Source organism: Paenibacillus taihuensis (genome assembly GCF_003386535.1).
Classification (GTDB): domain Bacteria; phylum Bacillota; class Bacilli; order Paenibacillales; family Paenibacillaceae; genus Paenibacillus_Z; species Paenibacillus_Z taihuensis.
In genome coordinates this window covers 57,672-173,014 of record NZ_QTTN01000004.1, presented here as the reverse complement: position 1 = coordinate 173,014, position 115,343 = coordinate 57,672, and the positions used below count along the sequence as shown (strand labels likewise).

Annotated in this window: 114 protein-coding genes, 5 pseudogenes and 1 riboswitch (2 of these 120 cut by a window edge); of the genes and pseudogenes, 87 read left to right on the top strand and 32 right to left on the bottom strand. The window is 46.8% G+C overall.

Features of this window, described 5'->3' with window-relative positions; all coding sequences use genetic code 11:
* Nucleotides 1-488 carry the 3' end of an S-layer homology domain-containing protein gene (locus A8990_RS05415; protein WP_116187997.1) on the top strand. Its footprint begins 553 nt before the window's first position, so 488 of the gene's 1,041 nt are visible here — the last part of the coding sequence; its start codon lies beyond the left edge, outside the window; it ends in the stop codon at nucleotides 486-488.
* Between the two features lie 121 nt (nucleotides 489-609).
* Here A8990_RS05415 and A8990_RS05410 read toward each other — a convergent pair whose 3' ends face one another.
* Complete coding sequence (locus tag A8990_RS05410; RefSeq protein WP_116187996.1) at nucleotides 610-1,764, bottom strand: MFS transporter; 1,155 nt, start codon at nucleotides 1,762-1,764, stop codon at nucleotides 610-612.
* Between the two features lie 259 nt (nucleotides 1,765-2,023).
* Entirely contained in the window at nucleotides 2,024-2,482 is a 459-nt protein-coding gene (locus tag A8990_RS05405; RefSeq protein ID WP_116187995.1) for a cupin domain-containing protein, read from the bottom strand.
* A 195-nt stretch (nucleotides 2,483-2,677) separates the two neighbouring features.
* Here A8990_RS05405 and A8990_RS05400 point away from each other — a divergent pair, with 195 nt between their 5' ends.
* The 9 genes from A8990_RS05400 (at nucleotide 2,678) to A8990_RS05365 (ending at nucleotide 9,204) form a co-directional block, all read left to right on the top strand.
* Nucleotides 2,678-3,748 carry an FAD-dependent oxidoreductase gene (locus A8990_RS05400; protein ID WP_245995850.1) on the top strand — a complete coding sequence of 357 codons (1,071 nt, stop codon included), beginning with the start codon at nucleotides 2,678-2,680 and terminating at the stop codon, nucleotides 3,746-3,748.
* Complete coding sequence (locus A8990_RS31980) at nucleotides 3,736-4,053, top strand: hypothetical protein (protein WP_245995849.1); 318 nt, start codon at nucleotides 3,736-3,738, stop codon at nucleotides 4,051-4,053. Before A8990_RS05400 ends, A8990_RS31980 begins: the two co-directional genes overlap by 13 nt.
* An 81-nt stretch (nucleotides 4,054-4,134) precedes the next feature.
* Nucleotides 4,135-4,470, top strand: coding sequence for a thioredoxin family protein (locus A8990_RS05395; RefSeq protein ID WP_116187994.1), 336 nt, complete (start codon nucleotides 4,135-4,137; stop codon nucleotides 4,468-4,470).
* A gap of 109 nt (nucleotides 4,471-4,579) precedes the next feature.
* A complete protein-coding gene (locus A8990_RS05390; protein WP_116187993.1) occupies nucleotides 4,580-5,485 on the top strand; it encodes a pyridoxamine 5'-phosphate oxidase family protein in 906 nt (301 codons plus the stop codon).
* Between the two features lie 50 nt (nucleotides 5,486-5,535).
* On the top strand, nucleotides 5,536-6,261 hold the full coding sequence (locus A8990_RS05385; protein ID WP_116187992.1) for a pirin family protein: 726 nt from the start codon (nucleotides 5,536-5,538) through the stop codon (nucleotides 6,259-6,261).
* Nucleotides 6,262-6,273: 12 nt separating this feature from the next.
* A complete protein-coding gene (locus A8990_RS05380; protein ID WP_116187991.1) occupies nucleotides 6,274-6,609 on the top strand; it encodes a hypothetical protein in 336 nt (111 codons plus the stop codon).
* Nucleotides 6,610-6,786: 177 nt separating this feature from the next.
* Entirely contained in the window at nucleotides 6,787-7,650 is an 864-nt protein-coding gene (locus A8990_RS05375; protein WP_116187990.1) for an alpha/beta fold hydrolase, read from the top strand.
* A 209-nt stretch (nucleotides 7,651-7,859) separates the two neighbouring features.
* Nucleotides 7,860-8,498 (top strand): NAD(P)H-dependent oxidoreductase, encoded by a 639-nt coding sequence (locus tag A8990_RS05370; protein WP_116187989.1) that lies wholly within the window; start codon nucleotides 7,860-7,862, stop codon nucleotides 8,496-8,498.
* A gap of 22 nt (nucleotides 8,499-8,520) precedes the next feature.
* Complete coding sequence (locus A8990_RS05365; protein ID WP_116187988.1) at nucleotides 8,521-9,204, top strand: NAD(P)H-dependent oxidoreductase; 684 nt, start codon at nucleotides 8,521-8,523, stop codon at nucleotides 9,202-9,204.
* A 73-nt stretch (nucleotides 9,205-9,277) separates the two neighbouring features.
* On the opposite strand, the gene trxB is transcribed toward A8990_RS05365, so the two are convergent.
* On the bottom strand, nucleotides 9,278-10,231 hold the full coding sequence (trxB, locus tag A8990_RS05360; protein ID WP_116187987.1) for a thioredoxin-disulfide reductase: 954 nt from the start codon (nucleotides 10,229-10,231) through the stop codon (nucleotides 9,278-9,280).
* 165 nt (nucleotides 10,232-10,396) lie between these two features.
* Between trxB and A8990_RS05355 the strand changes: the two genes are divergently transcribed.
* Both A8990_RS05355 and A8990_RS05350 read left to right on the top strand, forming a co-directional pair.
* Entirely contained in the window at nucleotides 10,397-11,506 is a 1,110-nt protein-coding gene (locus tag A8990_RS05355; RefSeq protein ID WP_116187986.1) for a betaine/proline/choline family ABC transporter ATP-binding protein, read from the top strand.
* A gap of 13 nt (nucleotides 11,507-11,519) precedes the next feature.
* Nucleotides 11,520-13,079, top strand: a complete 1,560-nt coding sequence (locus A8990_RS05350; protein WP_116187985.1) for a glycine betaine ABC transporter substrate-binding protein — start codon at nucleotides 11,520-11,522, stop codon at nucleotides 13,077-13,079.
* Here A8990_RS05350 and A8990_RS05345 read toward each other — a convergent pair.
* A complete protein-coding gene (locus A8990_RS05345; RefSeq protein ID WP_116188064.1) occupies nucleotides 13,068-14,030 on the bottom strand; it encodes an SLAC1 anion channel family protein in 963 nt (320 codons plus the stop codon). The two genes, A8990_RS05350 and A8990_RS05345, sit on opposite strands and share 12 nt — an antisense overlap.
* Nucleotides 14,031-14,276: 246 nt before the next feature.
* On the opposite strand from A8990_RS05345, the gene A8990_RS05340 reads away from it, so the two are divergent.
* The 5 genes from A8990_RS05340 (at nucleotide 14,277) to A8990_RS05320 (ending at nucleotide 18,431) form a co-directional block, all read left to right on the top strand.
* Nucleotides 14,277-14,978, top strand: coding sequence for a Crp/Fnr family transcriptional regulator (locus tag A8990_RS05340; protein WP_116187984.1), 702 nt, complete (start codon nucleotides 14,277-14,279; stop codon nucleotides 14,976-14,978).
* Between the two features lie 151 nt (nucleotides 14,979-15,129).
* On the top strand, nucleotides 15,130-15,816 hold the full coding sequence (locus A8990_RS05335; protein ID WP_245995848.1) for a Crp/Fnr family transcriptional regulator: 687 nt from the start codon (nucleotides 15,130-15,132) through the stop codon (nucleotides 15,814-15,816).
* Between the two features lie 53 nt (nucleotides 15,817-15,869).
* A complete protein-coding gene (locus tag A8990_RS05330) occupies nucleotides 15,870-16,616 on the top strand; it encodes an SDR family NAD(P)-dependent oxidoreductase (protein WP_116187983.1) in 747 nt (248 codons plus the stop codon).
* A gap of 138 nt (nucleotides 16,617-16,754) precedes the next feature.
* Nucleotides 16,755-17,480, top strand: coding sequence for a pirin family protein (locus A8990_RS05325; RefSeq protein WP_116187982.1), 726 nt, complete (start codon nucleotides 16,755-16,757; stop codon nucleotides 17,478-17,480).
* 117 nt (nucleotides 17,481-17,597) lie between these two features.
* Complete coding sequence (locus tag A8990_RS05320; RefSeq protein WP_245995847.1) at nucleotides 17,598-18,431, top strand: sulfite exporter TauE/SafE family protein; 834 nt, start codon at nucleotides 17,598-17,600, stop codon at nucleotides 18,429-18,431.
* A gap of 96 nt (nucleotides 18,432-18,527) precedes the next feature.
* On the opposite strand, the gene A8990_RS05315 is transcribed toward A8990_RS05320, so the two are convergent.
* Nucleotides 18,528-18,875, bottom strand: coding sequence for a putative quinol monooxygenase (locus tag A8990_RS05315; protein ID WP_116187981.1), 348 nt, complete (start codon nucleotides 18,873-18,875; stop codon nucleotides 18,528-18,530).
* A 270-nt stretch (nucleotides 18,876-19,145) separates the two neighbouring features.
* Between A8990_RS05315 and A8990_RS05310 the strand changes: the two genes are divergently transcribed.
* From A8990_RS05310 to A8990_RS32455, 7 genes are all read left to right on the top strand, one after another.
* A complete protein-coding gene (locus tag A8990_RS05310) occupies nucleotides 19,146-19,478 on the top strand; it encodes a thioredoxin family protein (RefSeq protein ID WP_116187980.1) in 333 nt (110 codons plus the stop codon).
* Between the two features lie 135 nt (nucleotides 19,479-19,613).
* The gene (locus A8990_RS05305; RefSeq protein WP_116187979.1) at nucleotides 19,614-21,101 is read left to right on the top strand and encodes a spore germination protein; all 1,488 of its coding nucleotides are present in this window, start codon (nucleotides 19,614-19,616) and stop codon (nucleotides 21,099-21,101) included.
* Nucleotides 21,052-22,266: a Ger(x)C family spore germination protein gene (locus A8990_RS05300; RefSeq protein ID WP_116187978.1), complete on the top strand. Its 1,215-nt coding sequence runs from the start codon at nucleotides 21,052-21,054 to the stop codon at nucleotides 22,264-22,266. The genes A8990_RS05305 and A8990_RS05300 overlap by 50 nt, the downstream gene beginning before the upstream one ends.
* 259 nt (nucleotides 22,267-22,525) lie before the next feature.
* Nucleotides 22,526-23,617, top strand: a complete 1,092-nt coding sequence (locus tag A8990_RS05295) for a GerAB/ArcD/ProY family transporter (protein WP_181909412.1) — start codon at nucleotides 22,526-22,528, stop codon at nucleotides 23,615-23,617.
* 136 nt (nucleotides 23,618-23,753) lie between these two features.
* Nucleotides 23,754-24,110, top strand: coding sequence for a nuclear transport factor 2 family protein (locus tag A8990_RS05290; RefSeq protein ID WP_181909411.1), 357 nt, complete (start codon nucleotides 23,754-23,756; stop codon nucleotides 24,108-24,110).
* A gap of 191 nt (nucleotides 24,111-24,301) precedes the next feature.
* Complete coding sequence (locus A8990_RS05285; RefSeq protein WP_116187975.1) at nucleotides 24,302-24,775, top strand: nuclear transport factor 2 family protein; 474 nt, start codon at nucleotides 24,302-24,304, stop codon at nucleotides 24,773-24,775.
* Between the two features lie 199 nt (nucleotides 24,776-24,974).
* Nucleotides 24,975-25,106 (top strand): hypothetical protein, encoded by a 132-nt coding sequence (locus A8990_RS32455; protein WP_281272483.1) that lies wholly within the window; start codon nucleotides 24,975-24,977, stop codon nucleotides 25,104-25,106.
* A gap of 178 nt (nucleotides 25,107-25,284) precedes the next feature.
* Here the strand turns inward: A8990_RS32455 and pdxR are convergent.
* Nucleotides 25,285-26,730, bottom strand: a pseudogene (pdxR, locus tag A8990_RS05280) (MocR-like pyridoxine biosynthesis transcription factor PdxR).
* A 239-nt stretch (nucleotides 26,731-26,969) separates the two neighbouring features.
* On the opposite strand from pdxR, the gene A8990_RS05275 reads away from it, so the two are divergent.
* Nucleotides 26,970-27,884, top strand: a complete 915-nt coding sequence (locus A8990_RS05275) for an aldo/keto reductase (protein ID WP_116187974.1) — start codon at nucleotides 26,970-26,972, stop codon at nucleotides 27,882-27,884.
* A gap of 64 nt (nucleotides 27,885-27,948) precedes the next feature.
* Here A8990_RS05275 and A8990_RS05270 read toward each other — a convergent pair whose 3' ends face one another.
* From A8990_RS05270 to A8990_RS05250, 5 genes are all read right to left on the bottom strand, one after another.
* Entirely contained in the window at nucleotides 27,949-28,902 is a 954-nt protein-coding gene (locus A8990_RS05270; protein ID WP_116187973.1) for an ABC transporter permease, read from the bottom strand.
* Nucleotides 28,895-29,815 carry an ABC transporter ATP-binding protein gene (locus A8990_RS05265; RefSeq protein WP_116187972.1) on the bottom strand — a complete coding sequence of 307 codons (921 nt, stop codon included), beginning with the start codon at nucleotides 29,813-29,815 and terminating at the stop codon, nucleotides 28,895-28,897. Before A8990_RS05265 ends, A8990_RS05270 begins: the two co-directional genes overlap by 8 nt.
* 396 nt (nucleotides 29,816-30,211) lie before the next feature.
* Nucleotides 30,212-30,553 (bottom strand): hypothetical protein, encoded by a 342-nt coding sequence (locus tag A8990_RS05260; protein ID WP_116187971.1) that lies wholly within the window; start codon nucleotides 30,551-30,553, stop codon nucleotides 30,212-30,214.
* A gap of 6 nt (nucleotides 30,554-30,559) precedes the next feature.
* Nucleotides 30,560-30,991, bottom strand: coding sequence for an SHOCT-like domain-containing protein (locus tag A8990_RS05255; RefSeq protein WP_116187970.1), 432 nt, complete (start codon nucleotides 30,989-30,991; stop codon nucleotides 30,560-30,562).
* A 17-nt stretch (nucleotides 30,992-31,008) separates the two neighbouring features.
* A complete protein-coding gene (locus tag A8990_RS05250; RefSeq protein ID WP_116187969.1) occupies nucleotides 31,009-31,371 on the bottom strand; it encodes a DUF2089 domain-containing protein in 363 nt (120 codons plus the stop codon).
* A gap of 348 nt (nucleotides 31,372-31,719) precedes the next feature.
* Here A8990_RS05250 and A8990_RS05245 point away from each other — a divergent pair, with 348 nt between their 5' ends.
* From A8990_RS05245 to A8990_RS05225, 6 genes are all read left to right on the top strand, one after another.
* A complete protein-coding gene (locus tag A8990_RS05245) occupies nucleotides 31,720-31,971 on the top strand; it encodes a YolD-like family protein (RefSeq protein ID WP_116188061.1) in 252 nt (83 codons plus the stop codon).
* A 148-nt stretch (nucleotides 31,972-32,119) separates the two neighbouring features.
* A complete protein-coding gene (locus A8990_RS05240) occupies nucleotides 32,120-32,959 on the top strand; it encodes a DegV family protein (RefSeq protein ID WP_116187968.1) in 840 nt (279 codons plus the stop codon).
* A gap of 302 nt (nucleotides 32,960-33,261) precedes the next feature.
* Complete coding sequence (locus A8990_RS31405; RefSeq protein WP_181909410.1) at nucleotides 33,262-33,429, top strand: hypothetical protein; 168 nt, start codon at nucleotides 33,262-33,264, stop codon at nucleotides 33,427-33,429.
* Nucleotides 33,430-33,550: 121 nt separating this feature from the next.
* The gene (poxB, locus tag A8990_RS05235; protein WP_116187967.1) at nucleotides 33,551-35,272 is read left to right on the top strand and encodes a ubiquinone-dependent pyruvate dehydrogenase; all 1,722 of its coding nucleotides are present in this window, start codon (nucleotides 33,551-33,553) and stop codon (nucleotides 35,270-35,272) included.
* 230 nt (nucleotides 35,273-35,502) lie between these two features.
* On the top strand, nucleotides 35,503-36,480 hold the full coding sequence (locus A8990_RS05230; RefSeq protein ID WP_116187966.1) for a tRNA dihydrouridine synthase: 978 nt from the start codon (nucleotides 35,503-35,505) through the stop codon (nucleotides 36,478-36,480).
* Nucleotides 36,477-36,992 (top strand): GNAT family N-acetyltransferase, encoded by a 516-nt coding sequence (locus A8990_RS05225; RefSeq protein ID WP_116187965.1) that lies wholly within the window; start codon nucleotides 36,477-36,479, stop codon nucleotides 36,990-36,992. Before A8990_RS05230 ends, A8990_RS05225 begins: the two co-directional genes overlap by 4 nt.
* A 49-nt stretch (nucleotides 36,993-37,041) precedes the next feature.
* Here the strand turns inward: A8990_RS05225 and A8990_RS05220 are convergent, their stop codons facing one another.
* Nucleotides 37,042-38,181 (bottom strand): AI-2E family transporter, encoded by a 1,140-nt coding sequence (locus A8990_RS05220; RefSeq protein ID WP_116187964.1) that lies wholly within the window; start codon nucleotides 38,179-38,181, stop codon nucleotides 37,042-37,044.
* A gap of 222 nt (nucleotides 38,182-38,403) precedes the next feature.
* On the opposite strand from A8990_RS05220, the gene A8990_RS05215 reads away from it, so the two are divergent.
* From A8990_RS05215 to A8990_RS32690, 16 genes are all read left to right on the top strand, one after another.
* The gene (locus A8990_RS05215) at nucleotides 38,404-39,609 is read left to right on the top strand and encodes a COG4705 family protein (protein ID WP_116187963.1); all 1,206 of its coding nucleotides are present in this window, start codon (nucleotides 38,404-38,406) and stop codon (nucleotides 39,607-39,609) included.
* Nucleotides 39,610-39,726: 117 nt separating this feature from the next.
* On the top strand, nucleotides 39,727-41,415 hold the full coding sequence (locus A8990_RS05205) for a DUF6044 family protein (protein WP_116187962.1): 1,689 nt from the start codon (nucleotides 39,727-39,729) through the stop codon (nucleotides 41,413-41,415).
* Nucleotides 41,416-41,521: 106 nt separating this feature from the next.
* Complete coding sequence (locus A8990_RS05200) at nucleotides 41,522-42,487, top strand: glycosyltransferase family 2 protein (RefSeq protein WP_116187961.1); 966 nt, start codon at nucleotides 41,522-41,524, stop codon at nucleotides 42,485-42,487.
* Entirely contained in the window at nucleotides 42,468-42,923 is a 456-nt protein-coding gene (locus A8990_RS05195) for a GtrA family protein (RefSeq protein ID WP_116187960.1), read from the top strand. Before A8990_RS05200 ends, A8990_RS05195 begins: the two co-directional genes overlap by 20 nt.
* Nucleotides 42,907-44,367 carry a hypothetical protein gene (locus A8990_RS05190; protein ID WP_116187959.1) on the top strand — a complete coding sequence of 487 codons (1,461 nt, stop codon included), beginning with the start codon at nucleotides 42,907-42,909 and terminating at the stop codon, nucleotides 44,365-44,367. Before A8990_RS05195 ends, A8990_RS05190 begins: the two co-directional genes overlap by 17 nt.
* A 93-nt stretch (nucleotides 44,368-44,460) precedes the next feature.
* On the top strand, nucleotides 44,461-45,933 hold the full coding sequence (locus tag A8990_RS05185; protein WP_116187958.1) for a sensor histidine kinase: 1,473 nt from the start codon (nucleotides 44,461-44,463) through the stop codon (nucleotides 45,931-45,933).
* Nucleotides 45,930-46,061, top strand: a complete 132-nt coding sequence (locus A8990_RS32450; RefSeq protein ID WP_281272482.1) for a hypothetical protein — start codon at nucleotides 45,930-45,932, stop codon at nucleotides 46,059-46,061. Before A8990_RS05185 ends, A8990_RS32450 begins: the two co-directional genes overlap by 4 nt.
* Nucleotides 46,062-46,217: 156 nt before the next feature.
* Nucleotides 46,218-47,048: an undecaprenyl-diphosphate phosphatase gene (gene bacA / locus A8990_RS05180; RefSeq protein WP_116187957.1), complete on the top strand. Its 831-nt coding sequence runs from the start codon at nucleotides 46,218-46,220 to the stop codon at nucleotides 47,046-47,048.
* A gap of 19 nt (nucleotides 47,049-47,067) precedes the next feature.
* Nucleotides 47,068-47,862 (top strand): COG4705 family protein, encoded by a 795-nt coding sequence (locus A8990_RS05175; RefSeq protein ID WP_116187956.1) that lies wholly within the window; start codon nucleotides 47,068-47,070, stop codon nucleotides 47,860-47,862.
* Nucleotides 47,863-48,053: 191 nt separating this feature from the next.
* Nucleotides 48,054-48,782 (top strand): YheC/YheD family protein, encoded by a 729-nt coding sequence (locus A8990_RS05170; RefSeq protein WP_245995846.1) that lies wholly within the window; start codon nucleotides 48,054-48,056, stop codon nucleotides 48,780-48,782.
* Between the two features lie 139 nt (nucleotides 48,783-48,921).
* On the top strand, nucleotides 48,922-49,533 hold the full coding sequence (locus tag A8990_RS05165; protein WP_116187954.1) for a DedA family protein: 612 nt from the start codon (nucleotides 48,922-48,924) through the stop codon (nucleotides 49,531-49,533).
* Nucleotides 49,533-50,039: a hypothetical protein gene (locus A8990_RS05160; RefSeq protein ID WP_116187953.1), complete on the top strand. Its 507-nt coding sequence runs from the start codon at nucleotides 49,533-49,535 to the stop codon at nucleotides 50,037-50,039. The genes A8990_RS05165 and A8990_RS05160 overlap by 1 nt, the downstream gene beginning before the upstream one ends.
* A 28-nt stretch (nucleotides 50,040-50,067) precedes the next feature.
* Nucleotides 50,068-50,499 carry a divergent PAP2 family protein gene (locus A8990_RS05155; protein ID WP_116187952.1) on the top strand — a complete coding sequence of 144 codons (432 nt, stop codon included), beginning with the start codon at nucleotides 50,068-50,070 and terminating at the stop codon, nucleotides 50,497-50,499.
* A 25-nt stretch (nucleotides 50,500-50,524) separates the two neighbouring features.
* On the top strand, nucleotides 50,525-51,433 hold the full coding sequence (locus A8990_RS05150; protein WP_116187951.1) for an alkaline phosphatase family protein: 909 nt from the start codon (nucleotides 50,525-50,527) through the stop codon (nucleotides 51,431-51,433).
* A 108-nt stretch (nucleotides 51,434-51,541) separates the two neighbouring features.
* A complete protein-coding gene (locus tag A8990_RS05145) occupies nucleotides 51,542-51,778 on the top strand; it encodes an ATP-binding cassette domain-containing protein (protein ID WP_181909409.1) in 237 nt (78 codons plus the stop codon).
* Nucleotides 51,779-51,869: 91 nt separating this feature from the next.
* Entirely contained in the window at nucleotides 51,870-52,190 is a 321-nt protein-coding gene (locus tag A8990_RS32690) for an ATP-binding protein DrrA1-3 family domain-containing protein (RefSeq protein WP_425463883.1), read from the top strand.
* Here A8990_RS32690 and A8990_RS32565 read toward each other — a convergent pair.
* The 4 genes and pseudogenes from A8990_RS32565 to A8990_RS32685 form a co-directional block, all read right to left on the bottom strand.
* The gene (locus A8990_RS32565; RefSeq protein WP_342772796.1) at nucleotides 52,105-52,296 is read right to left on the bottom strand and encodes a histidine kinase dimerization/phospho-acceptor domain-containing protein; all 192 of its coding nucleotides are present in this window, start codon (nucleotides 52,294-52,296) and stop codon (nucleotides 52,105-52,107) included. The genes A8990_RS32690 and A8990_RS32565 overlap by 86 nt on opposite strands.
* Nucleotides 52,294-52,764 (bottom strand): annotated as a pseudogene (locus tag A8990_RS32560) (HAMP domain-containing protein); the annotation flags it as partial. The gene A8990_RS32565 and the pseudogene A8990_RS32560, both read right to left, overlap by 3 nt.
* Before the next feature lie 22 nt (nucleotides 52,765-52,786).
* A pseudogene (locus A8990_RS31975) lies at nucleotides 52,787-53,014 on the bottom strand (winged helix-turn-helix domain-containing protein); the annotation flags it as partial.
* A complete protein-coding gene (locus A8990_RS32685; RefSeq protein ID WP_425463881.1) occupies nucleotides 52,950-53,126 on the bottom strand; it encodes a hypothetical protein in 177 nt (58 codons plus the stop codon). The pseudogene A8990_RS31975 and the gene A8990_RS32685, both read right to left, overlap by 65 nt.
* Before the next feature lie 280 nt (nucleotides 53,127-53,406).
* On the opposite strand from A8990_RS32685, the gene A8990_RS05125 reads away from it, so the two are divergent.
* The 16 genes from A8990_RS05125 (at nucleotide 53,407) to A8990_RS32675 (ending at nucleotide 67,467) form a co-directional block, all read left to right on the top strand.
* A complete protein-coding gene (locus A8990_RS05125; protein WP_245995844.1) occupies nucleotides 53,407-54,153 on the top strand; it encodes an ABC transporter ATP-binding protein in 747 nt (248 codons plus the stop codon).
* Entirely contained in the window at nucleotides 54,150-54,908 is a 759-nt protein-coding gene (locus A8990_RS05120) for an ABC transporter permease (protein WP_116187946.1), read from the top strand. Before A8990_RS05125 ends, A8990_RS05120 begins: the two co-directional genes overlap by 4 nt.
* Nucleotides 54,909-55,208: 300 nt before the next feature.
* Nucleotides 55,209-56,363, top strand: coding sequence for a Gfo/Idh/MocA family protein (locus A8990_RS05115; protein ID WP_116187945.1), 1,155 nt, complete (start codon nucleotides 55,209-55,211; stop codon nucleotides 56,361-56,363).
* Between the two features lie 76 nt (nucleotides 56,364-56,439).
* A complete protein-coding gene (locus tag A8990_RS05110; RefSeq protein WP_116187944.1) occupies nucleotides 56,440-57,849 on the top strand; it encodes an MFS transporter in 1,410 nt (469 codons plus the stop codon).
* A 32-nt stretch (nucleotides 57,850-57,881) separates the two neighbouring features.
* Entirely contained in the window at nucleotides 57,882-58,541 is a 660-nt protein-coding gene (locus tag A8990_RS05105; protein WP_116187943.1) for an NAD(P)H-dependent oxidoreductase, read from the top strand.
* A gap of 219 nt (nucleotides 58,542-58,760) precedes the next feature.
* Entirely contained in the window at nucleotides 58,761-58,982 is a 222-nt protein-coding gene (locus tag A8990_RS05100; protein WP_116187942.1) for a hypothetical protein, read from the top strand.
* Nucleotides 58,964-59,959 carry a zinc-dependent alcohol dehydrogenase family protein gene (locus A8990_RS05095; protein WP_116187941.1) on the top strand — a complete coding sequence of 332 codons (996 nt, stop codon included), beginning with the start codon at nucleotides 58,964-58,966 and terminating at the stop codon, nucleotides 59,957-59,959. Before A8990_RS05100 ends, A8990_RS05095 begins: the two co-directional genes overlap by 19 nt.
* A gap of 122 nt (nucleotides 59,960-60,081) precedes the next feature.
* Nucleotides 60,082-61,548, top strand: coding sequence for a spore germination protein (locus tag A8990_RS05090; protein WP_181909408.1), 1,467 nt, complete (start codon nucleotides 60,082-60,084; stop codon nucleotides 61,546-61,548).
* Nucleotides 61,538-62,692: a Ger(x)C family spore germination protein gene (locus tag A8990_RS05085; RefSeq protein WP_116187939.1), complete on the top strand. Its 1,155-nt coding sequence runs from the start codon at nucleotides 61,538-61,540 to the stop codon at nucleotides 62,690-62,692. The genes A8990_RS05090 and A8990_RS05085 overlap by 11 nt, the downstream gene beginning before the upstream one ends.
* Nucleotides 62,689-63,801 carry a GerAB/ArcD/ProY family transporter gene (locus tag A8990_RS05080; RefSeq protein ID WP_116187938.1) on the top strand — a complete coding sequence of 371 codons (1,113 nt, stop codon included), beginning with the start codon at nucleotides 62,689-62,691 and terminating at the stop codon, nucleotides 63,799-63,801. Before A8990_RS05085 ends, A8990_RS05080 begins: the two co-directional genes overlap by 4 nt.
* A gap of 32 nt (nucleotides 63,802-63,833) precedes the next feature.
* Nucleotides 63,834-64,565, top strand: coding sequence for an FAD-dependent oxidoreductase (locus tag A8990_RS05075; protein WP_116187937.1), 732 nt, complete (start codon nucleotides 63,834-63,836; stop codon nucleotides 64,563-64,565).
* A gap of 267 nt (nucleotides 64,566-64,832) precedes the next feature.
* Nucleotides 64,833-65,576: an SDR family oxidoreductase gene (locus A8990_RS05070; protein ID WP_116187936.1), complete on the top strand. Its 744-nt coding sequence runs from the start codon at nucleotides 64,833-64,835 to the stop codon at nucleotides 65,574-65,576.
* A gap of 64 nt (nucleotides 65,577-65,640) precedes the next feature.
* On the top strand, nucleotides 65,641-66,597 hold the full coding sequence (locus A8990_RS05065; RefSeq protein WP_116187935.1) for a helix-turn-helix transcriptional regulator: 957 nt from the start codon (nucleotides 65,641-65,643) through the stop codon (nucleotides 66,595-66,597).
* On the top strand, nucleotides 66,597-66,938 hold the full coding sequence (locus A8990_RS05060; RefSeq protein ID WP_116187934.1) for a nuclear transport factor 2 family protein: 342 nt from the start codon (nucleotides 66,597-66,599) through the stop codon (nucleotides 66,936-66,938). The genes A8990_RS05065 and A8990_RS05060 overlap by 1 nt, the downstream gene beginning before the upstream one ends.
* Complete coding sequence (locus tag A8990_RS32680; RefSeq protein ID WP_220376782.1) at nucleotides 66,920-67,285, top strand: alcohol dehydrogenase catalytic domain-containing protein; 366 nt, start codon at nucleotides 66,920-66,922, stop codon at nucleotides 67,283-67,285. Before A8990_RS05060 ends, A8990_RS32680 begins: the two co-directional genes overlap by 19 nt.
* Nucleotides 67,273-67,467, top strand: a complete 195-nt coding sequence (locus A8990_RS32675) for a zinc-binding dehydrogenase (RefSeq protein ID WP_220376781.1) — start codon at nucleotides 67,273-67,275, stop codon at nucleotides 67,465-67,467. The genes A8990_RS32680 and A8990_RS32675 overlap by 13 nt, the downstream gene beginning before the upstream one ends.
* 424 nt (nucleotides 67,468-67,891) lie before the next feature.
* On the opposite strand, the gene A8990_RS05050 is transcribed toward A8990_RS32675, so the two are convergent.
* The 3 genes from A8990_RS05050 to A8990_RS05040 form a co-directional block, all read right to left on the bottom strand.
* Nucleotides 67,892-68,902: a metallophosphoesterase family protein gene (locus A8990_RS05050; protein ID WP_116187933.1), complete on the bottom strand. Its 1,011-nt coding sequence runs from the start codon at nucleotides 68,900-68,902 to the stop codon at nucleotides 67,892-67,894.
* Between the two features lie 377 nt (nucleotides 68,903-69,279).
* Complete coding sequence (locus A8990_RS05045) at nucleotides 69,280-69,651, bottom strand: hypothetical protein (RefSeq protein WP_116187932.1); 372 nt, start codon at nucleotides 69,649-69,651, stop codon at nucleotides 69,280-69,282.
* A gap of 608 nt (nucleotides 69,652-70,259) precedes the next feature.
* Nucleotides 70,260-72,071: an RICIN domain-containing protein gene (locus A8990_RS05040; protein ID WP_116187931.1), complete on the bottom strand. Its 1,812-nt coding sequence runs from the start codon at nucleotides 72,069-72,071 to the stop codon at nucleotides 70,260-70,262.
* A 338-nt stretch (nucleotides 72,072-72,409) separates the two neighbouring features.
* On the opposite strand from A8990_RS05040, the gene A8990_RS05035 reads away from it, so the two are divergent.
* From A8990_RS05035 to A8990_RS32865, 11 genes are all read left to right on the top strand, one after another.
* Nucleotides 72,410-73,492: a glycoside hydrolase family 172 protein gene (locus tag A8990_RS05035; RefSeq protein ID WP_116187930.1), complete on the top strand. Its 1,083-nt coding sequence runs from the start codon at nucleotides 72,410-72,412 to the stop codon at nucleotides 73,490-73,492.
* A 3-nt stretch (nucleotides 73,493-73,495) separates the two neighbouring features.
* Nucleotides 73,496-75,643, top strand: coding sequence for a hypothetical protein (locus A8990_RS05030; RefSeq protein ID WP_116187929.1), 2,148 nt, complete (start codon nucleotides 73,496-73,498; stop codon nucleotides 75,641-75,643).
* Between the two features lie 262 nt (nucleotides 75,644-75,905).
* Nucleotides 75,906-77,366 (top strand): ABC transporter substrate-binding protein, encoded by a 1,461-nt coding sequence (locus A8990_RS05025; protein ID WP_181909407.1) that lies wholly within the window; start codon nucleotides 75,906-75,908, stop codon nucleotides 77,364-77,366.
* Between the two features lie 61 nt (nucleotides 77,367-77,427).
* Complete coding sequence (locus tag A8990_RS05020) at nucleotides 77,428-78,330, top strand: carbohydrate ABC transporter permease (protein ID WP_116187927.1); 903 nt, start codon at nucleotides 77,428-77,430, stop codon at nucleotides 78,328-78,330.
* 2 nt (nucleotides 78,331-78,332) lie between these two features.
* Nucleotides 78,333-79,166, top strand: a complete 834-nt coding sequence (locus tag A8990_RS05015) for a carbohydrate ABC transporter permease (RefSeq protein WP_116187926.1) — start codon at nucleotides 78,333-78,335, stop codon at nucleotides 79,164-79,166.
* Nucleotides 79,167-79,303: 137 nt separating this feature from the next.
* On the top strand, nucleotides 79,304-85,258 hold the full coding sequence (locus A8990_RS05010) for an S-layer homology domain-containing protein (protein ID WP_116187925.1): 5,955 nt from the start codon (nucleotides 79,304-79,306) through the stop codon (nucleotides 85,256-85,258).
* A 162-nt stretch (nucleotides 85,259-85,420) separates the two neighbouring features.
* Nucleotides 85,421-87,259: a cache domain-containing sensor histidine kinase gene (locus A8990_RS05005; RefSeq protein WP_181909406.1), complete on the top strand. Its 1,839-nt coding sequence runs from the start codon at nucleotides 85,421-85,423 to the stop codon at nucleotides 87,257-87,259.
* Nucleotides 87,256-88,227, top strand: coding sequence for a response regulator (locus A8990_RS05000; protein WP_116187923.1), 972 nt, complete (start codon nucleotides 87,256-87,258; stop codon nucleotides 88,225-88,227). Before A8990_RS05005 ends, A8990_RS05000 begins: the two co-directional genes overlap by 4 nt.
* A complete protein-coding gene (locus tag A8990_RS04995; RefSeq protein ID WP_147306775.1) occupies nucleotides 88,145-88,885 on the top strand; it encodes a helix-turn-helix transcriptional regulator in 741 nt (246 codons plus the stop codon). The genes A8990_RS05000 and A8990_RS04995 overlap by 83 nt, the downstream gene beginning before the upstream one ends.
* Before the next feature lie 58 nt (nucleotides 88,886-88,943).
* The gene (locus A8990_RS04990; RefSeq protein ID WP_116187921.1) at nucleotides 88,944-90,335 is read left to right on the top strand and encodes an extracellular solute-binding protein; all 1,392 of its coding nucleotides are present in this window, start codon (nucleotides 88,944-88,946) and stop codon (nucleotides 90,333-90,335) included.
* Between the two features lie 601 nt (nucleotides 90,336-90,936).
* Nucleotides 90,937-91,164, top strand: coding sequence for a YczF family membrane protein (locus A8990_RS32865; RefSeq protein ID WP_484216269.1), 228 nt, complete (start codon nucleotides 90,937-90,939; stop codon nucleotides 91,162-91,164).
* A gap of 11 nt (nucleotides 91,165-91,175) precedes the next feature.
* Here the strand turns inward: A8990_RS32865 and A8990_RS04980 are convergent, their stop codons facing one another.
* The 3 genes from A8990_RS04980 to A8990_RS04970 are packed head-to-tail and all read right to left on the bottom strand — an operon-like array spanning nucleotide 91,176 to nucleotide 94,999.
* Nucleotides 91,176-92,270: a GerAB/ArcD/ProY family transporter gene (locus A8990_RS04980; RefSeq protein WP_116187919.1), complete on the bottom strand. Its 1,095-nt coding sequence runs from the start codon at nucleotides 92,268-92,270 to the stop codon at nucleotides 91,176-91,178.
* A gap of 21 nt (nucleotides 92,271-92,291) precedes the next feature.
* Nucleotides 92,292-93,476: a Ger(x)C family spore germination protein gene (locus A8990_RS04975; protein WP_147306774.1), complete on the bottom strand. Its 1,185-nt coding sequence runs from the start codon at nucleotides 93,474-93,476 to the stop codon at nucleotides 92,292-92,294.
* On the bottom strand, nucleotides 93,473-94,999 hold the full coding sequence (locus tag A8990_RS04970) for a spore germination protein (RefSeq protein WP_245995843.1): 1,527 nt from the start codon (nucleotides 94,997-94,999) through the stop codon (nucleotides 93,473-93,475). Before A8990_RS04970 ends, A8990_RS04975 begins: the two co-directional genes overlap by 4 nt.
* A gap of 301 nt (nucleotides 95,000-95,300) precedes the next feature.
* On the opposite strand from A8990_RS04970, the gene A8990_RS31235 reads away from it, so the two are divergent.
* Nucleotides 95,301-95,759, top strand: a complete 459-nt coding sequence (locus A8990_RS31235) for a hypothetical protein (RefSeq protein WP_147306773.1) — start codon at nucleotides 95,301-95,303, stop codon at nucleotides 95,757-95,759.
* A gap of 304 nt (nucleotides 95,760-96,063) precedes the next feature.
* Here the strand turns inward: A8990_RS31235 and A8990_RS04965 are convergent, their stop codons facing one another.
* Both A8990_RS04965 and A8990_RS04960 read right to left on the bottom strand, forming a co-directional pair.
* The gene (locus A8990_RS04965; RefSeq protein WP_116187917.1) at nucleotides 96,064-96,711 is read right to left on the bottom strand and encodes a histidine phosphatase family protein; all 648 of its coding nucleotides are present in this window, start codon (nucleotides 96,709-96,711) and stop codon (nucleotides 96,064-96,066) included.
* 758 nt (nucleotides 96,712-97,469) lie between these two features.
* A pseudogene (locus A8990_RS04960) lies at nucleotides 97,470-97,631 on the bottom strand (Lrp/AsnC family transcriptional regulator); the annotation flags it as partial.
* Between the two features lie 219 nt (nucleotides 97,632-97,850).
* Between A8990_RS04960 and A8990_RS31970 the strand changes: the two are divergent.
* Entirely contained in the window at nucleotides 97,851-98,051 is a 201-nt protein-coding gene (locus A8990_RS31970) for a hypothetical protein (protein WP_342772794.1), read from the top strand.
* Entirely contained in the window at nucleotides 98,017-98,838 is an 822-nt protein-coding gene (locus A8990_RS04955; protein WP_245995858.1) for an oxidoreductase, read from the top strand. Before A8990_RS31970 ends, A8990_RS04955 begins: the two co-directional genes overlap by 35 nt.
* A gap of 310 nt (nucleotides 98,839-99,148) precedes the next feature.
* Here the strand turns inward: A8990_RS04955 and A8990_RS04950 are convergent.
* Nucleotides 99,149-99,598 (bottom strand): annotated as a pseudogene (locus A8990_RS04950) (GbsR/MarR family transcriptional regulator); the annotation flags it as partial.
* 22 nt (nucleotides 99,599-99,620) lie between these two features.
* Here A8990_RS04950 and A8990_RS31395 point away from each other — a divergent pair.
* The 5 genes from A8990_RS31395 (at nucleotide 99,621) to A8990_RS04930 (ending at nucleotide 103,620) form a co-directional block, all read left to right on the top strand.
* Nucleotides 99,621-99,791: a hypothetical protein gene (locus A8990_RS31395; RefSeq protein WP_181909405.1), complete on the top strand. Its 171-nt coding sequence runs from the start codon at nucleotides 99,621-99,623 to the stop codon at nucleotides 99,789-99,791.
* 230 nt (nucleotides 99,792-100,021) lie between these two features.
* The gene (locus A8990_RS04945) at nucleotides 100,022-101,302 is read left to right on the top strand and encodes an ArsB/NhaD family transporter (protein WP_116187915.1); all 1,281 of its coding nucleotides are present in this window, start codon (nucleotides 100,022-100,024) and stop codon (nucleotides 101,300-101,302) included.
* Between the two features lie 18 nt (nucleotides 101,303-101,320).
* Nucleotides 101,321-101,599: a hypothetical protein gene (locus A8990_RS04940; protein ID WP_116187914.1), complete on the top strand. Its 279-nt coding sequence runs from the start codon at nucleotides 101,321-101,323 to the stop codon at nucleotides 101,597-101,599.
* Between the two features lie 46 nt (nucleotides 101,600-101,645).
* A riboswitch (cyclic di-AMP (ydaO/yuaA leader) is annotated at nucleotides 101,646-101,789 on the top strand.
* A 192-nt stretch (nucleotides 101,790-101,981) separates the two neighbouring features.
* The gene (locus A8990_RS04935) at nucleotides 101,982-103,172 is read left to right on the top strand and encodes a KamA family radical SAM protein (protein ID WP_116187913.1); all 1,191 of its coding nucleotides are present in this window, start codon (nucleotides 101,982-101,984) and stop codon (nucleotides 103,170-103,172) included.
* Between the two features lie 34 nt (nucleotides 103,173-103,206).
* Nucleotides 103,207-103,620: a TIR domain-containing protein gene (locus A8990_RS04930; RefSeq protein ID WP_181909404.1), complete on the top strand. Its 414-nt coding sequence runs from the start codon at nucleotides 103,207-103,209 to the stop codon at nucleotides 103,618-103,620.
* A gap of 2 nt (nucleotides 103,621-103,622) precedes the next feature.
* Here the strand turns inward: A8990_RS04930 and A8990_RS04925 are convergent, their stop codons facing one another.
* Nucleotides 103,623-104,435 carry a Ger(x)C family spore germination C-terminal domain-containing protein gene (locus tag A8990_RS04925; RefSeq protein ID WP_116187911.1) on the bottom strand — a complete coding sequence of 271 codons (813 nt, stop codon included), beginning with the start codon at nucleotides 104,433-104,435 and terminating at the stop codon, nucleotides 103,623-103,625.
* Between A8990_RS04925 and A8990_RS04920 the strand changes: the two genes are divergently transcribed.
* The 3 genes from A8990_RS04920 to A8990_RS04910 all read left to right on the top strand — a co-directional run bounded on the left by A8990_RS04920 (nucleotide 104,409) and on the right by A8990_RS04910 (nucleotide 107,280).
* On the top strand, nucleotides 104,409-105,050 hold the full coding sequence (locus A8990_RS04920; RefSeq protein WP_116187910.1) for an HAD family hydrolase: 642 nt from the start codon (nucleotides 104,409-104,411) through the stop codon (nucleotides 105,048-105,050). The two genes, A8990_RS04925 and A8990_RS04920, sit on opposite strands and share 27 nt — an antisense overlap.
* 280 nt (nucleotides 105,051-105,330) lie before the next feature.
* Nucleotides 105,331-105,741: a GNAT family N-acetyltransferase gene (locus A8990_RS04915; RefSeq protein WP_245995841.1), complete on the top strand. Its 411-nt coding sequence runs from the start codon at nucleotides 105,331-105,333 to the stop codon at nucleotides 105,739-105,741.
* A gap of 435 nt (nucleotides 105,742-106,176) precedes the next feature.
* Nucleotides 106,177-107,280, top strand: coding sequence for an ATP-binding protein (locus A8990_RS04910; RefSeq protein ID WP_116187909.1), 1,104 nt, complete (start codon nucleotides 106,177-106,179; stop codon nucleotides 107,278-107,280).
* A gap of 72 nt (nucleotides 107,281-107,352) precedes the next feature.
* Here A8990_RS04910 and A8990_RS04905 read toward each other — a convergent pair whose 3' ends face one another.
* The 3 genes from A8990_RS04905 to A8990_RS04895 all read right to left on the bottom strand — a co-directional run bounded on the left by A8990_RS04905 (nucleotide 107,353) and on the right by A8990_RS04895 (nucleotide 110,991).
* On the bottom strand, nucleotides 107,353-108,354 hold the full coding sequence (locus A8990_RS04905) for a Ger(x)C family spore germination protein (RefSeq protein ID WP_181909403.1): 1,002 nt from the start codon (nucleotides 108,352-108,354) through the stop codon (nucleotides 107,353-107,355).
* An 86-nt stretch (nucleotides 108,355-108,440) separates the two neighbouring features.
* A complete protein-coding gene (locus A8990_RS04900) occupies nucleotides 108,441-109,562 on the bottom strand; it encodes a GerAB/ArcD/ProY family transporter (protein WP_116187907.1) in 1,122 nt (373 codons plus the stop codon).
* A gap of 4 nt (nucleotides 109,563-109,566) precedes the next feature.
* A complete protein-coding gene (locus A8990_RS04895; protein WP_116187906.1) occupies nucleotides 109,567-110,991 on the bottom strand; it encodes a spore germination protein in 1,425 nt (474 codons plus the stop codon).
* A 429-nt stretch (nucleotides 110,992-111,420) separates the two neighbouring features.
* Between A8990_RS04895 and A8990_RS04890 the strand changes: the two genes are divergently transcribed.
* The gene (locus A8990_RS04890) at nucleotides 111,421-112,092 is read left to right on the top strand and encodes a CBO0543 family protein (protein ID WP_147306772.1); all 672 of its coding nucleotides are present in this window, start codon (nucleotides 111,421-111,423) and stop codon (nucleotides 112,090-112,092) included.
* A gap of 179 nt (nucleotides 112,093-112,271) precedes the next feature.
* Here the strand turns inward: A8990_RS04890 and A8990_RS32670 are convergent, their stop codons facing one another.
* From A8990_RS32670 to A8990_RS04875, 3 genes are all read right to left on the bottom strand, one after another.
* Nucleotides 112,272-112,409, bottom strand: coding sequence for a GerAB/ArcD/ProY family transporter (locus A8990_RS32670; RefSeq protein WP_425463880.1), 138 nt, complete (start codon nucleotides 112,407-112,409; stop codon nucleotides 112,272-112,274).
* Nucleotides 112,410-113,118: 709 nt separating this feature from the next.
* Entirely contained in the window at nucleotides 113,119-113,373 is a 255-nt protein-coding gene (locus tag A8990_RS04880) for a translation initiation factor 2 (RefSeq protein ID WP_116187903.1), read from the bottom strand.
* 323 nt (nucleotides 113,374-113,696) lie between these two features.
* Nucleotides 113,697-114,086 (bottom strand): ferritin family protein, encoded by a 390-nt coding sequence (locus A8990_RS04875; protein ID WP_116187902.1) that lies wholly within the window; start codon nucleotides 114,084-114,086, stop codon nucleotides 113,697-113,699.
* Nucleotides 114,087-114,446: 360 nt separating this feature from the next.
* Here A8990_RS04875 and A8990_RS04870 point away from each other — a divergent pair, with 360 nt between their 5' ends.
* Nucleotides 114,447-115,343 carry the 5' end (the start) of a catalase gene (locus A8990_RS04870; RefSeq protein ID WP_116187901.1) on the top strand. Its footprint extends 1,179 nt past the window's final position, so the window shows 897 of its 2,076 coding nt (coding positions 1-897); its start codon is at nucleotides 114,447-114,449; its stop codon lies off the right edge, out of view.

The following is a 115,343-nucleotide window of genomic DNA, read 5'->3' as shown; positions in this document are numbered from 1 at the left end:
TGGGGGAGGATGGCAAAGTGAATCCAAAAATGATCATCTCCCGTTCGGAAGCAGCTGAAGAAATCTATAATGCGCTCGAGTATTTGAAGGCACATGCCGCACCGACTGACGAGAATGGCAAATTCTCTTTCTCACAGGGCATTCAATTGATCACAGATGCCACAGGCGTGACGCCGTCCCTGGATCAGGAAGCAGACCCTAACGCGACATTGACTCGTGAGACGTTTACGACGTTGCTCGTTCAAGCCGTAGAGAAGGCAGGCAAGCTGCCGATGATCAACGTCATCCCGGCTGACATTAAAGACGCGGACCAAATCGATATTCTTAACTCAGGCGCCATTCAACGCGCACTTAAATACGGCATCGTGAAATTAAACGCTGATGGCAGCTTCGAGCCAAAAGCCGAAATTACACAAGCGCAAGCAAAGGAAGCCGTGGATAACGCCGTCGCTTACCTGAAGGCACATCCTGCGCCAGTATCCGAGTAATCTACAATAGATCAATCCTATTGAGGTAATGACCTCAGCGAAACTTCGCGAAACGACAAATAGCCCTGGGTGAGGTAACCCCGGGCTATTTGTGATCTATTGGCCATGCACAAAATTCGAATTAGTGTGGCAAACTCTTCTTCGAATCATAGAGTCGAACTCTCCATACGATCATAACTACACCAAGGGACAGCAGGATAATCCCGCTCCAGGCAATCTGTTCAAGACCAATATAGGAGATGAATAAACCGCCAACAAACGTGCCAAGCGTAATGCCCAAATTGCTGAAGGAGACAAATAAACCATTGGAAAACTCAGGTGCGTCGGTCGCAATCGATGTAATCCATAATTGAGAAAAGTTCAGGCCGATCGTTGTGATAATACCCCAAAGCAAGACAAGTACGGCCATGGGAATCGAATATCGGCCGAAAAATTCAACCAACATGTAAATGAATCCGAAAATAAAGGGAAAGATCAGGGCAGCTCTAATCATGTTTTTACTAAACACATATCCGGCTACTAAATTGCCGATCATGCCGCCAACACCATAAACAATCAACATCAAACTGATTTGTTTCCCTGACATATGGGTGATTTGACCCAAGTATTCGGCAAAGTAGCTGTATACGGAGAATATACCGGACATGACTAAAGTAGAAGCGATTAGACTTAACCAAACCTGAGGTCTTCTGAGTATGCCAAGTTGTGCTGAATAGGACATTCTCCCTTGTACAGGCATCGAAGGAAGAAAGGCTACAATTCCTATCATTGCGATTGCATTAATGGCTCCCGAGAACAACAATGCGGACCGAAGGGAAACTACATCCGCGATAAAAGAGGTGACTGGAATGCCAAGCACAAGCCCAGCTGTAACACCCATGAATACTTTACCAACTGCCTTCATGCTCTGATCTTTAATCACCGAATTTGCTGCTGCTATAAAGGCAACCGAGAAATAAACGGGATGAAGAAAGGCTGGTATTATCCTTGCAATGACTAAGATTGGATAGTTAGGAGCAAATGCGCCAACAACACTGCATATAACGAAAACGGAAAGTACAGCAATCATCATTTTCTTATGATTGATCCCCGAGAACAACAGCGTCATAACCGGGCCAAATAACGCGATGACCAGTGCGAATAGACTGACCAGCAAACCAGCTTGAGAAGCGCTGATCCCATAAACATTCGAAACTTGAGGCAAGATTCCGACGATGCCAAGCTCTGTATTGATAATTCCAAATATGCCGAAGGTGATCATAAATAATCGGAACATTCTAGGTTTCCCCTTTTCTTGAATCTAATTAATCGAACTTTACGTTCTTGCCGCGAAGCAACAAACCTAGTTTAATACGAACGCCCGATAGGCAGCAGTAAGATAGATTACAATGAAAATTTATCATTCCTGAACAAATCGAACAGCGATCCGGCGATTACGGACTCAAAAAAAATAGCGACTGAACAGGAAACTACTGTTCAATCGCTATTTTCATTCTAAAGTTGTGGTATCCGAGCGTGAATGGCTGCTCGTGTACTTAGCCCATTTTGATTCCAATCGTTGCATTGTCATCCGGTGTTCCAAGCCAGTAGCCGTAAGCGATAGCGACTTGAACAAAATGCTGCAAAACTTCTAGCGAAGGAGGGCCTGGCTGAACCGTATCAATTGGACGGCCGATTTCAACGAAGAAATCTCCCATTTTCGCAGTCGAAGCGACTACCAATTTGACAGTTTTATCCGTGGAATTTCTCCAAGCGTGCTTCACGTGGCCAGGAATATCAACCGTTTGTCCAGCTTGAACGGTTTGCCAGCTGTCATTTGTAAAGGCTTCGAGTTGACCCTCGAGAACGACAAAGGTTTCGCGGTCATCGTGGCTATGAACTGGAACGACAACGCCTGGCGGAACTTCGGCTTCCATAAGGCTGTAATCCCGATTATTCGCTAAGTCAGTCAAAAGTTTGATACGTGGTCCCATAACATCTAAAAACGTCGACATAATCGTATTCCTCCATATTGTGTAATGTATTGTGTGTTCCTTTCATGCTTCTTATCATACCCGCTGCGTTCTTTCGTTTCAGTAATCTATTTCACAAGAACCAATTATGATGTGATCTTAGGTGCTTTTATGATGAATGCAGCAATTGAATGGAGGTGATATTACTCAATAGCGAATTGAACGAGGAGGACTTATGTGGAGCATTTCGAGGCGATTATTATTGGTTTCGGAAAAGGCGGGAAAACATTGGCCGCAGCTTTGGCTGACCGAGGTAAGAAAGTTGCAGTGATCGAACAGTCCAAGATGATGTACGGAGGCACCTGTATCAATATCGGCTGCATTCCGACAAAGGCGCTGGTGCATCATTCAAAGCTTTCCCAATTGAAGAGACTATCGAGTTTCGAGGATCAAGCCACAGAATACCGTTCAGCCATTGACAAGAAAACGAAGTTGATCGCTGCCTTGCGGCAAAAAAACTTCGAAAACCTCGATAAGAAAGAAACGGTAACTCTCTATACGGGCAAAGCTTCTTTTGCATCCCAGCATGAAATATCCGTTCGGACGGAGATCGGCAATGTGATGCTGCATGGCGAGCAAATCTACATTAATACTGGAGCCACTATTATCATGCCCGATATTGACGGGATCCAGGAAAGTAAACATGTCTACACGAGTACTTCATTAATGCAAGAGACAGCCCTTCCTAAGCGCCTCGTTATTATCGGTGCCGGTTATATCGGATTAGAATTTGCTTCCATGTATGCCGGTTTTGGTTCCGAGGTTATCGTTCTGGACACGCATCGCGACTTGCTCGAAAGGGAAGATCGCGATATTGCGCAAGCTGTACGAAGCTCATTAGAGAACAAAGGAATAACATTTCATAACAACGCAACGATTGAATCCGTGAGAGATGCGGAACACGGCGCAATCGTTACATATGAAGAAGCCGATCAAAAACGGAAAGAAACAGCGGATGTTATCTTGGTTGCAGCTGGGAGGAAACCGAATATAGATGACTTGAAGCTCTCGAACGCAGGAATTGCGATTACCGACCGAGGCGCAATCCAAGTGAACGAGCATTTGCAAACAACTGTCCCACACATCTTTGCGATGGGTGATGTTGTGGGCGGGCTGCAGTTCACCTATATTTCGTTGGATGACCAGCGGATAATCATGGACCATTTGTATGGAAACAAACGTCGGACAACCCAAGATCGTCACCCCTTCCTTATTCCGTCTTCATCGACCCGCCGTTGTCTCGTGTAGGATTAACGGAACAAGAAGCTATCGCAGCTGGACATGAAGTGAAAATTGCGCTCTTGCCAGCCGCAGCCATACCTCGAGCCAGATTGAGCGAAGAGACGGAAGGATTCTTAAAAGCGGTCGTCGATGCACAAACGGATCGAATCCTAGGCTGTACGTTGTTCTGTGCTGACTCTCACGAGATGATAAATGTCGTTCAAGTCGCAATGGTAACTGGACAGCCTTTTACCTTCTTAAGGGATCATGTTTTTACGCATCCTTCAATGAGCGAATCCTTGAATGATCTATTTCAATTGATTTCACGCTGATATCGAACGTTGTGTAAGCTAGATTACAGAAATATGTCGCATGCTGCGCTAAGATGGGTACATAACAAGGAGGAATGCACAATGAACAGAATTGAAAATGAAGCGCAATTCCAAGAGCAAATCGGTCAAGATAGCTATACGATCATGAAGTTCGACGCAACATGGTGTCCGGATTGCAAAAATCTGGATCGTTTTATCGGAGATATCATCAGTGAGAATAGCGACAAATCCTTCTTCGCCGTCGACTCGGAACAATTCGAGACGCTCGCAGAAAAGTATGACGTTAGAGGAATTCCAAGCTTGCTTGTATTCAAGAATGGGGAGAAATTGGACCATTTGCATAGCAAATTCGCAAAAACACCAGCCCAAATCAGGGAATATCTGAGTAAGCTAGATACGCCTTCAGGAGATCAATAAGCAAAAAACGCGTAACCATACAGATAAGCTTTCGTTTTCGGTTCAGGCAGAGGAGACTATTTATAACTCCCTGCCTGATTTTCATATCCCGGCGTACGGAGGGTACAACATGCAGGACGTGTTTCATGAGGGCGAACGTATCGTTCAGCGTTTAACAGGAGAAGGTTGGATTGCCGAGCAGAATTCAAAAATGATCAGCAGCCAGTTTTCGAATGGGATCATAAACTTTCTCAAAACGCAGCAGTTCGCGGTCATTTCCTACAAAGACCAGAAAGGCAGTGTTTGGGTGACTTTCCTTTCCGGTGAAGCTGGCTTCATAAACGTGCTTGATGAGCAGAGAGCGGAGATTCAAGCTGGATTGATTGTCGGCGAATCCATCGCGATGCATGAGCCACATCAGATCGGGTTGCTTATTATCGATACAGAACGAAGAATCAGAGTACGCATTAACGGGATCGCCACTCGAGAACAAGATCGTTTTGTTGTAGTTGCGCATCAGATCTACGGGAATTGTCCGAAGTATATTCAGAAGCGGGAACTACTTACCGATCAGAACACCAATGGGGCATTCATATCCGAACATCGGAATAACCGCTTGGACCGAGCGCAGGAAAACTGGATTTCAACAGCAGACACATTCTATATAGGCACCACGAATGATAAAGGAGAGATGGATGCCTCCCATCGCGGCGGGAATCCGGGGTTTATTCATGTCCTCAACGCGGAGACGCTGTTGATACCTGATTATCAGGGCAACTCGTTGTACAACACGTTGGGAAATATCCAGTCCAACCCCTCAACTGGACTTTTATTTATCGATTATGACCATGGTCATTTGCTTCAATTGACTGGGGTAGCGCGTTTAATTTGGGAGGAAGCAGAGGCCGATTCCTTTTCAGGTGCAGGATTATTAGTTAGATTTGAAATCAGACAAGTACTTCAATTGAATAACGCCACCGAACTACGGTGGGGGGAGATGGAATTGTCTCCTTATAACCCTATTGCAAAGAATTGATCCGTTTCAAATTCGATTCAGTAAAATTGTAAACATAAGGAGAGAAAGTCATGATTAACTTGTACCCGGCGGAGTCGAGACACTCCTTCGACCTAGGTTGGCTGAAAGGCAGCCATAGCTTTTCATTTGGTAACTACTTTGATGAGGAGAATACATCGTTTGGCCCGATGCGCGTCATGAACGATGATACGATTTCACCTAAACGTGGTTTTGGCGCTCATCCGCATAGCGACATGGAGATTCTTTCCATTGTTCTAGATGGAGCTCTCCGTCATGAGGACAGCTTAGGAAACGTAATGGTGACGAAATTCGGAGGGGTACAGCGAATGTCTGCTGGTACTGGAGTGGTGCATACCGAACATAATCCTTCGGATACCGAAGACGTCACGCTGCTTCAGCTCTGGTTCGAGCCGGAAAGAAGAGGGTTAGCGCCGTCTTATGAGACGACGAATTATGATCCGAATTCGCTTACCGGCCGATTGCTGCCGATCGCTTCCAGCGATCGGGTCGAACATTCGGTCGCAAAATTGCATCAGGATATGACTGTTTATCTAAGTAAACTGGAAGCTAGCTCAACGCTGTCATTTAAGCAGCAACCGGGAAGAAAGGTGTTCTTATTCGTCATTGAAGGGCGGCTCGAGGTAGCAGGCACGAACGATGCGAAGACGCTGCTGTCCAGACGGGATTCCGCGCGCATCGTGAATGAAACGGTTTTGAAGCTTGAAGGAGCACAAGGAGCAGATGAAACGTTCTTTATGTTGATTGACTTGCCTTAAGGAGGAGCCATAATGGCCAGATTTTTGATCAAGCATGCTGTAGGCGGGCGGACGTTCGTAGATACAGACGCTAATCCGCAGATTCAATTTAAAGTGACGGCCCAAGATAACGATAGAAAACAGATCACCGTTTTTCTTCCAGAGGGAATGGAAATGGAAATTGCTGAATTGCTCAAGTGGAGACAAGAACTGAATGTATTTATTTTTGACGAGCTTGACAATGGGCTTCAGCAGAAAACGTGGTTTTATTCAGGAGATGGCGAATTTCATTATAATGAGACCGATAGAGTATTAAGTATCGGCAGCAGTCGCGATATTCGTTATTTGCCTTCCAATTTCCTAGAGTAGAACCAGAGTAACAATAGACTTAAACGGAAGAGATGGTTGCTCAAGTCGGGACAACCATCTTTTTTGTTTATCAAGGTTGCGCGACGATCTACAGCTATTCTAGGTCTCAGATGAATGCTCTGTTCATATTCATACTAAGACGGTTGAACTTGCAAGGAGGGAGAGCTACGGATATCCATGGAAGTGCAGTATAAGAAAATGAACGTCGAAGGGACCGAAGTCTTTTTTCGCGAAGCAGGGAATCCGCGGAACCCGGCGATTATTCTTCTACATGGATTTCCGAGTTCTTCTCATATGTTTCGGGATTTAATACCGCTATTGGCCGATTGCTATTATGTCATTGCACCAGACTATCCCGGATACGGAAACAGCAGCATGCCCTCATTGGATGAGTTCTCATATACGTTTGAACATCTTTCATTGGTAATCGAACAATTAATTAATGGACTTTGCATACCGCAGTATATTTTATATTGTCATGATTACGGGGGCCCTGTCGGTTTCAGGCTCGCTATCCGACATCCAGAACGGGTATTGGGTTTTGTGATCCAGAACGCAGTTGCGCATGCTGAAGGGCTTGGGCAACCATTTGACTTGTTTAAGGCGCTTTGGGCGGATCCAAGTCCAGAGAACAAGGCCGCGTTTGCCGCGCTTGTCGATGTTCATTTCACCAAGAAACAATATACCTATGGCGCATGCGATCTTTTTCGAATTAGTCCGGACGGTTATATCATGGACCAGTGTTTCCTCGATCGACCGGGCAATGCCGCGATTCAGTTGGCATTAGGCTATGATTACCGAAATAACGTGGAGCAGTACCCGAGATGGCAGCAGTATTTAAGGACCTATCAGCCACCGACCTTGATCGCCTGGGGAAAGAACGATTTTATATTCACCTTAGAGGGGGCATATTCGCTCGCACGGGAACTAACATGTGTCGAACTCGTGCTGTTATGTGGCGGGCACTTTGTCCTCGAGGAAGAGAGCTTCACGGTTGCTAGATTAATCAAATCATTTTTTTGTCGGGTTTACGGATTTTAGCATACCCTTTTAAACACAAATGAAACGGATGGCGTTCAGCCGATCCGTTTTTTTGCGTTGCGCAATTAGGGATAAATTGTATTTGACGTTAACTAACATTCTATAGTAACATACAAAAAGTAAGAAGCTTAATAAATAATAAGTGCGTTTATCGATATAAACGTAAACGGAGTAAATTCCGAATAAAAATTGAAAGAAGGATTACGATTATGTCCACAGTTTTGTATATCACCGCACATCCGAATGAAACCGAAGCTTCGTATAGCTTGGCGGTTGGCAAACAATTTCTTGAAGCCTACCAAGCAGCCAATCCAAACGACGATATCGTTCATCTAGATCTGTTCAAAATGGATATCCCGCGTCTCGATGCTGACGTATTTAGCGCTTGGGAGAAGTTGGGATCCGGGACGGCATTCAATGAACTATCGAACGCGGAACAAACGAAGGTCGCTCGACTCGGCGAGTTGGTTGATCAATTCGTAGAAGCAGATAAATACGTATTCGTTAACCCGACATGGAACTTCTCGTATCCTCCAGTACTGAAAGCCTACATTGACTCGATTTGCGTTGCTGGAAAAACATTTAAATATACGGATAAAGGTCCTGTGGGTCTTCTAGACAACAAAAAGGCCATCCACATTCAAGCTAGTGGCAGCGCATTGTCTCCAGGCTCCGATTATGCTGATTTTGAAATTGGCCATCGTCATCTGGACGTTATTATGAAATTCATTGGCGTTCCAAGCTTTGAGGCTATATTCGTAGAAGGCATGGCGGCAGCGGCAGATCAAGCTCGTCAAATTAAAGAGAATGCCATTCAACAAGCTTGGAACCTTGCAAGAACATTCTAACTATTGAGGGAGTCATGTTAACATGATCCAGCTTCTTAAAAAAATCTTCAGCTCTAATAAAGACGATGGCCGCAAGCATAAAGTGTTGTATATAACGGCTCATCCCAAGAATCCAGAGCATTCATATAGCATGTCCGTTGGCGCTGCGTTTATAGAGACGTATAGAAAAGCAAATCCTAACGACGAAGTCATTCACCTTGATCTTTATAAATCGAACATACCGGAGATCGATGCCGTTGTATTGAACGGTTGGAAGAAAGCGGGGGAAGGCAAGTCATTATCCGCTGCAGAACAGATCAAAATCAATCGTTTAAACGAACTCGTGGATCAATTTGTGGAAGTGGATAAATATATTTTTGTGAACCCCATTTGGAACTTCTCATTTCCGCCCGTGTTGAAGGCCTATATCGATTCGATCTGCGTAGCGGGGAAGACATTCCAGTATGTCGCAGGCAAAGGTCCGGTTGGATTATTAGAAGACAAAAAAGCGGTTCATATTCAAGCCAGCGGAAGCGTATTGTCGCCTGGATCTGACTTTGCCGCTTTCGAGATGGGGCATCGCCACCTGAACGTGATCATGAAATTTCTTGGTGTTCCAAGCTTGGAAGGGATCTTTGTAGAAGGCACCGCATCAGCTTCGGATCAAGCAAAGACGATTATAGACAAAACAATCCGAAGAGCGCGTGAGATTGCGAAGACGTTCTAATGCATGAAATGAATTCAAGCCGGGTCGACAAAATCGATCCGGCTTGTTTTAGGCTTTATGTGTTTATGTTCAGTCATACCGATAATGTCTGACTCCAATCTTGAACGGCATGCCCATCGAGGAACTTCTCGCAGTCCATGGCTGCCATACATCCGCTTCCTGCAGCAGTAATTGCTTGACGATATTTACTATCTTGGACATCGCCGCATGCAAATACACCAGTGATATTCGTCTCGGAAGTCCCCGGTTTTACATTAATATAGCCAATCTCATTAATGTCGATTTGCCCATTTAAGAATCCCGTGTTTGGTGTATGACCGATGGTAACAAATACACCATCTGTCTCTATCACTTCTTCATTCCCCGTAGCATTGTTCAATACTTTAAGACCTTTTACGCCACTCTCGCTTGCAATAACCTCTAAAGGTACTTTATTAAGTCCCCATGTGATCTTACTGTTATTCCGTGCACGATCTTGCATAATTTTCGATGCTCGGAGCTCCTCACGGCGATGTACAAGGTGAACCTCCGTTGCGAACTTTGTTAGAAAGTGGGCTTCCTCCATTGCAGAGTCTCCACCTCCGACCACGATTATTTTTTTGCCACGGAAGAAGAATCCATCGCAGGTAGCGCACGTGCTGACACCACGTCCGATATTTTCTTGCTCCCCCGGAATCCCCAGATACTTCGCAGAAGCACCGGTAGAAATAATAATCGACTCGGCTAGCAGCTCCTCGCCTCCTTCAATCACTACTTTAAAGGGGCGATTACTCATTTCCACTTGATTCACCCAACCCGTCCGAAAAGCAGCCCCAAAGCGTTCAGCTTGTTTACGCATGTTAGCGATGAGATCCGGTCCCATAATCCCTTCCGGGAAACCTGGGAAATTCTCGACTTCGGTGGTGGTGGTCAATTGTCCCCCTGGTTCCGGACCTTCGATAATAATCGGATCTAAATTGGCACGAGCTAAATAAATAGCGGCAGTAAGCCCCGCTGGACCGGTACCAATGATAATGACTTTATTCATCGTTGTACGCCTCCGTTCATGCATGAATGCAAATTTAAACCATCCGAAATAGGATGAATCATTCATTTGTGTTTTATACTTATTCATTTACTGATAATGCTCGGTCCTGGACTACATAATATAAATGTTTACTTGTTCGTGAGAAACAGGATACGAGGTGCTTAAATGATACAGTTCAGAGACGTAGTCAAGAAATACAAAGATAACAATCTTGTGCTGAAAGGAATAAATTTGGAAATAAAAAGAGGCGAGTTAGTCACGTTGATCGGTCCAAGCGGCTGCGGAAAAACAACAACCATGAAGATGATTAATCGACTGGTCGAGCCCACTTCGGGCAAAATACTTGTTGATGGACAGGATATCTCGAAAATCAATCCAATTGAACTCCGTAGGAATATCGGATACGTCATCCAGCATATCGGCCTCTTTCCTCATATGAAAATCAAGGATAACGTGGAAATCGTCCCAAGATTAAAAAAAATGGATAAGAGTGCCTATGAACGCAGGACTGACGAGTTGATGGACCTGGTCGGTCTTAATCCGAGTTTGTATAAAAACCGTTATCCGTCGGAGTTAAGCGGGGGGCAGCAGCAAAGAATAGGCGTCATCCGCGCGATGGCGGCGGAACCATCCATTATTTTGATGGATGAGCCGTTCAGCGCACTCGATCCCATAAGCAGAGAGCAGCTTCAAGATGAACTTATCCGCTTGAATGAAGAAGTAAAGAAGACGATCGTCTTTGTTTCACACGATATGGACGAAGCGTTGAAAATAGCCGATCGCATCGTTCTTATGAAAGACGGGGAAATCGTCCAAGCGGACACGCCGGAGTACATCATAAGGCGCCCCGAGAATGATTTCGTTCGCACTTTTATCGGTGAAGAGCGTTTAAGCAAGTCGGCAAAGTTATCGGTAGAAGACGTAATGCTGCTTAGTCCGGTAACTGTTTATTTGACAAGAGGTCTGGCATACGGAGCAAAGCTGATGAGAAAGCACCATGTGAATGGATTGCTTGTCATCGACAACAACCGAGTGCTTAAGGGTTTAGTCACGAAAGAAATGCTTGAAGATCAATTTCGGCAAGAGGAGCTTGTCTTGCAGGATATTATGAATGCCAATATTGTAACTGTTCCTGTCGGTACAGGCGTAATCGAAGCCGTGGATCTCATGAAGCTGCACGGAATTCACAACCTGCCAGTAACAGATCACAGCGGACAACTGGCTGGGTTGATTACAAATTCTTGTTTGATTAATGCATTGTTGAAACAGCTCTAATACGGAGGCGGCCATGAATATTTGGGAAGTGTTTATCAACCGTAGAGAAGATATCCTTCACGCGACTTTGGAACATATACAGATTTCTTTAATCGCGCTAATCATAGCGATTATGATCTCGATTCCTTCAGGACTGTTGTTGACTCGGGCCCCTAAATTGGCTCCTCTAGTTATCGGAATAGCATCTCTTTTTCAGACCATTCCTAGTTTAGCTTTACTGGGTTTCATGATTCCCATATTCGGGATTGGCTTTACTCCAGCCATCGTGGCTCTGACTGTTTATGCCGTTCTGCCGATAATCAGGAATACATATACAGGGGTCATGAATGTGGAAGCGCCCATTAAGGAAGCTGGCATTGGCATGGGGATGACCAATTTACAGGTCATGTTCAAAGTAGAGCTTCCATTAGCGCTGAATGTCATCATGGCGGGAATCCGCACTGCTGCAGTCATGATTATTGGTGTAGCTACTCTCGCTTCACTCATTGGAGCTGGGGGACTCGGAGATTTGATTTTTCGTGGCATATCCACCGTCAATACGGAATTGATCTTGGCGGGCACGATTCCGGCAGCCTTAATCGCACTTTTATTCGATTATTTGTTAGGACGAATGGAGAAGACCATTATACCTCGTGGGCTTAGGAATAGAAAACGGAAATCGAGGATGGCCAGGAGTGTTGATATCGCTCTATATTCGTTGTTGCTTTTAGCTTTTGCAGTAGGCATTATGATGCGTTTCGGACAGTCTGGTGGATCCGATACCATAGTCGTAGGCGGAAAAGCTTTCACAGAGCAGGATATTCTGGTCCAATTGATGTCTTCGTTGATTGAAGCAAAAACGGACCTAAAGGTCGTTCGTAAACCTTATTTGGGAGGCTCGGCGGTTACTCACAACGCGCTTATCGGAGGGAACATTGATCTATATCCTGAATATACCGGAACAGGTTGGACGGAGATCCTAATGAAGCAGCCGGTCGGTGGAAATCCAGAACTCACTTATCAGAAAGTGAAACAAGCCTATGAAGAGCAATTCAAAGTGACTTGGTTGAAGCCATTAGGGTTCAACAACACTTATTCTCTGGCCATGAGAAACGAAGAAGCACAAGAACTCGGCGTCTCCACGATTTCAGAATTATCGCGTCATGCTCCAAATCTTGTATTTGGAGCGACGCAAGAATTTCTGGAGAGACCTGATGGATACAAAGGCTTGCAGACTGCATACGGAATAAAATTCAAAGGGACAAAGGGATTAGATCCCGGATTAACTTATGCTGCTGTAAGAGATGGAAAGGTCGACGTTAATGACGCCTACTCCACAGATGGACGTATACCGGCATTTCACTTAAAGGTTATGGTGGACGATAAACAGTATTTCCCGCCCTATTATGCTGTCCCCATCATTCGTGACGATACGTTGAAAGCTCATCCGGAGCTCGAGCAGACACTTAATCAACTTGCAGGTAAACTCGACGACAAGGTTATGGCCGAATTAAATGCAAAAGTAGATCTAGAAGGCCAGAAAGCACGTGAGGTGGCTGAAAACTGGCTAAAATCCGCGGGGTTAACCCCGTAGCAGCGTGCCACTAATCAAGTGCTTAATCGTTCGTATAAAGATAACAGCAATAAAAAATGTAACCAGGATGAGAATGAAAGCCGAAAGCACCTTCAACGGCCCGCTGGTTGCAAGTAGAGCATATTTTAAAGATGCACTGCTAAGAGCAGCCATCGGAAAGCTTAATGCCCACCAGGCTGTGCCAAACGGAATGGATTTATGGGAAGCCTTAGGGAATAGCACTATGAATAGGAAAAGCCCGAAATAAAACAAAATGGAGGCAACCAAATCAATAGACTTTGTCGTATCTACATAGGCCAGAAAGCCGACTTCAAATGGAGCAATCAAAATCAACAATGATGGTGCCATGGCCGCAGCCATAGGTTCGTAGTGTATTAAACGGGCAATGATAATCGTCATGAAAATAAGGGCCGAAATGCCTCCTATTGCAAAACATAACATGTTCAATTCATGAACCCATGCAAACGACATTGTTACGGACGTAACTGGCACATTTAATGTAGCCACAACCGGAATTAACATGGCGGGGACAGCATGAAGCAGATCTTGTTTAGCTTTGAATAAACGAGACACCATGAAATAGCTTAATAATAAGGTTAAACAGGTACCTACAATCCATAATGCTTGGCCAAGAAGTTGGCTGTAGGATGAAATGAATGAAGAAAGAAGCAGGATTCCTACAGTGAATGCCCCAAAGAAATTACCGGCTACAGGGTTAGAAAATTCAGAATAAACAACCTGGGGATATTTGACCCACTTTATCGTGTACAGTATACACAGAAGTACAAATATAAGGATGCCTAAGAAACCAATTAGTTCTGAAATCAACGGTGAGGTTCCAAACAATTTATGGGATAACCTCCAAGCAAACGAAAGTCCGAGTATTCCCATAACGGAACCAAAAGAGTTGATAGATAAATATTGCAGAGAATTTTGATTTGTTTTTTCCATTTCTATTGATCCCAATTGCGATACCCCTTTCCTTTATAAACTGATATTTAAGTAATTTGCCCAAGATATTCAGCAAAATCACCGCTGATGTGAGAATAAACCTAGTTTAATGTGAATTGTATGTTGGTTTCAGTAAGCTACATTACAAAGCATCAATCGTTTACTGTTGAATGGATTAGCGATTATTATTTAGGAAAAACTAACGTGGCAATCCTTAAGAATGCAGGAGGAGGCGGGCACCTCAGAATGTTAGATAAACGATATTACTTATCAAAAATGAGCATTTTTGATGTACTGACTCCCGATGACTTAGATGAACTCGATCATATATCCCCAATGACACATTTCGATACTGTTCCTAAAGGGACTATCATACAGAAGCCCGAGACCGCTCAAGACGGACTGTATTTTATTAAAGAAGGAAAAGTGCGTTTATATAAAATAACTCCGGAAGGAAAGCAATTTACGGTGGTGATTCTGGGTAAAGGGAACGTCTTCGGGGAAATAGACACTTTTTCATTTGGAACGAATGGTTATTACATCGAGACGATGGATGAAACATTGATCTGTTCGGTGCCTAAACTAAAATTTGAAGAATTCCTCGCTGGACGGCCTTTGCTTGCTATGAAAATGTTATCGGAATTGAGTATGGTGCTTAAGGATAAGGATGAGATGCTCGAAAAGTTAGCCCTTGGTGATGTCCGAGAGCGCATCCTTCATCTATTATTCAAGCTATCCGAACGATTCGGAGTCGAGGATGAGGGGAATATAAGAATCGACGTGCCGATCACACACCAGGATATAGCGAATATGATAGGCGCTACTCGCGAGGCGGTTTCTGTTATTTTGAAGACGCTTGAGAAGAACCATATTATTCAAACGGGGAGAAAATCGATTTCCATCTCGCCCTTGAAAGTAGCGGAAATACTCGAGCTAACTTACTCATAAAGTAAAAAAGCCAATAAGTCGCTCTCATTTAATGCTAAAAGCAGCTTCCAAAGCGGGAGCTGCTTTTAGTTATTGTACCGTTTGTAATCTAAATTACAGATGAAATTCGGCATTTTGAGCTATGATGACCACAGGAGGGATACAACGGAGCATGGAAACGAGGTTCAGCATATCTCAAATTAAATTATTCGAATCGCTTTCGGCGGAGATCATTTATGAGATGAATCAGGTCTTGAATGATTCAAATCTTATAATGAAGCCGAAAAACTACATCATACAAACACCCGTCCATGAGAAGAATGGTTTATTTTTCATCATTTCCGGTAAAGTTCGATTCTATAAAACCAACCCAGCCGGTAAGGAATATACGGTTTGCATTCTTGACGATGGGGGCGTGTTTGGCGAAGTTGAATCGTTTTCATTAGGCAATAAAGGAACATATGTGGAAACAATGGAAGGAACAATGTTCTATAGAATGCCGAATGAACACTTCGAGCTTCTTATAACTAAATATCCAGAGCTTTCTTTACCCTTCTTAACTGAAATAAGCAGGCGATTGCGACTTCAGGATGAATTGGTTGAAAAACTGGTGTTTAGAGATCTTCGAGGTAAAGTACTTTACTTTCTCAATAGACTTTCCAATAAATTTGGTGTTGAAGAAGATGGATACCAAAAAATCGATATACCGCTCACACATCAAGAACTGGCTAATATGATTGGTGCTACGAGAGAAGCAGTGTCGCTTATCTTACAGGAACTATCTAACGAAGGAATACTCAAAACTAGCAGAAAAATGATCATGATTCATATTGAAAAAGCAATGAAAGAATTGACTTGATTGCTGCAATTCACATTTGACAATACATTTGATTTCAAGGGAGCGAATATAGAATGGGTAAATTTGAGGGCAAGGTAGCAGTCGTCACTGGAGGAACAAGCGGTATCGGTCTTGCGACGGCACAGCGCTTCGTTGAGGAAGGGGCGCATGTATTCATTACTGGACGTCGACAAAGCGAATTGGATGCGGCCGTGAAATGGATTGGGAAGAGAGTGACCGGCATTCAAGGTGATATCTCTAATCTGGGTGATTTGGACAAGCTCTTTGATGCCGTGAAGCAGGAGAAAGGACACCTGGATTTTCTTTTCGCAAACGCCGGGCTTGGCAGTATCCTGCCTTTGGGTCATATTACGGAAGAGCAGTACCGCCTGACCTTCGCTGTTAATGTTAAAGGAACCTTGTTTACCGTACAAAAAGCACTGCCACTATTTCCAAACGGTACTGGCTCGATCATCTTGACGGGCTCTACAGCGGGCACGATCGGCGATGCAGGATTTAGCGTCTACGGAGGATCCAAGGCAGCTCTTCGCCAGATGGCGCGGAACTGGATCATGGACTTGAAAGGCACCGGAATACGGTTAAATGTTCTGAGCCCTGGCATGGTCCACACGCCTGCTTATGACGATTTGTTTGGCGAAGCGCTGGATCAAGTCCTTGCTTCCGCCAAGGATAACGTTCCGATGGGCCGTGTGGGAAAGACGGACGAGATCGCGAGCGCCGTCATGTTTCTGGCCTCGGAGGAGAGCAGCTATGTAAATGGCATCGAACTTTTCGTAGATGGCGGCATGGCACAAATCTAAATTTAATCATTTAAGTCGTTATCCGAACATTATGATTAATATCAGATCAGGCAGAGGAATTTATTTCTCTGCCTGATTTTCATTGGGATGCTGAAACTCTCCCTAAATTTCAAATGAGGAATAAGGAGTTGTTGACAAATGATAAGCGTGTATCAGGAAGAGTCTAGAAACTCATCAAACCTTGGTTGGCTAAGGGGAAGTCATCGTTTTTCGTTCGAGAATGACTTCGATGAAGAAAATTCATCTTTTGGACCGATGCATGTCTTGAATGATGACACCATTACACCTAAGCGTGGGTTTGGTCCAAATCCCCGTACCGACATGGAGATATTATACATAGTCCTTAATGGGAAACTTCGGCACGCGGACAGTCTAGGGAATGTAATGAATACGAGTTTCGGCAGTGTACAACGCATGTCTGCTGGCACTGGGGTCGTACATATGGAACATAATCCATCTGAAACCGATGATGTAACATTCCTTCAACTATGGTTTGAACCTGAACAAAGAGGTCTTGCACCTTCCTATGAGGCGACGAGTTTTGAAGTTGACGCGCTCTCAGGTCGTTTGTTGCCGATTGCATCCAGCAATGCAATGAAAAACACTGTCGCTAAATTACACCAGAATATGACGGTTTATTTAAGCAAGCTGAAACAAGGCTCGACAATAACGTTCAAACAAGAAGAAGGAAGAAGAGTATTTTTGTTCGTTATCGAGGGACGATTATCCTTATCTAACGAGATAAAAGAGGGAGCGATATTATACAAACGGGATTCCGCGCGCATTGTGAATGAAACGAAGTTGAAAATTGAAGGTGAACACGAAGCGGCTGAAACGTTTTTTATGTTGATTGACTTGCCCTGATGCGCTAAGCGGGTATAAAGCTACACTGCGTTCACTATAATGGATTCTGTACGACTTGAGGGGAAACCAAAAACGGACAATCGTTAAAAAATTTAGCGTTATACGAGGTGCAAGTAAGTGTATCCATTGATAATGTCGTGGGATGTCCCTGCGCTGCTAGTGATGTTCATGCTTGGTTTAATCGCTTCGACATTTGGTGCCATTGTGGGTTTAGGCGGGGGGGTTGTAATCGTGCCCGCGTTGCTCCTGCTCGGCCCATCCATGCTCGGTAAGAACATAGACACGTCACTGGCAGTTGGCGTATCGCTCGGTGCGCTCGTGTTTACATCGTTTACATCAACGCTAACTTTTGTGAAGGAGGGCAAAGTCGACCTTCGCAGTGCGCTATTCTTCTCGTTCTCGAGCGGTCCATTATCCGTATTAGGTGCTAGCCTGACCTCACTGTTCGATCCAGTAATATTCCGGCGAGCCTTCGGATATTTCATGCTTTTCATGGTCATTTTAATTCTGTTTCGAAAACGAATCAAACCATATAAAGGTAACTGGCGCAATGTGCGGAAATACACAGATGCCGCTGGTGTGGAGCAAGAATATGGTTATAACGTGTTACCGGCACTGATCATTGGCGGGGCAGTCGGCTTGATTGCCGGATTGCTCGGCATCGGTGGCGGTATTTTACTCATTCCCACCATGCTACTTTTGTTCCGCTTCCCGCCGCATATGGCTACCGCAACTTCGATGGCGGTTATCTTCGTCTCGGCTTTGTTCGGCAGCGGCATGCATCTGATCCGCGGTGAATGGGATTGGCTGCTCGTATTGTCTCTGGCCCCAGGAGCGCTGCTTGGTGGCTGGATCGGGGCACGCATCTCTCGACGAATCAGCAGCGTGCTGCTGATTCGCATCATGTGCGGCACTTTGTTGCTGTTCGCAGTGAGGATGATTCTTACATAAAAAACAATCCCCTCCAGTTCATGGTGAGTTCTTTGTAAACTCAACATGTGCTGAAGGGGATTGTGTTAATTATTCAACGAACTTCATTTCTCTGTTTCAAGAAAAATGCTTGCCTACAGTAATGGAAGTTCCCCACTCAGCTGTCGGTGTGTAGAAGCTAAGCTCTCTTCCCAATAAAAACTCTGCTGCCTTCGTATAAGGACCTTGACGATAAGCCTTCGATTCCTCTTCTGCCAGCCAAGTCTCTTTCGAACAGTTCCAAATTTCATAAAAGACAATTTCATCCGGGTTATCGACATTCTCATGAACAATTCCATTTACAAACGTCGGTTCTTTCGACATGGTGTCAAACAGTGGCTTTAGATTATCAAAAAAGGCTTGTTTGTCAGAGTTCGGCTTTAATTGAAAGCGTGCAATAATGACGCTTTGTTCTTTTGCGTTCATAAATAATTACTCCTTTAGAGTTCATTTTGGTTTGTTTCCCGGGAATACTTCAGATTATATCGGGAACTTTACGAATGGTCTGTATGCTAAATTACAAATCAGCTTTGGCAAAGTTCCACAACATCCGTTTTAGAATTTCCTCCAGCCCATTTGAATTATTCAGAACCTTCCAACAGGGACCGTATATATCCGGAAGGAATTGAGAATTGTATAAATTGCATTGCAAGCTGATTCATGAGGGTCACTAGCATCATTACAGGAGGAGATCTGATGAAGGTATTTCCGTTAATCAAAGAAAATTTCCAAGCTCAAATCGATCATGGAATTACACTGGTGGGCTTTTTTAAATCCGAATGTGAAACTTGCCAACAACAGCTTCCTATCTTAGAAGAGCTAGCCGATGAAGTAAAACATCAGGCAACACTTGTTCAAGTTGATATTGAACAAGAAGGAGAACTTGCCTCGACATATGGCGTAATGAACACTCCGGCTTTCATGCTATTAAAGGACGGATACCAAGTTGAAACACTACACGGCTTTCAAAATAAAGAAAATCTGAAGCAGACCATCCTCCGCCATTCAGGAATTGGAGATACGTGCTGATCTCATCCTTCAATGGTTTTGATGAAGAACCTGTTCGTTTAACTGAACAGGTTTTTGTGTTTTCTCACTGTCTCAGCGGCGAATCATATTCCATATTAAGGACATACTGGGGGGAAGAGAAGGGGAGAATGGTAAATGGAATCTTTGCATGCGTCAGCCAGCGCAAATTTGCAAGAGCTAAAGCGCCTCTATACCGGGAACGAATTGTTCACGTTCCAAAATATAGGTAAATCAAATGCCAACGATAAAGCCGTGATCATCTATTTGAATTCTCTTGTGGATGAAAAAAGATTAAACCAATTCATCATTCGAAAAATGAATATGGATTTACGGGAAAACAGTGGACCCGCTGGACAAGTCTTATTGGATTCGCTGCATACACTTGGCGACGTCACGATTCTCTCAGAGATCAAAGAAATCATAAACCATCTTGCTGATGCCAATTTCGTATTGATCATCGATGGGCATGTCGAGGCTTATGCCATGAAATTGCCGGGCTTCGAGACGAGGTCCATAGACGAACCGCAGGTTGAACTTAACATTCGTGGCCCGCGCGAAGCCTTCACCGAGGACTTGCAAAAAAACTTGGGCATGGTGCTGCGTCGGATAAAGTCGCCGCAATTGAAAGCGAAATCGTTTGTCATCGGGAAAGACAGCCAAACGAAAGTGATGCTTCTCTATCTTGACGACAGAACCGATCCCAAAGTGTTGAACGAGCTCAATCGACGAATGGATGCCATTCAATTAGACGTGCTGGATGACAGCATGCAGATCGAAGAATGGATACAAGACAGCACTTTTTCGCCATTCCCGCAAGTACTGAATACGGAAAGACCTGATCGCGTCGTCACGGCGATGAATAGAGGCAAAATTGTCATCATGACGGATGGCACTCCGTGTGCCCTTATTACCCCGAGCACGTTTTTTGAAATGCTGCATCCCAGCGAGGACCAATTTGAACGGTTTTACTTTGCTAATTTTTTGCGCATTATCCGACTAATTACATTGATTGTTTCATTAATCGGTCCTTCATTCTACATCGCATTGACTACGTTCCATCTTGAGATGATTCCGACGCCGTTGTTAATGACGTTTCTATCCGCTAAGTCGGGGATTCCTTTCCCGACGTTCATTGAAGCTTTGATTATGGAGGTCGCTTTCGAGGTGCTGCGGGAAGCGAGTATGCGTCTGCCTCGCATTATGGGACAATCCGTCAGTATCGTAGGAGCGCTAATCATCGGAGAAGCAGCCGTTCAATCCGGGATCGTTTCTCGTCCAATGGTAATTGTCGTTGCGATGACTGGAATTGCTTCATTTACAATCCCTTACTACAGTACGGCTATCGCACTTCGCTTGTTGCGTTTCCCGTTAATGTTCCTGACGTCGCTTACTGGGATGTTCGGATTATCCATAGGAATGTTTATTGTCATTTTCCACGTTTGCTCCCTACGGTTTTGTGGCGTTCTGTATCTTGATCCGATCGGTTCAGAAGGTTATAAGGATTCAATAAAAAAAATCTTCTTGCCCCCAGTCAGATACAGAGCAAGATTGAAACGCGAAAGGAGCGAACTCGATGTACCCAATAGACAATCTCATTATTTTCACGGGAAGGAATGGGATTAGTCAAAAAAGAGCGGTAAGCTTTTTTTTAGCTGCACTATGCTTGCTTTCGATAACAGGTTGCTCGCCAGACGTAAACGAAATCAGCGATATTGCTTTGGTTACAGCAGCCGCAATCGATTACGATGTAGTAACGAATAAATATTCGTTTAGCGCCTTTTGCGTCATGCCCTCAAATACAAGCCAGGAAAAGACTTCGGCACTCACCCAATGGGTTTCAAGCGCTACAGGTAAAACGCCATTAGATGCTGCAAGAAAAATGCGGTCACGAGTCGGGAAGAATTTAATCTTCCAGCATAATAAATTTTTTATTATCAGCGAGAGCGCGGCAAAACATTCGCTTTTTGAGGTGATGGACTACCTGTCGAGGAAAAGAGAATTTCGGCTTACGGCATATCCAATCATCGTGCAAGGGCAAGCTTCCGATAAACTTAAGCTCGGTACGGAGTCCGGTGATATGTTATCCAACGACTTGCTGGGTCAAGTCCGTAATAATAAACTGTCCGGTCAAGATGTAGCGTTAACGATTAAAGATTTTGTGGATTTATTCGAGAATCCTACTCGGGGGTTCGTGGCAGGAAGAATAAAGACAAAATCATCAGAGACAAATAAAAAAGAGTTTCTCACTGTAACCGGGGGGGCAGTTATATACAAACAGAAATTTGCAGGATGGGTGGATGGTAACGACGTATTGATTCTTAATTCGTTATCGAAAAAGAAAGTATGGAAAGATATTGAATTCAATGATGTCATTCATTCGAAGAACGGTTCGGTATTTTCAGCATTATTCCATGAAAAGGATTTAGAAATCCATGGCGATATTCAGAATGGAAGACCCAAAATGAGTGTGTATCTGAAATACATTGCTTCTGTGGAGGATGTAAACAAAGATTCCGATGTCGGTGATTCGAGGGTTATTTTACAAATGGAGCAAGCGGCCTCCATTCATTTGGAGAAGAAAATAAAGAAGAGTTTGGCGTTTTTTCAAAAAAAATTGAAAATAGATGTTCTTGGATTCTCCGATTATTACAGTCAGTATCACTCGAAAGCATGGAAAACAATGCAAAAGGATTGGGAGACTCTTTACCCCATGATTCCGATCCAAGTTCACGTCACCGTTCTGTTCGAAAAATCCGGCATGACTACATTCATAAAGGAGGAGTCGTAAATATTTAATATATCTATTTTTGTTGGCTCCCTTTGTTATGGCGTTGTATATTTTGTCCTTCTGCGTAAACGAGGAAAGATTTCCGATGCTGTAATTATGCTACTTCTTTGCTGTTTCATTGCGGGCTATAACGCTCCATACATCGGGAAAAGGTGGCCAACGGTCGAAAAGCTGTACAACGGCTTATATACTCCGCTATCCCGGTACATCTTTAATGATCTGTTGAGTTTTAATAAGTGAAAAGGTGGGTCAATTGATTGTGAAAGAGAAAATAACTCATTTTCAATTAGGGTTCTTACTATTCGGATTTATCGCCGGTTTCGAGAGCATGTTTTTAACCGAATCCAAGCTGATGAAACAGGATGTATGGATCGCGAACCTTTTCAATACTGCAGCCGGGATAGGGTTGCTCTGGATTATTTCGTTTGTTCAACGTCAGTTTCCGAACCTTAATTTGACCGAGATTTGCGATAAGTTGCTGGGAAGATGGTTCAGCAAAGTGCTGCTCTGTGTATATCTGCTCAATAACTTGGAAACCGAATCAGGTGGTTTCAGGGCGGTATCCATGTTTTATACGACGGTAATTTTGCCAAATACGAGTTCGGATTATCTAATATTTTTGTACACGGCTTGTTCGACCTATGCTGTGTACATCGGCCTTGGCACTTTAGCGCGTACAAACCTGGCTATCTTACCGTTCTTTTTACTCGGTTTTCTTGTCACGTGCTTGTTTATCATTCCGGAAATCCAAACCAATCCTTTTTTACCTCAACTCAAGAGTTCGTTGCCGAATAGGGTGGTCGGAAGCATACATTTATTTACCTTTACCTTCTCGCAAGTGATTACGTTTGGATTTCTTATGTCGAGAGTTGAAAATATGAAGAAAATTTTCCCTTCCTGCGCAATCGCAATATTGATGACTAGTATTTATTTAATTATGATTTCCTATTTGACTTTAAGCTCTGTGGGATTTAACTATGTGCAGACTTCGACGTATCCGTTCTTTTCGATGATTCAAATGGTAAAGTTTGGAGAGTATCTAGAGCGGATTGAAGTACTATTGGTCGGTCTATGGACGGTCCTTACCTTGGTCTATATAGTGATCATGCAATATGTGTTTACGCTTGTCGCAGGCCATGTTTTCGGCATTTCAAAGATGAAACCGTTTGTGGTAGCAATAGGGCTCCTATGCTTCGTGCATACTTCAAAAAGTTATATTCGCACTGCAGATCACTTTACGTACGGCATAAAGATTTATCCGCTTTCCTCATTACTGCCCTGTGTTGCCTTTCCGGTCATATTACTGGTATTGACATTGATTAAGAGGAGAAGAGAAGTGAAGTCCTTATGAAGGGGACAATGTAATATACCTTACAGCTAACTATGCGGTTTTTGTAATAAACTGAGTTGAAGCTGAGATTTAAAAAGTTTAATGGAGCAATTGGCTTAAATTGCTTCTTAAATAATACGTAAGAAAGGGAATGAACATGAATCAAGCCATAATTGAAAAACATATGTATTCGGTCTGGAGCGAAACCGACCGGGAAAAGAGAAGAGCAACTATTGATGAAGTTTATGCGGAGAATTGCTTAATTTACGATCCGCTTTTTCAAGAGCCTTTCCAAGGGCACAGCAGGCTAATGGACTTAATCGATAACGTACAAAATCAATTTCCTGAATCCGTATTTCGCATAGAATCTTACGATTTCCATCATCATGCGGTCCGACTCCACTGGTCGTACGGTAAGTCTGAAGAATCTCCATTGGTAACAGGTGAAGACTTTATGCTCTTTGAAGGGGATAAGATTCAAACGATGTATATTTACATCGACCAACTGTCTTGATAATGGATTGGTATTGGGGAAAACCTAGATGTTAAATTGAACTGACTTGATAGAAACCTAGGAATCAATTTCCTTCGGCTGCTCATCCCGTTTAGTAATCTAGATTACGGTCGAAAAATTCATCAAGCGTTATGATTTGTTCATCCGGTACCGGATCATCACAATAAAATAAAATTTCAAGAGGAGCTACTATGATGAACCAAATTGAATTGCAGGAAAAACGTATTGAATCGGCAGTGAATTACTTCCGCTATGTTGAAGTAGGGGATCCGCGCTTAATGGCACTTTTTAAAGATGATGCTATAATTTTTTTCCCGAAGGTAGGTATAGTACAAGGCAAAGATGAAATTGTCATTCTTGCTCAAGGATTCGGGGCTCTAGATGTCGCTCATATGGAACACGACATCAAGAACTTTAATATTATGCCAAGCGGTGATTATGTAGTCGTTGAGGGACAAGTAAAAGGCACCACAAATTCCGGTGAGGCTTTTCCAAGTAACGCGTATTCGCATGGTCGCTTCTGTAACGTTTTCGAATTTGACGGCGATCTCATTAAACGGGTAAATGTGTACCAAGACCCTGATTTCAAGGGTGAGGATGCTCCGCGAGTAGAGTGGGCGAAAAAGGTTCAAGAATCCATTGCACAGCACAGAAACTCTCACTGAATGCTATAAATATCAAGCACTCGGCATTCTAATTGCCACTTTGATCTATGCCCTCTGAAATCTTCAGAGGGTCTTTTTTATGCTTTTAATCTTGTCCAAAATGGATGGTCTCTCAGCCAACCAATTGGACGGTTACAAACGCTTTTAACAAGTATACGATACCATCATAAAACGTTTATTATCTGGAGGGGATCAAATTATGGAGGTACCAGTTGGTGTATGGATTGCCGCCGCTCTAATTGCAATCGTATTGACTTGGATTACAATCTGGGTTACGAACAAAGCTTACTCGAGAAGATGGGAAGATAGCAGCAGTGATAAGTTTTTATAATTTTGACAAGAATGGAGGATTCAGCATTGTTTGATATTATTAGTATTGCAATTCTTACGTTCGCCGCATTAGGTGGCGTTGGATTGTTAATCGGAAGTATAGAATACATGGATAGAACTGGTCGTTACTAAATACGCGAAATTGAAAGGTTGGCTGTTAATAGGCCAACCTTTTCGTATTAATCTGAACCAACCCACGAATCCAGAACCGCTTCGGCGAATAACTTGATGCCTTCGGTAATTTCAGCTACTGGGGCTCTGGCAAAGGTAAACCTAACGAAACCGGAAGCCGAGCCATAGACGCTACCGGGAACAAAGATAACTCCTCGTCTGATCGCTTCCTCTAGCAGCTTCCCGTCGTGAATTTTCGGCACGAGCTTACACCATAAATGCAATCCCCCGTTGGGGATGGAGAAATCAAGCAAGCCAGGGAGTTCTCTATTTAGAGCATCTACTACCAAGTCTCGTTTGAATCTAAGCTCCATGCGCAAACGTTCTAAATGGGGTTCAAAATAAGAAGATTTTAAAAATTGCGCAGCGATTTGTTGAGGAATCACGCTTAATCCGAAATCCATCTGTTGTCTAGCATCGGCTAGCCTCGTGATGATACGATTGGGGGCAACCATCCAACCGACTCGCAGGCCTGAAGCAGCTATTTTGGAAAAGGAACCAATATATAGGATGGAACCGATCGTATCGATGGATTTAAGAGCTGACGGAGGCGTTCCCTCATACGCCGTTAAACTGAACGGATCATCTTCTACAATAGGCAAACCTAATTCGCTAGCGACTTCGAGTAACTCTTTACGGCGTTCTTTCTTAAGAACTGTCCCCGTTGGGTTTTGGAAGTTAGGATTCAGAAAGACCATCTTAATGCGGTGTTTTTTATATAAAGAACGGAGTTCTCCAGGATTGACTCCGTAAGCATCAACAGGAAGTCGGAATAACCGCAACCCCGCCGATTGGAACATCGGCAGTGAATAGCAATAGGATGGATCCTCTATGGCTACCGCATCGCCTGGTGATAATAAACATTGTGTAATTAAATATAGGGACTGCTGCTAACCGGATGTAATAAGAATAGATGATTCAGTGGTACGGATTCCCCTATATTTTTCAAGATAGGACACGAGATGTTCTCGAAGAGGCAGATATCCCTGCGGATTATCGTAACCCAAGTATGAGGTATATGGATGCTCGCTCATTAGCTTCGCAATCTCTTGCGTCGGAGCCAGATCCCGGGATAGCTCTGCGCTTGCAAAATCGATCAGCGACGGGTTTTGCGATAGCGCATCTCTTATTTTTCGCAGAAACGGCAAATTGGGGAGAAAGTTCCCCCCTTCGGCATACCTGCTCCAATTCGGGGTATGTTTAGGCGTAGCCCCCCACATGGAGGTACTCACACGAGTCCCGCTGCCGGTTCTGCTTTCGATGATCCCCAATGATCGAAGAACATCAAAGGCTAATATAACGGTACTCCGATTGACCCCCAATTGCTCAGCTAATTTTCTTTCCGATGGAAGTAAGCTGCCTGGTGGAAATTCACCGTATCCGATCCGTTGTTCCAAGTGATCGGCAATCTGTTCGTATATAGACACTTTGCTTTTACGATCGGGCATCCACATGGTTACTCACCTCTTAAAAAGTACAAGCATTTCAGATTTTATCATACCACCATTTTACGAAATTAAAGATTTCGCTCACGAAAACGTGACAATCGTTTGGCTATTTCGAGAATTTTGAACATATCGATTGAAATTCCCTCTGCTATAATGATAATTAACAAGTCTCTTCTTACAGATGGCGGAGTTACAAATAAATCGGTCTGTATGTAACCATTATTTGATGTGGAGGTATAGAAACTATGAAGCGGAATCGATTAGGCAATTCTGAGCTTATGGTTGGCGAGGTTGGTTTAGGATGCATGTCGATAGGAACAGATCAAAGAAAGGCAAGCGAGATCATTCATGCAGCACTCGAATACGGCGTGAATTTTTTAGATACGTCAGATTTGTACGATGAGGGATTGAACGAAGAAATCGTAGGTGCAGCTATTCAGGGTCGGCGCCGAGAAGACGTTATTCTAGCCACGAAGGTGGGGAACCGTCGATTTCCAGGTCGAGATGGCTGGGTATGGGATGCTTCCAAAGCATATATACTAGAGGCAGTGAAAGGGAGCTTGAAGCGGCTTCGTACCGACTATATTGATCTATATCAATTGCACGGCGGTACGATGAATGACCCCTTCGACGAGACAATTGAAGCCTTTGAACAATTGAAGCGGGAAGGGGTTATTCGCTTTTATGGCATCTCTTCCATTCGGCCGAATGTGATTCGCGAATATACATGCCGCTCATCGATTGTCAGTGTTATGAGTCAATATAGCATGTTAGACCGGCGGCCTGAAGAATCCATTCTACCTTGGCTTGCGGAACATACAGTAAGCATGATAGCTCGCGGTCCAGTAGCGAAAGGAATTCTGTCGGCCGAAGGACAAGGTCGACTTCTGAATGGATATTTGAATTACACAGCTGAATCACTCCGCTCTCTTCATCCTACATTGCAAGAGATTGCCAATTTAAGCAATCGGAATATAAGTCAGCTTGCTATTCGATATTCCTTATCACATCCTTCGGTTGCCGTGGCTATCCCTGGGGCTAGCTCGCTACAACAATTATTAGACAACATAGGTGCATCTGAAGCCCTCCCCCTTACAGAAGACGAAATTACCCAGTTGCGGGTGATAACCCGATTTAATCAATATGAACAACATCGATAACTATAAAAAAACGGGACTGCCCTTCGTCATTAGGATGACGCAGGGGACAGTCCCGTTTTTTGCATTAAGCGGCCACGTCGCGCTTCGTGAACAGAAGCCATGCCAGCAACTGGAAGACCACATAATAAGCGAGCAGCATCAGAATGGAGAAGGACATGGTCATCTCCGGCCGCAACGGTGCAGATCCTTCCAGGTACTGAGTGAGATCGATGTTCGAGAAGAGCAAGTATTTGACCCAATCGTAGCCCCGCAGAATCCCGGAAAGCGAATTGCCGACCAGCATGAACAGAAGCGAGAAGGCGATCGCCATCGAAGAGCTTCGGAACGCGGATGAGATCATGAAAGCCATTGTGACGTACATGAATAGCGATACGATGGAGTAAGCGTATTTCTGCAGCGCGTTCACGATCATCGAGCCTTCGTGAATGACGCCGTCCGTGATCGTCACATGCGGCTGGGTCAACCCATTGAAACCTTCAAGTATGCCTCCCGCAGCAAAGGCAGTCGCGAAGCAAATCAGCAGCAGCAGCAATGCGAAGCTAAACGTGGCGATATATTTGCTAAGCATAATTTTGGTTCGCGATGCAGGGCCGACGAGCAGCAGCTTGATTGTCCCCCAAGAGAATTCGGCGGCAATCATGTCAGCGGCAATGATGACCGTCAGAATCGTAACCAGAATAATGAGGCTTGCGGAGATGTTCACGTAGCTCCAGAGCGAGAGCTCGCTTGGATCAAGATCGTGGTCCAGATAATACTCGTTAAGCTTAATCGTGTCGTTAATCCGCGTTTTATCATCGGCGTCCAGATCTTTGTTCTCCTGCAGCTGTTTCTGCATGTGAACGTTCTGCTGCGTCAGGTTTTGTTTCCAATCGGTCTGATCGTGCCCTTTCTCATCCCATTTCAGCAGAAAGCTCATCAGCCCGACGGCGAGGAGGAGGAAACCGATCATCAGCCAAGTGCGAGGCCGGCGGTAAATTTTCATGTTTTCATTTTTAGTGAGTTTTGACAGACTAGACAACCATCTCACCTCCTGTTATTTCGAGAAATTGTTCTTCCAGCGATTTCTGAACGGCATGAATGCCGAGGACGTCGATATCCGCGCTGACGAGCAGCTTCGTGATATGCGGAATGACGGACTTCTCCGCTGCCAGTTCAAGCTGGCCGTTAGACATGGACAAGAGAGCAGAATCGAATGCCGAAGCAAGCAGACGCTGGGCGGCATGCATGTCGCCGGTCTCAATGACGATTTTCGATTGCGCGGTATCCCGGGTTTCCTGCAAGGAACGGATATCCACGAGCTTGCCGGACTGAATAATGGCGACCCGGTCGCACATGAGCTCCATCTCGGACAGTAGGTGGGAGGAGACGATGACGGAGATGCCTTCTTCCTTGGTCAGTTTACGCAAGTAATCCCGCAGCTCACGAATACCTGCAGGATCCAGGCCATTCGTCGGTTCGTCGAGAATGAGCAGGGACGGGCGATGCAGAATCGCTTGGGCGACGCCCAGCCGCTGGCGCATGCCGAGGGAATAGCGTTTCACTTTCTCGTGGATCCGGTTCTGCAGACCGAGCAATGCAACGACCTCATCGATCCGCGCTTTCGTGACGCCATTGTGGCGGCGCGCGAAATGAACAAGGTTCTGGTAGCCGGTCAAAAATTTATACATTTCCGGATTTTCGACGATAGCGCCGACATGGGTCATCGCAAGTTCAAAATGGCTGCGGACGGAGACGCCTTTGATGATCGCTTCTCCTTTCGTCATAGAGATCAATCCGACGATCATCCGGATGGTCGTTGTTTTGCCTGCGCCGTTCGGGCCCAGAAATCCGAATACTTCACCTGCGGGGATATCGAAGGTGAGATTGTCGACAATATTGCGTCTGCCGATCGTTTTGGTCAAATTGCGAAGCGAAAGCACGGCTTCAGACATGTGGTGAATCCTCCTCAGCGTTTTTGCGTTACTTCCTGATTGGTCTTCCTGTAAGCGAAAACTCGCATCGGAAGCATAATCTGGTGTTTTTCTACTACTAGAACTATATCGAAACTCCATACCAGGAAACACCGTCCGCAGATGAGGTTTTCCCCCGGCTCAGGTCGGGGATATGAAGATTTATGAAATAAGCTACGATGATCCGTGAAACGGGTTCGACAGGCACCTTTCTTGAAATCGAATAAGCCGCCTATGCTCAGGCGGCTTTCTTCAATGCTGGATTAAGAACTTAGGTCGACAGAAAATGAATGAGAAGAGGAAGATTAACCTTCAAAATGCAATGGGTATTTGAATGGGAGGGAGTTTGGTGCTAGGTGCAGAAAATGAAAGCTTCGCCTATAATTTAATCAACACTTCCGTGCCATCTTGAGCCCGGACATCGAGCAGAACAGTTCCCCTACAACGTCGCAGCTCTTTAATGAGCCTCCTGATTGCTTGCTTCGTGCTTCTATTCACGAGAAGCGACAGCATCAATTCAATTGCCGACCGACTGCTGTCCGAATTGTAATGCCCGCGGCTCGAGTGCTCGCCGGAATATTCGCCATGTCTGTTCAGCCAATGCACCAATTTGCGGTGGAACAACTCGGATGTCAGAATCCCGCTGGCCATGCGCAATACGGCATAAGGGACCGGGATCGTAAAAGCATGCTCGTTACTCTTAATCTTCACGATCATCATGACGCATTACTCAATCACTACGGTGATGGTATCATCTTCACCGGAGCGGATGTCCACGATTTGCCCGTCAAGCTCGTTCTCGATAGCATCGATCAACAGTTCGATATTGATATCTTTCACATACTTCGCAGCCTGCGGAATATTGGACGCAATGCTGTATCCCGCTCCAAGAACAGCCTTCACCAGTTTAATCGGCAAATTGATGTTGATATTATCGTTTTCTTTGGATTTGATCCGAATCTTCAACGTTTTGTCTAGATAACCGCCGGATGCCGAAGAGTATCTCTTCGAATAGTCGAGCTTCCCTAGCACCTGCAAGGCTTGCGAAGAATAAGCCGGTTGCTTTTCCTTCAGCGCGCCAATTAACTCCGAAGCCTGATCCGAATCAATCTTGCCTTCCTGCAGCATGGACAGTACTTTGCTGATCTCTTCTTTCATCGTCTTTTCCTCCTTAGTCAACCTTTAAGCATTTTTACCGCTGCATCCGCGGTGATTTCGCCATTCTCCAGCATGGAAATGACCTTCTTCTTATCGACTTCCGACTTCTTCCTCAAGTCGTATCCAAGGGCTGTAATGATGTCATTGAGCTTGCCGCGCACCGTCGGGTACGATATGCCAAGCTCTTTCTCCACTTCCTTAATGTTGCCTCTGTTCACTAGAAAGGTGATCGCAAAATGGAGCTGTTCAGGCGAGAGCAGTGCCAGTTTGGATAATTCAAAATCGTTCTCGATCGTCGTGCGGCAATGTCCGCATTCCAACTTCGCGGCGTGCAGCGGATGCTCGCATACTGGACACTGCGTGATGAGGGGATATTTCATACTCTCCTCCTTCCTTAATTCAAATTATAAATCAGAAAATTCAATTTGTGAAGATTTTTAATTAAATAATTTAATCTCAAAATTGATTTTTTTGATTTTTTATAGATTTATCCTCGGAAATATGAAATGGATGTTATGCATGTTTGTTCAGCGCTTCTCGAAGCTATTTCTATCGATTCAGTTCTCTCACTCAGACTCATGAATTCGCAGGATTTCATCCCGTGATTAGTATGAAGAAGTGGATGGAGGAGGAGTCGGTTGCTATCAATCTAAGATAATTACCTTTCCCCAATCAAGCCGTTCATATTATGATAGAGCTTCAAGATATTAAGCGAAGGCGTGATGAATGTGGCTAAAGCGAAAGTACCGAAGAGACCTACCAGAGACGAATTTGTTCTGGAGGAGATAGGAAATCAGTTATCGGAAGCCTTTCAGGAAGAATCCGTGATTCTACTGACCGTTTGGGGAAGAGAAGAGAGCGTGCGGGGACAAATCACAGCGATGGATTCCAGGACGGGTAAGGTCCATGTAAATACGGCAGAAGGATTGGACAAGATTCCTTTCATGGATATAATGAGCATGAATTATCCGAGGGATTGAGTTGGTCTGTCCAACTTCACCGCGAATAGGACCTGATACCGGTGTGATGCTACTGCAGCAATTCCTTGAAACGCTTTCATTCTATCTCCGTAAAGTATAGTTGATTTATGATGTGATTCGGAATTTTTTCTTCAGGGAGAGACAACCAATGGCCTTAATAAGAATTGTAACGGATTCGACAACTGATTTGCCGAAGGAGTTGCTTCAGCAGCATCAAGTAGATGTGATCCCGTTGACTGTAATGGTGGATGAGAAATCTTACTTTGACAACGTGGACATTACACCGATTGAGTTTATTCATAAAATGAAAGGATCCAAAGAACTTCCCAAGACGTCCCAGCCGTCGATCGGCAAGTTTGTGGAGATGTATGACCGTCTGGGAGCGAACGGCGAAACCATCATCTCCATACACATGACGAGTGGAATGAGCGGTACGTATACAACAGCCTGCACCGCAGCGGAAATGTCTTCGAGCAATGTAATTGTTGTGGACTCTCAGATGATTTCTCTTGCATTAGGATTTCAGGTACTCGAGGCAGCGGTCATGGCCCAACAAGGTGAGCAGGCGGAATCCATTGTAAAGAGACTGAAGCATGTTCTGGACAATACCTCACTGTATGTGGTGGTAGAATCGCTGGAGAATTTGGTGAAAGGCGGCCGGGTAGGCAAAGCGGTTGGATGGTTAAGCAGCATTCTGAGCATCAAGCCCATCGCGATGCTCGAGAAAGGCGTATATACCCCGATGAAAAAGGTGAGAACGACTTCCCAGACCATTCGCACTTTGGTTGAGCGTTTCGAAGAGGAAATCAAGGGTAGGATTGTACGGGGAATCGGGATCTCTCATGCCGATAATCTCCCTCTCGCGGAGCGGCTTCAGCAGGAGATTGCGAAGTTAACGAACGTTCCAGTATTCATTCGGCCGGCAACTCCCGTCATTACCACGCATACCGGCGCCGGAGCGATCGGATTTATGTATTTCATGGATTGACATTTGAATACGCAATAAACAAGTGCGACTAAGCAATGCAAGAGTTTACTTGCTTTAACGTGATACTAGCACAAACTTCATCACAAGGCTGCCGCTATAATGCGGCAGCCTTGTTTGCGCTATTCTAGCTAATAGCTTGGGATAGATAATGGTACGCGATTTCACTTTCGACAGATAAAGATCAGTTCCTTGTGGTCTGCGGTAGCTAGCTGGAAGGCCGATAGCACAATTTCAATTGGTGTATAAATTATCCATTATTAACACATATTACGATAGCAATTACAGTGTAAGGAGGCTATCTTATGACCCACAAAAGTAGAATTGCGGAAACGGACGGAGATCCGGATACAGTATATGAGGATTTAGAGGCGCATGAAGAAACGAGCTTCTTTGTGAATGAGCAGCAGTCGGACGTATCCAACATATTGACGGAAGAGCCTGCCGACACACGGCGACCGAAGAAGGAATAGCCTGTATGGCCGATAGAAGCCGCGAATATCGCGGCTTTTTGCATTTATGGGATAAAGTTCTAGTCAAAGAATATTCTAGTCGCGCTAGCGCAAAATAATTTTAAAAAAGGAGACGATTCACATGAAACGAACGATTGCGGATTCCATAGTAGAATCCCTTATAAACGCCGGTGTGAAGCGAATTTACGGCATTATTGGCGATTCATTGAATGCCTTGCTTGATGCGATCCGTCGTTCAGAAAAAATAGAATGGATTCACGTGCGCCACGAAGAAGTGGCAGCTTTCGCGGCGGGTGCGGATTCTGCCCTGAGTGGAGAAATTGCCGTATGTGCAGGTAGCAGTGGACCTGGCAATCTGCATCTCATAAACGGATTGTACGATTGTCATCGGAACCGGGTGCCAGTACTTGCAATTGCCGCCCATATACCGAGCAGCGAAATCGGCAGCGGCTTCTTTCAAGAGACCCGTCCGGATATGTTGTTTCAGGAATGCAGCTTTTTTTGTGAAGTCGTGACCGGACCGGGACAAGTGCCTAGAGCGGTTACAATGGCCATGCAGACCGCGATGGCAAAGTCGGGAGTTTCTGTCTTAGTACTTCCAGGTGATGTAGCTGCTTTCGAATATGATGAAAGCCCCGTACCGGAACGCATTATTCATTCCGTGCGACCTATTGTCTGCCCTTCTGCCGACGAACTGAAGACGCTTGCCGACTACTTAAACGAAGGCAAGCGGATTACCTTGCTGTGCGGTGCCGGGAGCGCGGGAGCTCAAGCATCTCTCATGAAACTATGCGAGAAACTGCAGTCGCCAATGGTTATAACGCTGCGAGGAAAGGAATATCTGGAATACGACAACCCGTATTCCGTGGGATTAACCGGTCTCATCGGAACTTCTTCCGGATACCACGCCATGATGGAATGCGACGTCTTGCTTATGCTTGGCACCGATTTTCCATACCGGCAATTTTATCCGCAAGAAGCGACCATCCTTCAGGTAGATTTGGATCCATCCCGAATTGGAAGGCGAGCGGCAGTAACTTATGGCGTGTGCGGGGACGTGAAGACGACAGTGGAAATGTTACTCCCCTTGTTAAACGACTCGCGCTCCCCTGATCATCTTCAGCACTTTGCTGCACATTATGCCAAGGTACGCGAGGAATTAGACCATCTAGCAGCCCCCGGGCGAGCGCCTATTCACCCGCAATTTCTCATGAAGGTAATCAGTGATCTTGCTGATGAGGATGCCGTTTTGACTTGCGATGTTGGAACACCGACTGTTTGGGCTGCCCGATATTTGAAAATGAATGGAAAAAGGAGGCTGCTCGGCTCGTTTAACCACGGGACTATGGCGAACGCCATGCCCCAGGCAATTGGCGCACAGGTTGCGCAGCCGGGACGCCAGGTCATATCTCTGTCGGGGGACGGGGGACTCAGTATGCTGCTTGGAGATCTATTGACACTTCGCCAGCATAAGCTCCCGATCAAGATCGTTGTCTTCAATAATGGCGCGCTTGCATTCGTGGAATTGGAAATGAAGGCAGCCGGGTTTTTGGAATTTGGAACGGAACTCGATAATCCCAATTTTGCGGCCCTGGCTCAAGCGATGGGGATCGAAGGGATTCGGGTTGAAGCGCCGGGTGACTTGGAAAGCGCCGTTCGACGAGCTTTCGAACATAACGGTCCGGTAGTTCTGGATATTATTGTCAATCGCCAAGAGCTGGCTATGCCGCCGAAGATCACCTTCGAGCAGGCAAGAGGATTTACGATGTGGATGTTGAAGGCCGTATTAAATGGCCAAGGCAACGAAATCATTGAGCTGGCGAAAACCAATCTCCTTAGGTGAAGCAGTCCCCATCTGTGTCGTCAGGTGGGGCTATTTTAATTAAGAAACATTGATGACGTTACGAAGGGGACATACCCATCATGACGTTATTCAGTTTATAATAAAGACGTTTACTTTATGGAATGTCTGTTGTAACCTGAGATGATGTTTCAACAATGTTCCACTGACAGCAAGTATTTTACTATTCCAAGGACAACGATTATTCTGGTAGATATAAAGGGGAATTTATGATGAAAGAAAACTTTTGGCGCGATTTACCACGACCTTTTTTTGTACTAGCACCAATGGAAGATGTGACAGATGTTGTTTTTCGCCATGTGGTAAGTGAGGCTGGCAGACCGGATGTGTATTTTACGGAGTTTGCGAATACGGAGAGTTATTGTCACCCAGAGGGGAACAAAAGTGTACGCGGGCGCTTGACTTTTACTCCAGATGAACAGCCCATTGTAGCCCATATCTGGGGAGATAAGCCGGAATTTTTCAGTGAAATGAGCATCGGCATGGCGAAAGAAGGATTCAAAGGCATCGATATTAATATGGGGTGTCCCGTGGCGAATGTAGCAGAGAATGGGAAGGGCAGCGGCCTGATCTGCCGTCCTGAAATCGCAGCGGATATCATCCAAGCCGCCAAAGCCGGAGGACTGCCTGTCAGTGTAAAAACAAGGCTCGGTTTTAGTGACCTAGACGAATGGCGTGACTGGTTAACCCATATTTTGAAACAAGACATCGTTAATCTGTCCATTCATCTTCGGACAAGAGAGGAAATGAGCAAAGTAAAAGCGCATTGGGAACTGATTCCGGAGATTAAGACGCTTCGTGATGAGGTGGCGCCAGATACTCTTCTGACCATTAACGGGGATATCCCTGACCGTCAGACCGGCCAGCAGCTTGCAGAGCAATACGGTGTCGACGGTATTATGATTGGACGCGGTATTTTTCAAAATCCATATGCATTTGAGACAGAACCGAAGGAGCACAGCAGTGCGGAATTGCTTGATTTGCTGCGGCTCCATCTGGATCTGCATGATCAATACTCAGCGGAGGAACCACGTTCGTTTAGCGCGCTTGCCCGTTTCTTCAAAATCTATGTCCGCGGGTTTCGAGGGGCAAGTGAGCTCAGAACCAGCTTGATGAACGCCAAATCAAAAAGTGAAGTGCGTGTATTGCTGAATAAATTCGGAAGCAAGGAGCAGGTGGGTGATCTTTGATAGAAACAAACCGTCTTCTAATTAGAGAAATGGTGCACTCCGATTATGATGCATTGTGCGGGATATTGTGTGATGAGGAAGTAATGCGTGCTTCTTATGAACGTGCATTCAACTTAGAAGAAGCACAAAATTGGCTTAACAGGCATCTTAAAAGATATGAAGAGTATGGTTTTGGACTTTGGGCGGTTGTATTAAAAGAAACAAACGAAATGATTGGGCAATGTGGTTTGACCATGCAAGGCTGGAGAGAACAAGAAATTTTGGAAATCGGATTTTTGTTCCAAAAAGCGTATTGGCACAAAGGTTATGCAACAGAAGCGGCAATTGCTTGCAAGGAATACGCTTTCTCAGTTCTTCATGCAAATAGGGTTTATTCTATTATTAGGGACACAAATATAGCCTCTCAAAAAGTTGCTGTGCGAAACGGTATGAATATTATTGATAAAGATACTAAGAATTTTAGGAATATTGATATGGAATTTTTCCTGTACTCTGTAGAGCGAACAAAATGAACCTAATACAAGGAAACAAAGTAAAAAGCATCTCATGCGAGATGCCTTTTTACTTTGTTTCCTCATACAATCCCGATTTGGCTTTGAACCAACGAAATAAATGAGTGGTAATAACCTTTAGAATTGCATACCCAGGTACGGCAAGGATGATACCGAGTATTCCAAACATTTTGCCGGCAGTAAGAATCACGAAAATAATCGTGATCGGATGGATGTGCATCGTTTTCCCCATAATCTGCGGAGTGAACACTTTTCCTTCAACGACCTGAACAACTGTCCAGACGATAACCATTTTGAGCAGCATCATAGGTGAAGTAACCATTGCGACAATTAACGCGGGAAATATTGCAATCGCTGGTCCTAAATAAGGAACGACACTTGTACATGATGCAATGACGGCGAGGACAAGTGAATAATCCAACCCGATGATTAAGTACCCAATGTACAAGAGTAAACCGACGCAACAGCTGTCAATGATTTGCCCTCGAATATACGAACTGATTTGATGATTCATTTCAAGCATGACGGCATAGGATCGATCACGAAGTCTAGTCGGCAGAAAACTTAGTATATATGGGGTCAATTCCCGCCGGTCTTTCAGTAAATAGAATAAAATCAATGGCACTACGATAATGGTAAGGACGGTTTCGGTAACTTTGCTTACGAGTCCTCCAATACTTGTCCAAGCGTTATTCATGAATCCAGAAGCATAGTCAGAGATAGCCGACGTTAGACTTGAGGAATCGAACCCTAGCGTTTGCTGGATTTGATTGAAATATTTACTGCCAATAAGTTGTTCAAACTGAAGCTGAGCTTCACTGCTGAAATAAGGGAAGCTGTCAATCAAGCTAATAATTTGTTCTTTAAGTAGTGGAATTACCGTGATGATGATGAGCGTAAGGATCCCAGCAACAAGTAAATACAGAATTAAAATGGAATATGCTCTCTTTATTCGATATTTCTCTAAAGCCTCGACTATCGGGTTTAACAAGTAAAAAGCAACACCTGTAAGAATCAGCGGCAAGAAGATGGTTTCAAGTAACACCTTAAAGGGATGAAATACAAATGAGATTTTGCCCAGTATCATTATATTTAACCCAATGAGAAGCAATACGATTAGGAAAGACAGTAATCTCTGGTTCATTAACATGAATTTCAGTCTTTCCGTCCATAGACGAGATCCGGACATAAGGGCGATCTTCCTTTCAAACTCAGTTGAATCATATCAACTATTATATGCTTTCACACCAAATTAAGTCATTTTTAATCATAATCAAGGAAATAAGAAGGCCAGAGCTCTCAAATGAGGGCTTTGGCCTTAGTTATGAAGAATTTAATCATCACTTAAGATTTTTTTTATAGTTATCGTATAATCTACGATTGCCTACAACGTTGAAGAAGGGGGAATAAGATGTCAGCAAATCAGAACCAACTCAAATCATTGCTAAGCAAGGTGCCGGAAGTTACGGTTTTCTTCTGGATCATCAAAGTATTATGTACGACCGTGGGAGAGACCTTCTCGGATTTCCTAAATGTAAACCTAGGGTGGGGGTTAACGCTTACTACCATCGTTATGGGCGTTGCGTTTGCGATCGTATTGTTTCTGCAATTCAAAGCGACGAAGTACGTACCGTTCATTTACTGGCTTACCGTCGTGTTAATAAGCGTTTTTGGTACGCTGGTTACCGATAATTTGACGGATTCTATGGGCGTTCCGCTTGAGCTTAGTACGATCGTCTTTAGCGTACTACTCGGTCTAACGTTCCTAATCTGGTACTTAAGTGAAAAGACGCTCTCCATCCATTCCATTTACACGAGAAGAAGAGAGGCCTTCTATTGGCTAACGATTCTGTTCACTTTCGCACTCGGTACAGCAGTGGGCGATCTCTTCTCCGAGCAACTTGGTCTGGGATACTTAAAAACGGGAACCACAGTGGTTGTCATCATCGCTGCCGTATTCGTTGCATGGAAGCTGAAGCTTAATGAAATCTTAGCTTTCTGGGTTGCCTATATACTAACTCGACCTTTAGGGGCTTCTTTAGGCGATTATTTATCACAATCTAAGAAGAACGGTGGACTTGAGTTAGGTACAACCATAACAAGTGTCATCTTCCTTATCGCAATCGTCGCAATTATCAACTACCTTGCCATCACTAAAACAGATATTATCGCCAAGAGCGAATCCACTCCGATAATTCAATCATCAAGAGACAGCCACAAAAACGTGCTAACTCAGACTGTTGCTGTATTATGTGTATTTTTGGTTGCAGGCATTGGCGGTTATTACTGGTGCAATACTAACATCGTGCCGGAAGTCGATTCCTCGCAAACGACATTGAGCGGGCAGTTAAATGATTTCATTGCGATTGAGGACGATATGGTTCTTGCGGTCAATTCGAATGATTTTGCGAAAGCGAAGTCAAGAGCGGATGACCTGGAGCATGATTGGGATGTTGCTCAGGCGAAGCTCCGCAAGATTGATCGGAAAACGTGGACGCAAATCGATGGAACGATTGATGACGTACTAGCTGCCAACCGTTCTAAGAGCCCGAATACCGACAAATGCAAGACCACGCTTGGGGAGTCACTTCAAGTCTTGAATGAAGCAAATAAATAACTGGCTTTGAATGAAACACAGAAGAAAAGGCCGCATGAGCTGCGGCTTTTTCTTCTGTTCATGTCGATCGAGGAAGGTCGAACGAGAGCAGTTGGCATCCAGTGGAGGAAGACTTCTATGCAGCTATTATCAGCAAAGTTATCGAGAGAGAAACGATCCATCCTTGCTGCTTTATTCATTATCATTCTTTACTTGTCACCACTTTATCTCTTAGGTGACAACGCTACGATTCGTGTTCATGATAATTTGGATTCGAATTTGGCATGGTATAAGGTTCTCATTCAAAGTAACGAACTGTTTGTTCCCCTCCAAGCGGTCGTTCCACAGGTCATCAATGGATTGCCTCGAGGCGCTTATGGAACCGAATTCAGCGGAATCGTGTGGCTGCATGCGCTGTTTCCAACAATGGTCGCGTATGCGCTTAGCCAGGCCGTAACGAGGGTTGTCGCGTTCTTCGGAATGCATTTGTTATTAATGAAGCATTTCGTACAGAGCAAGAGAGCAACGTACATCCGTGTTGGAGTGGCTCTTGCATTCGCCTTAACTCCTTTTTGGCCTTCGGGGATGTTAAGTACTTTGGGTCAACCCTTGGCGCTTTGGGCATTCATGAACATACGCAAACGCGAAGCTTCCTGGAGAGAGTGGGCGGTACTTACATTACTTCCTCTATACTCGAGCTTCGTATTAGGCTTTTTCTTCTTTTTAACAGCAATGGGATGCCTCTGGTTATATGACCTCATCAAGAAGCGAGATTGGAATCTCAAATTTCTTGGCAGCATCGCATTCATGACGCTCATTTATCTGGCGATTGAGTATAGGCTGGTCTTCGGACTGGTCATTTCCAGCATACCGAATAGTCGGTTGGAGTTTGTGAACGCTACGGAAAGCATCTGGCGATGCATCGAACTTGCATGTGTGAACTTCATCTTTGGACACGGCCACGTATTAACGATGCATACCCTGGTTATTTTGCCGATTCTGTTCATCGTCTTCAACATTGTAATCAAACGCAAAGGACGGCAAGAGAATAAACGGTTTTTAATCTTACTCGCGCTTAACCTTCTATTATCGGTTTGGTATGCCTTTTGGTACTACAAAGGGTGGGAGCCTTTAAAAGAACGATTCAGCTTACTGGATACCTTTAATTTCGCACGGTTTCATTTTCTGCGTCCGCTGATCATCTATCTAGGGTTCGCAATTGGACTTCATATCTTATGGAAAATGGGGCCGAAATGGCAGAAGTGGGTGCGCATCAGCCTTGTTCTGCAGCTCATCGTTCTATTCGCGAGCAATGACGAGATCGTCTATCGGGTCTATGGCGAACCTACGGTCAAACAGTTCTATGCGGTCGACCAGTTCAAAGCCATTAAAGATTACATTGGCCTGCCGCAGAACTCGTACCGAGTAGCCAGTATCGGGCTGCATCCTGCAATCGCTCAATATAACGGTTTCTATACACTGGATACCTACAACAACTACTATCCTCTCGCTTATAAACACGAGTTTCGGCAAATTATCGCGAAGGAATTGGATAAAAACCCGTCATTAAAAACGTACTTTGATGATTGGGGCGGCCGGTGCTATCTGTTCGTGAGCGAACTGGGAAAGAATTATGAATTCAAGAAAAACTCGACGGTGCAAATCCACCATCTGGAGCTGAATATGGACGTATTTAAGCATATGGGTGGTAGATATATAATCTCGGCTGTGCCCGTATTGAATGCCAGCGAAGATGGACTGCAATTATTGAAAACCTTTGATAATGCGGATTCAGCATGGAGAATTTATCTATATGAAGCAAAGTAAACAATCTTGAGCTGACTTAAGAATTTATTAATTATTTTGAGATAGCATTAGTTGACAATTTGATCAAATCAACGAAAGTATGCCTCCGCAGGAAGGAAGTGTGCAGATGAATAAGCCCGCTCTAGCCATCGTAGTCCCATGTTATAACGAGAGAGACGTGCTGCACGAAACAGCAAAACAGCTCAAAGAAGTGCTGAATGCACTTATTAGTGAAGGTCTCATTTCACCAAATAGTAAGATTGTTTTCGTCGATGATGGAAGTCGAGACGAGACCTGGCGATTGATCGAAGAAGAGAAGAGTGGAAGCGAGCACATCTCAGGAGTCAAGCTTTCCCGTAACTTCGGTCATCAAGGGGCGCTCCTAGCAGGGATCCATTCGGCGAAGCTCTGGTATGATTGCATTATTACTATCGATGCAGACTTACAAGATGATATCCATGTGATTCGTGATTTCATCATTCAATATCAGAATGGTGCAGAGATTGTATATGGGGTACGCAAGAGCAGGTCAACAGATTCCTTTTTCAAGCGAGCAACGGCTCAGGCTTACTACAAATTCATGCGCAAGCTTGGGATTGATCTCATTTACAACCATGCCGATTTCAGGTTGATGAGCAAGCGTGCCGTTCGCGTACTTGAGGATTTTGAAGAACGCAATATGTTTCTTCGCGGGATTGTGCCCATGTTAGGTTTTAAGAGCGAGGTTGTTTATTACGATCGTAAGGAGCGCTTCGCAGGAGAGACCAAATATCCGCTTAAGAAAATGATGGCCTTCGCCTTCAATGGTCTCACATCCTTCAGTATTGTGCCTATTCGAATCGTGTCGCTCATTGGGGTGTTGTCATTCTGTCTAAGCTTCCTTACAGGCGTGTATGCAGTGGTTCAGAAGCTGCTTGGGCATACCGAGTCAGGCTGGACATCCATTATCATCTCCGTTTGGATCATAGGCGGACTCATGCTAATGAGTGTGGGGCTTATCGGTGAGTATATTGGCAAGATCTATTGGGAGACGAAACGTCGGCCGGCATATATCATCGAGACGGATCTTACAGATGATGATCAAGAATCCTAGAGGGCTGCTTGAGAAGCCGTTTATCCGATATTTAATCATTGGGGTATTCAATACACTGATCGGACTTAGTGTCACATATGGAACTCTTCATCTGCTCGCTTTTTCCTATTGGGGATCTACATTTACAGGAAACTCGGTAGGAGCAATTGTTAGCTACACGCTGAACAGGAAGTTTACCTTTAATAATCGGGGTAGAATCTTCCGAACCTTCTTGCTATTTGTACTTGCGATTCTGTTCTGCTACGTTTCTTCTTATTATATTGGTCTCAAGCTTGTGCAGCTGGCAGGGATGATGCAATTCATGCACCTAAGCAGCAACGCTGCCAAGGATATCGCTGTGATAATCAGCACAGGGTTATATACCGTAATGAATTATTTCGGACAGAAACTTATTGTGTTCAGGGAAACGGAGAATCGATATGAAGCTTCGAATTAAGCAGGGGTTACCGATTCTGTACTTATTATTATCCGTAATCGCGATTGTGTTGATGTTCCCCAGAGAAACGTACAATGATCCAGATACATTCTGGCATATTGAACTTGGCAACTATATGCTCAAACACCATACGGTACTCCATCACGCCATTCACACGTTTTATAATGACAAGCTTCCTTATGTACCTCATGAGTTCGGATTCCAATTAATTGTTGCTGTGCTGTATGATACCTTCGGCTGGCAAGGCACTTACTTGTTAACTGGCGTTTGTTTGTTCCTGCTTATTCTTGGTTTGTACAGGCTAACCCGGATTTCCCGTAAGGAATTAGGACTCGAAGAGCATCACATCTTGCTATTCGTCCTTGTCTTGATCGTGTCGATCTGTGTATTTTATTTCTATTTCAAAACTCGGCCGCAGATCATTTCTTCATGTATGATCGTGTGGTTCTTCGTGTATTTGAGGGAGTTCAATCTCTCTTTGTCCAAGCGATACGCGTATGCGATGGTTGCCATATCCATAGGTATCGCTAATATTCACGCTGGTGTTTGGCTGGTCATTGCGGTATTCACCGCAATGGCTTTGGCGGAGTCCACATTTGAACGAAGCTTAAGTAAATTCAAGCTATGGACATACCTGGCCATCATAGCGGTTGGATTCATTAATGTGGGCGGAACCGATAATATCCTGTACATATTCACCGTTACGAAGCACCACTTTAATCTAATGATAAACGAGTGGCAGCCTGTCAATTTTGCAAGCCCAACAGAGCCTAGAACGATACTTCTGCTCGTATTTGCCATGTTATTGCCATTCGGCATCCACCGTAAAGCATTTCGCTTCATGCTAATGCTCGGCATTCTGTTTCTCGGGGTGTCTTCGTACAAGCAGAATTTATTCATGTGGCTATTCGTTCCTTATTTTGCGGGTACGGTTGTAGATCTCATTCCATATCATCAGAATTTTAAAGTTCCGTTCAAGAAGGCTTGGTTAATCTGGGGGTTACTCCTCGGACTGTCGGCGAATCTGGTTGTTAATTATCTCTGGCCGCCAACCATAGACAATAAAAAATATCCTGTCGACGAAATGAGCTATGTGATGTCGCAGACTGCAGTGGGTGTACGACCTAAAGTGCTTGCGCCATATGGCAGTTCGGGCTATGTCATGTCACATGGGGCAGATGTACTCTGCGATGGCAGACAGGATCCCTTTGTCACCGACGCTTCTAAGGGAGTATTCGGTTACACGGCATTCGAGCGTTCCATGAAAGGATTTTCCGAGCTGTTGCCGGATATCGTTCAGTACGATAAACCCGACTATGTGATCGTTCGGAAGAATGTCTCTAATCGCATGTATCAGAGCTGGTGCACAGCTTTCGGTAATCCTGTTTTCCAAGGCAAGTATGGGGATGTGTTTCGAATTAAAAAGGTGCAGCAAAGCAGTTAATACATTTTTAAGAAATGGTTCATTAATAATTTAGAACCCTTGAGTATGCTTATTTCAGCACGATGGATCTTACTTATTGAGGTGAGCATCAACATGTCGATCCGATTCAAATTATTGTTATCTTATGCGGCAATGCTTATCATTCCGCTTATCTTAATCCTACTCATCACATCGTTGTTACTCGTCTCTTTACGAGGGAATATGACTTCGGTGAGGGGGGCATATGAGTCAACGGAAAATAGGTTTGACCATGATGTGGTCGAGCATGTAGCAAAGGGGATATGGCGTTCCATTCAACGTGATCCAGAGCTGTGGATAGATCGACCGTATTTGGATGAAATGACGACGGAACTTCATAAGAATGATGCCGGCTTAGTTATACGGGAGAATAATACGCTCATTTATCATTCTGACATCTTCAATCAATTGACTGACCTTGCTTCCATTTTGCCGCCTTACAAAGGACCTGGTGTCGTTACACATGATATTCTTCGTAAATCCGGAAATGTGGATTATGAGATCATGCAGTTTGACTCGCGAAATGAAAAGCAGAGAAACACCTTATTCATCGTTCTGAAGATCAATCCCATTGTCTATTTCATTCATCGATATTTCACAGTTATGTTCTTTGCCTTGCTCATCATCTTAATTGGGACACATGTGCTTCTTACCACTTACATGTCAAAGAATATTATTAAACCGCTTCAGGCTCTTCGGGATGCAGCTCGCGAGATCAAAGAAGGTCGATTGGACTTCAAACTCGGTGTAGCACGCAAAGATGAAATCGGGCAGTTGAGTACCGCATTCGAAGAGATGCGTTCAAGGCTGCAGGACTCACTTGAAGTTCAGAAGCAATATGAGACAAACCGTAAAGAGTTAATCGCAAGCATTTCTCATGATTTGCGAACGCCACTTACTGCTATTCGTGGTTATGTCGATGGAATCATCGAAGGGGTAGCAGATACGCCTGAGAAGAATCGCAAATATATGCAGACAATTGCCATTAAGGCAGATGAACTGGACCACCTCATCAATGAATTGTTCTTATATTCCAAACTAGATCTGAATAGGCTGCCATTCCAATTTGAAACGGTCCACTTACGGCCTTTTCTCCAGGATTGGACGGAGGAGCTTATGTTCGAGCTGGGGAAGAAGGGAATTGCTCTCCGTACGGAGATTCATATCTCGCCGGATATTCTCGTTACAATGGACAGAGACCATTTCAGGCGTGTACTAAACAATATTATTCAGAATAGCGAACGCTATATGGACAAACCCGCTCCGACTATTCAGATTGCTGCAAATCAAGTCGATGAGTCAGTCGTTATAGAACTAACAGATAACGGATCAGGCATTGAACCGAATGCACTTCAGCATATATTCGAACGCTTCTATCGCGTGGATGAATCACGCAATACGAATACAGGCGGCAGCGGACTTGGACTCGCTATCGCGAAACAAATCATGGAGGGCCATGGAGGCAGAATTGACGCGAGAAGTCAGTTATTCGAAGGAACGACAATTATATTAACAATTCCCATTAAGCAAGGGAGTACAGGTGAATGAAAGCCATTTTAATAATTGAAGATGATCAAACCATCTTTGAGCGAGACGTGAAGGCATTGATAGATAAACGGAGTGTACTCGTAGATGAAATGGAGACGATATTAACCACCAAAGAGTTTGATTACTAAAGAAGTCTGATCTAGATCAGATTTCTTTTTTATTATCGGGGACAAGCTGGTTAAGAAAAAGTTAAGAAACGGTTTATGCTCCGTTTAGGATTTGGTACTACACTATCTAAGTTGTGTTCATGATATTCATTATTCGAAGGGAGCGTATTAAAGGTTATGTTGCACTATGTAGATGCGGTTATACAAGGTATCGTAGAGGGTCTGACCGAATTTTTGCCTGTCTCATCAACAGGTCATTTAATTCTTACCGGCAAATTACTCGGGTTCACGGGGGAGAAAGCAGATACGTTCGAGATCATCATTCAACTTGGTGCAATTCTCGCGGTAGCGGTTATTTACTGGCGCCGAATTCTTAATCTGCTCGGAGTTATGCGCATGAACCCGGATACAGGGAGTCCGAACGCTCCGCAATCGGAGCATAAATTGAATCTGCTGCATGTCATTATCGCTTGCTTCCCAGCGATGTTGCTTGGATTGATCTTGCACTCCTTCATTAAAGACTATCTGTTCTCACCGTATACCGTTCTGATTGGTCTCTTGCTTGGCGGTGTGTTCATGCTGATCGGTCAGCGTAATCAGACGGCTGTCCAAGCCGAAGGTGTGGACCAAATCACGTATAAGCAGGCGTTCCAGATCGGTTTGTTTCAATGTTTGGCTTTGTGGCCTGGTTTTTCTCGTTCAGGCGCAACGATAGCAGGTGGTCTGTTGACGGGAATCAGCTATAGAGCTGCGACGAATTTCTCGTTCTTAATTGCGATTCCAATGATGTTCGCTGCAAGTGGTTACGAGCTGCTGAAGAGTTACGATACGCTGACTGCATCAGATGCAGGCTACTTTATTACTGGCTTTATCGTTGCATTTGTAGTTGCGCTGCTTGCCGTCATTACATTCTTAAAGTTGCTCGAGAAACTGAAGCTTGCACCATTTGCCTATTACCGGTTCGTGCTTGCTGCAATCTTCCTCGTGTACTTAGTTATTAACGGTTAATCGGAAAGAGGTGGATTCGATGTCAAAACAACAAACAAGATTGAAAGACGTGTCCAAAACTATATTTGCTAAGGTACCGGAAATCACTCTGTTCTTCTGGATTACGAAGCTATTAACAACGGGAATGGGCGAAGTTGCATCCGATTATCTATTCGAGAAGCTGAATCCGATATTCTCGGTTCCTGTCAGTCTCATCATCTTTATTGTTGCGATGATAATGCAGTTCAAGGTTCGCAAGTATGTGGCTGGGATATACTGGCTCGTTGTCATCATGGTCAGTATCTTCGGGACTACCGCAGCTGATGCCATCCGAGTAGGTCTAGGCATCCCATATATCGCATCGACCTTATTCTTTGTTGCCGCGCTCGCTGCTATTCTCATCACTTGGTATGTGAAGGAAAAGACTCTCTCCGTTCATAGTATCCATACAAGAAGAAGAGAAGTATTCTATTGGTTAACCGTTGTAACCACTTTCGCGCTCGGTACTGCGGCTGGTGATATGACAGCTAACAGTATGAATCTCGGTTATCTATCATCGGGTATTATGTTCTCTGTCATTTTACTACTCCCTGCTATTGGGTACTGGTTCTTCGGTTTGAAAGAAATCGCAGCATTCTGGTTCGCTTATATTATGACGCGGCCTGTCGGTGCTTCATTCGCAGACTGGCTGTCGGCAGCTCATAGCAGCGGAGGACTTGGATATAGCAAAGGCGTTGTTACCTTCGTATTAACGGTATTCATCGTTATCCTTGTTATCATGAAAGGCGGAAAGCCTGCAGAGAGTTCAGAGATCGAATCGAGATTGGCAAGCTAATAATAGCTGATAATAGCTGTTAGGCGGATTATAATTCGCTTAACAGCTATTTTTCTTGAAAGGGGCTCTGCTGCTTTCATTCCTTAAATTTTTAATGTAGTTATAGAAACCTAACAACGTGAAGACTGGTAACGAATATTGTAGTAACGAATCACCTTGCACAAGAATGGAGGATGAGCATGTCCCGTCGTGTGAGCAGCAAATGGAAGAAAACTGCTGCGCTCTTGAAGGATAGCAACTTATCGGATTATGTTCCCGAAACGGTTCGTATGAGCAACGTATCGCTGAGAACCTTATTGAAGAAGTATGAGATGGTTTATATTAAGCCAGTCGCAGGTTCGTTTGGTATTGGTGTCATGCGCGTAAAACGAACAGAAGAGGGGTATCAGTTCCAAGTCAAAGAGCGAGTGCGTTCCTTCAAAGATTTCGATAACATGTACCGTTCCATTCTAAAGAACACAAACAAGAAAAATTACCTCGTACAGAAAGGCATTCATTTGCTTAAGCACAATGGAAGACGCTTCGATCTTAGAGTGATGGCACAATACGCTCCTAACCGTCGTTGGGAGACGACTGGTATCATTGGCAGAGTTGCCGCTAAGAACAAAATCGTAACCAATTTCCACAGTGGGGGTACAATCGTCACTGCTAATCGTTTGCTTTCAGGTCATACCGATGCTGTTGAAGAGAAATTAACTTCACTCTCGAAACTGGGAGTGACGGCAGGGAAAGCGATGCAGAGAGCATTCCCGGGTGTCTATGTAATTGGGCTTGATGTTGCCCTCGATAAATCACTCCGGCCATGGATATTAGAAGTGAACACGAGTCCGGATCCGTATATCTTCCGCAAACATCCGAAGAAATCGATGTTTAGAAAAATAATGCGATATGCAAAATCATATCCGAAATCGAGAGCCTGATTGATCAGGCTCTTTACTTTTGTCGTCACTTAAGAAAATGTTAAGAATCTCTTCAGAACAGGTTTAGGAATTCAGTCTACATTAGGATTAGTCATTCTCTAGGTATGTATACAGGAGTAAAAGGAGTGTTCGAGTTTTTATGCATCAGTTCATCGAATGGATATCCAATTTGGCGATCCAGCTTATCCATGCACTGGGTATCACGGGAATCTTCATCGGAATGATTCTTGAGAGCGCCTGTATCCCGATACCGAGTGAAGTTATCATGCTTAGTGGTGGAGCAGCAGTATCTACAGGTTCAATGACATATGCCGAAGTCGTACTCGCAGGAGTTGCAGGCAATGTTGTCGGTTCCGTCATTGCTTACTATATCGGGGCGTTTGGAGGAAGAACGCTGCTCGAACGCTATGGCAAATATGTATTATTTAATGCCGCACATTTCGAACAGTCTCAACGATGGTTTGAGCGTTATGGTCAGAGTACCGTATTCTTCGCAAGAAATTTACCATTTATTCGAACTTTTATCTCATTGCCCGCCGGTATCGCAAGGATGCCTTTCATGAAGTTTTTATTGTTCTCCTTGTTAGGTTGTATCCCCTGGAATATGGCACTTGCATATGCAGGGCTAAAACTCGGCGCGAATGCAGATTCAATCGAAACGTACCTTCATCCGATTAGCTACGCTCTTGCAGGAGCAGCAGTTTTGTTGCTCGTATACTGGTTATTGCGGAAGAGGAGGAGAGAGGCTTAATGATTCCTGCGGTGCCGAACGTCTCCATCGCTGATCTTATCGTCCAGCAGGCAGAGTATCGTTATACGCCACCAAGTTCACCAGTGTTGGAAATTCTGATCAAGAACCCGGATAACCCGATAGTGCGAACCGATTGTTCCGTTCAGATCAATAAAGCCATTGATACTTCGCAGAATGCACTTGTTTATCAGAAACAAGGTGACAAGATGCAGCATGCTAATATGACATTGCCTCCCGGCAAGGTGATGAAACTAACGTTCCACCAGGTTCCTACCTTACGCCAAGGGGAGTATATCGTGGATATACAGTTATCCAGTCCATTTGCGAATGAGCAACACCGAGTATCGTTAAACTTCGCTTCAAATGCGGCTCCTTCGCACGCGAAGGCAAAGCAGTCAAGCCTAGATATCGATAAATGGGTCATGCCGGTTCTAATATTTCTTGTCATGCTCTTCATGGTAGGGAAAAAGAAGATGCATACTAATAATCAACGACGCCGTTCGTAAATACGCTACCCATCACGAGGAGTGACCTATCATTTTTAATATTCCGCTGCTTACTGCGTTAATAGCTATTGTCGCTGCTCAAACGTTGAAGATACCGATCAATCTACTGACTAAGCGGACGTTGGATCTGAAAATTGCCGTTAGCACGGGTGGCATGCCTAGCTCGCATTCTGCTGCCGTTTGTTCCCTTGCAGCTTCAATCGGATTGGCGGATGGATTTCATTCCAGCATGTTTGCGCTTGCTGTACTATTCAGTGTGATCACGATGTATGATGCGATGGGCATCCGCAGACATGCGGGTACGCATGCGACCATATTGAACCGAATTATTCGTTTATTCCCGGCTCATTCCAAAGAGCTGCAAGAAGAAGGAACGCTGAAAGAAATGCTCGGGCATCGTCCCATTGAAGTATGTGCAGGTGCCGTTCTTGGCGTTGTGATTGGTCTATTGATGAACTAATTATTAGAACGATTTGAGGAGTCTTATGAACCATTTAAAAAGTTTCATCGTTGCAATATCGCTCTCCGCATTACTGGCAGGGTGCTCTGAAGCACCTGCAAGCGTAAGTACAGTACAATCGACACCGGCGAATTCGGCCGAGACGGATGTAGAATTAGCTGCAGTTAAGACGGCGAGGTTTCCGAATATTCCGGTTAAGCACATCGTGGTCGTCATTGAAGAGAATCACGCATACAAACAGATCGTAAACAGCTCGAATGCTCCATTTATGAACAAGTTGATAAAGCAAGGCGCATTATTTACGAATGCCTACGCAATTACGCATCCATCTCAACCTAACTACATGGCTTTGTTCTCTGGCTCCTCGCAAGGAGTAAAGGACGATTCTTGCAAGAAGCCGTTTCAATCAGACAATTTGGGACATCAGTTGTTGAAGTCGAATCTGACGTTCGCCGGATACTCAGAAGATTTACCTCGAGTTGGATTTACGGGCTGCACCTACAAAGGATATGGCCGCAAGCATAATCCATGGGTCCAATTCACGAATATTCCTGCGAAGCTAAACCAACCTTTTACCGCATTCCCGCAACAGTTTGATAAACTGCCAACGGTATCCTTCGTCATTCCCAATCATCAAGATGATATGCATGATGGAACAGTCAAGCAGGCAGACGATTGGTTGAAGGGGAATTTGAGCGCTTACGCAGACTGGGCCATGAAGCATCAGAGCTTGCTCATCCTCACTTGGGATGAAGATGACTTTTCGAAGAAGAATCAGATCCCCGTTATTATGGTTGGTTCCATGATCAAGCCAGGCAAATACAACGAGCGTATCAATCACTACAATGTGTTGCGAACGATTGAAGACCTCTACGGACTGTCTCGTTCAGGAGCGAGTCGCAATTCAGCGCCGATTACAAGTGTTTGGAAGTAATTGCAGGTATTCGAACTGGAGGGCGATAATATGGCTGAAGTATTGAAAGTAAGCGGGTTAACGAAACGAATGGATCAATGAACCATCGTGGAGGATATCTCATTCTCGGTGCAAAAAGGAGAGATCTTCGGCCTGCTAGGACCGAATGGTGCAGGGAAGACAACGACCATTCGGATGCTTGTCGGGCTTGCTAAGCCTACTACCGGATCTATACATATCTGCGGACACGATATGCAGACAGCAAGGCGATTAGCTATGCAAGAAATCGGAACGATTGTCGAGAACCCCGAATTATACCCTTACTTATCGGGATTAGAGAATTTGAACGAATGGTCTAGATCCTAGCGGTATTCGTGAATTTCGCGATTTGTTATTGAAATTGACCAAACAAGGCAAGAGCATCCTCATCTCGAGTCATCTGCTTACAGAGCTAGAGATGATATGTGATCGGGTAGGTGTCATTGATCGTGGAAAATGGGTCACGACAGCAACGCTTGCGGATTTGCGCAGCGGATCGATGAATGACCGTTTAACACTAGAAGTAAACGCACCTGAGGAAGCAATTCGCATCTTAAAATCAGCCCATCCGGATCTTCAGCTTTTCAGAGGGGAAGGGAATGAAATCGACATCCTTGAATTCGATGAAATTCTGAATCATGTCCTCTCCACGCTCATTCAGAACAACGTTGAAATCCATAATATCGAGCGCAAGAAACAGACATTGGAAGATGTTTTCTTGCAAATCCCCAACGATTAAGCAATTTCAGATGCCCTTCAATAATCGCGATAGGGGTGCGGAATTCATGGGAAGCATCCTCGACAAACTGGCTTTGCCGCTTGAAGGATCGCTCGAGTTCATCCATCATCTCATTAAAGATGGCTGACAATCGCGCGAGCTCGTCGCCATTGTTTCGGTATTCTACGCGTTCACTTAATCCATTCTTTTGAATAGCTGTCATTGCGGTAGCTAATCGGTCCAATGGTCGGAGTAAGCGCCAAGCGACGAAAAATCCGCCAATCGCACTGACGGCAATGCCTACAATGCCGAGCGTGAGCATGAGTTGTTTCAATCGGTATTTCATTGCATCAATGTTTTCTAGATTACTGGCGAATTCCAAGTATCCGTTATAAGCTTCCGCATGAATGGGAGCTCGAATAACAAGAAAATGATCTTGACCGTGCGTATAACTGGTCAGTGTTTCAAGCTCTGAAGATCGGATGGGGACCCAATCAGCGGGAAGGTTGTTGGTCAGCGCCATAACGACGTGTCCGCTGTGATCGAGAAGTCTGAACATCTGATTGGTTTGAACAAAGCGTTCCATGAATCTTTTACTTTCCTCAAGTCGTTCCGTATCACCTCTTCATTATGTAGCCGACTCCGCGAATCGTTTGAATGTATTTATCGCCATCACCAAGCTTTTGTCTGACATAACGAATGTAGACGTCAACAATATTCGTTTCAACGCCTGTCTCGAAGCCCCAGACAAGGTCCAGCAGCTGATCGCGGCTTAATACGTTATTCGCGTTTCGAATAAGCACGAAAAGCAAGTCGAACTCCCGCTTGGTAAGCGGAATCTCCTGGCGTCATTGTCTGCATTCTGATTGCCGGCGTTATCTTCTTGTTCTTGATCGTCCGCTTGTTCGCCATCGCCATCCGATTGCTCTTGATCATCAGCATACTCACCGTCACCATCTGATTGTTCCTGAGCCGGAGTTGTCGCTGTATTCGGCGCTGCTGTTTTATCCGCGGAAGCATATGCGTGCAACCAGGTCCCGGAACCAGCTGCGATAACAGTCAACAGAGCTGCAGCCAAAATCCATTTTCTTTTCACTTTGTATTCCTCCTCAAACGAAGTGTCTTGTCTTAGACACCCTTACTATAGCATTCGTACATGAGAAGGTAGTGTGAGTAAAATTAGAATTTGATGAGAAAATCAAAGCGGAGCATGAAGCAGTCGAAAGGAGAAATGCGTATGTTCGAAATCAAACAGCTCGCTAAACGGCCATTTCACATGAACAAAACGGATGATAAGTACCTTTTATCCAATATTAGCGCTGAGGTTGTAAGAGGAGAGTGGATTTCGTTACTCGGTGCGTCAGGGCAAGGAAAGAGTACGTTGCTGCGTATGTTCTCCTTACTCCATTCACCAGATGAAGGGGACATGTTGTTGGAAGGCATTTCATTTCGCAACCAACATCCTCGATTCTGGCGAAAACAGATCTGCTATGTAGCGCAGCAAGCTGTCATGCTGACAGGAACCGTAGAGGATAATCTTAAGGTGCCGAGTCAGCTTCATCAACTTACATATGATTCTCAGTTAGCAAAACGGCTGCTAGCTGCAGCGAAGCTCTCTGATGTTGATTTGAAGAAAGATGCTCGCGAGCTATCCGGTGGCCAAATGCAGAGAATAGCACTGATTCGATCGCTGATGCTGCGTCCAACCGTGCTTTTGCTTGATGAAGTCACCTCATCATTGGATGTCACGAATACGTTAGCCATAGAGGAGCTCTTGAAAGACTGGCATCGAAATGAAGGTACGATCATGATTGGAATAACGCATGATCTCAAACAAGCGGAGCGGGTCAGCACGCGAACTTGGTTCTTGGCAGAAGGGACGATTCTAGAAGACGCACCGGCTAAACAGTTCTTCATATCCCCATCCACAGAAGCAGCAAGTCAGTTCATCATTAGCGGGCAAGCTGAGGTGCTTGCGACATGACCCTATTCACATTGAGTTTTACATTGCTGTTCGTATTCGCTACGATGATGATTTCCTATTGGCAGAAGCTCGGGCTGGAGAAGGAGATCGCAATCGGTACAATCCGATCTGCGGTACAGCTACTGTTGATCGGCTATGTGCTTCAATATGTTTTTCAAACGGAGAATTACGTTATTCTCGTGGTCATTATTTGCGTTATGATCGGAGTCGCTTCATGGAATGCAGCTAAGCGTGGAGGCGGCATGCACGGCGTTGTGTGGCGAATAGCCATTTCTATTTCCGTAATGGAAGTCCTAATGATGGGCATGCTTCTTGGTCTACATCTCATAAAAGCAACACCGCAATATATTATCCCCCTTAGCGGAATGACGATCGGTAATGCTATGGTTGTCGCCGGATTGTTTATGAATCAACTTAAGCGAGAGGCTGTTTCTTCAAGAGGGGAAATTGAAGCGCTGTTATCACTAGGGGCAAGCGCTCAACAAGCCTTGCATCAAGTACGGAAGCGGATTGTTAAGTTCAGCATGATCCCTACCATAGACGGCATGAAAACCGTTGGCCTTGTACAGCTTCCAGGCATGATGACGGGGATGATTGTTGCAGGAGCCTCACCGGTGGAGGCAGTGAGGTACCAAATCTTAATCGTATTCTCGTTTACGGGATCTGCAGCAATAACGAGCATTCTGCTTAGTGTGCTGTGTTACAAATTGGTGTTTACGAAGGACTTGCAAGTCGTGGTTTTTCAAGATTCCTAAATTAGAAGAAGTGGTGAGGAATCATGCTCCAGCATCTCGGAGAGTTAATATTTGGCAGACATAGAACGGCCGCCTACTTTGCGTAGTTGGCTGTTTTTTTTGTATTTTTAATGCATTCCCACGTTCATCGCTTGTGGAAGAGCGGCTAAATTATATTTCCCCCGTGTTTTAATATTATCCAATTGACAACCGGACCACGGTCCAGTTATATTGTTATCAAGCGGACCGTGGTCCACTAATGAACTCGAATAACAGAGTCCGAGTTCCACGATTGCCAATTAGATTAGAGGAGGAACTAAAATGTCCAATCATCAACAGCAAGCCAATCATAAAAAAATCGGTGTAGGTATTATCGGAGCAAGTCCGTCCAACCCAGGGTGGGCTGTCGCAGCGCACATCCCGGCGGTTCAAGCCTTGCCGGGCTTCCGACTGGTTGCGGTGAGCACGAGCAACCGCGAATCCGCGGATGCCGCTGCCGAAGCGTTCGGCGTTCCCGGATTCGATAATTACCAGGAACTGATTCAGCATCCTGAAGTAGACCTTGTCGTGATCGCTATTAATATGCAATACCATTACGATATCGCTCTAGCTGCTATCGAAGCAGGTAAAATGGTATACAGCGAATGGCCGCTTGGCATGTCCACGGAGCAGGCGCAGGACTTGGCAAACCGTGCCAAGGAGGCAGGCGTTCGGACGTTTATCGGCTTGCAGGCGCGCTACTCTCCGGCAATCCAACACGCCCGAGATTTGATCGCACAAGGCTATATCGGCAACGTACTCGCAACTACTTTATCTGGGACTGGCTTGATCTGGGAGCCCGTCACAATCCGAAAATTCGCTTATACGTACGACGTGAACGCCGGCGCGACCATGTTAGCGTCTGCGGGACTTCATGCCATCGACGGGCTGAATTACGTGCTCGGCGATTACGATAACGTGTCCGCGAAGCTTGAAGTTCGTCACCCTGAGGTCCAAATAGCGGATGATGGGACGACGCTCAAAGTGACGGCTCCGGATCATATGGCCATAATCGGCACGCTTGAAAGTGGCGTGTTGGCGACGACCTTATATCGCAGCGGAACTTCGCGTGACTTCGACTTGCGTTGGGAGATCATCGGCACGGACGGAGAACTTGTCATCACCGCCGATTTCAACGGAAATATGCAAAATACCGAATTGAAATTGAAGGGCGGCAAAGGCGAAGACAAGACGCTCACTGAGATCGTCATTCCCAGCCAATATACCGAAGATATCAAAGCGATTCCAGAAGGACCGGCGAGATCAAGCAACATCGGGAAATTTTACGCGAGCTTGGCTAAAGATGTTCGCGAAGGCACGAATGAAACGCCGGACTTCGCGCATGCAGTCAAACGCCACCTGTTATATGACACGATCATGACGGCTTCCCGTACCGGGGTCGAGCAAAAAGTGAATCAATACCACATTAATTCGTAAAGGCCAAGCCTGCTTAAACGGTTCGTGCGCCGTGGAGCACCAAGAAATAAAAAACTAAACGAGGAGAGTTAATGACGTGGGCGACCGGATTTCGAAAGCGAATATGTTGTTATTGATTTTAGTTTGTCTTGCGCAATTTTTGGAAGTCATGAATTCATCCACGGTAACCGTGGCGTTACCGGCTATTCAATCGGCGCTGCATATGAATGCAAATAATTTACAGTGGATCGTCACGGCTTATGTCCTCACCTTCGCTTGTTTTCTGCTTATCGGCGGACGTGCGAGCGACTTGATCGGGAGGAAACGCGTGTTAACGCTCGGTTTAGCGATTTTCGCGATTGCTGCGCTCGCCGGCGGATTCGCGATGAATCCGGTTTGGCTCATTGCGAGCAGGGCGATTCAAGGGATCGGCGCTGCGTTGTCCATTCCCGCGGCCATGTCGCTCATTAGCACGTCGATTCCCGAAGGCGCGCAACGGAATAAAGCTTTTGCCATCTTCGGCGCGCTGGGTTCGGGCGGTTTCGCGGCGGGGTCAATCGTTGGCGGGCTGCTGACGGACTCGCTCGGCTGGCGCTCCTTGTTTTTCTTGAACGTCCCGCTCGGGGTTGCGATCATACTCGGGTTAGTGTTTGTCAAAGAACGGCCGATGGAGCAAAAGAACAAGCAATCCATTGATTTGCCCGGCGCAATTGCCGTGCTGTCAGGCATATTCGTTCTCGTATACGGGTTGTCCATGCCTGATGTCGACGGCAGTTGGTCGACCGCGAAAATCACGACCTTAATCGCCGGAGCCCTTATTCTGGTCGGATTCGTCTTCATCGAGAAATACGCCAAAAACCCGCTCATGCCGCTCCGGTTGTTCCGTATCGGTTCGCTAGTATCGTCGAATATTATCGGATTCTTAATGTATTCCTTCATGACCGCATTTATTTATTTCTCGACGCTGTATTTCCATGCGCTTGGCTATTCTTCATTAATAACGGGCTTGGCTTTCCTGCCGCTCGGATTATCGTCCGTTCTAGCCACCCAAATCACGCCTTACTTCATGCGTATATTCGGAGCGAAAATGTTGTTGATTGTTTCGCAGCTCGTTAATGCACTCGGCATGTTCTGGTTAAGCACCATGTCCATGGACAGCGCCTATGCCGCATTTATTTTACCGGTCTTCGTTCTATTAGGTCTCTCGACGGCAGCCGGATTTACGGCAATCATCGTAGGTTCCGTGCGGGATGTGCGAATCGAGGAGCACGGCGTCGCAGGCGGTATCGTAAATACGTTCCTGCAGCTAGGAGGCAGCCTTGGATTGTCCATTCTGGCTACGATCGCGAGCTCGGTGACCGCTTCGGCAACCGATCCGTCGTCCAACGAAGCGATGCTGTCGGGATTTCATACGGCATTAGTCGTAGGCGGCTGCTTCGCATTATTCGCGTTGTTCTTGGCCTTGCCAGGCATGAGAAAGAAAAAGGCAGCGTTGCAGCAAGCTTAACAAATTATGCAGCACACCGAGGAGGAACCGACATGAATTCGAGCGCGACAAAAGAAAGAGTGCTGGAAGCATTTCATTTTAGACATGCAACGAAAGCATTTGACCCAACCCGAAAAATATCCGAAAATGATTTCCGGTTTATCCTGGAAACAGGGAGATTATCGCCTAGTTCCAACGGTCTTGAGGCGTGGAAATTTCTAGTCGTCCAAAATTCGGAACTTCGGGAAGAGCTTCGGCCGTTCGCTTACGGCGCGTACAATCAACTGCCTACAGCGAGTCACATGGTCGTTATTCTTGCTCGTAAAGGACTTATCCCGGAATCCCCTTATATTTATGAACAGCTGACGAAGGTTAAAAAATATCCGGCTGAGATGGTGCGAAACAACGTGGGAGCATGGCACGAATTCTTCGATTCGTTCCATCTCGATAACGAACGAGCGAGAACAGCCTGGGCTTCCAAGCAAACCTACATCGCGCTAGGGAACATGATGACTTCCGCGGCGATGATCGGAATCGATTCTTGTCCGATCGAAGGCTTCGTGCCAGATAGAGTTAACGAAATTTTGGAAAAACGAGGATTGCTCGGAGACGATGAGTATGAAGTAAGCGTGATGGTCGCTTTCGGTTATCGGGCAAAAGAACCGCGTGATAAAACAAGAAGAACGATGGAGCAAGTATCCGAATGGATATAGAAGACGTTTTGCCGAGCTTTTACACTTGATGCCAAAATTAAAATCGATGGCAATGTATTTACCGGTGGGGAAGCATTCGCAGAATGCAATTTGGAGGGAGCTTAGGTTCCGCCACAAAAGATGGGCTTATTAAACGTGGAGAGGGGATATCGCATTGACTAAGAATGATTATCAAGGATAACATAGGGGTGGGATTCTTTAGAACGGAGTAACAGATGGATGGATAAACTATGGTATTTGTCGCGAATCGGACTATTTGAAGCATTGCCTGAGGAAGATTTGGAAGAACTGGATCGGATGACGCCTATGACTCATTCTGATTTCTTGCCCAAACTTACGATCGTTCAATCTCCTGGAGAAGAAATAGATGGCTTGTCCTTCGTTAAGAAAGGCAAACAAGTATATGAAAAGGAGAATCACGCATGTCGGAAGCAACAATGAAAGCTGCCATTTTGGAGCAATTCAAAGCGCCATTCACCATCAGGGAAACACCGCGGCCTACTCCGCAAAAAGGGGAGGTGCTTGTGAGAATCAAAGCAAGCGGCGTGAATCCGCTCGATCTGAAAACTAAGGAAGGCGTAGCTGCGCACACCAAGACAACAACGCCCGCAATTCTGGGGATTGATATGGCGGGGGTCGTCGAAGAAGTTGGAGCTGATGTTACCGATTTCAAGCCTGGAGATGCCGTTTACGGCATGACCGGCGGCGTTGGCGGTGTACAAGGCTCATTAGCGGAATATGCAGCAGTGGATGCTGCGCTGCTTGCTAAAATGCCGGAAAGCATGTCGATGCGAGACGCGGCTGCATTGCCGTTGATCGCCATTACCGCATGGGAAGCCCTTATTGATCAAGCCAAGATCCAGTCCGGGCAAACAGTGCTCATACACGGCGGAGCTGGCGGGGTCGGTCATATTGCGATCCAGCTTGCAAAGCAGCGAGGCGCTAACGTTTTCGCGACGGGATCTGGGGCAAGTCAGACCGTCATTAAGAATCTAGGCGCGACGCCAATCGATTATACGGACACATCGGTTGATGACTATGTACAGAAGCATACTGGAGGGGAAGGCTTCGATGTTGTATTGGATACCGTTGGTGGTGCGACATTGGATGATTCATTCCGTGCCGTAAAGAAATATACGGGTCACGCGGTCAGTATATTAGGCTGGGGCACTCATAGTCTCGCGCCGCTTTCTTTCCGTGCGGGAACGTATTCGGGGGTATTTACCCTCATGCCATTGCTAACCGGAGAAGGGCGTGCGCATCACGGCGAGATTCTCCGTGAAATCGCGGCATTATATAGCCAAGGCTTGTTAAAACCGATTCTGAATCAACGGATATTTACGTTAGACGAAATCGAGGACGCCCATCGAAGTATGGGTGAGAAACAAGTCGGTAAGGTCGTAGTGAATATCGAGTAATGTGCTAATTTCTGAAGTGCTGCCCGTTCATATGTAAGGGCAGCACTTTGTTTATTATTGGGTATAGTTTTGATTTTGGGGTGAGAAGCTATTGTCGTTCGATGATGTGAGGTGTAGACATATTGGATGATGTTCTAGCTAAGGATCGAAAAATTAGCCAGCGGTTGGCGGAGAACGAACGGATTCTGAGGAGCTTGTTCAATAATTGTTTCGATATCACATTCCGGCCGTTCTTTCCGTCCGACGCTCCAGCGGCATTGCTTGTTTATATCGCTGGTCTGGCTGACACGGACAAGATAAATAATGAACTGTTTCGTCCCGACACTCCCAGTCAGTGGAACAGCTTATTTACGGATATTCATTTATCAACGGTTGCCTCAAGCGATACAACGGAGTCCATACAGGAAGCGGTTGAGGGGTTGCTTCAAGGACAATCCGTCTTATTTATGGAAGGACGTCCAGACTGCTATTTCCTAGACTTGAAGGCCAAGAATGGACGAACGATTCAGGAACCGGCATTCGAACAGACGATTCGCGGTCCCAGGGACAGCTTTACGGAACAGATCGAAGTCAATGTCATTCTAATTCGCAAAAGGATACAATCGACGAAACTCAAGCTAGAACCAATCACAGTCGGCTCAATATCGAGAACAAAGCTAATTATCGTTTATCTAGAGGGTATCGTTGATGAATTAGTCTTGAGTCAAGTCAAGGAACGGATTGCCCGCATTCGAACAACTGCTATTTTGGAATCTGGATACATAGAAGAAATGATCGAAGACGTCTCATTTTCTCCATTTCCGCAAATGCAAGTTACGGAGCGGCCTGATATCGTAAGCGCAAATTTGTTCGAAGGCAAGGTTGCCGTACTAACGGACGGGACTCCTAATGCGCTTATCGTTCCGATGACCTTCTGGACGACCTTTCAATCGGCAGAGGATTATTATGAGCGATTTATTTTCGCTTCCCTTATGAGATGGACAAGGTTGATTCTGTTCGCGATCTCCCTGTATCTGCCCTCGCTATTTGTGGCTATCACGACTTTTCATTCCCAGTTGATGCCGACTAACTTTCTATTCAGTCTCACCGCTGCACGGGAAGGAGTACCTTTTCCTAGCGTCATTGAAGCACTGTTGATTGAATTTATGTTTGAAGGGCTTCGAGAAGCGGGTATTCGCTTGCCTAAGGCAACAGGTTCCGCGGTTAGCATCGTTGGCGCTCTGGTTATCGGTCAAGCCGCAGTTCAAGCCGGAATCGTATCCGCTCCGATGGTTATTGTCGTTTCCATGACAGGAATTGCTTCTTTTGCTATTCCTCGGTACAACATGAGCATAGCATTCCGAATATTGAAGTTTCCAATGCTTATTCTTTCGGGCATGTTTGGATTGTACGGAGTTACCATGGGTACAATCGCGCTGCTTGTTCATCTGGCCCGACTGGAAACGTTCGGTGTGCCATATCTGTCGCCAGTCTCACCTTTGCGTCCTGAAGGAATAAAAGAGGTGTTTATTAGACCGCCAAAGCTCGAATCCAAACGGTTTCGAAACCTATTTGCAAGGCTCAGGGGGAAGATAGGTGATGAAGCGTAAAGCAAAAAAAACGTTCATTATCATGCTCATATTCGTCTCCTTGCTGTGCGGATGCTGGGATCGCAAAGAATTGAATGATCAACTATTTGATTTGGCCGGCGGCATTGATTTGGACCGTGAAAAGCGTGAATGCTATCTCATCAGCGCTCAGATGTTAATCCCTGCGAAGGCGGCCGAAGGACAGGAGTCGTCGAAATCGGATTATTTCCTGGAAACGAGCCGAGGCAAAAATGTTTATGATGCAATCCAAGAGATGCAGAAGTATTTGTCCCGATCAATGACCCGCGCGCACAGGGGTAATCTTTTCATCGGGGAGGCGCTTGCTCGCGATGGAATATCCGAGATCTTGGATTCCTATACCCGCGATCCGAAAAGCCGGATCCGGACTGATTTATGGATTGTTAAAGACGGCACGGCGCTCGAGATAATGAAGATCAAGTACCCTCTTGAGAAAATGCCCGCAATGGCTCCGATTAAGATTCATCAAGCAGCCGGAGGTGAAGTGGGGACTTCCTTGGTGGAGTATCTGATCGCTTCCAGAGGGGAAGGAAGCTACCCCACGCTTCCGGTTGTGAAGATGGTGATCAAGCCAGAGCTCGGCATACCGACGATGACCTTCTATGGGCGCGCCGTGTTCAGTCATGGTCATAAACTGCTCGGATACTTAGATTACGACGAATCGCACAACAGAGGGTGGATCGTAGGATTAATCGATAGCTCTGTTCTAACAGTCGAAGCCCCTGGTCCGGTAACCGGGTTTATTTCAAATCCAAAGAGTAAAATGCAAACCACGCTGTTAAAGTCAGGAAGCGTCAAGACAGAGATTACGATTAAAGGGCAAATCACTGTGAAGGAGAACGATTCGCCCCTTGATTTGACTGATGAATCGAATCTTATGCAATTGCAGCGACTCTTCAATCAAGAGATCAATAAAGAAATGATGCAGCTCATTCATAAGGTGCAGAAAACGCTCAAAGCGGATGTGCTCGGCATCGGAGAAACCGTATATCGGCAGCATCCCCATTACTGGAAAAGGAACAGAGATAAATGGGATTCCAATTTCGTGGATTCCGAAATCATCATCCATCCAAAACTTGAAATTAAACGGATCGGACTGCAAGGATCACCGGTGCACGTAAAATGAAAGTTGGGGTCAGCATGAAGCTTTCGACGAATCAATTATTTTGGCTGATAACAATAATGGAAATCGGCATGACTGCTTTATTGACGATTAGCGACGCCTTTAAGAAGAGCGGACAAGCCGCTTGGATGTCCATTACCCTTGCCGTTATTTTAAGTCTCGGTGTAACCTACGTTGCGGCCAAACTCTCCGTCCTGTTTCCCGGTCAAACTTTTGCCGAGTTTGCTCCTGTTATTGCTGGAAAATGGTTCGGCAATTTGCTATTAGGATCATATCTCGCGGTATGGTTTGCCGTAGGAGGGATCATTCTTCGGGAGTATTCGGATTTCGTGAATATGTCTTTGTTTTCTAAAACGCCGACTTGGGCGGTGATGCTCATGATGATTGCCGTCATGCTCTTCTGCGTTACAGGGGGAATTCAAACCTTAGGTCGTTGCAGCGAGATTATCGGCCCTTTCATCGTTGGGACGATTCTGTTGATTACCGTATTCTTGTCTAAAGACTTCCATCTATTTAGGTTAACTCCACTGGTGCCTATGCAAGGACTTGTTGGAATTACTCAAGGAAGCATTAGCGTGTTCTCATTCTTAGGGGAATCAGTGATGGTTCTCATGTTGATAGGGTTCGTCTCTCCAGGGCAGAGAACGATTACCGCAGCGACTGGCGGAGTTGCTATGGCAGGCATCCTACTCGTCGTGATGTCTCTTAGCATTTGCATGGTCCTTGGTCCTGTATTGCCGGCATACTTAATTTATCCGGTCTATTCGGTCGTACAATATGTATCGGTTATGGAGTTTATTCAGAATATTGATGTACTGGCTGTCATCGTTGTGATTCTCAGCATCTTCATTAAATTGTCTCTGTACTTGTTCATAACCAGTTATGGAACAGCCAAACTGTTCCGAATTTCGAAATGGAAGCGTATGGTTGGGGTGGCAGCCGCGATTTTTTTCCTCATTGCCATGGCACCGAGAAACTTGGTGGAATCGCAAGTAAAATTCCCGGTATTCTGGAAAGAATTCGTACTGCCGATCTTCATTGTCGGAATTCCACTGCTTTTGCTTATCGTTGGCTTGTTGAGAAAGTCGAGAGGCAAGCTTTCAGCGCCTTGATCTTGCAATGAACGGACGGAGATTACTAAGAATTGAGAGGTCATGCGAATGATACAATCAGAAACGGATGCATTAATAATAGGGTTTGGAAAGGTGGCAAAACACTTGCTCCCTATCTCGCGAAAAAAGGCTGGCAAGTAACCGTGGTCGAGCAATCATCAGCAATGTACGGAGGTACTTGCATTAATATTGGCTGCATTCCAACGAAATCACTTATTCACTCAGCCGAGATGATCGCTGCCAGAGGAATCAGCGAATTTGCCGAGAAAGCGAGAGCCTATGAAGAAGCTTGGAATTTCAAAGAGGAATTAGTATCGAGTTTGCGCAGCAAACATCAAACTAATCTAAGCAATACGTCAGATATTCAACTCATTAACGGTCAAGCTTCTTTCTTATCGCCTCACGAAGTTCTCGTGAAGGGGGAGGGGGAAGAATCAATCACGATAAAAGCGATACAGATCTTTATCAACACCGGTGCTGTACCTGTTATGCCGACCGTGGAAGGTGGCAGCAGCCGCATATACAGCAGTACGACATTGCTTGGCCTGAATAAGTTGCCTCGCCGACTGGTCATTGTCGGAAGCGGCTTTATCGGCTTGGAATGCGCTTCCATGTACGCCAACTTCGGAACGGAAGTGACCGTCATCGAGAGGGGAGCAACAATATTAAAGCAAGAGGATGAGGATATACGCGAATCCATTAAAAGCGTGTTGGAACCCAGGGGCATTCGTTTTCTTGTTTCGAGCCGATTCGGGTCAAATTAATGATAATGAAGCGTGCGCGATTGTTACGGTCCATGATGAACAAGGAAGAATTCAGAAGCTTGAAGCCGATGCGGTGCCCCATCCATGCGATGGCTATTTTTTTGTATGAATAATTGAGAGAAAGCTCGAAATAGCCCTCTCTGATTTCCATTTATATACACCTATACGAATTTATAATATGACACACAGTTGTCTGATTATAAAGGTTATGCTAGCTGTGTGATTGCGGAGAATACGCAGTTTAACATTGAAATGAGGAGAAATATAATGGAAAACATCCAATCTAAAGTCGTTATTATTACTGGAGCATCGAGCGGCATCGGGCAAGCTACGGCACTTTTGCTGGCAAAATACGGAGCAAAAGTTGTGTTGGCAGCGAGAAGAGAAGATCGGTTAAAGGAGATTGTCGCGAATATACAACAAAGTGGTGGTAGCGCTGTATACGTTACAACTGATGTCGCATCTGCAGGGGACATGCGCAAGCTTGCCGATTATGCGGTGCAGGAATACGGTCAAATCGATGTTCTAATTAATAATGCGGGAATCATGCCGCTTTCGTTTCTGCATGAATTGAAAATTGAGGAATGGGATAAAATGGTTGACGTCAATATTAAGGGAGTTCTCTACGGGATCGCTGCAGTGCTGCCTAAGATGAGAGAGCAAAAGTCGGGACACGTCATTACAATATCTTCTGTCTCTGGTTACAGGGTAGATCCAACGGCTGCTGTATACAGCGGTACAAAGTTTGCCGTCAGAGCTATTTCCGAAGGACTTCGTCAAGAAGAAGGACCCACCTCCAATATTCGTACGACGATCGTTTCGCCGGGAGTTACGTCTTCGGAGTTGACTGAGTCTATTAGCAATAATGAAATTAAGGGCTGGGTTGATCAAATGAGCCACTTTGCCATTTCGCCTGACAGCATTGCCAGAGCGATTGCGTTTGCGATTAACGAACCTGCCGATACGAGTATCAATGAGATGATTGTTCGACCAACTGTGCAGCCTTCCTAACGGAGAGGAGATCACATTTAGACATAGATGGCATGAACTTAGACAAGTTACGAGGTGAAATGCAATGGCGGTGAGCCGACTTTTTGAGATTTTGTATATGCTCTTGAACAAGAAAACGGTAACCGCCGGCGAATTAGCCGAGCATTTCGAGGTATCCCCTCGTACGATCTACCGGGATATCGATGCACTGAGTGCCGCCGGCATTCCGGTGTACGCAAGCAAAGGCAAAGGTGGAGGCATCTCGCTGTTAGAAGGCTATTCCTTTCACGCTTCTATGTTAACCGATAGGGAGCAAGAAGATGTGCTGGCTGCGCTTCAAAGTCTTGCGGCTGCGGATTATCCGGAGATTCATGCTGTACTGCATAAAATGGGACTGTTGTTTAAAAAAGAGGGAAGCCAATGGCTTGAAGTCGACTTTTCGCCATGGGGAAGCGAAGAGCAGAGGCGGCAACTTTTTGCGCAGCTCCGCCAAGCGATTGCCGATTGTAGATTAATTAAATTCCGGTACTATAACAGTGCCGGCCGTGAGAGTCTCCGGAGCGCGGAGCCAGTTCAGCTTCTATTCAAAAGCAAATCATGGTACTTGGCAGCCTATTGTTTGGAGAGCGATGGCCACCGTGTATTCAAAATAAGTCGGATGAAAGATGTCATCGTCATGGACAGCCACTTTAAACCGAAACCATATGCAGCGGCTATCGAGTTGGCGGAAGAGCATGCCATTCTAGAATCGGTTCAGGTGACGATAAAGTTATCTCCCAAAGGAGCATATCGGGTGTATGACGAATTTGACGCGGCAGCAATTACTGTGAATGATGATAGTTCCTACACGGTATCAGTCGAGCTTCCGGAGGGAGCATGGCTAAACAACTACTTGCTTTCCTTCGGCGATCTGCTGGAAGATGTTGAGCCTAAGCGTGTGAGAACCAGCTTGATGAGTCAGCTAGATATGATGAGATTTAGGTTAGGGACAGCTAAAGAGGGCAGCGACCCTACTTGTGCCGATATGAAGGGGGAATTGTAATGACACAGGTTTTACCAGCGGTTGTAGTGGAATACTTAGACGCTTCGAACCGACACGATGTCGAGAGGTATGCTAGAACGTTCTCCAATAATGGGCGGATTGAAGAAGATTCTTTAGGATGGGATCTTGTAGGCAAGAAGGAGATAGTAGACTATTTTGTAACTTATTTCGTTGGCACGAACACTCATACGGATATCATAGAATTCATTGTCAACGACGTTGTCGTCGATATGCGGGTTCTGTTTAAAGGAGATTTTGCTGGTAACGAAGTTATCGGTCTGTATAAGTTCTTTCTAAATAATGGCCTGATTGAAAAACTAAAGTGCGACCTAGAACAGTAGTCTTCCAAAACAAAATTAAAGCAAGCGGGATCAACCCGCTGGATTCAAAAATTCGTGTTGGTCAAGCTGCTCACGCTAAAAGGCAGGTACCAGCGATTCTTGGAATTGACCTTGCAGGTGTGGTGGAGGCAGCTGGCAGCAGTGTCCAAAAGTTTAAGCTAGATGACGAAGTATACGGAATGGCTGGGGGAATCGGTGAGGTGCAGGGTTCACTTGCCGAGTATGCCGCATGTGACGCAGACCTTTTGGCTAAGAAGCCGGTTAATTTGACAATGGAGGAGACAGCTGCACTGCCGTTGATTTTCATAACAGCCTGCAGGTACTTTTCACGCTGTTGCCGCTGCTAACAGGGAAAGGTAGAGCCCATCACGGTGTTATTATGGAGGCGGCTGCCAATCTGGCTGAATTGGGAGAGTTAAAAGTAAACTTGGATCCGAATCGGTTTACATTCGAACAGGTGAACGAAGCCTTCAAGCTTATGGAAGACGGAAAGGCGAGTGGAAAAGTAGCTGTAAGGATCCAAGAATAATCCAAAACAGATCGCATTCTCTCAGTTTGTCAAAGTTCATAATAGGCTTTATCGTTGTTTTTATACTTATGTTGATTACTATTGGAGCAGTTCAATATATTGCATCATCATGATGTAAGAGGACAAGCAACAATATTGTCAGGTGACAAGAACATTATCTCACTAATTGCCGCGTAAATCGCGGCTTTTTTTATGTAATGGGGTCAAGTTCTATTCAAACTCAAATGACAAGAACTTGATCCCATCTCCGAAAATGACAAGAACTTGATCTCAATTCCGAGATATTGGGAATCGCATCTTGAAGGCTGCAAGCGGAGAAGCGAACGTCTGCACAACCTGTCTGTTCTACTGGCTGAGCCTCGCATATTTTCTGAGGGAAATGCAAGTAAAGTACGGCGTTGTGAATCCGCCTCTTTATCGAACTTTAAGCGGTATCACCGACTGGAATGACACGACGTTTTACGATAACACCGCATTTAACGGTGAACTCGATCATGTGGAAGATAGGTGTTGGTGCTCCTTTGAGGAAGCCTTTCTTTACAAGCGGCGCACCGGCTCCCCCAGAAATAGTGTACTTCGTGCCTTGAAAGGTTAATTGATCCAAGGCATGCACATGTCCCATGAGAACTTGAGGAACCTTGCCGCGGACAGTTGACAGAAACCGGGTCAATTGTCCTCTGGCATTACCAAAGGTCGATGTTGGATCCTGAAAATAGCGCGGATTTGCCCATTTTCCAATTCTAGGGGCTACATGCATCGTCAACAGTGTATTTTTCTGGGCTTTTTTTAAATGATTTCTTAGAAAAGCCAGCTCACCTGGCGCAAAACCGTAGATCGTTTGCCCATTCGAGTCTGTGCCGATCTGCTGTGAGTTATTCAGACCGATGATAGTGGTTTTAATTTTGGGGAGGTTGATTCCAAAATGCGCAGGACCGATATACTTTCTAAAGTTCGTAAGCGGACCGTTTATTCCTGTATGTTCATGGTTGCCGGGTACGATGAAGAAGGGGATATCGGGTACGCCTTTATTTGGATCTTTAATCAGTTGCAGCAAGCTTTTTACCGGCACACCAGAATAAGTTCCGCCTGTCTTGAATTCCTGATCGCTTCCCGTGAAAACGGCATCTCCGTTATGCAAAATAAATAAAGGTTTCTTCTTCAAGTTGCGAATAGCAGATAAGACTGATCCAAATATTGCATTGCTCGCTTGCCCGTTTCCTGCCCAACCATCACCCATACCAATAAAGGTGTATTCGTTACTTTTCAACTTCTTTACACTCGCCAACAACTGTGCTTTCGAAGTCCGAAACAAAGTACTGTGCTTACTGGGCGTTGCTTTGTTAAATTTAACGTTCTGAGTTCTTGATTTCAAGTTAATATCCTCTCCCATGGTTCTTACCTGTTTTTTAAAACTGACAATATAATTAATGCGCATGGGCTCTTCCAAAGTTTGAGGCTGGAGCGGAATTACAGCAACTGCTGATGGAATAAAACAAAAAGAGCTACTTTGGTTCTGTCGATGTCAATATCGCATGTGATTCGGGGTCATGCCCCAACGACCCTAATCGAGATTTAACAAGTAGGGGGGGCGAACGGATTAGCTCTCGGGATCTGAGTCCTATGGGTAAGAACGGCATTGGTCGCTAAAAACGCAGCCTTCCGAGCCTTGCACGAGTACTACACCAAACGGTCGATAAATCCGCTGCTTTTGCAGATGAGGCTGTGCGATATAGCTGCAGGAAAAAGAACAGCAGCACAAGCTCTCCCAAAGAGCCGTGCTGCTGTTGTCGTTAATGAGGGATATGCTGTCTGTTAGCCAATGATGGCATAAGTTTGGACGCCAGCCGGGATGTTACGGGAACGGTACTCGAGGCCATTAGCATCGTAAGTGCGGATGTTGTACGAGAAGTTCGTCAGCGTGTTGATGTTATTGAATCGAACAACACCGTAGCGGTCAAACGAAGCTGTAGCGACAAGCTGGCCGTTGCGGAATAAACGTGCGAAGAAGCCAGTCGTATTGAATGGAACGCCGTCAATATTGACCCAAAGAACGGTCAAGCGGTTAAATGTTGGATTCGTGTTTGAACCTCTGGATCCATTCGTACTTGTTTGAACCGATTTACGAATGACTCTGCCAGTACTAGCTGGATTGTAACGTAATGGTTTTACGCGTTTAGTTGCCATGTTTCATCACTCCTTTCGCTTACAACTTATGCAAGCGCCTCTTTAATAGAGTGGACAAACCTAAGAGGTGATTGGCCTGTTTTTTGGTACAAGCTTGTGGCAAGAGGTTTAATAGAGACAATAACTTTACATATAGAGGGAGTAAAGTGGTAAGAGAAAGTTTCGGTTTATTTATTTACTATGATACAAAAGATGGGTATCAGGTTTGATCATATGTGAATCGAAAGAAAACGCCTTTTTTGCTACAGTTGATTACTAAGCTATGGCGTTTGTTTAACAGAGGATGGCCATCATCGTTCAAGAATGTCACGATAAATGAAGCGCTTAACCACATTCCGCTCGAGGTGCGAAAATTATCGCGACGAGAACAACGGCCGATGCGCTTGGATTGGAGAGCAAAGGCCGCATTGATTGCGGGGCTGACGCGGATCTGCTGCTTATGAATGAAAGCGCAGCATGATAATTCAAGGAAAGGCGGTTCACCGCCGTGCGTGACGCGAGAAGTACATAACAATAATAGGCCGATCCTCAACGATGAATATCGTTTTTGAGGATCGGCCTGCATTTTGGTGAATCAAAGAGAACGTGTCAAGCCTTGCGGCTTGTTCTTATTGAAGCTCGAGAATTTGCGGGTGATCGCTCAACGTGAAACTGACCGAGTTGACGCCGCTGTACGATTGCACCGCAGATGTTCCGCTAGTGGGGTCGTACCGTTTCACGGATCCTATCGTTGCGCCAAGATTGACCGTCACCGTGTTCGAGCCGGATGCCTTCTCGTTCCAGACGACCAGCTCGAATTTGCCGTTCTTCTTCTGCAGCAGCAGATCATGAACGGTGGACGGCTGGCTCGGAATCGAGTAGTTCAGTTTGCCCGTCACGGCGATAGAGCCGGAGTCTGCCAAAATCGTCGTCATGTTGTGGAGATAAGTCGCTGCGAGCTTCGCATTGTAGCTGCTGTCGAAGATGCCGAAGTAGTTGTCGGTGTTCGGCGGCGAGGAAAGCGGAGTGTCCCGCAGCATGTAGATGAATGTATGCTTGAACCCGCGCTTGAACTGGGAGAGGTACATGTTCAAATACAGTTTGCCCTGCTGAGCCTGCGTAATGCTGCCGCTTCCGCCGGTCGTCCAACCTGTCTCGGTCGTCACCTTCGGCAGCGCAGCGCGGTCGGCGGATGCGGTATAGCCATTGTAGCCGTTGCGCCAGGTCACGCCGTACTCCTGATAAATGCCGTCGATCCAGCTGACGTAATCGGAAGAAGCGTTATCCCAGGCCATATTGTCGATAATGCTTGCTTGGCGGCTGATATAGTTATGAACGTTCGCGAAGTCGCCGAATTTCGTACCTGCCGGCAAGAGCGCGCCTGCGCCGCTCGGGATGGTAAGGAACTGCAGGCCGACATTGTTCGGTTCGCTGCCGCCGGCTTCGCTGGAAGAGAATACCGGATAGCTGCTCAGCACGGGATCGCTTTTGACGCTGGAGTAGAAGTCCCGCTGCCATTTCGCGACAGGCATAAAATCCGTCGTGCTCGTCGAGGTGCTTCCCTGGTAGGTGACAGCCCAATTGTTCGGCTCGTTGGGTCCTTCCATGGCCAGCAGTGCGCCTGAATTTGCCAATGTTTTGGACCCGTTAATGACGTCCGTCATCCAGGCGTCGTCCGGGCCGCTTCTCGTGATGACAAATTTGACGCCGGACGAATTATGCACGCCAATCAGGTCATTGATGAAGGTTGAGCTCGCGTTGTCACCTTCGCGTACAACGCGAATGCCCGCATAGCTCAAGGCGGTGGCGGTCTGCGAAGCGCTATCCGTGCCGTGGCCCATATGCGTGTTTGCGCCGATGGAGTTCAGGAAGTCGTCCGCTTTCGCTGCCGTCGTGCCCGAGGAATAAGAGATCGGCACCAGCTGCCACTTCTGGTTGTCAAAGCCGTTGTCCGTCCAGATTTCCACGTTCGTGCCGTCTGCCGTTCCATTAGAAGTAACGTCCAGCGCTTTGCCGCTGTTCACGTTAATAACCTTATAGGTGCCGTCGGCATTCAAGGTGATTTGCCACTTCTGAGCGCTCGTTCCGTTGTCGGTGTAGATCTGCACGTTCGTTCCGTCCGCAGTCCCTGCACCTTGCACGTCGAGTGCCTTGCCGCTGTTCGGATTAATCAGTTTGTACGCACCGCCGCCGACATCGATCACTTGCCAGCTCTGCGCCACGCTGCCGCTGTCCGTCCAGATTTCCACGTTCGTGCCGTCTGCGGTTCCTTCTGCCGTAACGTCGAGCGCCTTGCCGCTGTGCGGGTTGATCAGCTTGTAGGTGACGCCGGATACCGGCGCCGCGCTTGCGCGCGAAGGCATGATGGCAACGATGGACAGCATGAAGACGAGGATGAGCGCCGACAGCAGCAGTCGCCGTTTGTGAATCGCAATTCGCATAACCTTGTTCCTCCTTTGAATGGGTTGGCTGTAAATCCGGTTCTAAGTAAACCTTGCCCTCCTTCCTTCAGGATTAGGAAACGCTTTCATGATAGGCGATCGGAGCACGTTCCCGATAGGAAATTTTGTACAAATTGCATAGGAAATTATAAACCTCTGCGCTTAAGAAACAGAATCGCGAGTAAGGGCTCTTGCATTCCTCTCAGCTTGGAGAAAACGCGTAACAAAATTAAGGTCCGGGAGCGCATGAATTTCATAAGGGGATGCACGCGTCCGTCATTATAATGAACGAGGAGTAACCTGCATCAGCAGATGCGAACGAACATGGAGGAGAAACAATGGACTTTAACGGCTTGGAATTGCACTTGGGGAATATCGCAAGGCTGTCGAAAGCGAAATCGAGATCGATCAGCGCGGAGAACTTTACCGGCGAGAAGGGCAAAGGAGGGATGTCGCTCGACGGCATCAGCGCGAGCTGCGCGCGGGATTTGGGACAAGGCTGGAAGGTGTCGCCGGCCGTTACGCTAGAGAAAGGCTCGTCGTTCGAGCTCGCGCATATTGTTGGCCCGGGTATCATTACCCATATGTGGATGACATGTCACCCTGGCAGCTGGAGAAGCCTTGTATTGCGGATGTATTGGGACGATGAGGAAACGCCTTCCGTCGAAGTGCCGCTCGGCGATTTCTTTTGCAACGGCTGGTGCGAGAGGAGCATCGTCAATTCCGCGCCGATCGCCGTTATGTCCGGCGGAGGGATGAACAGCTATTGGCAAATGCCTTTCCGCGGATCAGCCAGAATCACCATCGAGAATCTTGGAGGGGCAATACCGCAATTTTTCTATCAAATCGACTACGCTTTGACGGACATACCGGCGGATATGGCATACTTCCACGCCCAATGGCGTCGCAGCAACCCGCTCGGTTATAAGGACGTTCACACCATCCTGGACGGTGTGAAAGGACAAGGGCATTTCGTCGGCACTTACATGGCATGGCAGGCGAACAACGACGGCTGGTGGGGAGAAGGGGAAGTGAAGTTTTTCCTGGACGGGGACAATGAGTTTCCGACGATTTGCGGAACGGGAACCGAGGATTACGTCGGAGGCGCCTGGGCGTTCGAGCAGGTGGAAGGGCAAGGCTATTTGCCGTTTACGTCGGACTATCTCGGCTTTCACCAAGTATCCCGGTCCAACGGCTTTTCCAAGGTCAATCAACGGTTCGGGATGTACAGATGGCATATTCTCGATCCGATTCGGTTCGAAGAAGAGATTAAGGTGACTGTTCAAGCACTCGGCTGGAGGAGCGAGGGACGGTATTTGCCTCTTCGGGACGATATCGCCTCCGTCGCCTATTGGTATCAGTCGGAGCCGCATGCTCCCTATCCGGCCTTTCCGGGCAAAGACGAGCTGGAGGTGATCTAAAGGATGGAAGAAGAGAAGAACGCGTTCGTCAAGCCGGTGTACAACGTATACAGCATGGTCGAGCATTTGGCGATGATCGAAATGAGGAAAAAGCATCCTCACTGGATATGGAACAGGAGCGACACGCACGTCATTCTCGGCGTGCCGACATCCCATGAAGGATACAAAACCGTCGCGGAGCCGGGCAATTCCTTTTCTCCCGGGCATCGGACGTTTGGCGTTTCCCCCTGGATTTACGCAGAAGGCCGGCTGCACACCCCTGAGGAGCTGCCTCTGAACCGATTGTCATGGAGGTTCCGCGATGGCTATATTCCGGTTCTGACGTCGACATGGAATGCAGGTAAATTCAACGTTGTGACTCATCTGTTCACCGATGGCGATCCGGACACGAACGATATCCGCACGTACTTCACAGTCGAGCTGGAGAACAGCTCGTCCGATGCTGCGACAGGCTTGTTCTACCTGCCGATTCGCTCGTTCGGCGCTTCGGGAGGTCCGATCGTCAGCCTCGCGATGGAAGGCAGCGACTTGGTCGTCAATGACGGGCGGGTTATGCACGCGGAAGAGCAGCCGACCCGGTTCGGCTCCCTCAGTTATTCGGAAACGGGACTGGATATTTCCGATTTCTTGAAGAGGGGGACGCTGCCTCCAGATACCCGGATGGAGGACCGCTCAAGTTGGGCGAGCGGAGCGCTTGAATATAGCTTGTCGCTGGCGCCAGGAGAGAAGCGAAAGCTGTCCTTCGCGTTTCAGCTGCACGCCGACAACTGGATGGTCAAGAAAATGCTCGGCTTAGAAGAACGGAACGGACGGAACGGACGGAACGAGACGGGAGCCATGCCGTCGCTCGAAGAGTTTGCTGTCCGCTGGGAAGATCAGAACCGGATTAAGCTCGACCTCCCGGACCGGCGGTTTCAGGAAGCGATGCTGGCCCAATTGACGCATCTTTATATGTTCACCGTGGAAGCCGAGCCGCGCATTACGCCGATATCCTATCCGCTGTGGTGGCTGAGAGACGGAGCGTACATATTGGCGGCGCTGGGCAAGGGCGGATTCCAACCGTTTAACGACCGCGCGACGCGGGCAGTTGCCCACCGCGATGCCTTCGGAGGCTTCGGAGCGGAAGGAGACGGCCCGGCTAACGGCATATGGATGATCTCAGAGCACTATCTGCTGACGCGCGACAAGGAATACTTGAAAGACATGTACCCACATATCGTGCGCAAAGCGGAATTGATCCGCAGCATGCGCCATACGGACGTGCCGATCAAGCGTCACAACGACAACCGGACGCCCGAGATGCTGCTGCGAGCGGAGAGCGACATGATGTGCATAGCCAGCGTCGACGGTCTTATTGTAGGACGGATGGATCATAGCCACCCGGGGTTCTGGATCAACGGCCATTCCTATATGGCGCTGAAGCGGGCGGCCATGTGCGCGAAGGAATTAGGCATCGAAGGGGCATGGTTCGACGATGAAGCGGAAGACTTGCACCAAGCCATTCTCCGTAAAGCGGAGAACGACTTCGGCGAAAATCCGCGCGATTACAATTCGGTGTTCTGGCCGACCGGATGGGGCGACACGAGCGACCCGCACTTGATCGCCGGAATGGATAAATTCTGGAACGAAGAACGCTTTCCCGGCGGCAAGCACGCCCCAGAACCGCTTTGGACGTATTTCGAAGCCGGGCAGGCACATAATTTGCTGCTGATGGGGAGAGCCGATCGCGCCTGGGTGTCGATCGAGCATTTTCTGAACAACCATACGGCGCCTGGCTTGTATACGTACCACGAAGGCTGCGATGACGAGAACTCCTCCCTGCAATGGCAGCGAGCGCGCGGATGGGACCTGATTCGATATGTGACCCCTCACGGCTGGACGGCGGCCGAGGTGTTCCTGCTGCTACGGGACTGTCTGGCCAGGGAAAAAGGAGATTCGTTAATTATCGGTTCGGGCATTCCCGAATCGTGGCTGACGGAATCGTTCTCCGTTCGCGGGATGCCTACCTACTTCGGTCAGCTTTCTTTTGAATATTCGGCGGATGACCGGAGTTTAAGCGCAACCGTGGAAAGAGCGCCGGGCGGAGGCGTCCGCTCAGCGCTGCCGCCGGGAGTCTCTTTCAATTGGCGCGAAGAGGCAGTGTTCTCTTAACTCGGGAAGCTGCCAGTGAAGAAGCTTCATTTCTGCCGGTCCCGGCAGGAATGGAGCTTTCTTTGTCTGTTCTCTCGGTTTCCCCTTCTAACGAGTCATAAATTTCAGATCGGACAGGGCATGAAATTCCTACGGGTGCGGCCGTGCGGCTTTCTATAATGAATATGAAAGCAACGAAAGCGCTTCAAATTCCGTTGGCAGCTGGCCAGGCGGCACGTCATCGATGCTTTCAACACACATGATCAAGGGGGAAACCGATCACATGAAAAAGTTGACACTTACGTTGTCCGCAGTTACAGTCGCGGCGACCGTCCTCGCGGGCTGCGGAGGCGGAGATAACGGCGAGAACAGTTCGGCTGGCACAAACGCAGGCACGAATGCAAGCGCGAACTCGGGCACGAACGCAAGCTCGAATGCAGACTCCAATGCAAATACGAGTGCGAGCGGCAACAACGCAGGCAGCAAAGCGAGCGGAGAAGTCGTTACGATCCGTACGAGTATTACGGACGGCGAGCTCTCGAAGGATCAGATCGCCGAGTTCGAGAAGGATCATCCGAATATCAAGATCCAGCTTGAGGCGCTAGACGCGACGAAGCTTGCGGCCGAGCTGGCGACGGGAGACGCACCGGACGTGATCCGGATGTCCGGCGTATTCGATCTGCCCGGCTACGTCATCAAGGGCATCGCGATGGACCTCTCGGACCGGATTGCGAACAGCAGCGTGATCAAATCCGACGACCTGCTGCCGATCGCGGACATTTACCGCTTCGACGGCAAGACGGTCGGCACCGGCCCGATTTACGGCCTGCCTAAGGACTGGTCGAACGACTATGCCATTTTCTATAACAAGAAAGCATTCGATGCGGCTGGCGTGCCGCTCCCGGATTCGTCCAAGCCGATGACCTGGCCTGAGGTGATCGATCTTGCCAAGAAGCTGACGATCAAGGACGGCAAGACGGTCAAGCAGTACGGGCTTTCGGCGACCGAGTGGGGCAAGACGGAGCCGAATTTCAACAATATGCTCCAGTATCTGCTGAGCGCAGGCGTCAACATGAACGGCGACAACAACGGTTCCATCGATCTGAATAAACCGGCTGCGAAGGATTATCTCAATATGTGGGTGCAAGCGGTGAAGGACGGTATCGGCCCGAACTCGATCAACAACGATCAGACGTCCGGCGGCGACCTGTTCCTGAGCGACAAAGCGGCGATGATTATCGACGGTTACTGGTACAGCGGCGCGATCCGCAGCAACGAGAAGTCCAAGACGCATCTGGACGACTACGGCATGCTGCCTACGCCGACGGCTCCGGGCGGAACACGCGTAGCACCGACAGGCGGCGCAACGGGCGCGATTATCAATAAAGAAACGAAGCATCCAGAAGAGGCATGGACCTTCTACGAGTGGTTCTTCGGCGGCAAGCCGGCCGACGACCGTGCGAAGACCGGATGGGGGCTTCCTGTATTCAAGAGCAAGATGGATCTGCTGCCGAAGGAGACCGCGTTCGACAAGCAAGTCAACCAGGTGCTTCAGGATGAGCTGCAGTATACGAGCCAATATTTGCAGACGAATCCGTATTTGTCGAGCGGCGGCTGGCCGATCTTCGACAAGTACGCGGCGCCGCTCTATTTCGGCAAATCAACGGTCGAAGATGCGATCACGGGCATGACGAAGGACGCCAACGTCGTGATTACGGAAGCCATGTCCGCCGCAGGCCAATAATTCAACACCGGGGGGGTTCCAATTTGAACTCTCCCTTCCTTTTCGAGGAAGGAGTGGAAGCATGAAAGATAGAACGAGAAGGACCTTTGCCTTTTACCTGATGGTATCGCCGTGGCTCATCGTGTTTCTGCTGTTCGGGCTTTATCCGATGCTGTACGGCCTGTTTCTCAGCTTTACGAACTATTACGGGTTCAATATCCATCACCTGAAATTTACGGGCTTTCACAATTACCACAACGTATTTACGGATACGGACGCGATGCATGCGCTAGGCACAACGCTGGTCGTGACGGCGTTTAACGTACCGCTGGGCGTTCTCCTCGGACTCGGTCTGGCTCTGCTGCTGAATGTGAAAGTGCGCGGAGTCGGCGTGTACCGGACGATCTTCTATTTGCCGTCCATCGTGCCTGCGCTGTCCAGCGTGCTGATGTGGAAATTCATGTTCTCGAGCAACGACGGCATATTGAACAACATTTTGAAGCTTCTGCACCTGCCGGAAGTCAACTGGCTCGGATACGACTATGCGACCGTTTCGCTCGTGATGATGCTGCTTTGGGGAGCCGGCGGCGGCGTGCTGATCAATCTGGCGGGGCTCAAAGGCATTCCGCGCGAGCTGTATGAAGCGGCTGAAATCGACGGCGCATCGGGCCTCAGCAGGCTGACCCATATTACGCTGCCGCTCATGACGCCGGTTATTTTCTTCAACGTCATCATGGGCATCATCGGCTCGCTGCAAATCTACCTGCAGCCGATTCTGCTGACTGGGACCGAATTGCTCGCCCGTCCGATTGAGCCGAACTATCTCTACTTCGTGCATGCGTTCCAGCAAATCTTTGCGTTTCAGCGGTTCGCTTACGGCATGGCGTTGCTGTGGATTTTGTTCCTTATCATTCTGCTGCTGTCGATCGTCGTGTTCGTAACGAGCAAATATTGGGTCCATTACGAAACGGACCAGGAGGGGTGAACATGAAAACGGCAATTGGCGATCGAAAAGGCAATCCTGTAGTTTACGTCGTTCTAGTGGCTTTCTCCGCCGTGTTCCTGTTTCCGATGTATCTGGCCATCATTAATTCGCTCAGTCCGCTGATGTCGACGGCTGCTCTGCTGCCTAACGGTTTTCATTTCGAGAACTATAAGCTCGCGACGACGATGATCGCTTTCTGGAGCTACGCGCGAAATTCAATTGTCATTTGTTCTATTTCGCTCTGCACGTCTACGCTGGTCAGCGGGCTCGTCGGCTATGCTTTTGCTCGCATCCAGGCGCCGGGACGCGGCGTGCTATTCATGATCGTGCTCTCGACGATGATGCTGCCTGGCATCGTTACGCAAATCCCGACCTATATTTTGTTCCACAAGTACGGGCTTCTGGATACGTATTGGCCTTGGCTTTTCTGGGGACTCGGCGGCAATGCATTTTTTATTTTTCTGTACCGCCAGTTTTTTTCTTCCATTCCGAAGGAGCTGGAGGAGGCGGCAAGAATCGACGGCTGCTCGATCTTCCGGACGTACTGGAACATCTTCCTGCCGATTTCGCTGCCAGTCGTAGCGACGGTGTCCATTATGACGTTTCAGGGCTCATGGGGCGATTTCATGACCCCGTTCATGTTCCTGAAGCAGGATCATTATCCGCTGGCTACCGCCCTCAGCATGATTAGCTATACAGCGAACGGAACGAAGCTGGTGATCCAGTCGGTCGCGACCGCGGCCGGTATTCTCCTTATGCTCCCAGTACTGGCAACTTTCTTCCTCGGTCAGCGTTATATCGTGGAAGGCATCGTAACGACAGGAGTAAAAGGATAGTCCTTCGCCTCCCGGTACATCGGCCGCGGCTCTGAAAGGGAAGCGGCCGTCTTCCGCTGCGGAAAGGAGAGAAGCTCGGACATCTGCGGAATCGCTTTCAATCTTGTGTTCCTATTTCATTCAGAAGGAGTGCGATTATGAACGCCTTAAAGAAGAAAGTATCGCTCGTTCTCTGTGCGCTGCTGTGCGTACAGCTGCTTGCATTCACGGCAGGGGCAAGATCGGCCAATGCCGATCCGGCGCCGCAAAGCGTGAAGGTCACGTTTGACGACCCGATCTTGAATGAAGGCATTACAACTTGGGCTGGAGACGGCGGCGGTGCAAGTACCGTCTCGCTTGGCGGCCAGACCGGCTTGCAGACGAACCCTGCGGGCGGCGTGAGCTATATCTACGGCAACGTAGACGATAGCTACATTAACGGCGGCACGAACGAGGTACAGATCGCTGTCGATTATTACGATGCGGCAGAGTCGAGCGGCGGGAAATGGAAGATCACCTACGACGCCGCAGATATGCCGTGGAAGGACTCGAGCAATGTCGAGCTGACGGGCTCGAACACATGGAAGACGTACACGTTCACGCTGGAGGACGCCAAGTTCGCCAACGAGTGCAACGGAGCGGACTTCCGGATCGAAACGACGGCGCCGGTGACGTTCCGGAGCATCGCCGTAACCAAGGTCATCCCTGAAATGACACAAGCGAAGGTCACGTTCAACGATCCGGTGTTGAATGAGGGCATCACGACGTGGATCGGAGACGGCGGCGGCGCGAGCACCGTCACGCTTGGCGGGCAGACCGGCCTGCAGACGAATCCGGAGAGCGGCGCGAGCTATATCTACAGCAACGTGGACGACAACTTCATTAACGGCGGCACGAATGCCGTCCAGGTGGCCGTGGAGTATTACGATTCCGAAGCACCTGACGGCGGGAAGTGGGAGCTTGCTTATGACGCGGCGGACACGCCGTGGAAATATCTGAGCGGCATCGAGCTGACCGGCACGAACACATGGAAGACGTACACGTTTACGCTGGAAGACGCCAAGTTTGCTGGTGAGAGCAACGGCGCCGACTTCCGGATCGGCACGACGGTTCCGGTGGCGTTCCGGAGCATCACGGTCACGAAGTATGAAGCCCCACCCGTGCTGCAAAATGCAAAGGTGACTTTTGATAACCCGATCTTAAGCGAGGGGATCACGACATGGACGGGGGACGGCGGCAGCGCAAGCTTCGTCACGCTTGGCGATCAAACCGGCCTGCAGACAAACCCGTCGAACGGAGCCAGCTATATCTACGGGAATGTAAGCGACAGCTACATAAACGGCGGCAAGAATGCCGTGCAGATCGACGTCGTCTATTTCGACGCGAGCATCCCCGGAGGCGGCAAATGGGAGCTTGCCTATGATTCGCTCGACACCCCGTGGTCCTATTTGAAAGGCATCGAGCTGACAGGCTCCAATACGTGGAAGACGTATACGTTCACGCTGGAAGATGCCAATTTCGCCAACGAAAGCAACGGCGCCGATTTCCGGATCGGCACGACAGCGGCGATCGCGTTCCGCAGCATCAACGTGACGAAGCTCGCGCGCGTGAAGATCGAAGCTTCGACCGCCAAGGTCGGGAACGTATTCTATTCCGGCGAGAGCGCGGCTTTCGGTTTGACGCTGACGAACGAGACGGCAGACGGCACGTTCGGCGTGACTTATAAAGTGCTTGATTACAACAACGCTGTCGTGCTGCAGAACGCCTTCACGGCAACGATCGCGCAGGGCGAAGCGGCCAATAAACCTATCGACCTCGGCGTCCTTCCTCGCGGCGCTTACAAGCTCGCGGTCGAAGTCGCGAACGGAGACGGAACGCCGAGCGCGCATGAGGAGTACCGGTTCAGCGTCATCCAGGATTTGTCCGGACGCGAACTGACAATCGATAACTTCGGCGTCGGCGCCCATTTCTCGCAGTCCAAGGGGAATCCCGACATATTGCTTCCGCTTATGAAGCAAGCCGGCATTCAATCGGTTCGGGACGAATATTATTGGGGCAACATCGAGCAGCAGCCAGGCGTGTTCGACTTCTCCGGCGGCGACGCTTACGTCAATAAGATCGTTGCGGCGGGCCTCGATCCGCTGATCATTCTTGATTACGGCAACGATCTGTACACACAGGGCATCGTCGATACGCCGGAAGAACGCACGGCCTTCGCGAATTATGCATTTAAAGTTGCCGAGCATTTGAAGGGCAAAGTGAGCCATTTCGAGGTGTGGAACGAATATAACGGCGGCGGCGGCGGCTCGGCGGATCAATATTTCGAGCTGCTGAAGTCGACGTACGCTGCGGTCAAAGTTGCAAACCCGGATGCGGTCGTCGTAGGCGGCGGCGTGCTGGGCTATGATTCGACCTTCCTGAAGCGGGTCATCGATTTGGGCGGCTATGATTATATGGACGCGCTCTCGATGCATCCGTATGCAGGCGCGAACAACCCTGAGCAGCAAGGCGTCTTCGGCTTCTCGGAAGATATTACGTCCTATATCGCGACCAAAACGGCGAAGCATATCCCGATCTGGATTACAGAGACGGGCTGGCCGACGCAGTACGCCCAGAACGGAGGCGTGTCGGAATCCAGACAGGCTGCGTATATTTCACAGCTTTATATTTTGAATCACGCGAATCCCGGCAAGTTCGAGAGGATATTCATCTACGATTTCCAGAACGACGGGACGAACCCGGCCGAAGGCGAGCATAATTTCGGTCTCGTGTCGCTCGAGGCGGGAGGAGCATCCAAGCCGTCCTATGTAGCGCTTAACGCGGCTTCCGATCTGCTGAACGGGAAGACATTCGAGCGGCTTTACGATTCGTTTGCTTCCGCGCCGGATCTGAGGATCGCCAAATTCAAGAGCGACGAGGACGGAAGTCCGGACGTGCTGGCGATCTGGTCAAACGGAGGCGAGCAGTCGGTCAGCCTGAACGTCGGCACGACAGGCGAGACGACCGTAACGGACGCTTTCGGCAAGGACAGTTCGTTCGCGACTGTGAATGGCTCGATTTCCTTGACGGCATCGGAGCTGCCGCAATATCTCGTCGGCCATTTTGCAGAAGACCCGGTCGTAGGCACACCGTACTTCTCCTCCGCAGACGCGCTCGTAAACGTCGTGCCGGGCGAGGATGTGGAGCTGAAGATCAATCGTTCCGCCGAAGGGCAGAGCTTATCCGGCACGTATGACGTCAGCTTGCCGGACGGCTGGTCTGTCGTATCGGGGCAAACCTTCAGCGCTGGATCGAGCCAGGATACGATCACGGTTCATGTGTCCGCAGACTCCGTGCAGGATTCGAACATCGTGACGATTCATCCGCACAATGAAGAAGGAAGCGTGCTTGGCGAAGCGGTCGTGCATACGAAGACGGTCGATTCGTTCGTCGTCGAGACCTATCCGGTTGAGAAGACGAGCGGCGACGGCTGGGAATTTGCGGTCAGACTCGTCAACAATTATTCGTTTGCTTCAATCCCTGCGGGAACGGTGACCGTATCCGAGCCTGCGGATTCCGCGGGCACGCAGAGCTTTGATGCGGTCGCGCCGAAGTCCGAACGGGTGCTCTACTTCCCGGCGCCTATGCTGGCTGGCGGCTGGACGACACATTTTAACGTGAAAGTGGAACGCTCGGACGGTTATTCGAAAACCATCGAGAAAGCCGTTAGCTCGCTGACCGCCGTTAAGAAAGCGGGCGACGAGAATATCGTCATCGACGGCAATATTCAGGATGACGAGTGGAAGAACGCCATGACGTATACCCTCGACAAAGCGGAGCAGACGAAAAACTTCAACGAGACTTCCCCATGGGGCGGCGCATCGGATTTGAGCGCAACCGGCAAGGTGAAGTGGGATGACGACTATCTGTACATGGCTTTCTCCGTCACGGACGATACGCACTATCAAGCGAATACGCCCGACTTTGCTTGGCAGGCGGACAGCGTCCAGGTGTCGATCGACCCTGGCAGAGCAGCCGGCTACAATTCGATCGGCCATCACCAGCTGTTGTTTGCGCTCAATTCGCAAACCGGCGAGTCGATGAAGGCGGTCTCGAATTCGGACGTGGCGGAGCTGAAATCAGGCCTGCTGCAGAACAGTCCGGTCAAAATCGTCAGAGACGAAGCGCATAAGCGGACGAATTACGAGATCGCGCTGAAATGGTCGGAAATATTGCCGGCGAGCCGGATTCCTGCGGCAGAGCGGCTGACGGACATCGGCTTCTCGATGCTCGTCAACGACAGCGAAGGCGCTCAAAGGCGGGGCTGGATCGAGTATATGAGCGGCATCGGCTTCCAGAAGGATCCTTCGCTGTTCGGCGACCTCATTCTGACGGACCGCAACCAAATTACGATTCCGCAAGTGGAGCAGCCTGGCGGCGGGGAAGATCCTTACATGCTTCCGCCGAAGGCGGGCAATTTCGTGCCGCAAACCGAAATGTCCGTGCAGTCGGTCAGCAGCCAGCATCCGTCCGCTCCACCTGAGAATGTGCTGGATTCGGACCTGAGGACGAACTGGTGGGTCAGCTGGGATGATCCGCCGAAGCCGCATTTTATCATGCTGGATCTAGGCAAGAGCTATAACGTCAGCAGCATCTGGTATCGCACGCAGATGGACTATGACGGCGGCATGATCTATCGCTACAATGCGTATGTCGGCGATAGTCCGGACCAGCTTGTGAAGGTCGTGGACGACGCGGAGGCGCCTACCGTTACGGTTGACGATCCGGAATCAACGATCGGCGAGTACGCGCTTCAGTTTCCTTCTGCGCACAGCGGCAGGTACGTGAAATTGGAAGTGACGAATTCGAAGTATGACGATCTGCGCATCTCCGAGCTGAATGTCGGCTTCGATCCGTCGAATAACGGCAACGGAAACGGCAATGGCAATGGCAATGGAAGTGGAAGTGGAAACGGCAATGGCAACGGCAATGGCAATTCGGCCGGCGAGGGGAAACAGCAAATCGCCGTCGATTCGGCCGCATGGACCAAAGCGCTGGCGGATGCCGTACAGGAGTCCGGCTCCGATCACAAGGTCGTGCGTTTCTCCGTTGACGGGGAGTCCGAAACGGTGGAATACGAAGTCAAGCTTCCGGCTGAAGCATTCGCGAATACGCAGGGTCCGGTCACAATCGAAATTGCAACCCCGGTCGGAACCGTCCGGCTTCCGTCCGGCATGTTCCAAGGAACCGGGATATCCGGCGACGTCAGTATCAATCTTGCAGCAGCCGATAAGAGCGCATTGCCAGGCAATGCGGCACAGCTGATCGGCGATCACCCTGTTATTGAGCTGACCGTCAAGTCTGGGGATCGGGTTGTGGCATGGAACAATCCGAATACGCCGGTAACCGTATCCGTTCCTTACGCGCCAAGCGATGCGGAGAAGGCTGACCCCGAACATATCGTCGTCTGGTATATTGGCGCGAATGGGGAGGCAACCCCAGTCCCGAACGGCAAGTATGATGTGGAGACCGGGCAGATCACGTTCAAGACAACCCACTTCAGCACCTATGCAATCGCTTATGCGAACAAGACGTTCACGGATATCGCGAACCTGTCCTGGGCCAGACACTCCGTCGAAGTTCTCGCCTCGAAGGGCATCGTGAACGGCGTTTCCGATTCGGCCTTCGAGCCGAACGACTGGATTACGAGGGCTGACTTCCTCGTAATGCTGATGCGTACGCTGGAGCTTAACGGCCATGAGGGCGAAGGATTCGTTGACGTTCCGGCAGGCGCCTACTACGAGCGCGCCGTGCGCGTCGCGCAAAGACTCGGAATCGTGCAGGGATCAGGAGATGGCAGATTCAATCCGAAGGCGGCGATTTCCAGAGCCGATATGATGGTCATGACGCAAAAGGCGCTAAAGGCGGCGGAGCTTATTGCAGATTCCGGCAGCGAAGCGCCGCTGAGCTTCAAGGACGCTGATCAGGTCCCGACTTATGCGGTTGCCGGCGTCACGACTCTCGTTTACTTGGATCTCGTCCATGGCGACGGCGAGCGCATTGCGCCTGCTGCATCGAGCACGCGGGCGCAGGCAGCCGTGCTGCTCTATAATCTTTACAAGCGGTTCGTCTAAGAGCAGGCTGATTATGATTATATTACCGCTGGAAATAAGACTGATCCGGCAAACTAGCCGGTCGCGGCGCTTGCATACGCATGCGCGCGGCCGGCTTCCGCCGTCTCTTGACAGACTGCGGAGAACCGCATTACATTGAAGGTACGAAAGGGGATGGCCGGTATGAGCAGCAGCGGAGCCGCATTCGATCGTTTCAAGCAACTGCTGGCGGCCCCCTGCGATTATGTAGCCAGGTCGTTGTTTCGCAAAATCTTGCTATTGTTCTTCCTGACGATCGCCATCGTCGTGTCGGCACTCGGGAGCCTTTACTATCATCAGACTTCCGCCGACATTAAAGCGCGCGCCATCGGCAATATGAGAAGCCTGGGCGAGCAATCCGCCTCCAAGCTGGAAACGCAGTTGGCAACCATCAAAAACTCAGCTTGGGACCTGTTCTCGGACCCGGAGTTCAGGCGTTTCGTGGAAAGGATGGACGCAGACCCCGATGCCTATAGCCAATACGCATGGAAGTTCAGCAAGTTCATGAGCAACAACCCGATCGCCGAGTTTATTATCGTTAGCCAGATGAACGGGATTCACTTGGTTAAGGGCAACATCGACAATATGGAACGCATTGATCTCAAAAAAATGAAAGCGATTTCGATCGATACCGGCGGTAAAGGCGTCTGGGTCGAAACCAGGACGCTAAATTCGAGTACCGGCCAAATGGCAGATACGCTCACTTTCGTGCAGGCAATCCGCAAAATCGAGCTCTACTCGGACTCGAAGATTATCGGTTTTCTCGTCATTCAGCTTTCCCCCCGGTATCTAAGCGAATGGCTCGGGGGGCTGGGCGGTGGCGGACAAGGAACGTACGCGCTGGTTGATCGGAAGGGTGGCGTCACCCGGGTTGCGGCGAATGACGATTTCCCGCCTGACTTGAACGGTATGCCGAAGCTTCTTGACGTGAATTCCTCGCAGCGGGTGCGGGAAAAGGTTGGGACAAGCGGAGACATGCCGACGTTGTTCGTCGCCCATGGCATTTCGAATTCTCCTTGGATTCTGGTAGGGGAAGTATCGCTCAAGACGCTGCTAAGGCCGGTCAATGAACTGGCGCGACAAACGATGCTGATCACTCTCCTGTGCTTCATCGGGGCGATGGTGCTCGCAGGCGTTCTCTCCTCGACCATCACGATCCCGCTCAAGCAGCTGCGCAAAGGGATGCGTGCCATCGAAAGAGGCGATTATCTATTCACGGTGCCGGTCCGGTCAAGAGATGAGATCGGATATATTGTCCAGCGGTTCAACCAGATGGCAGGCGAGATCAATACGCTCGTCGTCAAGGTATACGAGACCGATCTGGTCAAGAAGGACGCCGAAATCAAATCGCTTCATTCGCAGATCAACCCGCATTTTCTATATAACACCCTCGGCATGATTGACGGCCTCGCCGAAATGTACGATGCGCCGAAAATAAGCAAAATCAGCGGCTCCCTCGCCCGCATCTTTCGATACAGCATCAGTCCGGGCCACTTGTTCCCGCTGAAGGCGGAGATCCGCCAGCTTGAGCTGTATCTCTACATCCAGCAGAACCGGTTTTCCGAACGGCTGAGCTATGCGATTGAAGTCGAGCAGGGACTCGATGGCGTTCTCATTCCGAAGCTGCTGGTTCAGCCGCTCGTGGAAAACAGTTTCAAGCACGGTATCGATTATATGAAGAGCGGCGGTCAGGTCCGCGTCAAGGTTTGGTCCGATGGGGAGGAAGAAGTATACATTTCCGTCTGGAATAACGGCCCGGCGATCACGGCGGATAAGCTGGAAGAGATTCGCGGCATGCTGGAGCGCATTGAATTGTCCGCATACGGCTCGAATTCCGCTTCGATCGGTCTTGCTAACGTCGTGCAGCGGATCAAACTCGTCTATGGCACCGCTTACGGTCTATCCTTCGTCAGCAGTGAAGAGGAAGGGACCACGTTCTGCATGCACATCCGAAGGTTGCGAGAGGAGGAACGGCCTGCATGAAAGTGATGATCGTGGATGACGAACCCTATTTGCGTGAAGGACTCCGCATCAAGATCGGGAAAATGAACCTCGGATTGACCGTCGTCGGAGAGGCCGGCGATGGCCAAGAAGCGATCGAGAAGCTGCCCGTGCTCTCCCCGGATATCGTACTGACTGATATTCGCATGCCCGTCGCGGACGGCCTGACCTTCATCCGGGAAGCGAAGGAACGGTACGAAGGCTCGCATTTCATTATCATCAGCGGATACGAGGATTTCGATTATGCGAAGAAAGGCATTCAGTACGATGTGCAGGACTATATTCTGAAGCCGGTGGACACCGACGAGCTGAGGGAAAGCCTGATGCGCATGATGTCCAAAATCGCAGAAGAGCGCAAGCGCGCTTCGGCCGCCTCTCGTCTCGCGATCCGAAACGAGGAAATTTCGCGGCAAACGGAGCTGACTCGAATCGTGCAGCAGCTTCCAGGCATCGAGGGCGGCGAGCGTGAAGGAAGAACGGAGCTGCCCGATGCTTTCGCGCGCAGCAAGTCGTTCGTTGCCATCGTGTACGAGCTGCAGCCGGTCAAACTGCCCCACCGGTCGTTCGAGAAGGGCGATGAGGAGCTGCTTTTCTTTGCGGTCATGAACATGATTTCGGAATTGCTCGAGACGCCGGAACGGCGAGGGCTGCTGTTCCGGCATGCCATCGAGGAAAGACGGCTCGTCTATGTGCTCGCGGACATCAGGTATATGAATGCGGTGCTGCTGGCTCAGGATTTGACCAAAGTCATCGATGATGTACGGAACTATTTGAGCCTCGGCATCACTGTCGGCTGCGGCCGGATCGTCAGCTCGCAGTGCCGGATCAATAGCTCCTACTATCAGGCGGCGCGCGCTTCGCGACCGGGTGCTCTATGGTCCGTACCGCGTATTTGCGGCGCCGCAGGAATCGACCGTCTCCTCTCGCAGCGCGGCGATCGGCGAAGATGACGAGAAACTGCTGTCCCGCTATTTGAACGAGTGCAATTGCGAGGCGGTTAGGCAGTGGATTGAACGGCGGGTGGAGAGCATAGCGGGTGAAGAAGGAGCCACCTTCTCCAGGCTCGAAAGCTTCTGCGCCGATTTATATTTGTTCTTTCGCAAATACCTGCTGTATCAGACGAGCGTGCCCGAATGGGTGCTCGGCGAAATGGAGGATTTGCTCGGTTGGCTCCATGCGCTGGAGGAATGGCGCAAAATTCCGGAGCGGATGGCGGCGTTCGCGGAGCGAATGATCGGACACTGCATCAAGCTTCGGAGCGATCAGGAGTATGATGCCACGGAGGAAGTGAAGCTCTATATTCACGCGAACATGCATGAGCAGTTGACGGTACAGTCCGTGGCGGAACGTTATTATTTTCACCATAATTATTTTTCGCGCTGGTTCAAGAAGAAATTCGGCGAGAGCTTCGTAGGTTACTTGACCGCAATCCGCATGCGCAAGGCGGAGCAGCTGCTGCGGGATACCGCTCTGAAAATTCAGGAGATAGCGGAGTTGACCGGATATTCGGACGCCTCCTACTTCGGAAGTGTGTTCCGAAAAATATACGGCGTGACGCCGATCCACTATCGCGCGCAAGCTTCCGAAGCCGAAGGGAAGCGCGAATGACGCACAATTCCAGCGATTTTGACCTCGCACGGGAAGGACCTTCGAAGGGAGGGGCAGCATGGGAAACAAGCTTGACATGAAGTTGTCAGTTCCCGCATTTACGGCGGCATCGCTGTTGGCGCTCTTATCGGGCTGCGCTTCCGGCTTCACATTCGGTTCGTCCGGGAATGACGAGCGGGGCATGACGCCGGAGGAAACCGCAGAGCCAATCGAGATCGTCGCTTGGGACGAGCCTTCGCCGGATGACATATCGAAACCAATCGTCGAGCGGATGTTCGCCCGGTTCGAGGAGCTGCATCCGAACATTAAGGTGCAGCATGTCGATGCCAATCAGACGAGCGACAGGGAGAAGTTTCTGACATCCGTAGCGGGCGGGGAGCAGCCGGATATCTCGAGGGCAGCTTTTCCGGATATCATGGTCTACATGGAGCGGGGAATGGCGGCGGACATTACGGATCTGGTTGACGCATTCCCGCAGAAGAATGATTTCGTCGACGGCTCCTTTGACCTGGTGAATCGCAACGGCCGGATTTTCGGAATTCCTTACGAGATCTATTGGACGGGACTGTTCTACAACAAGAAACTGTTCAGCCAGGCTGGAATCGAAGGCCCGCCGGACACATGGGACAAGTTCGCAGACGCGGCCGAGCGTTCGATGGCTGCGAATCCGGGAACGACTGGGTTCGATATTCTAGGCATGGATTGGGCGGATTGGCATTTCGAATATTACGTTTGGCAGGCTGGAGGGGATTTGACCGAGAAGCTTTCGGATGGCACGGTCAAGCTGCTGTTTACGAGCGAGCCGGTAAAGAAGGCACTCCAGTACTACAAGGATTTGAAATGGAAGCGTATGGTTGTCCAGAAAAACGTCGTGCAGGATATCAATGAGAACAACAAAGATTTCTACACGGAAAAAACGGCAATGATCCTTGGTTCTTCGTACGGCTTCGGCGAGTTTCTGAGCAAAGGAATGCCCGCCGAGGACATTGGCTTTGCACCGTTCCCCAAAGGTCCGGCCGACGTCGCACCGTCTCAGATCGGGGGATCGTACTGGATGTTCAATCCCCATGCGAGCCCCGAGCAGCTTAAGGCTGCGGTTGAATACGCCATGTTCTTCATGTCGAAGGAAGCGAGTGATATGTACGCCAGTTGGGCGCTCGAGAAAGGCATTGTTATGCATCCGCTCAGCGTGCTAAAGAGGGCGAACAGCTCGGAATATACGGGCGGACTGCCGGATGACTACGTGAAGGCAGTACGGGGCGCAGTGAAGGACAGCCGTCCCGAATATTTTTTGAAAGCAGTGCTGAGCCCCTATCTCGTCAAGGCGATCCAGCAGGTGCTGCTAGATCCTCAGGCGGACCCGCTCACGGAGCTGAAGAAAGCGCAATCGGCCGCTCAGCGGGAGGTCGTGGACAAGTACAACGCTGACGTGAGGGGCGGCATGCGCTGACAGGACTGCGGTTCAGAGGTCGCATTGGGTCAAATGGTATGGACGAAATTCAAATTTTTCCCAAATTGCGCTCTCCATCAAATAAAGCTGCCAGCATTGTGCCGGCAGCTTTATTGCATTGCCGCGCTCAAAACAACACGACGGCAGCTGGCTTGATGGCCAGCTGCCGTTTTCATTGAAGTAACAGGCAGTTGTGTTGAATATATTAACTATTTATAGGTGATGATTTCCATGTTTCACTAATGTTGTTAACATTGTCTATCACCTCTCTGTTGTGCAGTACTGTTTCTTCTAGGCCCTTTAAGTATATAACTTAGGGAATTAATGTCATTCTTGATGCCACAAATGTTGGATCAACAACAAGAGTAGCTGCATTAAAGAGATATTCTAACAGTAGCCATGAAAAAATTTGTTATTACATAAACACACCGATTGAGGTTTGCCGTAAAAGAAATAGTCTAAGAGATAACCCAGTTTCTGATACAGCAAAACTAGAAATGCACAAAAGCCTGGAAATTCCAGCGGTTGATGAATGATTTCATAAAATATAACGTGGATAGAACCGAATACATAAACGGATAATATTAGAAATATCCGAGAGGTGATCAAATTGAAGCAACTATTCATTTTCGTTTTTTTATTCCTCCTCGTCTATGCGCTCGTAACTTCACTAGATCTTCTGCAAGGTCTCGGCGTTTCCGAAACGTTGCATGAATTGATTAAAATCAGACATAGAACCAGTGTAGAAGACTATTTTTTAAGCGTTGTTTTTTTTCTGCCGCTCCTGATTTCCGCTTGCGCCAAGCGTATTAAGCGAAAGCACACATAAGCAGCATCAAATCAGTTCATGGCTTTATGTCTGATCCAGGCGATAAGAAGCAATAGGACGGGAACGACGATTTGCAGCGGCAGATGCAAATAGTAAGGCACGATCTTAACCCCTTCGTAGATATGATGAATATACGTAGGCGCAATGATAAGCGAGCTGATTAAAACCATTACCCCGATTGGATAAATCACATTCTTTCTTTCTTTCAACTTGAACAATTGGGCCGCGCCGATCATGGCACAGTAGAAATAGACAGTGATTTTCACGAATCCCAAAATGACCATGCAGATAATCACCACGGTATCAAGCCGCTGTACGAAATGAGAAATGTCGATGTAGCTTCCTGCCGTAAGGAAAGGAAATGCCGAGCGTTCGATCACATTGGCGCCTAAGACGGCAATGTTTAATATCGTAAACAACGTCAGGAATAGGCCACTCACAGCGATCGCGGTCATTCCTGCCTTCTTTGCCTGCTCTTGCTTATTTAGGAAAGGCAGAAGCATCGTAAAAGCAATCAATTCTCCGAACGGAAACGTTAACGTAGTTGGAAATATGCTTTTGAGAACAGGGTCCCAGCCATGCTCCAATACTGGGAGAAAATGATGCGATTTCATAATGTCGCTTGCAAATTCAAGAATCACCAAAGAAAGCAACATGAACACGATGATAAAAAAGCAAAGCTCCGCTATGCGAAAAAAAACTTCAAGTCCTTGATGGGCCGCATACATGACGCAAATCACCATAATAATACCGATGGTCCAGAGCGTGCTTGACCGATAGGCTGTAATTACGAGCAGCTCCTCGAAATCGCGCAAAACGCGGGATGCAATGTAAATGAAATAAACGACATACGCGAGTCCGATCAGCCAGCCTAGAACCGACCCGAGAATGCTTTGCAGATATTGGATCAAAGTCTTAGAGGGGTACAGTTCGGCCAGCTTCGTATAAACCAAATACAGGATGCAGCCTAAACCCGTTGCCAAGAAAACCGACATCCAAGCATCTTGATGGGCGTCGGCGGCCAATCCAACCAAAATGGCGCTCCCAATCTCAAATAGAAACATGACGCTAAACAACTGAAAACTGTTTATTCTTTCCTGGCTCATCTTGCTTATCCGGCTCCTTAATCAATAGGGATAAGGCTTGATTCTCATTCCTACCCCTTCGATATCGATACTCGCGTGAACGGTTACCTTCGCCTTCGAAAACACCTCATCCCATTGCTCGCTGTAGTCATTCCATTTGCGGGGATGAGAATAGTGCAGAATTTCTCCAAAGCCGAATACATCGCTCTTCATTTTTTGCGCGGCTCTAATGCCTTCTTTGATTTCCTTCTCTAGCTCCAGAACTGCCTTGTCCTCATATTCCTGGAGTACCTCTCGCTTGCTTATGTCTTTGTTGCACAGCAATTCGCTGATGAATCCATAACCCTGGACTTGAACGTTAATCTCGGCTTGATTCTTCGTGATATCGACATGGGAATGACTGCGTAACCGGTTAATGACAAGCGCGTTATAGTGCTTTTCGTCACAAGGAATCCTCAAGAATGTTTTCTTTATTTTGTTGTCTATGATCTGCAGCGACTTTGTCTTCTGTCCATCCATCCAGCCCACAAGCATTCCCTCTTTAAAGACCCCGATCCCGTTGAGCGCCACATAGGTCTTATCCATGCTTTCCAAATTCTTTTTGGTAATGCCGGTCTTCTTGTTGCCGACGATGGTTACTCCGCTTATGGCCGGTTCCGAACCCAAGTTCGTCAGGTCCTCAATGACATCGTAGATCTTAGTGTCGCCATGTTCCCCTAGAATGAGGGAAGCGTTCTCCAGCTTGCCTTCCAGCGTTCGAACGGGGATTTTATCGATTGAGACAAGCGTATCCAAGAGCGTTTTCACATCTGAATTCCGAGCGACCAAGACAGGAATATTCACGCGCACGTTGGCATCCCGCTCAAAGATGTCGAAAACGAAGTTTAAACTTTCCTTCCTCGCCAATTTCTCGCCAATTACGACGAGTTGAATGTGCGAATGAATATTTCTACGTGAAAAAACATTTGCATGATTCATTGCCGCTTCTGACAGCGTCTTTCCGGTCGTCTTAAAATCGATGACGGGCGTTGTTCCAGACCCCGTGCTTTTAGCGGCATTCTCGCTCGGATTCACCACCTGGTACGTAACCTCATACATGTCTTTATTGGGCAGATAATCGATTCCCAAACCGAGAACAATAGAAAGTTCATTTAATTCTTTGTAATTCGAGCACCCTGTGAGGGCGAACAATACCGTCAAGATCATGCAACTTAAAGCCGTTCTCACTCACGTTCACCCGCTTCATTTGTTGTTCTTTCTTTGAGAGCCGGCGCCGACAAGCTTTGGATCGGGAATCGCAGCAGCACGTCCTTCTGTTCGCGAAGTCTGAACGGAGCCATGGGAGCGAGGTAGGGAACCCCGAACGATCTTAGACCGCACATGTGCATGCCCCCGATAAGCGTCACAATTAAGAGACCGTACAACCCGCAATAGGATGCGACGATTAGGAGCAGAAAACGAAGCATGCGCGCCGTGATACCAATGTTGTAGTAGGGGAGCGCGAAGCTGGCTATGGCGGTGATTGAAACGATAATTACCATAGCCGCAGATACGAAACCCGCATCTACGGCTGCTTGTCCCAAGATAAGTGCTCCGACAATGGAGAGGGCCGGACCTACGGCTCTCGGCATGCGGATCCCAGCTTCCCGCAGCACCTCAAAGGTGACTTCCATAATAAGCGCTTCTACAGCAGCCGGAAAAGGAACAGCCTCCCTTTGCGCGGCGATGCTGACCAGTAAAACGGTCGGAACGAGCGCCTGGTGAAACGTTATCATGGCGACATATAAAGAAGGCGCGTAAAGCGCGAGGAGGAACGCCACCAGACGCAAAAACCTTAGCATGCTGCCGATATATGGATTCTGGTAATAATCCTCCGGGGACTGAAAGAATTGCGTAAACGTAACGGGGACGATGAGTACGAATGGCGTACCGCTGATAAAAATGGAGATGCGTCCTTCAAGCAAATTTCCAGCCACGATATCTGGACGCTCCGTATTCATCATTGTCGGAAAAGGCGATCGTTGCTCGTCTTGGATCATGCTCTCGATATAGCCCGATTCAAGTACGCCGTTGATTTTGATCTTTTGCAGCCGCTGCCTGACTTCCTTGACAATGGCTTCGTCTGCTATGCCTTTCACATACATGATTTCGACAGCCGTCTGCGTTACGTCTCCGATCCTCATCTGTTCAAGTCGCAGTTGCGGACTTTGAATACGCATCCGCACCAACGATGTATTAGTCCTGAGATTCTCAGTAAAGCAGTCTTTGGGGCCGCGTATGACCGTTTGCGTGGTCGGTTCAGAGATGCTGCGCGATTCGATTTGTTTGGTATCCAGTACAAGAGCGCATGGATCGCCATCGATTGCAATCACGGTTTTCCCGGAGATAAGGGCTGTGAGGATTGCCGACAACACTGTCGTTTCCTGCATATTAGAAATCGCGATTACCTGTTTCAAATGATGTTTTATCGCTTCAGGAGCGGAATCGGATTTGGCTGCGGTAAGAGGTTCTAAAATATGCTCGTTAATCTCTCTTGTTTTCGACATCCCGTCGATATAGATTAATGCTAGCGCACTTGGATATTCAGAATAATCAATGTAGCGAATGATCAAATCGGAACTATTGTCCAGGGCTTCTTGAACTTTAGCAACATTAGTAAGAAGGTTGGTATCTAGCGGCACTTCGGGAGGCATGGCATTAATTTGGTTATGATCGGGAGTTAAATCGTTTTTTTCGACATCTCGACCCACCTCACCATTTATTTTCTTACATTAATTCACCATATCATTTACAATAATAAGGTAAATTATGCAATTAGAGGAAGCGATTACCATCACCAGGCGCGCCCGAGACCGTGGGGATTTCATTCCTTAGTCACATCTAAATACAGGGTGGAGGTCGGTCTTTCAAACGGAAAGGGTCAATCCCTTTTGCTTAACATCTCCCGGTCAGTCGGACGGTCAACTGACACCTTTGTTTGACTTCTTCCATATCGTACTACGAGGAGATCGTAGTATTCTTCAGTTGGGGCAATGGGAGGAGGAGAGCGTGGTGTTATCTCAGGTTCTGAAATTAAAGAATTTCATTACAGCAGCAGAGACCGCTTGGTTTACCATTCAATTTTCACGGAAAGTAGGTCGCCCTGTTATCGGTCCAAATGGGGACCAGTTTCGTTTTTTGGGACCTAGATTTAACTCGCGAAAGAAAATTTTTCGGTTTTTGAGAAAGTTTTGGAGCCCAGCATTTGCAAGGAGAATTATGTGCAATCTGCCGTTGGCAACAATTAATAGGCATTTGGCTACATTAGACAATACTGATGTACCAGATGCTCCAAGGAAAGCAAAATCGATTCGGATAATTTTTTCTTTATCAGACAGCTTTATTATTAGAGCAGTTCTGGAAAATAGCACAAACCAAGTCATTTATTACCGGATTCAAAAATCAAAATGTGGATTAGTAATAACTAACCGCACGAATACCAATGATTTTCGCTATCGTCCATGTAAATAACAATAGTGTCGGATGGCAAGAACATATCTCATTAATTACCGCGTAAATCGCGGCTTTTTTATGTTATGAAATTAAGCTCTTGTCTCATTTGAATTGTCTTTTTCTCCCGAATGGAGTGACAGATCACATGCTCCACTCAAAATATAAATGCCCTCAAGAATGGATTCATTCAGGTGGCATTTTTTCTGTTATTCTTCCGATATTTGGTTTTTGTTCACTAGCACAGTAAACTCTCCTCAAATCTAAGGTCTGCGTCTTGTTCGTAAATTTCATCTCTTTTTTCAAGTTGTACGCCTCCAACTCTTCACGGTTTATCTGACCATCTTATTAATTCTTCAGACGTAATTCTCCCCACAACCTCGTACCCATTTCCGGATCCTTTTGGCTTTATGATGACAGCTCCCAGGTTCGGAATCTCACCAAGAGCTACATTAGGCGGGAAGGTGTGAGCGACAATGACTGTGTTTTTACCACGAGCAGGTGGTGTTTCAAATATTTTTGTTAGATCCGATAATATTTGCTGCTTCTCGAAAGCAGAAAGACTTTCTATTTTTAATTTTTCTATGGAGGCTAAAATGGGGGCTACGGTGATATTTTCTTTGCCAAAAATAATGTCAGCTGTATCCTTTGCTCGGCAATAAGGGTCGGATATTACTGGGAAATGAACGGGGAAGGGATTTTTTTTAAAAACATCTCCGATTGCCTGAGCTTGTTCCCTACCATGGTTACTTAAATTTCTCTGCGTTCGGCAATCATTAAGGTTAAGATCAGGTTGATCTTGGCCAATTGTTGCCTCTCCATGTCGAAAATAAAGAATGTACCCACCCATTTTCAAATTATCAAGTATTGCAGTGTCATTGCCAATTTCAATTTTGCGAGCATCAACCTCAGAAGCAGCAAAAAGAAAAACAAAAGCATAAATAACGAGTATGATCCTTAATTTTAGGTGCACTGTTCCACAACTTCCTTCCCAAAATAACAAATTCTCACACCCTAGGGTTGACCAAAAGGGAGAAGTTTATTTATCAACTTACTCTTACGGTTATGACTATCAAAACAAAGCCCACTTGGTCTTCTGCGCAAAGTGGGCTTAACTCGAAGCCGCGAGCCGAAAGATCAGATCGTGCGCAAACGTGCCGCGATTGAGATCAACAAACCTGTCGGGTGACAAGAACGTTACCAAATGACAAGAACTTGATCCCATTGCCGAAAATTGACAAGAACTTTCCGTTGGAACCTCATTCCCTTTTCAAGGAGAAGAGGTTTAATTCGGTGCGCCTTATTCACTTGATAGTAAAACATTGGAGGAAGTAACAGGATTGTCGTTTCAAAAGTGCTCGGAAGGTTGGGAAAAGAGATACGGAAGTTGACTAAACCGAGGGACGGGCACGAGAGCACAACGAAGAACAGGCTGCCGAATAATTAATTCTGCAGCCTGTTCCAGGAAAGTTTCAAATAATATGCAAATAAAAAGACACCCGGTTATCCTAATAAGTTTACAGGATGACCGGTTCTTTTTTGTTTTTGCTTAAATTAATATAGCCTTTGCCCCTTCCGTTCTAGTTATTTTTATCTTTCGTATTAGGAATACTTACTTGTAGTTGGACTACCAGTCAGGTTGTTTTTGATATTAAGGAACTATTGGTTTGTGCTTGAGTGGAGAGGATAACACGATGAGTGTGGTTGAATCGCCAAATGCTCCCAATTTACGACTACTGCTCGATATTGGTTGATGATGCCCTTCTCTTCCAGCTTGCGTACTCGCTCAGTGACAGCGGGTTGCGATAAGGAGACGGTTTTTCCCAAATCCGTCATCGAGATGCGTCCCTGTTCTTGAAGCAAGAGCAAAATTTGCTTATCCAAATCTTCCATCCGGAAGCCTCCTTTATTTTTAAGGCGAATGTTGAGAAATTAAAAGTTTTTTTGTTCACAGCCCTCAAACCACTTAAAAACTCTATGGTATCTATCTGCTTTATTATATAAAATTTATCCATTGAAATGAAATTCGACAAGGAGAGAAATGAAATGAATGATAAAGAATTACTACAGCCTGTACGCATCGGGAACTAGCACCTTCGTACGCGCATTGCGATGGCACCTATGACACGTAGTTTTGCGGATGATACAACAGGAATCGTCGGTGAAGATGTTGTCGCGTATTATAAGCGCAGGGCTCAAGATGGGATTGGCTTAATTATCACGGAGGGCATTACACCGTCCGTCCCCAAGAGGCAAAGGAACCTTTGGAGTTCCTGGCCTGTATACACAAGAACAGGCGAATGGGTGGCGTAAAGTCACGGATGCGGTACATGAGGAAGGGGGCACAATTATCGCGCAGCTTTGGCATGTCGGCAGGCTCACACATCCCGATTTGACTGGAGGTCTTGCGCCGCAAGCACCATCAGTCGTGCAAGCGGAGGGACTTGTGCATAGGCTTAGGAAGCCTTTTGCATTACCCGAGGCAATGACAACCCAGGATATAAAGGAGGCAGTCCAACAGTATGCTCAGGCGGCGAAGTACGCTGATGAAGCAGGTTTCGATGGCGTTGAACTCCATGGAGCACATGGATACTTGATCAATCAATTTGCTTGGGAGGTTACGAATCGCCGGACCGATAGCTACGGGGAAAGTACGGGTCGGCTTCGGTTCATGAAAGAAGTCCTTGCGGCTGTTGGAGCAGCGATTGGTGTGGAGCGCGTTATCGTTCGTTTCTCTGAATTAAAGGATGATCAACCCAGCTACCGATGGCAGGATCCAGAAGCCGAAATTGAAGCGTATCTCAAGCTGTTTCGTGAGGAAGGCTTGCGCGTGCTCCATCCTTCGACGAATACTTTCAACCAGCCTCTGGCTGAGAATTTGACTCTGCATCAGCTTATACGTAAACGCTGGGACGGTAATATGATAGACGTAGGCGGTCTAACCCCAAGTTCTGCGGAGGATGCGATACGTGCAGGTATTATTGATGTAGCTGCATTTGGAAAACCATTGTTAGCTAACCCGGATTTTGTGAGTAGGCTTCGGAACGATCAGCCATTAATCCCCTACGAATCGAAAATTCATTTGAAGGAGCTGCTATAAACCGATCTGTGAAAAAGCCAACTATGGAGCGGATGACGACGGAGCTCGAGAGGATCCGAAATTGACAAGAACTTGATCTCATTCCGACGAAAAGCAGGGAATCGCGATTAAAAGGCAGTAAGTCATGCATGGAGCTGCACCTCCATTGTTAGTCATGTCTACTAACAAATGGGGTCAGTTTCAGAATTGAATGGCTGCCTTTGTTCAAATATCGGGCACAAACAAGATCGCGCGAGCTTGCTGATGCAAAACGGCGAGGACATAAATGTCCCCGCCGTTTTAGCTTTGTTCGCACCAATGAGAATCGCAGTTACTCTTCCTTCGGAATGAACTTGAATATTTCACCGGTTTCAAGCGAATCGATCAAACGGTGCAGCCATTTGTAATATTTCAGCGCATGATTGATTTTTGTTTCATCGATCGATGTCAAGCTGACCAACGCGTCGTTGTCCGGATCGGATTCGCGCAGGTGGCGAATATCCTTCAACGATTTTTCGAGTGAAGCCATATTGCTTTCGACGGCTTTGCGCCATTTAACCGAGAAAAAATCTACGAAATTCTGATGCCAGTCCGGCACAACCTCATAAAAGTCCTTCCGTGAGCCTTTTCCCCAAACCTTGTCGATCATTTTCAAATCCATGAGCGTACGCATCCCGGTACTCATAGAAGTCTTGCTCATGCCCATCGTTTCACTCATTTGATCCAATGTAATGGGTTCGTTCTGAAAATACATATAGCCATATAAATGTCCGATTGACAATTTGGGAGAGGGGAACAATCACATGAATGATGAAGTACAACAATACGAGGAAGCAGCACTGACAGTTAGCGCATCTTCCTTCGGATCGAAGGAGAAAGACCGTCATTACCTGGAACTTCTTGCCCATATGAGGGGACATTTTGGGAAGAGATTAATGGAAGAACTCTTCTTTATGAAAGAATTAAAGCCATGATTAGCAAGCCATGAGCGCCGCTTCCGCGGCGCTTTTTTTTCTTCATTTAAAGGGATGATTGGCAAGCGTCGAATTCGGAAATGAGAACATTATTTTACAATCCCGTTCGTTTGCGCTATAATAAATCTAATTGTTTTGAAAAAATATTGCTTTACCGGAGGAGCCTGCCAACAGCAGGCTCTTTCTGTTTTTTTTTCAGCTTTACGATTTCGACCACAGGGGGTACAACTATGGATCAACAAGCAATTTGGGCAATTGGAATTTTTCTCGTCATTTACGCGCTCATTATCTCGGAGAAAGTGCACCGTACCATTGTAGCTATGATCGGCGGGCTGTTAATGGTTGCTCTAGGCATTGTCGATCAAGAAACCGCCATCCATCACATTGACTTCAACACGCTCGGGCTGCTCATCGGCATGATGATTATCGTGAGCATTACGGCGGAAACAGGGCTTTTCAGATTCATCGCGGTGTGGGCAGCCAAGAAGTCGAAAGGCAAGCCGGTGCACATCCTGATTTCATTGCTTCTTATCACAGCAGTTTGCTCTGCATTCCTGGATAATGTAACGACTGTATTATTGATGGTGCCGGTTACGCTAAGTATCACTAGACAACTGAGAATATCCCCATATCCATTCCTGATTACGCAAATCATGGCCTCCAATATCGGAGGGACCGCGACGCTAATCGGAGATCCGCCGAACATCATGATCGGCAGCGCAGCCAAGGAGTTAACCTTCCTCGCGTTTATTACGAATCTCGGTCCAATTGCATTCATTATTCTCGCAGTTAACATTCCGATCTTTGTTCTGCTGTTTCGCAAACAGATGATCGTCAAGCCCGAATTGACGAAGGTCATCATGGAAATGGATGCGAAGGAGCTGATAACAGAGCATAAAATGTTATATAAGTGTCTATCGGTTCTGGCGCTTACGATGCTAGGCTTCTTCCTTCATCAAGCGCTGCACCTGGAATCGGCCACAGTGGCGCTTGCAGGCGGATTCTTACTGCTGCTAATGACAGGCGAACATCGGATGGAGGAAGCTTTCACCAAGGTTGAGTGGGCAACGATTTTCTTCTTTGTCGGTCTGTTCGTACTCGTATCCGGTTTGATTGAAACCGGAGTCATCGAAAGCTTGGCTGAGCATGCCATTGAAGTTACAGATGGCAATCCCGTTGCAGCATCCATGCTGATTCTATGGCTGAGTGCAATTGCGTCCGCGTTTCTGGATAATATCCCGTTTGTCGCTACAATGATCCCAATGATTCAGGATATGGGCAGCATGGGCGTAAGCAATCTAGAGCCGCTATGGTGGAGCTTGGCGCTAGGCGCTTGTCTGGGAGGCAATGGCACGCTGATTGGCGCGAGTGCGAATCTGATCGTTGCTCAATTATCGGGCAAAGAAGGTTACCCCATCAAATTCATGTCTTATTTCAAATATGGTTTTCCATTGATGCTGCTGTCCATTGCCATCTCAAGCGTTTATATCTATGTCAGATACCTTATCTAAACAAGGGAGATTGTTGCCATGAAGCTGAAGTATACGTACAGTCCATTAATTATTGAGCTGAAAGAAACGCCGAATGAAGGCGACGTGGAATTTGAGGTGCAAATCAAAGAAGATCGTTATTGGCCAGCAATGAAGAGCGTTCAACGCTTCTTCGAGGAGAATGAAGTGTATACCGATGTGTTGTTCTATCCATTCGAGAATCATAAATTTCGCATTATCGTTCGCGAGGATCATTACGCTGCGTTCATTTTGGTCCTAATGAAGCATCAGTTAGTGCAGAAGGTGGAATGGGTGTAGCTGCATAAACTCCGCTATGAGTTGACAGAGATTGGTTTTTTGAGTACATTATAACCAGCTTAGTTTCCGGTTTAACCGGAAAACGGGGAACCCAATTTTCAGGGGCGAATCGGTCTTGATTACTAAGACCGTAGGGAACCATCTATCCCGAGTCCGTCAGCTAACCTCGTAAGCTTTGGATGGGTCATCTATTTTTGCAGATTAATCTGTATATCCAGAGGCCCTTTATTTGGGCCTTTTTCTGTCTTTCTGGCCCAATGCTTTTCGGGAACGTTTGTTGTTCCCTGAAATGCATGGGCTTCTTTTATTTTATACGGGAGGTGAGAGCGAGGTTTTCCAGAGCTGGACGATAAACCATATACATTTTTGGGAGGGAAAGCGAATGGCACAACCAAAGTATATTACGGACATCGGGAAAATCCATCATATTTCGGAGAGTGAAAGGAACCGATTGAAGCGAATTACCGACAAATTTGTTTTTCGCGTCAATGAGTATTATCTAAATCTGATCGATTGGAACGATCCCAACGATCCAATCAAGAAGCTTGTTATCCCGAATGAAGGCGAGCTTCTGGAATACGGCCGCTGGGATGCATCGGATGAAGATACCAATTATGTAGTCCCCGGCTGTCAGCACAAATATAAATCCACTGCATTATTGATCGTCTCTGAGGTGTGCGGAGCCTACTGCCGCTACTGTTTCCGTAAGCGCTTATTTCGAAACGACGTGAAGGAAGCTGTGTCCGATGTGGAATCAGGACTCCAGTACATTTCGGAGCATCCTGAGATTTCAAACGTGTTGTTAACCGGAGGGGATAGTCTTATATTAGCTACATCGAAGCTTCGTTCCATCCTCCAGCGGTTAAGAAAAATCGAACACGTGAAGATCATTCGGCTTGGTTCGAAGATTCCAGTATTTAATCCCATGCGCATTTATGAAGACAGCGAGCTGCTGGATACGATCAAAGAATTCTCGACAGCTGAGAAGCGCATATATGTCATGGCTCATATTAATCATCCACGGGAAATCACCGTCGAAGCGAAACGAGGATTTGAAGCCCTGCATCGGGCCGGCGCCATCGTGGTGAACCAATCGCCTATATTAAAAGGGATTAATGATGATCCCGTCGTCCTTGGTGTGCTGCTCGATCAGCTGTCTTGGGCAGGCGTGACACCTTATTATTTCTTCGTCAACCGGCCGGTAGCCGGCAATCGCGAATTTGTCCTCCCTCTAGTGGAAGTGTACCGGATTGTGGAAGAGGCCAAAGCCCGCACTTCGGGACTGGGCAAGCGAGTTCGCCTCTCGATGAGCCATACTTCCGGTAAGATTGAAATTTTATCTATCGAACAGGGGAAGGCATTTCTGAAGTACCATCAATCAAGAGATAATCACTATGGGAAGTTCATGATTCTGGATTGCCCTCCGGAAGCGGCTTGGTTTGATGATCTTCCTGGCAATGAGAAATATTGGACGAAACCGGATAAGAAGACGAAGACCATCATTTCGGTGAATGAGATGCCGGATCACCCTAGGATGAAGACAACATACGAGAACTACATTATTCACGATTAGATTTGTTTTGTTGTAGGGGGGAGGGAGAATGCATATGGGTGTCCAACAATGCACATTGAAATTGTATATCAGCCGGTCATGGCAATTTAACAACGCCTTCGAGCAACTTGAGCGTTTATTGTCTGGTCACTGCATCAACCACGATATTACCTATCAGATGGCGCCTTCCCCGGCCTACAAAGGACGACAGCGCTTTGAGTTGATCAAGGAGAAAATCAGTGGCTGCGACGCAGTTCTTATTCTCTGCGGAGTATATAGAGGTTATAGTGACTGGATTAGTAAAGAAATTGTAGCATGCAAGCAAGACCGTCATATTCCGATTATTGCCATTGACAGATATAATGACAGAAATAAATCACCACTGGTTATCAGGCATGCCAATCGTATCGTCAAGTGGAACGCAGAACTTATTTTAAGTGCAATTCGAGAGCTAGCTGATCCGATTTAAGCTTATCGGATCAGCCCCGTGCTTTCAATGTTTACTTTAGTGGTTACGTTGAATCTAACTTGTGGGTATACCCTTTTCCAATAACTCCAATCAACATCATCCCCGAAATATTGTGCTAGATAATGCAGGCCAAACCCATAAGGATCAACATTTGCGTCGCGAATCTTTTTTAGAAGCTTTTCAGTGTTTTGATTTACATTCTCTTCAAGCAGATGTTGAACTTCTATGAGCGATGATGGCGTCAACGTGACAGGACTTTGTTCTACTATCCCGGAAACTTTGACTTTGAGATTTACAGTCGGAACAGAACCCTTTGTGATGGACACTTTTTTGGATGCGCGGGAAACATAGAAAGCTAACCGTTTTCCTTTGTAATCAATAGGGATTCCTGATCTTTCAAAAGCGTTCGCAGTCAAGTTATATAACTTAGTCTCTGGTGGACTTAATGTAAGCTTCTCGTGCTTTTTATCGAGTAAAGACAGACGCTGTACGACATAGGAATCACCATCGAAGAACACAACAAGGAGATAGGGATCAAGACCTTTCTCAGTCAACCTGCGGAAGCTATCGAACAATTGTTCCGTAACTGTGTAGGGCGATATTGTCCCTTCTTTGCCGAATGTAAGAAAGAACGCATTTCCGGCTAAGCGCTCCGCAGCTGGCTTCGCCTTCAGCAGCGAGTTCGCGGTTGGTTTTGCAGTTGCCAGATAGGAAATCAGTTGGATATCGCGCCTTCTGTTTAGCCAGTTGAGCGGTTCTTCTAGCTGCTGACAAAGGAGAAGGAACCAATGAAAAAGTACATACTCTTCGATCATGATGGTGTTCTGGTTGATACTGAATTCTGGTATTACAAAGCGGGAGAACGCGCACTGGCTGACATTGGATTTACCTTGGAGAAAGATCAATATCTCCGCGACATGACCCAATCATTGGGCACTTGGGCCCAAGCAAAGGCGGCAGGTATTGATGAACAGACCATCAGCAAGCAGCGTGAGGTCCGAAACGCCTACTATCAGGAATATCTAAGAACAGAAGCCATAGAGATTGAAGGCGTAGTTGAAACTCTAGCCGAACTGTCAAAGTACGTCCGCATGGCCATCGTGACGACTTCAAAACGTGCGGATTTTCAACTTATTCATGAAAACCGCCAGATTACACAGTTCATGGAATTCGTCCTTGTTCGCGAAGACTACGAGCGCACCAAGCCGCACCCGGAACCATACTTGACTGGTCTAAAGCGCTTCGGAGCTACCAAAGAAGAGACCCTAGTTGTAGAGGATTCAAACAGAGGGTTGAACTCAGCCGTGGCGGCTGGTATCGACTGTGCGATAGTCCATAACGATTTCACAAAAACACATGACTTCTCACAGGCCAGCTATCGAATCAGGACTCTGATTAAACTAAAGGACATTATCCTGAATGTGACCTGAGAGAGCATTCGCCAGCGTCTCCCGTACTCGACTTAATTAAGCTAAGGGCACTTTACTGATGGTGACGGCATGGTAGGTGAATAAGACTAAAATATATGAACAAAAGAACATAACTTTTACTCGTTATTTATAGAAGCTCTCGTCGTTTTTGTATAGAAGTTGTTCTCGTTGGTTCAAGACAAGAACTTCTATACAATCCCGTAATCCCGGGAAGGCACGAGGCTGATCACTTGGTTCCTCTAAGGGGCATAGAAAAGTAAGTTTAGCAGGGAGGACTAACATGATGATCAAAGTTATTGATAAAGAACTGGCATGGCAATTGCGTCATAAAGTCATGTGGCCAAATAAACCTTTTGATTTTATTAAAATTGAAGAAGATGACGAGGGCACCCACTATGGGCTTTACGAAGGAGAAGAACTGGTTTCTGTTGTATCATTGTTTGTTCAAGGAGAGCAAGCACAGTTTAGAAAATTTGCCACGCTTACTACTTATCAAAAACGAGGGTTTGGAAGCCAGCTCTTGAACCATGTTCTTGACGAAGCAACAAGTGCAGGAATTAATCGAATATATTGCAATGCAAGGGTCAATAAAGCCTCTTTTTATGAAAAATTCGGTTTCTCAAAGGTAGGAGATACGTTTAACAAAAGTGGTAAAGACTACATTCTTATGGAGCGCTATTTACTTAAATGAAGAATGAGCTTAATTAGGAGCGAATCATTCCCGAATAAACTGCCGGATGACAAGAACTTGATGTCATTTCCGACGAGAGGCTGGGAATCGTATATTAAAGCATTTTAAGGGCAGCATTTAGCTGTCCTTTTTGTCTTATTTAAAGCTATAAAGTAGGTAGAAGTTTATGGTAAAATTTCCTGGAGGATTTAAGTTATTTAACTGATGAAAGAAGCAAACTGGAGGTGGCGGCTAAGGTAGAAGAAAGAATTGGCTTAAAGAACAAGCCCCTGGGATGACTTTGAGTGGAGGATGATTAACGGCAAGCTTTCTGCATTACGTTGGGTACTTGGTGATGAGTGGTATATGTTAGATACATAACTTTTGACATTTAGTAAGTATATGAATCAAAAGGAATTGGAAATTAGATCGAATGTTCTATAGGAGGAATAAGGTGTGACCAAACCATTATTTGACCAAATGAAACATCCCGATTGGCCCCCACCTCAAACGGCTGAAAAGTATCGTTTTGTTGCCGAAAATACCCAGGATTTAGTCGGTGTCGTGGATATGGAAGGTATAGTTCTATACGCCTCGCCGTCCCATGAATTGGTCTTGGGGTTTCCGTCCAGTGATTTTGAAGGGAATTCTGCTTTTTATTTCGTTCATCCTGACGATCTTGCGTACGTTAAGAGTCAATTCGATGACATGGTTACATTAGAATCAAAGTTTGATTTTGAGTGGAGGTGTAAAAAAGCAGATGGCAGCTGGGTATATATCGAGACCAGGGGCACTCCTATATTTGATGAAAATCGCAAAGTAGTGCAATGCGTGTACGGGTCTCGTGATATTTCGGAACGAAAGAAGGCAGAAGAACTCCTTCTACGAACTGAAAAGCTTTCGATAGTAGGTCAAATGGCGGCAGGAGTTGCACATGAGTTTAGAAATCCTCTAACCTCAATCAAGGGATTCGCCCAGCTGTTACACGAAGGTAACGAAAAACCCGAGTATATTGAATTGATTCTCTCTGAGGTTCGGAGATTGGAAGCTATATTATGGGGATTTTTAACACTTGCCAAGCCTCAAGCTCCGAAATTGAAGGAAGTTGATGCGGAGGTTGTTTTACAACAGGTGGTGTTGATATTCAGTACACAATCCCTATTAAACAACATTGATATTATTGAAGAACACGACTCGGAAGTGCCACGTATCTACTGCGATGAGAATCAAATCAAGCAAGTGTTTATTAACATTCTCCAGAATGCGGTTGACGCTATGCCAAACGGCGGAATCATTAGAACACAGATTCTATCCCACAATTCAGACTATATCAAATTTCGATTTATCGACCAGGGAATTGGTATTTCGGCGGAACGAATTAAATCCATTGGAGAACCCTTTTATAGTTCCAAAGAAAAGGGGACTGGATTAGGTCTAATGCTCAGCAACAAGATTGTGCACGAACACGGAGGGAGTATTCACATCGAAAGCACGGTCAACGAAGGAACCATTGTTGATGTGATTTTACCCATCTACTCGTCATTCCTCAAAAGGGATTAGAATTTGAAACTATTGTGATCTCCCTCTGAAGTCAATAAGACAGCAACAGTCTTTGAACAAGATTCCAACCTCCTATTTCACCTTCGTCAGAGGCTCCAAATGTAGCCGCACTTTTACATTAATCTTCATAGTAGACCAATGCCGATCCCAAGTAGCTCTGGTTATTGGTTTGGAGAACGGTTTAGCAGTCAACTCCCCGATTTGAAGGGGGTCAATCTGCAATTTTTGCATTTGGGATAGCAAGCGAATGACATTCTCCTCCAAGTACCGTTCGATTTTTCTTGTGAGAGCAGCATATTGGAAATTATCTTCGATTCTTGCGAGCGAATTCAGTTCATCAATTCTTCCCTTCACGTCGATTTCGATGGACAGGGATGATAAATCCGGGGTAAGTTTCTTGCGGGTACGCGCGCGAATATGCCCTAGCGTAACCGCGAGGTCAGGAAGGACTAAATATCGTACGAATCTGTCCCTATACAACAATTGGATGATTTGATCGTCCTTTCCTCGTATCTCCGTAACCATACTGTCCCGGTCGAAAAATGCTGTGCCTTCGTACAAGAACTGTTCGCCTTCCGCGCGAAATACGGGCAGCTGGGGATCGGAAACCTGGGAGTACAGCATTTTCATAAATTGGTGCAAATTGACGACTGTAATTTCGCCTTGTTTTTTCTTCTCATAATGTTTGAACATGCGATAAAGGTAATAATCGATATTATCTGTTTCACCTAAGTGCTTGGCGAGGAATTCATTAAAGTTGCCTTTCGTAATGACTAAATACAACCGTTGCGAAATGTTTGGATCGGTCAGAACGGTATTGATCAGACGAGTTAGTCCCCGTTTCGCATAAGCTTCGTCGACGAACAGCAAGCGGATTTGACCGGCTTTCAGTTCGTTATAATAGGTCAAATTAAACCCCTTGTTGCCTTCATTCAGTAGAGAGACCTTAAGGGAAAGGACTCGCTTCTTCTCCTTGATAAGAGGAGGGACGAGCGTGCTGATGGTTATCTTTCCGTCTTCTTCTCCTCCACCCTGAACGGACCAGAATATGATCGGCGTGATTTCTTCAATCATATTGTTTTCCGGTAAGAGGTCACAACCGCACACGAGCATTATCATAGACGTCGATAGTAGTACAATCGTTGTTCGAAAGATACATTTCATGACGTTGTCCTTGCTTTGCGCTTGATCGCGATCCAGATGAGGAGAGGAAATAACAAATAAGTGGCGGATCCTGCCCACATCTGCAGGTCGAGCCAAACTGCCTGTTCGAGCCCAGGCTCCCAAAACCATTTACTAATGGGAATAGTGACGGCCATCGCCACACAGCCGCTAACGATCAGCCCAATACGCGTAGTGCTTGTCTTCGTCTTGCCTAGCAAACGAGAAGCGCCATATATCATTAACACGAACAAGGCGATTGAATAAAGGAAACTGAACATATAAGCCGAGATCAGGATAATATCGACCCTTTCGAATATAGGAGATTGCAGGTAGCGCCCCATCTCCACGTTCGGGTATTTAATGGTTGGCAAGTATTTGGAGCCGTAGAAGAGCAAGGACGCAATGGAAATAAAGAGATACTCGCCGACCGAGATGGCGTTAGCGATCGTCAAATATTTGAGCATTTTCCGTTGCGGATTCAGCCAGTATGAAATAGCGATTAAAAATTCAGGTCCGGATAACGACGAAAAAACGAGCAGTAGGGATTTCCATGCAAACGGCTCCGGGCCAATCGGAATGAGAGGGTATAGATCGTGAATCGAATTTGATTGCACGGAAAAAAACGGAATATACAAAAAGAAGATCCAAATCGTTCCAAAGAACACAACAGTTACGAACCGTACCATGTTTTCCATTCCAAACAGCGCCAAATAGCAGCTAAGGATAAAAGGAAACACAATGTGCCATTCTCGGTCCATAGAGGGAAAAACAAATTTCTGCATGATATCGGCATAACTGACTGAAATGAAAGAGAACTTAAGCAAAAGGAGCGGCAAGCTTACCAAAGCTAAGATTTTGATGCCTGTTTTTCCGAATAATCTTTCAAAACCCTGGTACCCTTGGGCTGGGTACGGTGTTACGAACCACTTGGACAGCATATATAAGCAAAATTGGGAGGCTATGCCCATTGCTACAATCGCCAACAACATATACGGTTGAACCAGGGCTGAGGGCATGACAATCATGTAATAAAGCATTTGAATCCTATTGGTGAGGAAGAGCGCGTAAAAACCGCTTTCTTGATGTGATGTTTTTCGAAACAGCGATATAGCTTGCATGGGTTCATTTACTCCTTCGGTTCATACGATACTTATTCAAAGGACGCAATGCTTCAGGACGATTGCGCATAGCGTGTAACGGCCCTCGGACGAAGAGATCGACCCAATCTCTCCAATAAAACGGAGATACCGGCGCCAAGTAGGGCTGGTTCAAGGACGTAAGCCCGTTCAGATGGGCAAGCATGCCAACAAGTCCAAGCAAGATACCGGGAACGCCCAAATAGGACGCGAGAATCAAGAACATGAATTGAAGCAGTAAACTGGATTTGGTGACCAGATAGTTTGGAACGAGAAAAGTGGAAATCGCCGAAATGCCTGCCAATACAATTAGTACTTTGCTTGCGAATCCGGCTGCTACCGCAGCTTGTCCTATAACGATTCCACCAATAACTCCCAAGTTTTGGCTCGTTTTGGTCGGCATTCTTAGGCTGGCTTCCTTTATAATTTCTAGTGTAACAAGAATAATTAACGCTTCCCAGAAAGGGGATAGTGGCAGTTTGCTACGAGACTCGATGATTACATATAAAATTTGCAGGGGGAGCATTTGATAATGATGAGTCGTTAATGCCACGTAAAGTGGAATTAGAGTAATGGAAAGAAGGAAACTGAGATAGCGTAACGGCCTCAAGAAGCTAGCTACCAACCATCGGTTTATATAATCCTCCGGCGACTGAAACAAATGAAACAGCGTAATCGGAGCGATTAGGGCGAAGGGCGTGTTATTGACTAAAATGACCAATTTTCCGATGCCTAGTGCATACGCGCAGGAATCCGGTCGATCGGTCTGAAGATATTGAGGAAAGATGCTATGATAATGGTCTTCCATAAACGCTGCAACATGTGAAGAGTCCAAAAACATATCGAAGTCTATGCTGGAAAGCTTACTTTTCGCGACCTCTACAAATTCTGGATTGATTAGCCCGTCGATATACATAAGGACTACGGTTGTTTGAGTTAAGGAGCCGACGGAGAATCTCTCTGTTTTGAGCGCTGTTAAAGGAAGCCTTCTTCTAATCAGCAAGATGTTTTGCTCCAGCAGCTCGCTGAAACTGTCTTTCGGGCCGAACATTATGGTTTCCGTCTCTGAGGTTTCAATGGACCGGCCAAGCGAGTTGGGGAGCATAATAGCGTTCCATCGCCCGCTGGATGAGTCGTGAATAAGCACTGAACCCTTCATGAGATACTGGAAGGCTTGCTCCAAATTGGATAAAGATGATATTTTGGCGGTGGTTAGGCTTTTTTCCACCGAATTTTGGAATGATCGAACGAGGGGCTCGAGAATCGATTCGTTAAGACGCTCCTGATCAATTAAGGATCCAAGATAAATAAATGTCAAGCGAAGTCCGTCTGCAGTCTCTCGAACAATGACTTCCGCGTCCTCCATTAGGGCGAGGCGCTGCTTTAAAGCTTCTATAGAGATTGTTGTCATTATTCACCCCTGAATCAGCGCGCTGAGATTACCTTTATTATGCTTTTCTGGATCGAGTTTTAAACAAACGATTGGAAATCTTCGAAAGAATCGTAGAAAACATTTTGCATGAGACAGGGCTTGTTCCATCGTATCTGGAGCTTGAAATTACGGAATACATGACGATTGAAATTGTCAAAATTGTACCAATCTTAAGACATTTAAAAAATATCGGTATAAAAATCATTGTACGGGTCTCGTGATATTTCGGAACGAAAGAAGGCAGAAGATCTCCTTCTACGAACTGAAAAGCTTTCGATAGTAGGTCAAATGGCCACAGGGGTTGCGGGTTGCACATGAGTTTAGAATAAGTTTAGAACTCAGAGCTGTTAATTGTAATAAACTAAAATAAATGCCCTCTTGAATATAATTATTCATGCGGCATTTTTTTTGTTATTCTTCGATGAGCTATATTTGGTTTTTGTTTCTATAGAAAAGTTTGGATACTTTATCTGCTTAAGGGAAAAACAAAAGCAGATGAACGAAGAGGTGAGAATAATAATTGAACCTATCCAAGACCCTGAGAAAATAAAAAAAGTTGGCGAATATTATCGAATAAATTCAGAGAACAGTATGAATTATTTTCGGTATTGGAATGAACATACTCTATTTCATTGGGATTTTTGGTTATCTTGGGGTATCGCTATTGTTCCCTGGATAATATGGGCTTATTGTCATAAGCAGCAAAGTCGGGGACGTTTACTTTTGGCTGGTTTTCTTGCAGTAATAATCTCTTCATGGTTGGACTTTTATGGGGTGAATATTGGGCTCTGGTACTATACAGGTCTAGCTATCCCTACCATACCAAGTTATGTTCCTTGGGATTTTAGTCTGATTCCGGTGTTGACTATGTTTATGATTCAGATTAAGCCTCAGAGTTCCGTTTGGGGAAAGGCATTTTTGTTTGCATTCACTAGTGCGTTTTTAGGAGAACCACTATTCTTATGGCTAGGATTTTATCGATTGCTGCATTGGAATTTGTTTTTTTCAGTTCCAATCTACTTTATACTTTTTATTATTTGCCATAAAATAAGCAGAATTAAGTTTGGTGACCAACTTTGAATATACAATTGTGATTTGATGCTTATCAGATACTTTCTTCGCGATTTGATAAATACAATTCTCAACTGATCCCCGTTTAAAGGAAGGAACAGGAAGTTGTTCTGGTGCAATGATTAATAATCTCATCGATGTAATTCTCCTTGACTAACAAGTTGGTATAAATTATTCAGTGTTAGTCCTCACGTTATCAGGTATGCTGAGTCTATTGTTTTACCCAGCCATTTTCCTAATATCCTCGGGACATATTCGATAAACGTTTCATCAGGATAGAGCAGACTCAGCTTGATTGCGATATAGCAAACTAACATAGACGCCAAACAGCTAAGATCATTGCTAATGGAGCACCTTGGGAGGCCTCTTTAAACGTCGGAACAAACGTAAGCAAATATGTCATCCCGATCTCCATTGAAAATAATAGCCAAAACAATTGATATTTCGATTGAATCACGTCCAAAATCTTAGTCTCTATATGACGGTTCAACTCGGCTTCATATCTTCGTAGATTATCAATATTTCGAAGATCAATCATAATACGTTTTTGATCAAACTTTTAGAAGTTGTTTCGCACGGATTTGCAGGTCCTCAGTGCAATACAAGGTCAGCAGCCTCAAGGAAGTTAATATACTCCTGCCATATCTATGGCAGGAGTTTTGTAGTCGTAAACATGTTACCAATCCGGTGAAGATCGGAAAAACGGTTTACTTGAAAAAGATGTGGTTGCGCCGATGAAAAACTTTATACCAAGCACGAGTTGTTGATGATGGCTTCAATTTACTGGTTTAGAAACAGTTTTGAAATGACAATGAGGATGTATGCAAATGCTGGCTGGTATCCGTGGCACACGAATCGTCAAACAGCTATTGAAGCGCCTACCGGACAGACATTCGTTGGAAACTTGGGAGAACTCTGAGGTTATCATTCAAGATATTCGCGCTACATTCCGAAAGCTTATAAAACGAATGAAAGCACTCTGCTCAGTCCTTTCAATCATATAAATAAGCATTGTCGGCGTAGAACTTAATCTGATCAAATGCGATTTCTGATTTGTATCAATTCGTTAATGTAATAATCCAAACTATGTTGTATAGAACTCAACTGTTTTGAGCGATTCGATTGGTTTTGTGGCATTTGATCAATGGTGTTTTCCAAAGCTTCCAGGGCAAGACCCGCAGCGATAACTGATAAACCATCGCCAATTGCAACTATTGACGCAGCTAGAAATTCAATTTTTGCAATTTGAATTTCTCTAGCTTTTATTAATTCGTTCGAAATTTCTTCCATTGGTCATTTCCTTCCCGCTTAGATGATCAGCGAAAATTTCCTAACGTATCATATGCAATTAACGCGGGAAAGGAGTTCTCTTTAGTTTGATGTATCAGCATGGAAATGGCGGCCAACACTGGAGTGGCTTCCTGTCTGGTGACCGCAAATATTGGACTCCTAGACGGTGAAGAAGGTTACACGCTACCCCTGAGGGTTTTAGTACCTATCTAAAGCCCCTTTTGATACAGCCCTTTTGTAGTCGTAAATCAGGTTAGCTATCTAAAAAACGGAAAAACGCTGTCTCAAGCCAGGTCCATTCTGAAAGGCAGAATGCCTATAGATCATAAACTGCTGAGCATCAATTGAAACAATGAAGCGTGACGCTGTTCGTCATGCATGGCGTGCATAAAATGCATTTCAATCGGGCGATCGGTTGCTCTATAGGCAACATCTTGGTAGAACGCTGCCGCTTCTAATTCATGGTTAATTGCGGTTCTGACGCCCTCTCGGAATGTCATTGGCACCTCACCAGTTGGGATCTGGGGTTGTTGTCCACCTAGATTGCTCATAATCATGGTAAACCAACGATAATGCTTGGCTTCGTCCCTCTGTATACGTAAAATCGTCTGCCGGTTCTGTTCATTAGGCGCTAATTCAGCTAGCCGTTGATAAAACTGATAGGCATGAACCTCGCCGATAATGGATCTGGAAATATCAGGGATAAGAAACATGTTTGTGAATGCCCCCCCCTCCTTGCATGCCCATTTGTCCGCCCATAGCTCTTAATCCTTCTTGATAACCCATTTGATACACCAGCATCTCCTCCAAATAATTTCGTACACCTTAGCGTATGACGTGCCGTCGTTTTTTGAGCTTAGATGCGTTTAAATTCCTCTTGACCTACAGATAAGGACTTTCAAGAAGTAGACTTTGAATAGAGATGGACTACATCTTGGCAGACTTTTAAATGATTCGTGGGCATTACCCTTACCCAAAATCTTCTCAAGATTTGCCTTTCTCATTGCTGAAAAAGGATAAATTAGGATGGCACTGAGGATAATACACTTAATCTTGAAGTGGAGGGGCTATCTATGAATGATCAGGAAAATATGAAGCAAATGCAGTTGGCTGACTATCGCGTTACAGATAAGGGCGAGGCACTCACGACGAATCAGGGATTGCGGATCGAGGATGACGAGCACTCCCTTAAAGTTGGTCCGCGCGGGCCGACTATAATGGAGGATTTTCACTTTCGGGAGAAAATGACGCATTTCGATCATGAGCGTATACCTGAACGTGTCGTTCATGCGAGAGGCTTCGGCGCCCATGGCGAATTTGAGCTGTACGAATCGCTCGTTGAGTACACAAAGGCGAAGTTTTTAACCGATACGTCGAAACGGACTCCTTTGTTTGTTCGATTTTCCACAGTGGCAGGGTCAAGGGGGTCAAGCGATACGGTACGAGACGTACGCGGTTTTGCAGTTAAGTTCTATACGGAGGAAGGGAACTACGATCTCGTCGGCAACAATATGCCAGTTTTCTTTATACAGGATGCGGTTAAGTTTCCCGACTTCATACATGCTGTTAAGCCGGAGCCGCCAAACGAGATTCCGCAAGCTTCGTCGGCACATGATACATTTTGGGATTTCGTAGCTACGAACACTGAATCTGCTCACATGATCATGTGGGTGATGTCAGGACGAGCGCTTCCTCGAAGCTTTCGCATGATGGAGGGTTTCGGTGTCCATACGTTCAGATTCATTAATGAGCAAGGCAAGTCACATTTCGTCAAGTTCCATTGGAAGCCGAAGCTGGGCGTACACTCGCTGGTATGGGATGAGACTCAGAAGATAGCCGGCAAAGACCCGGACTTCAACCGCCGCGATCTGTGGAATGCGATCGAACAGGGGAACTACCCTGAATTCGAGCTCGGCGTTCAAATTATGAAAGAAGAAGATGAATTCAACTTCGACTTCGATATATTGGAT

Bases quoted from the DNA above. Each gene is read 5' to 3' on its own strand.
- A8990_RS05050 (WP_116187933.1), bottom strand. From the start codon at position 68,902: ATGCGCATTAATTATATTGTCAGTTTTAAAAAACAGGTAAGAACCATG.
- A8990_RS05335 (WP_245995848.1), top strand. From the start codon at position 15,130: ATGGAAACGAGGTTCAGCATATCTCAAATTAAATTATTCGAATCGCTT.
- A8990_RS04935 (WP_116187913.1), top strand. From the start codon at position 101,982: ATGGCACAACCAAAGTATATTACGGACATCGGGAAAATCCATCATATT.
- A8990_RS05325 (WP_116187982.1), top strand. From the start codon at position 16,755: ATGATAAGCGTGTATCAGGAAGAGTCTAGAAACTCATCAAACCTTGGT.
- A8990_RS05025 (WP_181909407.1), top strand. From the start codon at position 75,906: ATGAAAAAGTTGACACTTACGTTGTCCGCAGTTACAGTCGCGGCGACC.
- A8990_RS05385 (WP_116187992.1), top strand. From the start codon at position 5,536: ATGATTAACTTGTACCCGGCGGAGTCGAGACACTCCTTCGACCTAGGT.
- A8990_RS05375 (WP_116187990.1), top strand. From the start codon at position 6,787: ATGGAAGTGCAGTATAAGAAAATGAACGTCGAAGGGACCGAAGTCTTT.
- A8990_RS05005 (WP_181909406.1), top strand. From the start codon at position 85,421: ATGAGCAGCAGCGGAGCCGCATTCGATCGTTTCAAGCAACTGCTGGCG.
- A8990_RS05340 (WP_116187984.1), top strand. From the start codon at position 14,277: ATGTTAGATAAACGATATTACTTATCAAAAATGAGCATTTTTGATGTA.
- A8990_RS05045 (WP_116187932.1), bottom strand. From the start codon at position 69,651: ATGGCAACTAAACGCGTAAAACCATTACGTTACAATCCAGCTAGTACT.
- A8990_RS05175 (WP_116187956.1), top strand. From the start codon at position 47,068: ATGTCAAAACAACAAACAAGATTGAAAGACGTGTCCAAAACTATATTT.
- A8990_RS05250 (WP_116187969.1), bottom strand. From the start codon at position 31,371: ATGAAATATCCCCTCATCACGCAGTGTCCAGTATGCGAGCATCCGCTG.
- A8990_RS05100 (WP_116187942.1), top strand. From the start codon at position 58,761: ATGGATAAACTATGGTATTTGTCGCGAATCGGACTATTTGAAGCATTG.
- A8990_RS04895 (WP_116187906.1), bottom strand. From the start codon at position 110,991: ATGACAACAATCTCTATAGAAGCTTTAAAGCAGCGCCTCGCCCTAATG.
- A8990_RS05285 (WP_116187975.1), top strand. From the start codon at position 24,302: ATGATGAACCAAATTGAATTGCAGGAAAAACGTATTGAATCGGCAGTG.
- A8990_RS05230 (WP_116187966.1), top strand. From the start codon at position 35,503: ATGAAAGAAAACTTTTGGCGCGATTTACCACGACCTTTTTTTGTACTA.
- A8990_RS05185 (WP_116187958.1), top strand. From the start codon at position 44,461: ATGTCGATCCGATTCAAATTATTGTTATCTTATGCGGCAATGCTTATC.
- A8990_RS05345 (WP_116188064.1), bottom strand. From the start codon at position 14,030: ATGGAAAAAACAAATCAAAATTCTCTGCAATATTTATCTATCAACTCT.
- A8990_RS05290 (WP_181909411.1), top strand. From the start codon at position 23,754: ATGAATCAAGCCATAATTGAAAAACATATGTATTCGGTCTGGAGCGAA.
- A8990_RS05410 (WP_116187996.1), bottom strand. From the start codon at position 1,764: ATGTTCCGATTATTTATGATCACCTTCGGCATATTTGGAATTATCAAT.
- A8990_RS05215 (WP_116187963.1), top strand. From the start codon at position 38,404: ATGTCAGCAAATCAGAACCAACTCAAATCATTGCTAAGCAAGGTGCCG.
- A8990_RS05115 (WP_116187945.1), top strand. From the start codon at position 55,209: ATGTCCAATCATCAACAGCAAGCCAATCATAAAAAAATCGGTGTAGGT.
- A8990_RS05315 (WP_116187981.1), bottom strand. From the start codon at position 18,875: ATGAACGCAAAAGAACAAAGCGTCATTATTGCACGCTTTCAATTAAAG.
- A8990_RS05095 (WP_116187941.1), top strand. From the start codon at position 58,964: ATGTCGGAAGCAACAATGAAAGCTGCCATTTTGGAGCAATTCAAAGCG.
- A8990_RS32455 (WP_281272483.1), top strand. From the start codon at position 24,975: ATGGAGGTACCAGTTGGTGTATGGATTGCCGCCGCTCTAATTGCAATC.
- A8990_RS05380 (WP_116187991.1), top strand. From the start codon at position 6,274: ATGGCCAGATTTTTGATCAAGCATGCTGTAGGCGGGCGGACGTTCGTA.
- A8990_RS05105 (WP_116187943.1), top strand. From the start codon at position 57,882: ATGAATTCGAGCGCGACAAAAGAAAGAGTGCTGGAAGCATTTCATTTT.
- A8990_RS05275 (WP_116187974.1), top strand. From the start codon at position 26,970: ATGAAGCGGAATCGATTAGGCAATTCTGAGCTTATGGTTGGCGAGGTT.
- A8990_RS05370 (WP_116187989.1), top strand. From the start codon at position 7,860: ATGTCCACAGTTTTGTATATCACCGCACATCCGAATGAAACCGAAGCT.
- A8990_RS05000 (WP_116187923.1), top strand. From the start codon at position 87,256: ATGAAAGTGATGATCGTGGATGACGAACCCTATTTGCGTGAAGGACTC.
- A8990_RS05030 (WP_116187929.1), top strand. From the start codon at position 73,496: ATGGAAGAAGAGAAGAACGCGTTCGTCAAGCCGGTGTACAACGTATAC.
- A8990_RS05160 (WP_116187953.1), top strand. From the start codon at position 49,533: ATGATTCCTGCGGTGCCGAACGTCTCCATCGCTGATCTTATCGTCCAG.
- A8990_RS05125 (WP_245995844.1), top strand. From the start codon at position 53,407: ATGTTCGAAATCAAACAGCTCGCTAAACGGCCATTTCACATGAACAAA.
- A8990_RS31405 (WP_181909410.1), top strand. From the start codon at position 33,262: ATGACCCACAAAAGTAGAATTGCGGAAACGGACGGAGATCCGGATACA.
- A8990_RS05190 (WP_116187959.1), top strand. From the start codon at position 42,907: ATGAAGCTTCGAATTAAGCAGGGGTTACCGATTCTGTACTTATTATTA.
- A8990_RS05165 (WP_116187954.1), top strand. From the start codon at position 48,922: ATGCATCAGTTCATCGAATGGATATCCAATTTGGCGATCCAGCTTATC.
- A8990_RS05265 (WP_116187972.1), bottom strand. From the start codon at position 29,815: ATGTCTGAAGCCGTGCTTTCGCTTCGCAATTTGACCAAAACGATCGGC.
- A8990_RS05220 (WP_116187964.1), bottom strand. From the start codon at position 38,181: ATGTCCGGATCTCGTCTATGGACGGAAAGACTGAAATTCATGTTAATG.
- A8990_RS05195 (WP_116187960.1), top strand. From the start codon at position 42,468: ATGATGATCAAGAATCCTAGAGGGCTGCTTGAGAAGCCGTTTATCCGA.
- A8990_RS05395 (WP_116187994.1), top strand. From the start codon at position 4,135: ATGAACAGAATTGAAAATGAAGCGCAATTCCAAGAGCAAATCGGTCAA.
- A8990_RS05240 (WP_116187968.1), top strand. From the start codon at position 32,120: ATGGCCTTAATAAGAATTGTAACGGATTCGACAACTGATTTGCCGAAG.
- A8990_RS04905 (WP_181909403.1), bottom strand. From the start codon at position 108,354: ATGATTGAAGAAATCACGCCGATCATATTCTGGTCCGTTCAGGGTGGA.
- A8990_RS32565 (WP_342772796.1), bottom strand. From the start codon at position 52,296: ATGGATGAACTCGAGCGATCCTTCAAGCGGCAAAGCCAGTTTGTCGAG.
- A8990_RS32685 (WP_425463881.1), bottom strand. From the start codon at position 53,126: ATGGTGACGGTGAGTATGCTGATGATCAAGAGCAATCGGATGGCGATG.
- A8990_RS05200 (WP_116187961.1), top strand. From the start codon at position 41,522: ATGAATAAGCCCGCTCTAGCCATCGTAGTCCCATGTTATAACGAGAGA.
- A8990_RS04930 (WP_181909404.1), top strand. From the start codon at position 103,207: ATGGGTGTCCAACAATGCACATTGAAATTGTATATCAGCCGGTCATGG.
- poxB (WP_116187967.1), top strand. From the start codon at position 33,551: ATGAAACGAACGATTGCGGATTCCATAGTAGAATCCCTTATAAACGCC.
- A8990_RS05330 (WP_116187983.1), top strand. From the start codon at position 15,870: ATGGGTAAATTTGAGGGCAAGGTAGCAGTCGTCACTGGAGGAACAAGC.
- A8990_RS05205 (WP_116187962.1), top strand. From the start codon at position 39,727: ATGCAGCTATTATCAGCAAAGTTATCGAGAGAGAAACGATCCATCCTT.
- A8990_RS04900 (WP_116187907.1), bottom strand. From the start codon at position 109,562: ATGCAAGCTATATCGCTGTTTCGAAAAACATCACATCAAGAAAGCGGT.
- bacA (WP_116187957.1), top strand. From the start codon at position 46,218: ATGTTGCACTATGTAGATGCGGTTATACAAGGTATCGTAGAGGGTCTG.
- A8990_RS05080 (WP_116187938.1), top strand. From the start codon at position 62,689: ATGAAAGTTGGGGTCAGCATGAAGCTTTCGACGAATCAATTATTTTGG.
- A8990_RS05310 (WP_116187980.1), top strand. From the start codon at position 19,146: ATGAAGGTATTTCCGTTAATCAAAGAAAATTTCCAAGCTCAAATCGAT.
- A8990_RS04945 (WP_116187915.1), top strand. From the start codon at position 100,022: ATGGATCAACAAGCAATTTGGGCAATTGGAATTTTTCTCGTCATTTAC.
- A8990_RS05065 (WP_116187935.1), top strand. From the start codon at position 65,641: ATGGCGGTGAGCCGACTTTTTGAGATTTTGTATATGCTCTTGAACAAG.
- A8990_RS04990 (WP_116187921.1), top strand. From the start codon at position 88,944: ATGGGAAACAAGCTTGACATGAAGTTGTCAGTTCCCGCATTTACGGCG.
- A8990_RS05350 (WP_116187985.1), top strand. From the start codon at position 11,520: ATGAATATTTGGGAAGTGTTTATCAACCGTAGAGAAGATATCCTTCAC.
- A8990_RS05040 (WP_116187931.1), bottom strand. From the start codon at position 72,071: ATGCGAATTGCGATTCACAAACGGCGACTGCTGCTGTCGGCGCTCATC.
- A8990_RS05260 (WP_116187971.1), bottom strand. From the start codon at position 30,553: ATGATGATCGTGAAGATTAAGAGTAACGAGCATGCTTTTACGATCCCG.
- A8990_RS04880 (WP_116187903.1), bottom strand. From the start codon at position 113,373: ATGGAAGAAATTTCGAACGAATTAATAAAAGCTAGAGAAATTCAAATT.
- A8990_RS05300 (WP_116187978.1), top strand. From the start codon at position 21,052: ATGTACCCAATAGACAATCTCATTATTTTCACGGGAAGGAATGGGATT.
- A8990_RS04915 (WP_245995841.1), top strand. From the start codon at position 105,331: ATGATGATCAAAGTTATTGATAAAGAACTGGCATGGCAATTGCGTCAT.
- A8990_RS05070 (WP_116187936.1), top strand. From the start codon at position 64,833: ATGGAAAACATCCAATCTAAAGTCGTTATTATTACTGGAGCATCGAGC.
- A8990_RS05405 (WP_116187995.1), bottom strand. From the start codon at position 2,482: ATGTCGACGTTTTTAGATGTTATGGGACCACGTATCAAACTTTTGACT.
- A8990_RS31970 (WP_342772794.1), top strand. From the start codon at position 97,851: ATGGCACCTATGACACGTAGTTTTGCGGATGATACAACAGGAATCGTC.
- A8990_RS05010 (WP_116187925.1), top strand. From the start codon at position 79,304: ATGAACGCCTTAAAGAAGAAAGTATCGCTCGTTCTCTGTGCGCTGCTG.
- A8990_RS04920 (WP_116187910.1), top strand. From the start codon at position 104,409: ATGAAAAAGTACATACTCTTCGATCATGATGGTGTTCTGGTTGATACT.
- A8990_RS05035 (WP_116187930.1), top strand. From the start codon at position 72,410: ATGGACTTTAACGGCTTGGAATTGCACTTGGGGAATATCGCAAGGCTG.
- A8990_RS32690 (WP_425463883.1), top strand. From the start codon at position 51,870: ATGATATGTGATCGGGTAGGTGTCATTGATCGTGGAAAATGGGTCACG.
- A8990_RS05020 (WP_116187927.1), top strand. From the start codon at position 77,428: ATGAAAGATAGAACGAGAAGGACCTTTGCCTTTTACCTGATGGTATCG.
- A8990_RS05085 (WP_116187939.1), top strand. From the start codon at position 61,538: ATGAAGCGTAAAGCAAAAAAAACGTTCATTATCATGCTCATATTCGTC.
- A8990_RS32450 (WP_281272482.1), top strand. From the start codon at position 45,930: ATGAAAGCCATTTTAATAATTGAAGATGATCAAACCATCTTTGAGCGA.
- A8990_RS05120 (WP_116187946.1), top strand. From the start codon at position 54,150: ATGACCCTATTCACATTGAGTTTTACATTGCTGTTCGTATTCGCTACG.
- A8990_RS05390 (WP_116187993.1), top strand. From the start codon at position 4,580: ATGCAGGACGTGTTTCATGAGGGCGAACGTATCGTTCAGCGTTTAACA.
- trxB (WP_116187987.1), bottom strand. From the start codon at position 10,231: ATGAATAAAGTCATTATCATTGGTACCGGTCCAGCGGGGCTTACTGCC.
- A8990_RS31395 (WP_181909405.1), top strand. From the start codon at position 99,621: ATGAATGATGAAGTACAACAATACGAGGAAGCAGCACTGACAGTTAGC.
- A8990_RS04875 (WP_116187902.1), bottom strand. From the start codon at position 114,086: ATGTTTCTTATCCCTGATATTTCCAGATCCATTATCGGCGAGGTTCAT.
- A8990_RS05255 (WP_116187970.1), bottom strand. From the start codon at position 30,991: ATGAAAGAAGAGATCAGCAAAGTACTGTCCATGCTGCAGGAAGGCAAG.
- A8990_RS05365 (WP_116187988.1), top strand. From the start codon at position 8,521: ATGATCCAGCTTCTTAAAAAAATCTTCAGCTCTAATAAAGACGATGGC.
- A8990_RS05015 (WP_116187926.1), top strand. From the start codon at position 78,333: ATGAAAACGGCAATTGGCGATCGAAAAGGCAATCCTGTAGTTTACGTC.
- A8990_RS04980 (WP_116187919.1), bottom strand. From the start codon at position 92,270: ATGAGCCAGGAAAGAATAAACAGTTTTCAGTTGTTTAGCGTCATGTTT.
- A8990_RS05150 (WP_116187951.1), top strand. From the start codon at position 50,525: ATGAACCATTTAAAAAGTTTCATCGTTGCAATATCGCTCTCCGCATTA.
- A8990_RS05060 (WP_116187934.1), top strand. From the start codon at position 66,597: ATGACACAGGTTTTACCAGCGGTTGTAGTGGAATACTTAGACGCTTCG.
- A8990_RS05355 (WP_116187986.1), top strand. From the start codon at position 10,397: ATGATACAGTTCAGAGACGTAGTCAAGAAATACAAAGATAACAATCTT.
- A8990_RS04925 (WP_116187911.1), bottom strand. From the start codon at position 104,435: ATGATCGAAGAGTATGTACTTTTTCATTGGTTCCTTCTCCTTTGTCAG.
- A8990_RS05305 (WP_116187979.1), top strand. From the start codon at position 19,614: ATGGAATCTTTGCATGCGTCAGCCAGCGCAAATTTGCAAGAGCTAAAG.
- A8990_RS04940 (WP_116187914.1), top strand. From the start codon at position 101,321: ATGAAGCTGAAGTATACGTACAGTCCATTAATTATTGAGCTGAAAGAA.